Annotated in this window: 102 protein-coding genes and 4 pseudogenes (2 of these 106 running past the window's edge); 74 read left to right on the top strand and 32 right to left on the bottom strand. The window is 68.2% G+C overall.

Going from position 1 to position 113,838, the window contains the following annotated elements:
- The 3 genes from IAI59_RS20430 to spt all read left to right on the top strand — a co-directional run.
- A protein-coding gene (locus tag IAI59_RS20430; RefSeq protein ID WP_207443937.1) for a lipopolysaccharide biosynthesis protein crosses the window boundary here: on the top strand, window positions 1-694 show its final stretch. The gene continues 722 nt to the left of window position 1, outside the view; 694 of the gene's 1,416 nt are visible here — the last part of the coding sequence; the start codon falls outside the window, past its left edge; its stop codon occupies window positions 692-694.
- A 103-nt stretch (window positions 695-797) separates the two neighbouring features.
- Window positions 798-1,043 (top strand): acyl carrier protein, encoded by a 246-nt coding sequence (locus IAI59_RS20425; RefSeq protein WP_207415427.1) that lies wholly within the window; start codon window positions 798-800, stop codon window positions 1,041-1,043.
- A 1-nt stretch (window position 1,044) separates the two neighbouring features.
- A complete protein-coding gene (gene spt, locus IAI59_RS20420; protein ID WP_207415428.1) occupies window positions 1,045-2,250 on the top strand; it encodes a serine palmitoyltransferase in 1,206 nt (401 codons plus the stop codon).
- A gap of 6 nt (window positions 2,251-2,256) precedes the next feature.
- Here the strand turns inward: spt and IAI59_RS20415 are convergent, their stop codons facing one another.
- The 3 genes from IAI59_RS20415 to IAI59_RS20405 are packed head-to-tail and all read right to left on the bottom strand — an operon-like array spanning window position 2,257 to window position 5,205.
- Window positions 2,257-3,189 carry a hypothetical protein gene (locus IAI59_RS20415; protein WP_207415429.1) on the bottom strand — a complete coding sequence of 311 codons (933 nt, stop codon included), beginning with the start codon at window positions 3,187-3,189 and terminating at the stop codon, window positions 2,257-2,259.
- Window positions 3,186-4,124 carry a diacylglycerol kinase family protein gene (locus IAI59_RS20410; protein WP_207415430.1) on the bottom strand — a complete coding sequence of 313 codons (939 nt, stop codon included), beginning with the start codon at window positions 4,122-4,124 and terminating at the stop codon, window positions 3,186-3,188. Before IAI59_RS20410 ends, IAI59_RS20415 begins: the two co-directional genes overlap by 4 nt.
- 7 nt (window positions 4,125-4,131) lie before the next feature.
- Window positions 4,132-5,205, bottom strand: a complete 1,074-nt coding sequence (locus IAI59_RS20405) for a CDP-alcohol phosphatidyltransferase family protein (RefSeq protein WP_237180383.1) — start codon at window positions 5,203-5,205, stop codon at window positions 4,132-4,134.
- 114 nt (window positions 5,206-5,319) lie between these two features.
- Between IAI59_RS20405 and IAI59_RS20400 the strand changes: the two genes are divergently transcribed.
- Window positions 5,320-6,249 carry a metallophosphoesterase family protein gene (locus IAI59_RS20400; RefSeq protein ID WP_207415431.1) on the top strand — a complete coding sequence of 310 codons (930 nt, stop codon included), beginning with the start codon at window positions 5,320-5,322 and terminating at the stop codon, window positions 6,247-6,249.
- Here the strand turns inward: IAI59_RS20400 and IAI59_RS20395 are convergent.
- Entirely contained in the window at window positions 6,200-6,760 is a 561-nt protein-coding gene (locus IAI59_RS20395) for a DUF2141 domain-containing protein (RefSeq protein ID WP_207443933.1), read from the bottom strand. The two genes, IAI59_RS20400 and IAI59_RS20395, sit on opposite strands and share 50 nt — an antisense overlap.
- On the opposite strand from IAI59_RS20395, the gene IAI59_RS20390 reads away from it, so the two are divergent.
- The 5 genes from IAI59_RS20390 (at window position 6,759) to IAI59_RS23180 (ending at window position 11,442) form a co-directional block, all read left to right on the top strand.
- Window positions 6,759-7,202: an HIT family protein gene (locus IAI59_RS20390; protein WP_207415433.1), complete on the top strand. Its 444-nt coding sequence runs from the start codon at window positions 6,759-6,761 to the stop codon at window positions 7,200-7,202. The genes IAI59_RS20395 and IAI59_RS20390 overlap by 2 nt on opposite strands.
- A 65-nt stretch (window positions 7,203-7,267) precedes the next feature.
- A complete protein-coding gene (locus IAI59_RS20385; RefSeq protein WP_207415434.1) occupies window positions 7,268-8,464 on the top strand; it encodes an LptF/LptG family permease in 1,197 nt (398 codons plus the stop codon).
- Window positions 8,461-9,528, top strand: coding sequence for an LptF/LptG family permease (locus tag IAI59_RS20380; protein ID WP_207415435.1), 1,068 nt, complete (start codon window positions 8,461-8,463; stop codon window positions 9,526-9,528). The genes IAI59_RS20385 and IAI59_RS20380 overlap by 4 nt, the downstream gene beginning before the upstream one ends.
- Window positions 9,518-10,678, top strand: a complete 1,161-nt coding sequence (locus IAI59_RS23185; RefSeq protein ID WP_207415436.1) for a GNAT family N-acetyltransferase — start codon at window positions 9,518-9,520, stop codon at window positions 10,676-10,678. Before IAI59_RS20380 ends, IAI59_RS23185 begins: the two co-directional genes overlap by 11 nt.
- On the top strand, window positions 10,675-11,442 hold the full coding sequence (locus tag IAI59_RS23180) for a nucleotidyltransferase family protein (protein WP_272877399.1): 768 nt from the start codon (window positions 10,675-10,677) through the stop codon (window positions 11,440-11,442). The genes IAI59_RS23185 and IAI59_RS23180 overlap by 4 nt, the downstream gene beginning before the upstream one ends.
- On the opposite strand, the gene IAI59_RS20370 is transcribed toward IAI59_RS23180, so the two are convergent.
- Complete coding sequence (locus IAI59_RS20370) at window positions 11,439-12,191, bottom strand: phosphocholine cytidylyltransferase family protein (protein WP_419556677.1); 753 nt, start codon at window positions 12,189-12,191, stop codon at window positions 11,439-11,441. The two genes, IAI59_RS23180 and IAI59_RS20370, sit on opposite strands and share 4 nt — an antisense overlap.
- 305 nt (window positions 12,192-12,496) lie before the next feature.
- On the opposite strand from IAI59_RS20370, the gene IAI59_RS20365 reads away from it, so the two are divergent.
- Both IAI59_RS20365 and IAI59_RS20360 read left to right on the top strand, forming a co-directional pair.
- Window positions 12,497-14,239 (top strand): fatty acyl-AMP ligase, encoded by a 1,743-nt coding sequence (locus tag IAI59_RS20365; RefSeq protein ID WP_207415438.1) that lies wholly within the window; start codon window positions 12,497-12,499, stop codon window positions 14,237-14,239.
- Complete coding sequence (locus IAI59_RS20360; protein ID WP_207415439.1) at window positions 14,236-15,192, top strand: NAD-dependent epimerase/dehydratase family protein; 957 nt, start codon at window positions 14,236-14,238, stop codon at window positions 15,190-15,192. Before IAI59_RS20365 ends, IAI59_RS20360 begins: the two co-directional genes overlap by 4 nt.
- 395 nt (window positions 15,193-15,587) lie before the next feature.
- Here IAI59_RS20360 and IAI59_RS20355 read toward each other — a convergent pair whose 3' ends face one another.
- Entirely contained in the window at window positions 15,588-16,871 is a 1,284-nt protein-coding gene (locus IAI59_RS20355) for an ABC transporter substrate-binding protein (protein WP_207415440.1), read from the bottom strand.
- A 32-nt stretch (window positions 16,872-16,903) separates the two neighbouring features.
- The gene (locus tag IAI59_RS20350; RefSeq protein ID WP_207415441.1) at window positions 16,904-17,656 is read right to left on the bottom strand and encodes a FadR/GntR family transcriptional regulator; all 753 of its coding nucleotides are present in this window, start codon (window positions 17,654-17,656) and stop codon (window positions 16,904-16,906) included.
- A gap of 82 nt (window positions 17,657-17,738) precedes the next feature.
- On the opposite strand from IAI59_RS20350, the gene IAI59_RS20345 reads away from it, so the two are divergent.
- The 14 genes from IAI59_RS20345 to IAI59_RS20280 all read left to right on the top strand — a co-directional run bounded on the left by IAI59_RS20345 (window position 17,739) and on the right by IAI59_RS20280 (window position 33,400).
- Window positions 17,739-18,869 (top strand): mandelate racemase/muconate lactonizing enzyme family protein, encoded by a 1,131-nt coding sequence (locus IAI59_RS20345; protein ID WP_207415442.1) that lies wholly within the window; start codon window positions 17,739-17,741, stop codon window positions 18,867-18,869.
- 20 nt (window positions 18,870-18,889) lie between these two features.
- The gene (locus IAI59_RS20340; RefSeq protein WP_336512632.1) at window positions 18,890-19,756 is read left to right on the top strand and encodes a DUF6772 family protein; all 867 of its coding nucleotides are present in this window, start codon (window positions 18,890-18,892) and stop codon (window positions 19,754-19,756) included.
- A gap of 1 nt (window position 19,757) precedes the next feature.
- The gene (locus IAI59_RS20335; RefSeq protein ID WP_207415444.1) at window positions 19,758-20,096 is read left to right on the top strand and encodes a hypothetical protein; all 339 of its coding nucleotides are present in this window, start codon (window positions 19,758-19,760) and stop codon (window positions 20,094-20,096) included.
- 7 nt (window positions 20,097-20,103) lie between these two features.
- On the top strand, window positions 20,104-20,973 hold the full coding sequence (locus IAI59_RS20330) for a carbohydrate ABC transporter permease (protein WP_207415445.1): 870 nt from the start codon (window positions 20,104-20,106) through the stop codon (window positions 20,971-20,973).
- Window positions 20,966-21,808 carry a carbohydrate ABC transporter permease gene (locus IAI59_RS20325; protein ID WP_207415446.1) on the top strand — a complete coding sequence of 281 codons (843 nt, stop codon included), beginning with the start codon at window positions 20,966-20,968 and terminating at the stop codon, window positions 21,806-21,808. The genes IAI59_RS20330 and IAI59_RS20325 overlap by 8 nt, the downstream gene beginning before the upstream one ends.
- Window positions 21,809-21,828: 20 nt before the next feature.
- The gene (locus IAI59_RS20320) at window positions 21,829-23,103 is read left to right on the top strand and encodes an ABC transporter substrate-binding protein (RefSeq protein WP_207415447.1); all 1,275 of its coding nucleotides are present in this window, start codon (window positions 21,829-21,831) and stop codon (window positions 23,101-23,103) included.
- Window positions 23,100-23,849 (top strand): SDR family NAD(P)-dependent oxidoreductase, encoded by a 750-nt coding sequence (locus IAI59_RS20315; RefSeq protein ID WP_207415448.1) that lies wholly within the window; start codon window positions 23,100-23,102, stop codon window positions 23,847-23,849. The genes IAI59_RS20320 and IAI59_RS20315 overlap by 4 nt, the downstream gene beginning before the upstream one ends.
- Window positions 23,850-24,290: 441 nt before the next feature.
- Window positions 24,291-25,244, top strand: coding sequence for a LysR substrate-binding domain-containing protein (locus IAI59_RS20310; protein ID WP_336512628.1), 954 nt, complete (start codon window positions 24,291-24,293; stop codon window positions 25,242-25,244).
- Between the two features lie 245 nt (window positions 25,245-25,489).
- Window positions 25,490-26,812: an LLM class flavin-dependent oxidoreductase gene (locus tag IAI59_RS20305; RefSeq protein WP_237180385.1), complete on the top strand. Its 1,323-nt coding sequence runs from the start codon at window positions 25,490-25,492 to the stop codon at window positions 26,810-26,812.
- A gap of 11 nt (window positions 26,813-26,823) precedes the next feature.
- A complete protein-coding gene (locus tag IAI59_RS20300) occupies window positions 26,824-28,185 on the top strand; it encodes an LLM class flavin-dependent oxidoreductase (protein ID WP_237181243.1) in 1,362 nt (453 codons plus the stop codon).
- 105 nt (window positions 28,186-28,290) lie between these two features.
- The gene (locus tag IAI59_RS20295; protein WP_207415450.1) at window positions 28,291-29,859 is read left to right on the top strand and encodes an ABC transporter substrate-binding protein; all 1,569 of its coding nucleotides are present in this window, start codon (window positions 28,291-28,293) and stop codon (window positions 29,857-29,859) included.
- A gap of 4 nt (window positions 29,860-29,863) precedes the next feature.
- Window positions 29,864-30,814, top strand: a complete 951-nt coding sequence (locus tag IAI59_RS20290; protein WP_207415451.1) for an ABC transporter permease — start codon at window positions 29,864-29,866, stop codon at window positions 30,812-30,814.
- A gap of 13 nt (window positions 30,815-30,827) precedes the next feature.
- Window positions 30,828-31,700 (top strand): ABC transporter permease, encoded by an 873-nt coding sequence (locus IAI59_RS20285; protein WP_207415452.1) that lies wholly within the window; start codon window positions 30,828-30,830, stop codon window positions 31,698-31,700.
- A gap of 11 nt (window positions 31,701-31,711) precedes the next feature.
- Window positions 31,712-33,400, top strand: a complete 1,689-nt coding sequence (locus IAI59_RS20280; protein ID WP_207415453.1) for a dipeptide ABC transporter ATP-binding protein — start codon at window positions 31,712-31,714, stop codon at window positions 33,398-33,400.
- A gap of 108 nt (window positions 33,401-33,508) precedes the next feature.
- Here the strand turns inward: IAI59_RS20280 and IAI59_RS20275 are convergent, their stop codons facing one another.
- Window positions 33,509-34,456: an alpha/beta fold hydrolase gene (locus IAI59_RS20275; protein WP_207415454.1), complete on the bottom strand. Its 948-nt coding sequence runs from the start codon at window positions 34,454-34,456 to the stop codon at window positions 33,509-33,511.
- An 80-nt stretch (window positions 34,457-34,536) separates the two neighbouring features.
- Between IAI59_RS20275 and IAI59_RS20270 the strand changes: the two genes are divergently transcribed.
- From IAI59_RS20270 to IAI59_RS20250, 5 genes are all read left to right on the top strand, one after another.
- Window positions 34,537-35,172, top strand: coding sequence for a TetR/AcrR family transcriptional regulator (locus IAI59_RS20270; protein ID WP_207415455.1), 636 nt, complete (start codon window positions 34,537-34,539; stop codon window positions 35,170-35,172).
- Between the two features lie 736 nt (window positions 35,173-35,908).
- The gene (locus IAI59_RS20265) at window positions 35,909-37,387 is read left to right on the top strand and encodes an ABC transporter substrate-binding protein (RefSeq protein WP_207415456.1); all 1,479 of its coding nucleotides are present in this window, start codon (window positions 35,909-35,911) and stop codon (window positions 37,385-37,387) included.
- Between the two features lie 4 nt (window positions 37,388-37,391).
- Complete coding sequence (locus IAI59_RS20260) at window positions 37,392-38,483, top strand: adenosine deaminase family protein (protein WP_207415457.1); 1,092 nt, start codon at window positions 37,392-37,394, stop codon at window positions 38,481-38,483.
- 220 nt (window positions 38,484-38,703) lie between these two features.
- A complete protein-coding gene (locus tag IAI59_RS20255) occupies window positions 38,704-39,690 on the top strand; it encodes an SDR family oxidoreductase (protein ID WP_207415538.1) in 987 nt (328 codons plus the stop codon).
- A gap of 12 nt (window positions 39,691-39,702) precedes the next feature.
- Window positions 39,703-41,484, top strand: a complete 1,782-nt coding sequence (locus IAI59_RS20250; RefSeq protein WP_207415458.1) for a glycoside hydrolase family 15 protein — start codon at window positions 39,703-39,705, stop codon at window positions 41,482-41,484.
- A gap of 45 nt (window positions 41,485-41,529) precedes the next feature.
- On the opposite strand, the gene IAI59_RS23405 is transcribed toward IAI59_RS20250, so the two are convergent.
- A complete protein-coding gene (locus tag IAI59_RS23405) occupies window positions 41,530-41,652 on the bottom strand; it encodes a hypothetical protein (RefSeq protein WP_272874577.1) in 123 nt (40 codons plus the stop codon).
- A 759-nt stretch (window positions 41,653-42,411) separates the two neighbouring features.
- On the opposite strand from IAI59_RS23405, the gene IAI59_RS20245 reads away from it, so the two are divergent.
- The 3 genes and pseudogenes from IAI59_RS20245 to IAI59_RS20235 all read left to right on the top strand — a co-directional run.
- Window positions 42,412-42,594, top strand: coding sequence for a hypothetical protein (locus IAI59_RS20245; RefSeq protein ID WP_207415459.1), 183 nt, complete (start codon window positions 42,412-42,414; stop codon window positions 42,592-42,594).
- A gap of 9 nt (window positions 42,595-42,603) precedes the next feature.
- A complete protein-coding gene (locus IAI59_RS20240) occupies window positions 42,604-43,038 on the top strand; it encodes a class I SAM-dependent methyltransferase (RefSeq protein ID WP_207415460.1) in 435 nt (144 codons plus the stop codon).
- 248 nt (window positions 43,039-43,286) lie between these two features.
- Window positions 43,287-43,799, top strand: a pseudogene (locus IAI59_RS20235) (methyltransferase regulatory domain-containing protein); the annotation flags it as partial.
- 201 nt (window positions 43,800-44,000) lie between these two features.
- On the opposite strand, the gene IAI59_RS20230 reads toward IAI59_RS20235, so the two are convergent.
- Window positions 44,001-44,780 carry a GntR family transcriptional regulator gene (locus IAI59_RS20230; RefSeq protein WP_207415462.1) on the bottom strand — a complete coding sequence of 260 codons (780 nt, stop codon included), beginning with the start codon at window positions 44,778-44,780 and terminating at the stop codon, window positions 44,001-44,003.
- 49 nt (window positions 44,781-44,829) lie between these two features.
- On the opposite strand from IAI59_RS20230, the gene IAI59_RS20225 reads away from it, so the two are divergent.
- The 16 genes from IAI59_RS20225 to IAI59_RS20150 all read left to right on the top strand — a co-directional run bounded on the left by IAI59_RS20225 (window position 44,830) and on the right by IAI59_RS20150 (window position 63,939).
- The gene (locus IAI59_RS20225) at window positions 44,830-46,284 is read left to right on the top strand and encodes an MmgE/PrpD family protein (RefSeq protein ID WP_207443929.1); all 1,455 of its coding nucleotides are present in this window, start codon (window positions 44,830-44,832) and stop codon (window positions 46,282-46,284) included.
- Window positions 46,285-46,308: 24 nt separating this feature from the next.
- Window positions 46,309-47,991, top strand: coding sequence for an ABC transporter substrate-binding protein (locus IAI59_RS20220; RefSeq protein ID WP_207415464.1), 1,683 nt, complete (start codon window positions 46,309-46,311; stop codon window positions 47,989-47,991).
- Between the two features lie 10 nt (window positions 47,992-48,001).
- Window positions 48,002-49,024, top strand: coding sequence for an ABC transporter permease (locus IAI59_RS20215; protein ID WP_207415465.1), 1,023 nt, complete (start codon window positions 48,002-48,004; stop codon window positions 49,022-49,024).
- Window positions 49,021-49,941, top strand: coding sequence for an ABC transporter permease (locus IAI59_RS20210; protein WP_207415466.1), 921 nt, complete (start codon window positions 49,021-49,023; stop codon window positions 49,939-49,941). The genes IAI59_RS20215 and IAI59_RS20210 overlap by 4 nt, the downstream gene beginning before the upstream one ends.
- Complete coding sequence (locus IAI59_RS20205) at window positions 49,931-51,718, top strand: dipeptide ABC transporter ATP-binding protein (RefSeq protein ID WP_207415467.1); 1,788 nt, start codon at window positions 49,931-49,933, stop codon at window positions 51,716-51,718. Before IAI59_RS20210 ends, IAI59_RS20205 begins: the two co-directional genes overlap by 11 nt.
- The gene (locus IAI59_RS20200; RefSeq protein ID WP_207415468.1) at window positions 51,715-53,259 is read left to right on the top strand and encodes an ABC transporter substrate-binding protein; all 1,545 of its coding nucleotides are present in this window, start codon (window positions 51,715-51,717) and stop codon (window positions 53,257-53,259) included. The genes IAI59_RS20205 and IAI59_RS20200 overlap by 4 nt, the downstream gene beginning before the upstream one ends.
- The gene (locus tag IAI59_RS20195; protein WP_207415469.1) at window positions 53,259-54,194 is read left to right on the top strand and encodes an ABC transporter permease; all 936 of its coding nucleotides are present in this window, start codon (window positions 53,259-53,261) and stop codon (window positions 54,192-54,194) included. Before IAI59_RS20200 ends, IAI59_RS20195 begins: the two co-directional genes overlap by 1 nt.
- Window positions 54,191-55,075 carry an ABC transporter permease gene (locus IAI59_RS20190; protein ID WP_207415470.1) on the top strand — a complete coding sequence of 295 codons (885 nt, stop codon included), beginning with the start codon at window positions 54,191-54,193 and terminating at the stop codon, window positions 55,073-55,075. The genes IAI59_RS20195 and IAI59_RS20190 overlap by 4 nt, the downstream gene beginning before the upstream one ends.
- 1 nt (window position 55,076) lies before the next feature.
- Window positions 55,077-56,036, top strand: coding sequence for an ABC transporter ATP-binding protein (locus tag IAI59_RS20185; protein ID WP_207415471.1), 960 nt, complete (start codon window positions 55,077-55,079; stop codon window positions 56,034-56,036).
- On the top strand, window positions 56,033-56,860 hold the full coding sequence (locus tag IAI59_RS20180) for an ATP-binding cassette domain-containing protein (RefSeq protein WP_207415472.1): 828 nt from the start codon (window positions 56,033-56,035) through the stop codon (window positions 56,858-56,860). The genes IAI59_RS20185 and IAI59_RS20180 overlap by 4 nt, the downstream gene beginning before the upstream one ends.
- Window positions 56,857-57,600, top strand: a complete 744-nt coding sequence (locus IAI59_RS20175; RefSeq protein WP_207415473.1) for a maleate cis-trans isomerase family protein — start codon at window positions 56,857-56,859, stop codon at window positions 57,598-57,600. The genes IAI59_RS20180 and IAI59_RS20175 overlap by 4 nt, the downstream gene beginning before the upstream one ends.
- A gap of 38 nt (window positions 57,601-57,638) precedes the next feature.
- Window positions 57,639-58,718: a pyrimidine utilization protein A gene (gene rutA / locus IAI59_RS20170; protein WP_207415120.1), complete on the top strand. Its 1,080-nt coding sequence runs from the start codon at window positions 57,639-57,641 to the stop codon at window positions 58,716-58,718.
- 387 nt (window positions 58,719-59,105) lie between these two features.
- Window positions 59,106-59,870: a DeoR/GlpR family DNA-binding transcription regulator gene (locus tag IAI59_RS20165; protein ID WP_207415121.1), complete on the top strand. Its 765-nt coding sequence runs from the start codon at window positions 59,106-59,108 to the stop codon at window positions 59,868-59,870.
- A gap of 54 nt (window positions 59,871-59,924) precedes the next feature.
- The gene (locus IAI59_RS20160) at window positions 59,925-61,319 is read left to right on the top strand and encodes an NAD(P)/FAD-dependent oxidoreductase (protein ID WP_207415122.1); all 1,395 of its coding nucleotides are present in this window, start codon (window positions 59,925-59,927) and stop codon (window positions 61,317-61,319) included.
- Entirely contained in the window at window positions 61,316-62,515 is a 1,200-nt protein-coding gene (locus tag IAI59_RS20155; RefSeq protein WP_207415123.1) for an NAD(P)/FAD-dependent oxidoreductase, read from the top strand. The genes IAI59_RS20160 and IAI59_RS20155 overlap by 4 nt, the downstream gene beginning before the upstream one ends.
- Entirely contained in the window at window positions 62,512-63,939 is a 1,428-nt protein-coding gene (locus IAI59_RS20150; RefSeq protein WP_207415124.1) for an FGGY family carbohydrate kinase, read from the top strand. Before IAI59_RS20155 ends, IAI59_RS20150 begins: the two co-directional genes overlap by 4 nt.
- A 6-nt stretch (window positions 63,940-63,945) precedes the next feature.
- On the opposite strand, the gene IAI59_RS20145 is transcribed toward IAI59_RS20150, so the two are convergent.
- Window positions 63,946-65,529 carry an ABC transporter substrate-binding protein gene (locus tag IAI59_RS20145; RefSeq protein ID WP_207415125.1) on the bottom strand — a complete coding sequence of 528 codons (1,584 nt, stop codon included), beginning with the start codon at window positions 65,527-65,529 and terminating at the stop codon, window positions 63,946-63,948.
- A gap of 734 nt (window positions 65,530-66,263) precedes the next feature.
- On the opposite strand from IAI59_RS20145, the gene IAI59_RS20140 reads away from it, so the two are divergent.
- Both IAI59_RS20140 and IAI59_RS20135 read left to right on the top strand, forming a co-directional pair.
- The gene (locus IAI59_RS20140; RefSeq protein WP_207415126.1) at window positions 66,264-67,616 is read left to right on the top strand and encodes an LLM class flavin-dependent oxidoreductase; all 1,353 of its coding nucleotides are present in this window, start codon (window positions 66,264-66,266) and stop codon (window positions 67,614-67,616) included.
- A gap of 18 nt (window positions 67,617-67,634) precedes the next feature.
- Window positions 67,635-68,612: a Bug family tripartite tricarboxylate transporter substrate binding protein gene (locus IAI59_RS20135; protein WP_207415127.1), complete on the top strand. Its 978-nt coding sequence runs from the start codon at window positions 67,635-67,637 to the stop codon at window positions 68,610-68,612.
- 175 nt (window positions 68,613-68,787) lie between these two features.
- Here the strand turns inward: IAI59_RS20135 and IAI59_RS20130 are convergent, their stop codons facing one another.
- Window positions 68,788-70,041 (bottom strand): amidase, encoded by a 1,254-nt coding sequence (locus IAI59_RS20130; protein ID WP_207443927.1) that lies wholly within the window; start codon window positions 70,039-70,041, stop codon window positions 68,788-68,790.
- 233 nt (window positions 70,042-70,274) lie between these two features.
- Here IAI59_RS20130 and IAI59_RS20125 point away from each other — a divergent pair, with 233 nt between their 5' ends.
- The 6 genes from IAI59_RS20125 (at window position 70,275) to IAI59_RS20100 (ending at window position 76,275) form a co-directional block, all read left to right on the top strand.
- A complete protein-coding gene (locus tag IAI59_RS20125) occupies window positions 70,275-71,072 on the top strand; it encodes an ABC transporter ATP-binding protein (protein ID WP_207415129.1) in 798 nt (265 codons plus the stop codon).
- Window positions 71,073-71,111: 39 nt separating this feature from the next.
- On the top strand, window positions 71,112-71,984 hold the full coding sequence (locus tag IAI59_RS20120; protein ID WP_207415130.1) for an ABC transporter permease: 873 nt from the start codon (window positions 71,112-71,114) through the stop codon (window positions 71,982-71,984).
- A 16-nt stretch (window positions 71,985-72,000) separates the two neighbouring features.
- Entirely contained in the window at window positions 72,001-72,996 is a 996-nt protein-coding gene (locus IAI59_RS20115; RefSeq protein ID WP_207415131.1) for an ABC transporter substrate-binding protein, read from the top strand.
- A gap of 11 nt (window positions 72,997-73,007) precedes the next feature.
- A complete protein-coding gene (locus IAI59_RS20110; RefSeq protein WP_207415132.1) occupies window positions 73,008-73,781 on the top strand; it encodes a cysteine hydrolase family protein in 774 nt (257 codons plus the stop codon).
- A gap of 183 nt (window positions 73,782-73,964) precedes the next feature.
- Window positions 73,965-74,897, top strand: coding sequence for a LysR family transcriptional regulator (locus tag IAI59_RS20105; protein WP_207415133.1), 933 nt, complete (start codon window positions 73,965-73,967; stop codon window positions 74,895-74,897).
- A gap of 97 nt (window positions 74,898-74,994) precedes the next feature.
- Window positions 74,995-76,275, top strand: coding sequence for an MFS transporter (locus IAI59_RS20100; protein WP_207415134.1), 1,281 nt, complete (start codon window positions 74,995-74,997; stop codon window positions 76,273-76,275).
- Between the two features lie 10 nt (window positions 76,276-76,285).
- Here the strand turns inward: IAI59_RS20100 and IAI59_RS20095 are convergent, their stop codons facing one another.
- Entirely contained in the window at window positions 76,286-77,266 is a 981-nt protein-coding gene (locus IAI59_RS20095) for a LysR substrate-binding domain-containing protein (protein WP_207415135.1), read from the bottom strand.
- 55 nt (window positions 77,267-77,321) lie between these two features.
- On the opposite strand from IAI59_RS20095, the gene IAI59_RS20090 reads away from it, so the two are divergent.
- The 9 genes from IAI59_RS20090 to IAI59_RS20050 all read left to right on the top strand — a co-directional run bounded on the left by IAI59_RS20090 (window position 77,322) and on the right by IAI59_RS20050 (window position 86,424).
- Complete coding sequence (locus tag IAI59_RS20090) at window positions 77,322-78,287, top strand: Bug family tripartite tricarboxylate transporter substrate binding protein (protein ID WP_207415136.1); 966 nt, start codon at window positions 77,322-77,324, stop codon at window positions 78,285-78,287.
- Between the two features lie 70 nt (window positions 78,288-78,357).
- Window positions 78,358-79,035: an RraA family protein gene (locus IAI59_RS20085; RefSeq protein ID WP_207415137.1), complete on the top strand. Its 678-nt coding sequence runs from the start codon at window positions 78,358-78,360 to the stop codon at window positions 79,033-79,035.
- Complete coding sequence (locus IAI59_RS20080; RefSeq protein WP_207415138.1) at window positions 79,035-80,078, top strand: C-terminal binding protein; 1,044 nt, start codon at window positions 79,035-79,037, stop codon at window positions 80,076-80,078. Before IAI59_RS20085 ends, IAI59_RS20080 begins: the two co-directional genes overlap by 1 nt.
- A gap of 70 nt (window positions 80,079-80,148) precedes the next feature.
- Window positions 80,149-80,814 carry a GntR family transcriptional regulator gene (locus IAI59_RS20075; RefSeq protein ID WP_207415139.1) on the top strand — a complete coding sequence of 222 codons (666 nt, stop codon included), beginning with the start codon at window positions 80,149-80,151 and terminating at the stop codon, window positions 80,812-80,814.
- Window positions 80,811-81,509 (top strand): type 1 glutamine amidotransferase, encoded by a 699-nt coding sequence (locus IAI59_RS20070; RefSeq protein WP_207415140.1) that lies wholly within the window; start codon window positions 80,811-80,813, stop codon window positions 81,507-81,509. Before IAI59_RS20075 ends, IAI59_RS20070 begins: the two co-directional genes overlap by 4 nt.
- A 17-nt stretch (window positions 81,510-81,526) precedes the next feature.
- Window positions 81,527-82,594 carry an ABC transporter substrate-binding protein gene (locus IAI59_RS20065; RefSeq protein WP_207415141.1) on the top strand — a complete coding sequence of 356 codons (1,068 nt, stop codon included), beginning with the start codon at window positions 81,527-81,529 and terminating at the stop codon, window positions 82,592-82,594.
- Entirely contained in the window at window positions 82,594-83,724 is a 1,131-nt protein-coding gene (locus IAI59_RS20060) for a M24 family metallopeptidase (protein ID WP_207415142.1), read from the top strand. The genes IAI59_RS20065 and IAI59_RS20060 overlap by 1 nt, the downstream gene beginning before the upstream one ends.
- Before the next feature lie 4 nt (window positions 83,725-83,728).
- Window positions 83,729-85,399 carry an ABC transporter permease gene (locus tag IAI59_RS20055; protein WP_207415143.1) on the top strand — a complete coding sequence of 557 codons (1,671 nt, stop codon included), beginning with the start codon at window positions 83,729-83,731 and terminating at the stop codon, window positions 85,397-85,399.
- Complete coding sequence (locus IAI59_RS20050; protein WP_207415144.1) at window positions 85,396-86,424, top strand: ABC transporter ATP-binding protein; 1,029 nt, start codon at window positions 85,396-85,398, stop codon at window positions 86,422-86,424. Before IAI59_RS20055 ends, IAI59_RS20050 begins: the two co-directional genes overlap by 4 nt.
- 171 nt (window positions 86,425-86,595) lie before the next feature.
- On the opposite strand, the gene IAI59_RS20045 is transcribed toward IAI59_RS20050, so the two are convergent.
- From IAI59_RS20045 to IAI59_RS20010, 8 genes are read right to left on the bottom strand one after another with little or no spacing between them, the layout of a single operon-like run.
- A complete protein-coding gene (locus IAI59_RS20045; RefSeq protein ID WP_207415145.1) occupies window positions 86,596-87,624 on the bottom strand; it encodes a hydroxyacid dehydrogenase in 1,029 nt (342 codons plus the stop codon).
- Window positions 87,624-88,484: an ABC transporter permease gene (locus IAI59_RS20040; RefSeq protein WP_207415146.1), complete on the bottom strand. Its 861-nt coding sequence runs from the start codon at window positions 88,482-88,484 to the stop codon at window positions 87,624-87,626. Before IAI59_RS20040 ends, IAI59_RS20045 begins: the two co-directional genes overlap by 1 nt.
- A complete protein-coding gene (locus IAI59_RS20035; protein WP_207415147.1) occupies window positions 88,481-89,437 on the bottom strand; it encodes an ABC transporter permease in 957 nt (318 codons plus the stop codon). Before IAI59_RS20035 ends, IAI59_RS20040 begins: the two co-directional genes overlap by 4 nt.
- Entirely contained in the window at window positions 89,434-90,444 is a 1,011-nt protein-coding gene (locus IAI59_RS20030; RefSeq protein ID WP_207415148.1) for an ABC transporter ATP-binding protein, read from the bottom strand. Before IAI59_RS20030 ends, IAI59_RS20035 begins: the two co-directional genes overlap by 4 nt.
- Complete coding sequence (locus IAI59_RS20025; protein ID WP_207415149.1) at window positions 90,441-91,454, bottom strand: ABC transporter ATP-binding protein; 1,014 nt, start codon at window positions 91,452-91,454, stop codon at window positions 90,441-90,443. The genes IAI59_RS20030 and IAI59_RS20025 overlap by 4 nt, the downstream gene beginning before the upstream one ends.
- A 14-nt stretch (window positions 91,455-91,468) precedes the next feature.
- Complete coding sequence (locus IAI59_RS20020) at window positions 91,469-92,644, bottom strand: mandelate racemase/muconate lactonizing enzyme family protein (protein ID WP_207415150.1); 1,176 nt, start codon at window positions 92,642-92,644, stop codon at window positions 91,469-91,471.
- Window positions 92,645-92,651: 7 nt separating this feature from the next.
- A complete protein-coding gene (locus tag IAI59_RS20015; RefSeq protein ID WP_207415151.1) occupies window positions 92,652-94,190 on the bottom strand; it encodes an ABC transporter substrate-binding protein in 1,539 nt (512 codons plus the stop codon).
- A 29-nt stretch (window positions 94,191-94,219) separates the two neighbouring features.
- The gene (locus IAI59_RS20010) at window positions 94,220-95,806 is read right to left on the bottom strand and encodes an ABC transporter substrate-binding protein (RefSeq protein WP_207415152.1); all 1,587 of its coding nucleotides are present in this window, start codon (window positions 95,804-95,806) and stop codon (window positions 94,220-94,222) included.
- Between the two features lie 185 nt (window positions 95,807-95,991).
- On the opposite strand from IAI59_RS20010, the gene IAI59_RS20005 reads away from it, so the two are divergent.
- Window positions 95,992-96,666: a GntR family transcriptional regulator gene (locus tag IAI59_RS20005; protein WP_207415153.1), complete on the top strand. Its 675-nt coding sequence runs from the start codon at window positions 95,992-95,994 to the stop codon at window positions 96,664-96,666.
- Window positions 96,667-96,968: 302 nt separating this feature from the next.
- Here the strand turns inward: IAI59_RS20005 and IAI59_RS20000 are convergent, their stop codons facing one another.
- Together IAI59_RS20000 and IAI59_RS19995 are read right to left on the bottom strand one after the other, a co-directional pair.
- Window positions 96,969-97,271, bottom strand: a complete 303-nt coding sequence (locus IAI59_RS20000; protein WP_207415154.1) for a hypothetical protein — start codon at window positions 97,269-97,271, stop codon at window positions 96,969-96,971.
- 134 nt (window positions 97,272-97,405) lie between these two features.
- A complete protein-coding gene (locus tag IAI59_RS19995; RefSeq protein ID WP_207415155.1) occupies window positions 97,406-98,143 on the bottom strand; it encodes a pyridoxamine 5'-phosphate oxidase family protein in 738 nt (245 codons plus the stop codon).
- A 76-nt stretch (window positions 98,144-98,219) separates the two neighbouring features.
- On the opposite strand from IAI59_RS19995, the gene pdxR reads away from it, so the two are divergent.
- Together pdxR and IAI59_RS19985 are read left to right on the top strand one after the other, a co-directional pair.
- On the top strand, window positions 98,220-99,656 hold the full coding sequence (gene pdxR, locus IAI59_RS19990) for a MocR-like pyridoxine biosynthesis transcription factor PdxR (RefSeq protein WP_207415156.1): 1,437 nt from the start codon (window positions 98,220-98,222) through the stop codon (window positions 99,654-99,656).
- 349 nt (window positions 99,657-100,005) lie between these two features.
- Complete coding sequence (locus tag IAI59_RS19985; RefSeq protein WP_207415157.1) at window positions 100,006-100,968, top strand: Bug family tripartite tricarboxylate transporter substrate binding protein; 963 nt, start codon at window positions 100,006-100,008, stop codon at window positions 100,966-100,968.
- An 88-nt stretch (window positions 100,969-101,056) separates the two neighbouring features.
- Here the strand turns inward: IAI59_RS19985 and IAI59_RS19980 are convergent, their stop codons facing one another.
- Window positions 101,057-102,172, bottom strand: coding sequence for an NADH:flavin oxidoreductase (locus tag IAI59_RS19980; protein WP_207415158.1), 1,116 nt, complete (start codon window positions 102,170-102,172; stop codon window positions 101,057-101,059).
- Between the two features lie 97 nt (window positions 102,173-102,269).
- Here IAI59_RS19980 and IAI59_RS19975 point away from each other — a divergent pair, with 97 nt between their 5' ends.
- Window positions 102,270-102,635 (top strand): winged helix-turn-helix transcriptional regulator, encoded by a 366-nt coding sequence (locus IAI59_RS19975; protein WP_207415159.1) that lies wholly within the window; start codon window positions 102,270-102,272, stop codon window positions 102,633-102,635.
- Between the two features lie 652 nt (window positions 102,636-103,287).
- Here IAI59_RS19975 and IAI59_RS19970 read toward each other — a convergent pair.
- A pseudogene (locus IAI59_RS19970) lies at window positions 103,288-103,539 on the bottom strand (amidohydrolase family protein); the annotation flags it as partial.
- Here IAI59_RS19970 and IAI59_RS19965 point away from each other — a divergent pair.
- Window positions 103,461-103,925 carry a serine hydrolase gene (locus tag IAI59_RS19965; protein WP_336512627.1) on the top strand — a complete coding sequence of 155 codons (465 nt, stop codon included), beginning with the start codon at window positions 103,461-103,463 and terminating at the stop codon, window positions 103,923-103,925. The pseudogene IAI59_RS19970 and the gene IAI59_RS19965 sit on opposite strands and share 79 nt — an antisense overlap.
- A 284-nt stretch (window positions 103,926-104,209) precedes the next feature.
- Here the strand turns inward: IAI59_RS19965 and IAI59_RS19960 are convergent, their stop codons facing one another.
- From IAI59_RS19960 to IAI59_RS23400, 5 genes and pseudogenes are all read right to left on the bottom strand, one after another.
- Window positions 104,210-105,268 (bottom strand): acyltransferase family protein, encoded by a 1,059-nt coding sequence (locus tag IAI59_RS19960; protein WP_207415162.1) that lies wholly within the window; start codon window positions 105,266-105,268, stop codon window positions 104,210-104,212.
- 452 nt (window positions 105,269-105,720) lie between these two features.
- A pseudogene (locus IAI59_RS23435) lies at window positions 105,721-107,205 on the bottom strand (DUF6880 family protein).
- A gap of 129 nt (window positions 107,206-107,334) precedes the next feature.
- Window positions 107,335-107,745 (bottom strand): annotated as a pseudogene (locus IAI59_RS19945) (type II toxin-antitoxin system VapC family toxin).
- Window positions 107,742-108,053 (bottom strand): type II toxin-antitoxin system prevent-host-death family antitoxin, encoded by a 312-nt coding sequence (locus IAI59_RS19940; protein ID WP_207415511.1) that lies wholly within the window; start codon window positions 108,051-108,053, stop codon window positions 107,742-107,744. Before IAI59_RS19940 ends, IAI59_RS19945 begins: the two are co-directional and overlap by 4 nt.
- A gap of 74 nt (window positions 108,054-108,127) precedes the next feature.
- Window positions 108,128-108,844 carry a type IV secretory system conjugative DNA transfer family protein gene (locus IAI59_RS23400; RefSeq protein ID WP_272877398.1) on the bottom strand — a complete coding sequence of 239 codons (717 nt, stop codon included), beginning with the start codon at window positions 108,842-108,844 and terminating at the stop codon, window positions 108,128-108,130.
- A 112-nt stretch (window positions 108,845-108,956) separates the two neighbouring features.
- On the opposite strand from IAI59_RS23400, the gene IAI59_RS23395 reads away from it, so the two are divergent.
- From IAI59_RS23395 to IAI59_RS19925, 3 genes are all read left to right on the top strand, one after another.
- Window positions 108,957-109,085, top strand: coding sequence for a hypothetical protein (locus tag IAI59_RS23395; RefSeq protein ID WP_272874571.1), 129 nt, complete (start codon window positions 108,957-108,959; stop codon window positions 109,083-109,085).
- A 752-nt stretch (window positions 109,086-109,837) separates the two neighbouring features.
- Complete coding sequence (locus IAI59_RS23430; RefSeq protein ID WP_336512626.1) at window positions 109,838-109,975, top strand: Fic family protein; 138 nt, start codon at window positions 109,838-109,840, stop codon at window positions 109,973-109,975.
- Between the two features lie 271 nt (window positions 109,976-110,246).
- Complete coding sequence (locus IAI59_RS19925; RefSeq protein WP_237180367.1) at window positions 110,247-111,242, top strand: amidohydrolase family protein; 996 nt, start codon at window positions 110,247-110,249, stop codon at window positions 111,240-111,242.
- A 539-nt stretch (window positions 111,243-111,781) separates the two neighbouring features.
- On the opposite strand, the gene IAI59_RS19920 is transcribed toward IAI59_RS19925, so the two are convergent.
- Complete coding sequence (locus IAI59_RS19920) at window positions 111,782-113,272, bottom strand: DegQ family serine endoprotease (protein WP_207415168.1); 1,491 nt, start codon at window positions 113,270-113,272, stop codon at window positions 111,782-111,784.
- 120 nt (window positions 113,273-113,392) lie between these two features.
- Window positions 113,393-113,838 carry the final stretch of a sensor histidine kinase gene (locus IAI59_RS19915; RefSeq protein ID WP_207415169.1) on the bottom strand. It continues 883 nt past the right edge of the window, so 446 of the gene's 1,329 nt are visible here — the last part of the coding sequence; the start codon falls outside the window, past its right edge; its stop codon occupies window positions 113,393-113,395.

Raw genomic sequence — 113,838 nt, 5'->3', positions numbered from 1 at the left:
TGCGGCGTATCGCGAACTGGGCCGCCGGGGTCTTCTAGGTGATGCCGGCGACAAGGCGCCGCTGCCGTCGGTCACGGCCGCCCATCCCGGGCTGTGGTCGTTTGTCTGGTCCACCAACCTGACCACGACCTTGTCCCTGGTATCGGGGCATCTGGGCACGCTCAGCGTCGGGCTGATGCTGGGCCCGGCGGAGGCCGCGCTGTTCGCCATTGCTCTGCAGGTCGGGGATGCCGCCCTGAAGCCCAGCCGCTTCCTCAGCCCCGCCATCTATCCGGAGCTCGCGCGCCTTGCCGCAGTCCGTGACAAGACGGCGATCGCGGCGCTGCTGCGCCGGGTGCTGCTGGTGTCGACGGCAGGCTCGGTGCTCATCCTCGGGGCGTTGGCGCTGCTGGGCTCGCCATTGCTGCAGCTGATCGGCGGCGCGCAGGCATTGCCGGCCTTTCCGGTCATGCTGATGCTGGCCGGCGCCTCGGCCATCGGCTTCGCGTCCTTCGCGCTTGAACCACTGTTGATCTCAACCGGGCGGCAGAAGGCGGCGCTCGGGGCGCGGCTGCTGGCGGCCCTGTTGTACATCCCCGTGGCGCTGGCCACGATCTCCGCCTACGGCCTTCCAGGCGCGGGCCTGGCCGCCATCTTCACGGCGATCGTGATCTCCGCCGCACAGGCCCGGTCAGCCTCCGACATCTTCGCCTGACGCATGGCGGAACCCCGATGGTAAACCGCAACGACGCTACCATTTGATTAAAACTTCTTTATGACCTAACGCCAGATCTCAGCAGCTTTCCCGGAGACCCCGTTTGCAACAGGACGAAATCCATCAGCAGGTGGTGGCGGCCATCCAGTCTGTCATAGGCCCCGAGCACCGCATCACCGCGGAAACCAACATCCTCCGTGATCTCAGCCTCGATTCCGTCGCCGTGATGGACGTCATCCTACATATCGAGACGCAGTTCGATACCATGATCCCGATGAACCAATTCGCTGAAATTCAGACGGTTGGCGACCTGACCCAGGTCATCATCGCTTCCAAGAAGATCGCCTAACATGCTGGCCAAGTACCGTGAGCTGCGCAATGCTCGCGCCGGCGTGATGCAGTTGGGGCAGGACCCCTTCGGCGTGGTGTTCGACCGCATCCTGTCCGCGACCGAGGCGACGCTGGACGGCAACCGGGTGGTGCTGTTGGGCACCAACAACTACCTGGGGCTGACCTTCGACCAGAGCTGCATGGACGCGGCCGCCCGCGCGGTGCGCGAGGAAGGCACCGGCACCACCGGCTCGCGCATCGCCAACGGCTCCTATGGCGGCCACGCGGCGCTGGAAGCGCGGCTGGCGGGCTTCCTGAAGCGCCGGCACGCCATGGTCTTTTCCACCGGCTACCAGGCGAACCTGGGCGCGCTGGCGGGGCTCGCCGGGCCGCAGGATCACCTGCTGCTGGACGCCGACTCGCACGCCAGCATCTACGACGGCGCACGGATGGCGGGCGCCCAGGTGACCCGCTTCCGCCACAACGACCCCGAGGACCTGCGCCGCCGCCTGCGCCACCTGGCGGACCAGCCGGGCGAGAAGCTCGTGGTGGTCGAGGGTGTCTACAGCATGCTGGGCGACGTCGCGCCGCTGCGCGACATCGCCGCCGTCAAGCGCGAAGCCGGCGCCTGGCTGATGGTGGACGAGGCGCATTCGCTGGGCGTGCTGGGCGAGGCGGGGCGTGGCCTGGCGGAGGCCCACGGCGTCGAGCCGGACGTGGACTATGTGGTCGGCACTTTCAGCAAGAGCCTCGGCGCCGTGGGTGGCTTTCTGGCCTCGGACGCCGAGGACTTCGATCTGCTGCGGCTCGCCTCCCGCCCCTACATGTTCACCGCCTCGCTGCCGCCTTCCGTGATCGCTTCGGTCACGCAGGCGATCACGGTGCTGGAAACCCAGCCGCTGCTGCGGGGCCGGCTGCACCGCAACGTCGCGCGGTTCCATGCCGGGCTGGCCGCGGCCGGGCTGAGCACCGGGCCGTCCGCCAGCCCCGTGGCCTCGATCCGCTGCCCGGACCAGGGCACGGCGATCGTGTTCTGGAACCGGCTGCTTGCCGCGGGCATCTACGTCAACCTGGCCATTGGCTCGGCGACGCCGGGCGGTAAGCCGCTGCTGCGGACCAGCATCTGCGCCGAGCACACGCCGGAGCAGATCGACCACGCGGTCGTGACCATCCGCGAGATCGCCGCCTCGCTGGGGTTCTTCCAGACGGTGGACGCGGCCGAGTAGCGGCGACTACCGCACCAGCCCCTGCCGCCGCAGCCGCCACAGCAGCAAGGGTGCTGCCAGCACCGGGTGGCGCCGCTGCCACGGCGTGAGCGGCAGCGGCTGGCCGGTGTGGCGCTGGATCTTCCAGGCCAGGTAGTCGGCGCCCCCCTCAAAGGTGAAGGCCGCCTTCACCAGCCGGGCCACGTTCAGCGCCTTGCCGAAGCGCCGCCGCCAGCGCCAGCCCCGCTCCGCCCGGCCCGGCGGCGGCGGGGCGCCTGGCAGCCCCTGCGCCGCCAGGGCGAAGGGCAGACCGCCATCGAACCAGTCCGGCGCCGCGTCAAGGATCGTCACCGCCCGGCTGCCGCGCTCGGTCCGCAACTCGGCGCCGTAGGTGCGGGCGAACAGCCCCTGCCACCGTTCGGCGGGGGTGGCCCCGGGCGGGCCGAGCCAGACGGCCCAGAGCGCCGCAGTCGCGAAAGCCTGCGCGCAGCTTTGCGCCACCCAGGCCGCTTCCGCCTCGCCCCGGGCATGCAGCAGGGTGACCGGCTGGCAGAAACGGGCCCAGATGGTGGTGTCCCAACTTCCCGGCCGCAGCCGCCGGGCGAACTGCCGGCGGGACAGCACGGCGACCTTGGCCCGCACCGCGCCGAGGCCCTCCACCTCCGCCGTCCTCAGCAGCACCGTCGGCGGCAGGGCGGCGTTCAGCAGGGAAGGCAGCCAGCGCCGGTGGAAGCGACGGTGATCGTCATACAACACATAAAGGTCCAGCAGCCCGTCCGCCTCGCCGGTGCGGCGGGCCGACCCGTAGAACAGGATGGCGGCGATCGCATCGCCATGCTCCAGCCGCAGCCGGTCGCTCAGGGCCAGCGCCGCCCGCATGGCGGGGGACGCCGGGCGCGGCACCGCCATGCCGGCCGCCGCCCTGGCTTCCAGCGCCTGCCAGCCGTCCCGCGGCGTCATGCGGACACGAAGACGAGGGGAGTGGAGGGGCGCAGCCGCACGCCGGCGGGCCCGGGGTCGAACAGCTCGCCGTCCAGCACGAAAGGCTCGTCGAGCGACAGGTCCAGCGCGTCCGCGCGGCCGCTGTGCCAGCCAGGAAGGCCGGGTGGCCGGCGCCGCAGCAACGACCACAGCCCGCCCAGCAGACGCGGCGGCGGTGCCGCGACGTCGAGCCAGCGCAGTGCCCCGGCGCCGTCGCCCCAGAAGGGCCAAAGGCCGAACATCAGCCGGTCCAGCGTGGTGGCGAGCAGGATGAAGCGGGGCGCCTCCACGCCGGCAGCGCCGTCCACCGCCACTCGCATCGGCGTGCCCTGCCGCAGGGCCCGCGCCTGGGGGCCACGCCCGGACAGGGTCTGCACCGCCGTCAGCAGCGCCGTCGCGCCGACGGCGGCGTTGTCCTTCAGGCCGCGCTGGCGGGGGGCGCCATTGGCCATGCGCGTCGCGTGCACGAAGCCCGCCGCGCCGAACAACAGGCCACGCAGGGGGGCCTCGCCCAGGCCCGCGCGGTGGACCTCCAGCACCGGGCGCAACTCGCGCCGCAGCCGGCCGGCCGCGGCGGCGTCCCGCAACGCCTGCAGCGCCGCCGGGCCCTTGCCGCGCTGGCCCAGGGTGCGCGCCAGCAGGTTGGTGCGGCCGGCGGCCAGCGGCGCCAGGGCCGGCGGCGGTCCGGGCCAGGCCTCCGGCAAGGCGCCGAGCACTTCCCGCAAGGTGCCGTCGCCGCCATTGACCACCAGCAGCGTCACGCCTTGGGCTGCGAAGTCGGCCAGCGTGGCGCGCAACGCGGCGCGGTCGGGCGGCAGGGCGTGCGGCAGGCCGGCGTCGGCGCCGTCCAGCCCGGCCACGCCGTCCAGGTGCCCCCGGCTGCGCGGGTTGCTGATGATTCCAAGGCGCTGCAAGGCGGGCTTAGCCGTCCAGCCAGGAGCGCAGCGGCCCGTGCCGGCGGGCCAGCGCCGCCTGCAGCGTGACGAACAGCTGCTCCACGCAGCCGAAGGCGGTCCAGGCCGCGACGGCCAGGATGCCCAGGTCCGGGCGGCCGCAGAGGGTCGCGATGGTCAGCATCACCAAATTGGGGTTGCGCCGGGCGATGACCTGGCGGAACAGGCTGTCGAACCGCCGCCAGATGTGGATCTGCATCTTGAAGGCAATGATGAACAGGCCTTCCTGCAGCCGCTGCAGCACGTAGCCACCGAAGATCACCACCCCCGCGGCCACCGGGTAGTCCAGCGGCAGCCCGACCGCGCCGCAGCCGGCGATCCAGGCCAGCCACCAGAAGGGCGGGTGGATCATGTCGATCAGGTGGTCGAACCAGTTGCCGAACTTGGTGGAGGTCAGGGTGACGCGCGCCAGCTTGCCGTCCACCGTGTCCAGAAAGGTCATCACCCAGGCGGCGGCGAGGCCGGGCCAGAACTGCCCTTGCGAGAACCACCACAGCGCCAGGAACACCATCACCAGGCTGAGGGCGGTGACCATGTTGGGCGTGATGCCCAGCGCCGCGCAGGCGCGCGTCACCGCGAAGGCCGGGCGTGGCCAGACGTGCTTGGTCACGAAGTCGGTCACGCCCTTGTAGGCGCCGCCGAACATCCGCCATTCCACGGCGCGGCGGCTGGCGGCCGTCAACTCCAGCACATAGGGCGTGCCGCGCTTGCGCAGCGCCTGGTTGTAGGCGCCCACCAGCTCGGCCGGCGTCGCGGCGGTCAGGCCGGGCGGCAACGCGCCGCCCTGGGTCAGGGCGGCGGTGGCAGCGTCCCGTGCCGCCGCGTCCGCCCCGGCCGGCAGGTGCAGGGCCACGGGCAGGCGGTCCTCGGCGCGCAGCAGCGCCGTGCCCGGACTGCGCGCTAGCTGCGCGATCACGGCGGCGTCGAAGACGTGGTCGGCCCGCAGCAACAGCAGTCCCTGACCGCCGGGTGCTCCGGGGCCGGACCATTCCGCCACGCCGGCGCGCTGCAGCGCGCGCCGCAGCAGGGCGGAGGAGGGCATGCTCCAGATCGGAACCGGCCCTTCGCCCATCAGCACGGCGGCGGGCAGGGGGGCCGGGCCGGTGATAGAAGCGGTGCTTGCCGGGGTATCCGCAGCCGCTAGTGTCGCCCCCGCATGACGTTCGTCCTGGCCCATCTCTCCGATCTCCACCTGCCGCCCGATGACACGCCGACGATCCGGCAGCTCTTTGGCAAGCGCTTGCTGTCCTACATGGCGTGGCGGCGCAAGCGTGGCATTCGCCAGGGTGACATTCCGCCCGCGCTTCTGGCAGCGGATCTGGCCGCTTTCGCACCGGACATGCTGGCACTGACCGGCGACCTGACGAACTTCGCGCTGCCGGGCGAATTCGCCGCCGCCGCCGGCTTCCTGCGAAGCCTGGGCCGGACCGAGGACGTGATGGTCATCCCCGGCAATCATGACGCGCTGGTGGCGGTGCCGCCGGCGGACGGCCTCGGGCAATGGATGCCCTGGATGCGCGACGACGCCGGGGCGGCCGGTTTTCCCGTTGTCCGCCAGCGGGGCGGCGTCGCGCTGGTCGGGCTGGGTTCAGCGGTGGTGACGCCGCCGGGCTGGGCGGCCGGCCGGCTTGGTCCGGCACAGCTCGACCGGCTGGAAACGCTGTTGCGCCGGCTGGGCGAGGACGGGCTGTTCCGCGTCGTGCTGATCCATCACCCGCCGCATGGCGAGGGCCGGCGGCGCGGCTTGCAGGACCGCACGGCGCTGCTCCGGGTGCTGGCGGCGGCGGGCGCCGAGTTGTTGTTGCACGGCCACAGCCACCGGCCGGGCCTGACGGTGCTGCCCGGCCCCGGGGGGCGCGGCTTGGCGGCGGTGGGCGTGCCGCCGGCGCTGGCCGGGGGCGGGCGGCGGCACCCGGCGCGATGGCACCGCTACGCCATCGCGCCCGCGCCGGGGGGCTGGGTGGTGGAAACGCTGGTGCGCGGCTGGCAGCCAGAGGCCCGCTGCTTCGCGACGCTGGGCCGCTGGCGGCTGCCGGTCAGTAGCGCAGCAGCACCGGCACCACGCCGCCAGCCTGCTCCACCCTGAACCGCACCGCCTCGAAGGAGGGCGCACCGAACCGGCCCTGGGCGTCGTTGGAGAAGCCGTAGCCCTCCTGCGGCATGCCGATCACCGACAGGTTGAAGTCGTGGTCGTTGTTTTCGTCGTGGTAGATCGCGACCGCGTAGATGCCGGGGGCAGACACGGAAAAGCAGGCTTCCGCCTTGCCGCCGGGCTGCACCGGCACACGCTGCCGCGCCAGCTTGCCACCAGAGGCCAGAAAGCGCGCGGGGTCGCTGCCATACAGGGTCACGGTCATGTTACCCTGCGTGCTGCGGGCCCCGTGCACGCGGACCTGGATCTGCGGCGCGCCTGCCGGGCCCGCGGCACAGGCCGTCGCGGTCACCGGGGTCGCCGCCCCGGCCGGCGATGCCAGCGCCAGCAGCGGCAGCAGCGGCAGCAGCGGCAGCAGGACCATGGTGGCCCGCCGCCCCTCGTCACCCACCGCGGGAGAAGCTAAGAGCTTCCATCGTTCCGACAGATATTCGAGACCCTGCATGACAAGCGCGACGTTGAGCAAATTCGGATATCCTTCAAACCTGGTCGGCCAGACCGAGCATTGGACCGTGCTGCTGCGGCCCGAGCAACCGACCCTGGGCAGCTTGGTGCTGATCTGCCGCGAGCCGGTGACAGCCTTCGGCGCGGCCAGCCCCGCGGCCTTTGCCGGGCTCGCGACCGTCGTGGCGCGGATCGAAGCCACGCTCGGGCGCTTCGTGCAATACGAGAAAATCAACTATCTGATGCTGATGATGCTCGATCCGGACGTGCATTTCCATGTGATCCCCCGCTATGCGGGCAGCCGCAGCCAGGCCGGCGTGATGGTCGAGGACCACGGCTGGCCGGCGGCGCCCGCGCTGGGCCAGGCGGTCACCCCCGATGCCGCGCAGCAGGCCCAGTTGGTCGCGGCATTGCGGGCGCTCTGGGACGGACAGTCCAGCTGAGCCCGGACAGCACCGCCGCCGCCACGGTCCCCTTCGGGCAGGTCCCCACCGGGCACAGCCCCCTGGTGCGCGGCTACCTGCTGCGGCTGCTGGTGCGGCCGCTGCTGACCACGCTGGTCGTGGTGCTGCCGGCGCTGCTACTCGAACGGCTGCTGCGGTTGTTCGACCTGCTGGCACCCAGCGGGGCGATGAGCCCGATCATCCAGCTGCTGCTGTATCTTTCGCCGCATTACATCGGGCTTGCCTTGCCGGCGGCGCTGTTCATCAGCGTCTTTTCCGTGATCGCGGCCAGCAGCGAGCACCATGAGCTGGACGCCCTGCAAAGCATCGGCGTATCGCTGGCGCGGCTGTGCCGGCCGTTCCTGTGGGTCAGCGTGCTGCTGGCGGTGGGTGGTCTTGGCCTCTACGGCTACCTGCAGCCGCTGGGGCGCTACCACTACCGCGCGGCGCTGGATGCGGCGACGCATGCGGGCTGGAACGCCGCCGTGGTGCCGGGCGAATTCATCCGCATCGGCCGCCGGCTGAGCGTCACCGCCGACCGGGTCGACGAGGCGACCGGCCAGCTGAGCGGCGTGTTCATCGAGCAGCGGCACCCGGACGGCGCCGTCTCCACCACCACGGCGCAGGCCGGCTGGCTGACCAGCCAGACGGATGCCGGCCAGCTGGTGCTGGAGCTGCAGGACGGCGCGCAGGTCACCGTAGCGCCCGATGGCCAGGTGACGACGCTGCAGTTCGGCACCTCCAGCCTGACCCGCCACTTCACCATCGCTGTCGCCGTGTTCCGCCCGCGCGGCGACGACGAACGGGAGATGACGCTGGACGAGCTCTGGACCCGCCGCACGACGCTGACGCCGCCGCCGGAGGGCACCGCGCCGGTGCCGGCCCGCCGGTTGGTGGCGGAGCTGCACGGCCGCCTGGTGCGCGCCGCCTCGCTGGCCGTGCTGCCCCTGCTGGCGGTGCCCATGGCGCTCGGCGCGCAGCGCTCGCGGCGCTGGTACGGGGCGGTGCTGTCGGCGCTGATCCTGATGTTCTACCACCACGCGGTGCAGCTCGCGGAATCGCTGGGCGACCTCGGGGTGATGGACCCGCGGATCATGCTGTGGGGTGTCTTCGCGGCCTTCACACTGTTCTGCGTGATGACCTTCCGCCGGGCGCAGCGGCACCCGCAGGAAGGCCCGTTCGATGCCTTCTTCGCCAGGATCGAGGACATTATGGGCGCCGGGCTGGCGCGCCTGCCGCGCCGGCGCGGGGCGGCGCGGTGATCCGCCGCCGCTATCTGTCGCGACTGTTCCTCGGGCGGGTGGTCGCGGCGCTGCTCGGCCTCGCCGGGCTGCTGCAGCTGCTCGACCTGCTGGACAATGCCAGCGACGTGCTGTCGCGCGGCGGTTCCGGCGAGCTGTGGCTGTATGCCGCGCGGCGGCTGCCCAGCGTGCTGGCGCAGATGATGCCGCTGGCGGTGCTGATCGCGGCCATGCTGTCGTTGCGCCGTTTGGCGATGACGTCGGAGATGGCGGCGCTGCGCTCGGCCGGCGTGCCGGTGCGCTCCGTGCTGTCCGCCATGCTGCCGGTCTGCCTGCTGGCGGTGCTGGCCCAGGGCGTGCTGTCCAGCGTCGTGGCGCCGCGCACCGAGCGGGCGCTGGCAGAATGGATGGCGCGCACCGACAGCCGCGCCATCAAGCCGCCTTCCGCCAACCCGCCGCGCATCTGGATGCGCGTGGGGCGGGACATCGTCGGCATCGACCGCATCTCGCCGGACGGGCGGGAATTGCAGGGCGTGCTGCTGGTCACCCGCTCGCCCGAGCGGCTGATCCTGGCGCGCACGGACGCGCGGCGGGCCAGCCGGACAACGGAAGGCTGGGTGCTGCACGATGTCAGCGTCGCGGCCCCCGGCGGCGAAACGCTGCGCCACCTTGCCGAGCAGCCTTGGCCGCAAGGCCCCGCGCCGGCCGAGATCGTCGAGGCCGCGCGGCCGACCAATGCGCAGACGCCGGGCCTGTTGACCCGCTCGCTGCGCGGCGAGCAGCCGGCCGCACGTGGCCCCGCCTTTTTCACCACCCGGCTGCACGAAAGCGCCGCCCGCCTGCTGTCCCCCCTGGTCATGCTGCTGCTGGCGGCGCCCATGGCCTTCGCCACGCCGCGGCGTGGCGCGCAGATGCTGGCGCCACTGCTGTGCCTGGCGCTGGGGCTGGGCTTCCTGTTGTCCGGTGGCCTGCTTGGTGCCCTGGGAGAGGCCGCCATCCTGCCGGCGCCGCTGGCGGTCTGGTCGGTGCCGGTGGTCTTCGCGACGATCGGGGCCATGCTGCTGATGCATTACGATGAGCGCTGAATGGGGCAGCCCGCCGGTGGAGGTGGTGCCCGCGGCCGGCCGGGCGGCGATGGAAGCCTTTATCCGGCTGCCGGAGCGGCTGATGGCGGGCGACTCAAGCTGGATCGCGCCGTTGCGCCAGGAGCGGCGCATGGCGCTGTCCGCCCGGCACAACCCGTTCTTCCGCCATGCCGAGGCCGCCTTCTGGCTGGCCCGGCGCGGCGGCCGGGTGGTCGGGCGCATCAGCGCGCAACACGACCGACTGGCACCCACCGCCGCCGACGGCAGCGCAGCCGGGCATTTCGGCCTCTTGGCGGCCGAGGACGACCCGGCGGTCTTCGCGGCGCTGCTCGGCACGGCCGAGGCCTGGTGCCGGGCGCGCGGCCTGGGGCATGTCAGCGGCCCGTTCAGCCTGTCGATCAACGAGGAAACCGGGCTGCTGGTGCAGGGCTTCGACACGCCGCCGATGCTGATGATGCCGCACGACCCACCCTATGCCGGCGCGCATCTGGAACGCCTGGGCTACCAGGGCGAGCAGGACCTGCTGGCCTACCGCGTGGACACCGCGCCGCCGCTGCCGGCGGCGACCACCGCACTGGTCCGGCGCGGCCTGCCGGAAGGCATCGTGTTGCGGCCGCTGCGGCGCGACCGGCTGCGGCAGGAGGTCGGGCTGCTGGTCGAGATCTTCAACGAGGCCTGGTCCGGCAACTGGGGCTTCGTGCCGCTGACGCCGGAGGAAGTGGATGCCATGGCCGCCGCGCTGAAGCCCCTGCTGCGGGAGCGGCTGGTGTGGTTCGCGGAGACCGAGGGACGCGCCGTGGCCTTCGCGGTCTGCCTGCCCAACCTGAACGAGGCGATCCGCGACCTGTCGGGCCGGCTGCTGCCGCTGGGCTGGGCCAAGCTGCTGTGGCGGCTGAAGGCCGGCCGGACCACCACCGCCCGGGTACCGCTGATGGGCGTGCGGCGGGACTATGCGGATGGCATGCTGGGCCGGCTGCTGCCGCTGTTCATCGTCGACACGCTGCGGCGCGAGGCGCTAGCCCAGGGCATCCAAACCATCGAGATGTCCTGGGTGCTGGCCGGCAACCGGCCGATGCGCCGGCTGGCCGAGGCGGTGGGCGGGGAAGCCTACAAGACCTACCGGATCTATGGCCGGAGCCTTGCGGCGTGAGCGGCGTCACTGCCGTCATCCTGGCCGGCAGCCGGGCGGGGGCCGCCGACCCGATGGCCGTCGCCGGCGGGGTGTCGCACAAGGCGCTGCTGCCGGTGGGCGGGGTGCCGATGCTGTCGCGCGTCGTCCAGGCACTGCGGGCCAGCCCCGGCATCGGCCAGGTGGTGGTGATGATCGAGGCGCCGGCACGCAGCCTGTCGGGCTACGCGGCCCCGTCCGGGCTGCTGTTGCGCGAGGCCGCGGGCTCGCCCAGCCGCAGCGTCGCCGCCGCGCTGGAAGAATTTGGCACGCCGCTGCTGGTCACCACCGCCGACCACGCGCTGCTGACGCCGGCAATGGTGGCGCACTTCATGGACAACGTGCCGCCCGGCACCGATGTCGCGGCCGGGCTGGCGCGGGCCGAAACGGTGCTGGCCGCCTGGCCGGGCACGCGCCGCACCTGGCTGCGCTTCCGCGACGGGCGCTTCAGCGGCTGCAACCTGTTCTGGATGGGTGGCCCCGGTGCGGCGGCGGTGGTGCGGTTCTGGCGGCGGGTGGAAGAAAACCGCAAGGTGCCGCTGGCCATGATCTCGCTGCTCGGGCCGCTGGCACTGCTGCGCTTCGCGCTCGGCCGGCTGCGGCTGGACGCGGCGCTCGGGCTGCTGGGCCGCCGCGCCGGCGGCGCCCGGCTGGCCGCGGTGGAGCTGCCCTTCGCCGAGGCCGCGGTGGATGTCGACAAACCGGACGACCTGGCGCTGGCCGAGGCCGTCCTGGCCCGGCGCTAGCCCGCTTCCGCCTGCAGCCAGCGTTGCCCGAGCAGCTCGGCCTGCGCCACGTCGGCCGGGAAGTCGATCTCGCCCCAGGACAGTCCCTCGATCGAGACGACGCCGACCGGGATGCTGGCGGACAGCGCGTTGATCACCGACAGGTACCAGCGCTTCAGCCCCTCGGGCTGGCGCAGCGCCGCTTCCACGCCCTCGGCGAAATGCCGGCCGCCTTCCTCCCGGAACAGCAGCATGCCGATGGATTCCCCGTGCACCGTGTCCAGCGGCAAGGCCTTGCCGATGGCACGCAGCCGGTCGCCTTCAAGCGAGACCTTCATGTCGTCGGCATCGTAGGTGGGCTTGCGGTCGATGGTGACCGTGATGGCATTGGCGGCGTTTGCCAGAAGGGCGCGCAGGATACCGGGCTCGAACAGCGTGTCGCCGTTCAGCAGCACGCAGCCGCCCGAATAGCGGCTGCCGCCCTCGATCACGTCCCGCACCAGAAAACAACTTCCGGTGTTGTCGGACACCGCGAAGAAGGGATTGAACTGCGTGCGGACCCCGCGGCCCAGCTCGCCCACCTCCAGCAGCATGGCGTCCACCACCTCGGCGGCGAAGCCGGTCACCACGGTGACGTCGGTGATGCCATTCTCCGCCAGGGCGCGGAGTTGCCATTCCAGCACGGGGCGGCCGGCCACAGGCAGCATGCATTTTGGCCGATTTTGCGTGAGAGGTAAAAGCCGCCGGCCCTGACCAGCACACAATATCACAGCGCGCAATTTATCATCCTTGTCTACTGTCCGGCCAAAATCCACGCCCCGGGGCGGCGGCGCAGCACGCCGCGCAGCGGGGCCTGCCGGAAAGGGCGCGGACTTAAGCAGTTGGCGCCCTTCCGTGCCAGGGGCGTTGGTGCACCGCAACGCAGGGTTGTTCAGGGGGAATTTGACGTGCTTCCGGCGGCATCCTAGGCAGTCGCTTGGTCTGGCGTCGGAGGCGCTTCCGGCGAAGGGTCGGGTGGCTGACGCGTCCTGCCCGCCCGCCCGGTCGCCGGGCCGCCAGAACCGGAGCGTCCTGCATGTTGGCATCCATCCCGACCGCGAGCGGCCTGCCGCGGCGTCGCAACGACTTCACGACGCTGATCGACGCGCTGGACTATGCCGCGCAGGGCGCCACGGGGCTGGCCTTCCACACGGCGCGGGACGGCCACATGGCCAGCCTAACCTACCATGCCCTGCGCGAGGACGCCCGCGCCCTGGCGCAGCGGCTGCTCGGCGCCGGCCTGCGGCGCGGCGACCGCGTCGCGATGCTGGCCGATACCTCGCCCGACTTCGTGCGCGCCTTCTTCGCCAGCCAGTATGCCGGGCTGGTGCCGGTGCCGTTGCCGCTGCCGCCGCCCTTCGGCGGCCGCGACACCTATATCGCGCTGATCGAGCGGCTGATGCGCGGCGCGCGGGTTTCGGCCCTGTTCACGCCCGCCGACTTCCTGTCCTGGCTGGAGCCGCTGGCCGGGCAGCTCGGGCTCAAGGTCTTCGGGACCCTGGCGGAGCTTGATGCCGTGCAGCCCGCGGCGGCGCCGGCCGTGCCGAGTGGGCCGGACGACATCGCCTACCTGCAGTTTTCATCCGGCAGCACCCGGTACCCGACCGGCGTCGCGGTGCACCAGCACGCCGTCATCAGCAACGCTTCCGGGATCATGCTGCATGGCCTGAAGGTCCGGGATGGCGACCGGGCGATGTCCTGGCTGCCGTTTTATCATGACATGGGACTGGTGGGCTTTCTGCTGACGCCCATGACGGCGCAGCTCTCGATCGACCTGATGCCGACGTCGGACTTTGCCCGCCGCCCGCTGCGCTGGCTGTCCATCCTGTCGGACAACCGCGGCACGCTGTCCTTCAGCCCCAGCTTCGGCTACGAGCTCTGCGTCCGCCGTCGTGCCGCCACGCAACCTGAGTTCGATTTGTCGTCCTGGCGCGTCGCCGGGCTGGGCGGCGACATGATCCGCCCCGGCGTGTTGGCCGGCTTCGCCGAGGCCTTCGCGCCCAACGGCTTCCGCGCCGAGGCTTTCGTGCCGAGCTACGGCATGGCCGAAGCGACGCTGGCCATCAGCTTCGCCAAGCTGGGCGAGGGCGTGCGGACGGACGAGATCGACCTCGGGCACCTGGAGCGGGAAGGCTGGGCGGTGCCGGCGGAGCCCGGCGCCACGCAGCGCCGCGAATTCGTCCGCTGCGGCGCGCCGCTGCCAGGCCACCGCGTGGAGATCCGCGACGCCGAGGGGGCCCTGCTGCCGGAACGCCAGGCCGGCCGCATTCTGGTTCAGGGGCCGAGCATCATGCTCGGCTATGACGGGCAGCCCGAGAAGACCGCCGAGGTGCTGTCCGCCGATGGCTGGCTGGACACCGGCGACATCGGCTACCTCCTGGACGGCGAGATCGTCATCACCGGCCGCGCCAAGGACCTGATGCTGGTCAACGGCCGCAACATCTGGCCGCAGGACCTGGAATGGTCCATCGAGCAGGCCATGCCGGGCGTGCGCGCCGGCGATGTCGCCGCCTTTTCGCTGGAGCAGGGCGACGCCGGCGAGCATGTGGTCGTGCTGATCGAGGCCCGTGGCGCTGCCGGGCCGGATGCGCAGGAGCAGCTGGTGACGGAGGCCAGCGGCGTGTTGCGCGCCCGCCACGGGCTGGAAGCGCGGGTCGTGTTGGTGCGCCCTGGCAGCCTGCCGCAAACCTCGTCCGGCAAGCTGAGCCGTGCCTGGGCCCGCCGGCGCTATCTCGCCGGGGATTTCACGTCCCGGGATGAAAGACGGGAAATCGCGTGACCGATGCGGAACCGGCGCGTCCTGTCGCGGCGCTGACGGGGGGCACTGGTTTCATCGGGCAGCATGTCGCGGCGGCTTTGGCCGCCGCCGGCTGGAAGGTGCGGCTGCTGTGCCGGCGCGACATTGTTTCCCCCCGCCTGGCCGACGTCACGCCTGAACTGGTGCTGGGCGACCTGGCCGACCCCGCCGCACTGCGCCGCCTTGTGGCAGGCGCAACCGCCGTGGTGCACTTGGCCGGGCTGACCAAGGCCCGGAACCGCGATGGCTTCATGCAGGTCAACCGGGATGGCACGGCCCTGCTGTCCCGGACGGTGGCAGCGGAAAACCCGGCGGCACGCTGCGTTCTCGTTTCCTCGCTGGCCGCGCGGGAGCCGGCTCTTTCTGCCTACGCCGCCAGCAAACGGGCGGGCGAGGATGTGGTCGGCCCGGCTTGGACCATCCTGCGCCCAGGCGTCGTCTACGGGCCCGGTGACCAGGAAGGCCGCGCGCTGCAAAGGCTGGCCAGGGCCCCCTTTGCAGCGCGGGTCCGCGCCCCTGCCGTGAAACTGGCCATGGTGCATGCCACGGACCTGGCGGAGGCCATCGCCGCGCTGTGCGCGGACGATGAGGCCGGGGGCCGCTACGAGATCGCCGATCATCGCCCCGAAGGATACGGCATGGAGGAGATTCTGCATCTGGTGGCCGAACTGCTCGGGCGCCGCCCTCCGCGCATGGTGACGCTGCCGGATCAGGTCTTCAACTTGGCGGGCATGGCGGCGGATGGCTTCGCATTGGCGACCGGCCGGCAGGGTATCTTCGGCTACGGCAAGACACGCGAGCTGCTGCACCGCGACTGGAGTGTCCGGCCCGGCGCTACCATCCCACGGGGTCTTTGGTCACCGAGAATATCCCTGGCTGCGGGAATGCAAGACACGCTGCGATGGTGGCAAACGCATTCCTCGAGAACGCACTGAGAAGCCCGGCATAAGATATCAACCAAACGGCCTTCGACTTGGCCACTGCCGCCTTGGAAGTATCGATGCCGTTATCTCTCGTTTTCGGTAACCCTGGCCATCGGGTTATCTCCAGGTGCTGTGCGAGGACAGGATACACCGCACGATAGACTGGCAGAGCATTCGGGTCAGTGCACATGGCGTGCCTCAGGCAATCTCCAGTCCAGGAAACGGGAAGTGCTGGAGTTTGCCAAGCAAGGATGCTTCGGTCTTGAGGCTGACGCGGACGATCAATGCGTCAGGATTTTCCCTCAGCAGGCTGAGAGCCTTCAAAAGAGATCTTGCTGCCGCCCTGGGCGCAGCGGCCGCAGGGCTTGCGCTGCCACTGGTAAAGGCGCTCGCGAACGGCGCTGCCGCTAAGGGCGCGGCAACAAGGGCGCCACCCGCTCTGTCAGACTGCGCATGGCGGCTTCAGGCGTCTTCATGCCGAGCACTGCGGCTTCCGCCTCCTCCTTGAACAGGTCTCCAGCGCGGGCTGCTTCGTCGAAGGCCGGCAGCGGCACGCGGGCGACGCGCAACACGCGGCGCTCCTCCTCCGCATAGGGGATCGTGGCCTTCAATTGTGGATCCTCATAGGTGCTGTTGCGGACCGGGCCGTTGCCACCGAGTGCCATGGCCAGCGTGGCTTGCCGCGTCAGCATCGCCTTGATGAAGGCCCAGGACAGGTCCTTGCGCCGGGCGTTGCGCGGGATCGCCATGCCCCAGAATTCCACCTTCGCCGGCGCCACCTCAAACTGCCCGCGCAACGTTTCGCTGACCGGCACGGCGGCGGTCATGATCCGCCCGGCGAAGCGGCCCTTGGAGGGGTCGTTGTACAACCGGTTGCGGCTCATCCCCGTCAGCGCCATGGCGGCGCGGCCGGTCTGCATCCAGGTGTTCACGTCCTCGGTGCCGATGGCCGAGAAGGTGCGCGGAAAGGCATTGGCCTCGAACAGCCGACGCAGCAGGCGGATGGCGTTGAGCATTGGCGGCTCGGCGGCGACGCAGCGGAAGTCGGGGGTGATGAAGTCGCCGTTCCAGGCGCGGGCGATATCGATGACATTGGCGTAGGCGACGCCGGGGATCACCAGCCCGACCACCGGCGGCCCACCCTCGCGGTAGGAGCAGCGCAGCGCCACCTCCTCCAGCGCCTCGATCGTGCGCGGCGGCTCCGTGATACCGCGCTTCTCCAGGATCTCGGCGTTGTAGTGCAGGCCGGAGGAGGAATGGCGTACTGGCAGCGCCACCTGCGCCCCGCCGACGCGGAAGCCCTGCACCAGCCCGGGGAACAGGTCCTCCGGCGCCTCGATCGGGTCGCGCGCCATCCACGCGTCCAGCGGCTCGAACAGCGCGGCGGCGCGCGGCGTGACCTGGGTGTTCAGCACGAAGCCGACATCGACGTTGCCCTCGGACAGCGAGGCCTCGCGCTGCAGCCGGTCCCACAGCGGACCGATGTCGAAGGTGGTCCACTGCACCGCCGCGCCGCTGGCGCGGCTGAAGGGCGCCGTGACATCGCCGCCCGGCGCCGCCGTGGCGACGGTCTGGTGCACGCGGTGGGACAGCACGGCGAGCGGCGCGGCCTGCGCCCGCGCCAGGCGGGGCGCGGCAAGCGTGCCGAGGGCGGAGAGGGCCAGCAGGGCCCGGCGGTCGATGGCGGTCATGGGTCAACTCCCTTGGCCCGCCGCGGCCTCGTTCAGTCCGGGCCGCGTGGCGGGAAGATCTCGGCGATGGCCTCGTCGGCGGCGGCGAAGTGGGCGAGCATCGCCTGCGCCGCACCCTCGGCATCGCCGGCGCGGATGGTGTCGGCCACGCGGCGGTGCCGCTGCCAAGTGGCGCGCCAGTCGGCCGGGCCGCGTTCGCCACGGTCGTTGAACAAATGCATCACCGCCTCGATCACCGGTCGCAGCCCGTGCACCTGCAGCCGCACCAGCCGGTTGCCGGAAAGCTGGCCGAGGTGGTCGTGGAAGTCGAGGTCAGCGGTGATCCAGCGCGGCACGTCCCCCATCGCCGCCTCCATCCGCGCCAGGATCGCCTCCAGCTCCGCGATGCCCCCAGGCGTGGCGCGGGCGGCGGCGAGGCGGGCCACCTGCGGCTCCAGGATGCGGCGCAGCTCCACCGCCTCGGCAAGGCCGGCGCGGGTGCCACCGGCGGCGAAGCGCCAGAAGCGGCTGAGCGGCTGGGCGTCCAGCGCCTCCACCACCCGGGTCGGGCGGCCCTGGCCGATCTGCACAGCACCGAGCGCCTCAAGCTGCCGCACCGCCTCCCGCACCACCTGCTTGGAGACACCGAAGCGCGCGGCCATGCGCGCCTCGGATGGCAGCGCCTGACCGGGGCCTATGCGGCCGGCCAGGATGGCCTCGGACAGCGCGCCGATCACGCCGTCAGCCAGGCGGGTCTGCTGCAGGGGCAAGCCGTCGAAGGGGTCGTCCAGGGCGGGGGCGCTCATCCGGGCATCCTACCCGAGTCGCCGAGGTGCTTGCAACTAAGCAACCTATCCGATAAGCGGTGAGGCAAGGGAGATAACGTTCGTGTCCGATCCTCTGCTCATCCGGCAGGTGGTGGCGCATCCGTTGCGCGCCGTCCTGCCCACCGTGCAGCGCACCAGCCAGGGTGACTGGCCGGCGCTGGAAATCGTCGTCGTCGAGCTGCGCACCGAGAGCGGGCTGGTCGGCATCGGCGAATGCCTGGCCCGGCGCGGCGCCGCCGGCTACGCCCGCTTCATCACCGATGCCTTGGCGCCGAAACTCATCGGCCGCAGCGCGCATGACCGCCGCGCCCTGTGGGCCGCGATGCGCGGGGTGCTGACCGGGCGCGGCGGCGGCATGCTGGTGGAGGCGATCGCCGGCCTCAACATCGCTTTGTGGGACCTGGCGGGGAAGGCGGCCGGGCAGCCGGTGTGGCGGCTGTTGGGCGGCATCGGGCGCGGGCGGGTGGATGCCTATGCCTCCTCCGTCAACTGGGCGGACCAGGGGCGGATGGAGGCGGAGTTGGAGGCGGCGCTGGCGCGCGGCTTCCGGCAGGTGAAGCTGAAGGTCGGCCGCCCGGTGCGCGAGGCTACCGCCTGGGCCCGCCGCGCCCGGCAGATTGCGGGGCCCGAGGTCGCGCTCTACGTCGATGCCAACTGGATCTATGACGCCGACGACGCGCTGCGCGTCGGCCGCGTCCTGGCCGACGAGGACTACGGCTGGTTCGAGGAACCGCTGCCCCCCGACGACCACGCCGGCTACCGCCGCCTGGCGCAGCATCTGCCGATCCGCCTGGCCGCCGGGGAGAGCGACTTCTTGGCGCACCAGTCTGCCGCCCTGGTGGCCGACCACGTGCTGGGGCTGGTGCAGCCCGACGTCGCGCGCTCCGGCGGCATCACCGAGACCTGGCGCATCGCCGAGCATGCGGCGCTGCACAACGTCGCCTATGCGCCGCATATCGGCTGGTCCGGCGCCATCTGCGCCGCCGCCAGCCTGCACCTCGCCGCCGCAGCCGAGAGCTTCATGACCTTCGAATGCATGGTGTTCGACAACCCGCTGCGGCAGGCGCTCTGCGCCCCGCTGGAAGGCGACGTGGCACGGCTGGAGGAGGGGCAACTGGTGGTACCGGACCGCCCCGGCCTCGGCATCGACCTGCTGCCGGATGCCCTGGAGCGGATGAGGATCAAGGAATGACCGGGATGGATGCCGCAACCCTGCGCCGCGCGCTGCGCGACGCCGACCCCGCGCTGTCGCGTTTCGACCCGCTGCCGCGCATCGTCTTCTGCGACGATTTCGACCGCGGCTTCTGCGGCTGGACGCAGCTGGTGGGCAACTACGAGGACACGCTGGATTCCATGCTGCCGAGCTACGCGCAGCACACCCAGCCGATGCTCAGCACCCTGCCCAACTGGGATTCCGGAAGCCACCACGGGCTGGACGGCGGCTACGTGCTGAAGGTGCAGAGCCGTGCCCGCAAAGGCTCGCGCAACACCGCCATCAAGCGGCTGACCTTCCGCAAGGCAGGGCCGATCCGCCTGGAATTCTACTTTACCTTCAAGCCGGAAGCGACGGAGCTGCGGCTGTCCGAGACCGACGTGCGCTCCTTCGGCTTCCTCTACGACCTGCAGTCAGGCGACCAGTCGGCGGGCGGCGAGCGGGTGATGCCGCACTTCCGCTTCCTCAACGCGCTGGACGGCCAGCACCTGCAGAAGTGGCAGTTCAAGCAGGCGCTGCAGCCGGCCAAGGACCTGGGCACCGAGGGCAAGACCGCGACGCACGACCACCTTTCGCCTGAGGGCTGGGAGGACCTGCCCGGCGGCGCGCAGAAGCTCTGCTACAACGAGATCGCCACCAAGGTGAACTGGCATTACGCCTGCTTCGACTTCGACCTCGCCACCTGGCGCGCCACGGGCCTGCGGATCAACGACCGGGAGCTGGATGTCTCGGCCTTCCAGCCGATGCGGATGCCCGCCTGGCGCAACCTGTGGTGCATGCTGAACATCGTCTTCTTCGTCGAGACGGACGCGGACAAGCGCGCCTTCCTGGCGCTGGACGGCGTTTGCCTGTCGGGGGACTTCTGAGATGCTGGCGCAGAACATCGCCGCCGTCGTCTGCCGCAACGAGCATTGGACGGGTGCCTGCGCGACCGAGCCCTATGAATGCGGTTGGGCGCGGGAGGCCATCGTCTTCGTGCGCGCACTGAAGGCGCCTTTGCTGCCACCGGGCACCGTGGCGCGGGTGCAGATCAGCCCGGATGGCATGCACTGGACGGACGAGGGCACCACCCTGGCGCTGCCGCAGGCGGCGCAGGAGTTGCGCTTCGCCCGCGTGACCCATTTCGGCGGCTGGCTGCGGCTGGTGGCGGAACTGCCCGAGGGCGCCGGCATCACCCTGCTCGTCACCCTGCACCTGAAGGAATGAGGCGGCGATGCGGGAGAGTGTCCTCACGCGCCTGCTGATGGTGCTGCCGGTGCAGGCGATGATCTGGGCGGTGCTGGTGGTGCCGTCCTTCTACCTGATCTGGCTGTCCTTCCACGCCTCCTCCTTCGGCGCCGATGCGCGCTTCGTCGGCTTCGCCAACTACGCCCGCATCCTGTCGGACGGCTATTTCTGGCGGGCGCTGTGGAACACCGCCATCGTCGTGCTGGTGGTGGTGCATCTGGAGCTGCTGCTCGGCCTCGGAATTGCATTGCTGTTCGCCCAGGGGGTGCCGTTCCGCCGGCTGCTGATCGCCATCGTGCTGGCCCCCTACGCGGTCAGCGAGGTGGCGGCGGTGGTGATGTGGCGCTTCCTGTTCGACCCCGATGTCGGCCACGTCTCCTACCTGCTGCATGCCCTCGGCCTGCCGGGGCTGGAATGGGCGGTGACGCCGGCGCACGGGCTGGTGCTGGTCTCGCTGCTGTCCATCTGGCTGCACCTGCCCTTCACCTTCATGATCCTCTACGCCGCGCGCCTCGCTTTGCCCGGCGATGTCTACGAGGCCGCCAAGATCGACGGTGCCAGCCTGTGGCAGACCTTCCGCCGCGTGACGTTGCCGCTGCTGCTGCCGGCGATGCTGATGGCCATGCTGTTCCGCCTGATCTTCGCCTTCCGCCTGTTCAGCGAGGTCTGGCTGCTCACCGGCGGCGGCCCCGCCCGCTCCACCGAGGTGGTGGCCGTGTACCTGTACCTGGAGGCCTTCCGCTACAACGCCTTCGGCGGTGCCGCGGCGACCGGCTGGGTGATGGTGGTGGCGTCCCTGCTGCTGGCGGCCCCCTATCTCTGGCGGCTGGCGAAGGAGCAGCGCGGCGATGCGTAGGCACCCGTTGCAGCGCCTGTTGCTGGGCGCCCTGAAGGCCCTGGCGGTGCTGGCCGTGCTGGTCTGGTCGCTGGCGCCGATCTTGCTGATCGTCTCCTCCTCCCTGAAGCCGGAGGGCGAGATCTTCGCGGTGCCGCCGAGCCTGTTCTTCACGCCCACCTTCGCGCACTACGCCGCGCTATGGGGGAAGTGGCCGGACTTCTTCCGCGCCCTGCTGAACAGCGCCATCATCACGGCGCTGGCCACCGTCATCGCGGTCTTCGCCAGCCTGCTCTCGGGCTATGCCTATTCGCGCTTCCGCAGCCGCTGGCTGGCCGGCTCGGCCTTTCTGCTGATCGTGGTGCGGCTGATCCCGCCCATCGTCACCACGCTGCCGCTGTTCCCGGTCGCCAACGCGTTGGGCGTGCAGGATACGCATGTGCTGCTGGCCGTGCTCTACGCCACCTTCTTCGTGTCGCTCGGCTCCTTCGTGATGCGCGCCTTCATCGACCAGATCCCGCGCGAGCTGGACGAGGCGGCGGCGGTGGACGGCGCCGGGCGCTTCACCACGCTGTGGCGCGTCATCACCCCGCTGGCGGCGCAGGGCATGATGGCGGTGGCCGTCTTCGTCGTCGTCTATGCCTGGAACGAGTTCCTTTTCGCCTTCATCTTCACCTCCACCCGCGCCAAGACCGCGCCGCTGGTGCTGGCGGAGGTGGTGGGCAGCTTCGACGGCGTGGAATGGGGCACGCTCTTCGCCGCGGCCACCGTGCAGTTGCTGCCGGTGCTGGCCTTCGTCTGGATCACGCAGAAATACCTGGTGGCGGGGCTGACCGCCGGCGCCACCAAGGGATAAGCAACATGGGAGGATCACGCATGCGTTTGACCCGCCGTGCCGCCCTCGGCACCGCCATCGCCACGCTGGCCCTGCCCGGGCTGGCCCGTGCCCAGGCGAAGCGCCTCGACATCCTGTCGCACCGCGTGCACCAGCAGGTGCTGACGCAGGGTGCCGCGGGTGACCTGACCGCCCCCTGGCGGCAGGCCAATGGCGCCGAGCTGTCCTGGACCACCGCCGATATCGGCCCGCTGCAGGACCGCCTGCTGCGCGAGGCCAGCCTGCCGTCGAGCGACTTCGGCATTGGCTATCTTCTCAACAGCCGCGCGACGCCGGAGGTCGCGCGACTGCTGACACCGCTCGACGACCTGCTGCGCGACCAGCCCGTCGCACAATACGATGACATCGCCCCCGGGCTGCGGGAGGCGATGCGCGTCAACGGCCGCACCATCGCCATTCCCGTGCGCCACGCCACCAACGGGCTGTTCTACAACCAGGCGCTGCTGGAACAGCAGGGCATCGCCGCGCCGCCCGGCTCGTTCGAGGAGTTCCTCGACCTGTGCCGCCGGCTGACCTTCCGCCCCGCTGGCGCCGCGCCGGTGACCGGGCTGGTGATGACGGCGGCGCTGGCGGCCTATCCCGTGATGTTCGCCCGCGCCTTCGGCGGCGACTTCATCACCCTCGACTACAAGGTGATCCCGGACCCGGAGGCGATGACGAAGGCCATCGCCGCCATCCGCGGGCTGTTCGAGGCTGGTGCCCTGCCGCGCAGCTACGCCACCATCACCAACGAGGACCAGGTGACCTGGCTGCAGCAAGGCCGCGCCGCCTTCGCCATCCTGCCCTTCAGCCGCCACGCGCAGCTCAACCGGGCCGAGCAGTCGCGCTTCCCCGGCCGCATCCAGGCGATGGAGATGCCGATGTCCACCACCGCGCCCGCCGGCAGCCGCATGGCGGCGGCGGTGGAGTTCTGGTCCATGGCCATCCCCGCCAATGCACGGGACAAGCTGCTGGCCTGGAGCTTCCTGCGCGCCATGTCGGCGCCCGATGTCACGCTTGGCGCCGCGCGCAACGGCAATGGCAGCGTGCGGCTCTCCACCTATGCCGACGCCGGCTTCGCGCGGGACAACCCCGTGGCGGCGGTGGAGGCCGAGGCGCTGTCCCGCGCCCGCGTACCCTTCCCGGCTTTCGCGGAAGCCAGCCGGGCGGAGGCGATCTTCGTGGAGGAGGTGCAGTCCGCCGTGCTGGGGCGCAAGGAGCCGGCACGGGCGGTGGAGGACAGCGCCGCCCGCATCAAGCCGCTGCTGCCGGCATGATGCTGGCCGGGCGCCGAGCGCTGGTGACGGGCGGCCGGCGCGGGCTGGGGCGCGCCATTGCGGCGGCACTCGCGCAGGCGGGGGCGGCGGTCGCCATCTCGCACGAGGGCGCGCATGATGCTGCGGAGGCTGCCGCCACGGCCGCCGCCATCGGCGCCGCGGCCGCGCTGCCGGCGGATTTGGCGGACCCGGCGGCCCCCACCACGCTGCTGCGGGCCGCGGAGACGGTGCTGGGCGGGCCACTCGGCATCCTGGTATGCAACGCTGCGTTCGAGCAGCGGGTGCCGCTGGACGAGACCGACCCGCTGGACACCGATCGCCACTGGGCCGTCAACGTGCGGGGCAGCCTGGAGCTCGTGCGGGCGGCGCGGCCCGGGTTGGTCGCGGCAGGGCAGGGGCGGGTACTGCTGCTGGGCAGCGTGCAACAATGGCGGCCCAACCCGCACCAGCTGGCCTATGCCGCCAGCAAGGCGGCGATCGGCAACCTCGGCCGCAACCTGGCGCGCCAACTGGCACCGGGAGGCATCGCGCTGAATATCCTCTGCCCCGGCGCTATTGAGACGGAGGGCAACGCCGCCGCACTGGCCGACCCGGCCTATCGCCGCCGGGTGGAGGAGCGCATCCCGGCCGGACGTCTCGGTCAGGTGGAGGAGGTAGCGCAAGTGGCACTGTTCCTGTGCTCCCCGGCGGCGTCCTATGTCTGTGGCATCGAGATGCTGGTGGATGGCGGGCTAGCCGCCGGCTGACGCCTGGCCGGGGAATCAGGACCAACAAGGCGGCGCCACCAACGGGGTGGTCCACATCGCCCACTCAGACGTTCACGTCGCTGAGCTTTAGCCGGATGAGGCCCTACGATACTTTCAATAGTCCTGGCCAGATCGCTTGACCGCCCGCTCTGAAGCGGCCTCGTACTGTCAGCCTGTCAATACTTCGCCGACAATACTTTCAGACACAGGCCTCCCCACCAAACGCACACGACTCACCCAACCTCCGAATAGATCGATCCTCGCTCTCACCCTCGGATCGTCCTCGGCGGCGGCGGTGCGTCGAAACGACGTCGTACCGCGTGATGATGTTTCCTGATGCGCCGGGCACGATTGCCTCGGTTTCCGGCCGTCGGTGAAGCCTAGGTAGAAGCGCGACAGAGGGTCAATTTGTAAAACGGTCAGTGTCTATGCCTCAATGTTATGGGCAGCGGAGAGACATACATGGCCGGGCGGCTGACATGGCGACAGATCGAGGCCTTTCGGGCCGTCATGCTGCGGGGCTCCGTGTCCGGAGCCGCACAACTGATGAACCTCACCCAGCCGGCGGTCAGCCGCCTGGTGCGTGACATGGAGCAGACGTTGCGGCTGCAGCTTTTCGATCGCCAGGGCGGCCAGGTGATCCCGAACGCCGAGGCGATCCTGCTGCAGCAGGAAGTGGCGATGAGCTTCATCAGCCTGGGGCGGATCGAGCGCACGGCGCAGGATCTCCGCCGCGCACGGCGCGGCAGCCTGCGGGTCTCGGCCATGGCGGGGCCGGCGCTTTCCTTCCTGCCACCGCTGATCGCACGCTTCGCGGCGGAACATCCGGACACCTTTGTCTCAATCCACAACAATGTCGGCATGACCACGTTGGAACGCGTCTCGCTGCGGCAATTCGATATCGGCATGGCCTATACGCCGGGCGCTTATCCGGGCGTCGAGATCGAGCCGGTGCCGGGGCTGGAGGCACTCTGCGCCGTGCCGGCCGGTCATGCACTGGCGGCACGCGAGGTCGTGACGCTGCAGGACCTGCGGGACCAGCCGCTGCTCTCGCTCGGCCATGCCAGCCGCATCGGCGTGCGGCTCGACGCATTGCTGGAGGTGGCTGGCATCCAGGCGCCGGTGGTCGCGGAAGCCACGGCGTCAGAGGTGTTGTGCAGCTTGGTGGCGGAGGGCATGGGCATCGCGGTGATCGACCCTTTCACCGGCGCTGCGGTCCGGCAGGACCGGCTGCGCGTGCTGCGCTTCGAACCGTCGATCCCGTATGAGGTCGCCATGGCCTTTCCCGCCGCCGTGCCGCGCTCCAGGCCAGTCGACCGGCTGGCAGGGATGATCCGCGACAGTGCCACCATGCCGGTGCTGCTCCAGCAGATGGACCGTAACCGCCTTTCCTGACCGCACTGCAACAAAGTTCTTGCCGGGCGGTCCGTCCGTCTGCATGCTGTGGTTTCTCACCCTCGGGCCACGGATCATCGTGGCCCTCGCATCCCAGTGGTCCGCATGCGCGGGTCGCCCTGTTGCCGCGGCGCATGCCGCGGCGGTGGCCTGGATTGGAGGTGAGTGATGCGTTTCACGATCTTGCTTGGCCCGACTGCGAGGGATCGCAGCTTGTGAGCCGGCGTGGCCAGATGAAGCTTGGCATGTCCATGCGCGGTATCGGCTACCACCCTGCCGCCTGGATGCACCCGGACGTGCCCGCCGATGGCACGCTGCGCTTCGAACACTACGTCCGCAACGCCCAGGCGGCGGAGCGTGGCAAGTTCGACATGATCTTCTTCGCAGACGGCATCGGCATCCGCGAGAAGGATGAACCACGCGGCTCGCTCGCCCGCTCCGGCTACGAGCTGGTCGAGATGGAGCCGCTGACGCTGCTGCCGGCCCTGGCGCCGCTGACCAGGAACATCGGCCTCGTCACCACGGCATCCACCACCTATAATGAGCCCTATCACATCGCCCGCAAGTTCGCGACGCTGGACCTGATCAGCGGCGGCCGCGCCGGCTGGAACATCGTCACCTCCTGGTCGGATGCCGAGGCGCAGAATTTCAGCCGCGCCAAGCACCTGGACTACGACACGCGCTACGAGCGCGCCGCCGAGTTCGTCGAGGTCGTCAAGGGATTGTGGGATTCCTGGGAAGACGACGCGCTGCTCTACGACCGCGCGTCCGGCGTGTTCTACGACGAAAGCCGGATGCACCTGCTCAACCACCAGGGCAAGCATTTCCAGGTCAAGGGCCCGCTGAACGTCGCCGGCATGCCGCAGGGGCGGCCGGTGCTGTTCCAGGCCGGCGCCGCCGGCCAGGGGCGCGACATCGCCGCCGCCACGGCCGACGTGGTCTATTCCGCCGCCGCCGACATCGCCATCGCCAAGACCTATTACGACGACGTCAAGGCCCGCATGGCGGCGCATGGGCGGGAGCCGCACCAGCTCAAGATCATGCCGGGCGTGCGCACCGTCGTCGGCCGCACGCGGGCCGAGGCGCAGGCGAAGCTGGACCAGTTGCAGGACCTGCTGGACCCGATGGTGGGCCTCGCCCGCGTCTATGCCGCGCTCGGCGACCTCAGCGGCCACGACCTCGACGGCCCGGTGCCGGAGCCGACGCGCGATGCGCAGATCCGCAGCAGCACCGAGAGCGTGATGCGCCTGGCACGGGCCGAAAATCTGACCATCCGCCAGCTTTACAAGCGCATCACCGCCGGGGGCTTTTGCCTAGTCGGTACCGCTGCCGACATCGCCGACGGCTTGCAGGAATGGTTCGAGGCCGGGGCCTGCGACGGCTTCAACATCTTGCCGACGCATCTGCCCGCCGGCTGCGAGGAATTCGTCGAGTACGTCACGCCCGAGTTGCAGCGGCGCGGGCTGTTTCGCCGGGAATACGAAGGCCCGACGCTGCGCGAGAACCTGGGGCTGGAGCGCCCCGTCAACCGCTACACCAGCCTGCGCCTGCGGGCGGCGGCCGAGTGATGGAGAACCCCGTGAGCGATACCCCGCGACAGATGGCCCTCGGCCTCAACCTGGTCGCCGCCGGCGCGCATGGCGGCGGCTGGCGCATGCCGGAGGCCAAGACCGACGCCGCCATGGACATCCGCTTCTGGAAGCAGATGGCACGCGAGGCCGAGGCGGCCAAGTTTCACTTCATGTTCTGGGCCGATGGCATCGCCGTGCGCTCCTCGGCCAAGGACGAGGAGCAGCTCAGCTACGACAGCCGCATCGACGTGTTCGAGCCGCTGACGCTGCTGGCCGCGCTCTCGGCGGTGACCGAGAAGATGGGCTTCATCGCCACGGCGTCGACCACCTATAACGAGCCCTACAACATGGCGCGCAAGCTGGCCTCGCTCGACCATATCAGCGAGGGGCGCGTCGGCTGGAACGTCGTCACCTCCTGGAGCGAGGACGAGGCGCTGAACTTCGGCCGCGACAAGCACATGGAGCACAGCTCCCGCTACCGCCGCGCCGAGGAATACATCGACGTCGTCTTCGGTCTCTGGGACAGCTGGGAGGACGATGCCTTCATCCGCGACAAGGCAAGCGGCCAGTATTTCGACCCCGCCAAGCTGCACACGCTGCATCACCACGGCGAGCACTTCAAGGTGCGCGGCCCGCTGAACGCGGCGCGGCCGATCCAGGGCTATCCCGTCATCGCCCAGGCCGGCTCCTCCGGCCCCGGGCAGGACCTCGCCGCCCGCACGGCGGAGGTGATCTACACCATGCAGAAGGACCGCGACGAGGCGGCCGCCTTCTACGCCAGCGTCAAGGGCCGCTTCGCGCGCTATGGCCGCTCGCCGGATTCCGCCCTGGTGATGCCGGGGATGATGCCGATCATCGGCCGCACGATGCAGGAGGCGCGCGATCTGTTCGAGCGGCTGCAGGAGCTGATCCACCCGCAGCTCGGCCTCGCCGCGCTGGCCGGCTCCTTTGGCGATCTCTCGGCCTACGACGTCGACGGGCCGCTGCCGCCGATGCTGGCGGACAGCAACGCGGTGAAGAGCGCGCACGTGCGGCTGGCCAAGTTCCTCGACGGCCGCGCGCTGACCATCCGCCAGCTCTACCAGTTCCGCGCCGCTTCCGGCCACCACCTCATCGTCGGCACGCCGGAGAGCATCGCGGACGAAATGCAGGACTGGTTCGAGCACCGCGGCTGCGACGGCTTCAACATCCTGCCGCCCTTCTACCCGCAGCCGGTGCGCGACGTCTTCCACCTGCTGGTGCCGGAGCTGCAGCGGCGCGGCCTGTTCCACACCGAATACGCCGGCAGCACGCTGCGCGAGAATCTTGGCCTCGCGCGGCCCGGGCATTTCCATCACCGCCAGCCGGCGCATCTCGCCGCAGGCAACTAGACGGCGCCGCGGCGCGGACAAGCCGGCGACCAAGCCGGCGCCGCGCCCGTGGCGGGAACGCGTGAGTCACCATCAGTCACTGGCCGTACTCCTGGAGACGACACGATGAAGCTCGCTTCTCTTTCCCTGGCCGCGACCCTGGCCCTGGCCGCCACGGCGCAGGCGCAGCCCGCGCCGCGCCAGGGCGGCGACCTGATCTACGCGCAGAGCTCTTTCCCCCCCTGCCTCGACCTGGCGCAAAGCGCGCGGGCGCAGAACGCCACCCGCCAGGCGCTGGACAACCTGGTGGAGCAGGACAAGGCCACCGGCCAGCCGGTGCCCTGGCTGGCGACCGCGTGGCGCTTCGAGGAGGAGGGCCGCAAGCTGGTCCTGACGCTGCGCGACGGCGTCACCTTCAGCAACGGCGAGAAGCTGGACGCCGCGGCGGTGAAGGCCAATTTCGACAACCTGGTGAACCTGGGCAAGGAGGGCCGCGCCGCGCAGGCGGCGGGCTATCTTTCCGGCTACCTCGGCGCCACGGTGATCGACCCGCTGACAGTGGCCATCGCCTTCGAGCAGCCCAAGGCCGGGCTGCTGCAATCGCTGTCCGAGAAGCCGCTGTCCATGCTGGCGCCGGCGACGCTGGCGAAAACGCCGGAAGAGCGCTGCAACGGGCAGCTGATCGGCACCGGGCCCTTCGTCATCACCCAGGTCGCCATCAACGACCGGATCGTGCTGACACGGCGGCCGGACTACAACTGGGCCTCGCCCAACGCGCTGCACCAGGGGCCGGCCTGGCTCAACTCCGTGACCTTCCAGACGGTGCCGGAAGGCAGCGTGCGGACCGGCATCCTGACCAGCCGCCAGGTCGGCGCGATCGACGAGATCCCGACCGAATCCCTGGCCCTGGTGCGCAACTCCGGCGCCCGCATCGTCGCCCGCACCGCCGGCGGCGTCGGCCTGACCTTGATCACCAACCGCGCCCGCCCGGTGATGGCGGACCGCGCCGTGCAGCAGGCGATGGCGCATGCGATCGACCGCCACGAGGTGCTGAAGGCATTGTATTCCGACTACGACAATGCCTCCACCAGCGTGCTGTCCAGCACCGTGCCGGGCCATGCCGACGTGTCCGCGCTGATGGCCTTCGACCCGGCGAAGGCCGCGAAGATCCTGGACGAGGCTGGCTGGGTCGCGGGTCCCGACGGGATGCGGAGCAAAGACGGCCGCAAGCTGCAGTTGGAACTGCTTTGGAGCTATCCCGGCTTCCGCCCCGACATGGAGCTGATCAAGGCGCAGCTCGCCAATGTCGGCATCGACCTGCTGCTGCGGCTGCGCACGGATGCCGAGATCACCCAGGTGATCCGCGCCGGCCGCTGGGACCTGCGGCTGTCGGACTTCACGCGGCCGGACCCGGACGTGATGCTTGGCATCTTCTCCAGCCGCTTCAACAACCTGATTAAGGCGCCGCAGCCGGAGCTGGACGCGCTGCTGGAGCAGCAGAGCACCGCCATGGACCCCGCCGCCCGCAACGCGCTGGTGCGGCAGGTGCAGGAGATGATCATCGGCCAGGGCTACGGCTATCCGATCAAGGAGAGCAGCACGATCCTCGGCGTGCGGCCGGACGTGCACGGGCTGTGGCTTTCCACCCCGCGCTGGCCGGTGTTCCACGACACCTACATCGCGCAGGGGGGCTGAGCGGGTGGGGCACTACCTGCTGAACCGGCTCGGCCAGGCGCTGTTCGTGCTCTGGGCGGCCTTCACCGTCAGCTTCCTCATCCTCTACGTGCTGCCCGGCGACCCGATCCTGATCATGCTGGACTCGCGCGGCGAGGGGCTGATGGTGGATGAGGCGGAGGTCGCCGGGCTGCGCGCGCAATACGGCTTCGACCAACCGGTGCCGGTGCAATACGTCACCCGCCTGTGGCACGCGCTGCAGGGCGATTTCGGCCAGTCCATCCAGCTTGGCGGGCCGGTGGCCGGGGCTATCCTGAAGGCCCTGCCGCAGACGCTGCAGCTTGCGGGGCTGGCGCTGGCCATCGCGTTGGTCACGGGTTTCCTGCTGGCGGCGGTCGCCACCTATCTGCGGCAGCCCTGGCTGCGCAACCTGCTGCTCTCGCTGCCGGCGCTGGGCGTCTCGGTGCCAGTGTTCTGGGTCGGGCTGCTGCTGCTGCAGCTGTTCTCCTTCAGGCTCGGCTGGCTGCCGGCCATGGGCAATGGCGGCCCGGCCTCGCTGGTGCTGCCGGCCGTCACGCTCGCCATCCCCACCGCCGCCGCCTTCGCGCAACTGCTGGCCAAGAGCCTGCTGGCCAGCTGGAGCCAGCCCTTCGTCACCACCGCGCTGGCCAAGGGCGCGCGGCCGCTGCGCGTGCACCTGCGCCACGCCCTGCCGAACGCACTGATCCCGGCGCTGACCATGATCGGCATCAGCTTCGGCCAGCTGCTGGCAGGCTCGGTCGTCACCGAGACGGTGTTCTCCCGCATCGGCATCGGCCGGCTGACCGAGCAGGCGGTCAAGGCGCAGGACGTGCCGATGGTGCAGGGCCTCGTGGTGCTCTCCACCCTGGTCTTCGTGCTCGCCAACTTCGCCGTGGACCTGCTCTACCCCCTGGCCGACCCGCGCATCGTCCGCGGCGCGCCGCGCAACCGCTGAGGAGGCGCCCCCGATGAGCGAAGCAACCCTCGCCGCCCCCGTGCTCGGCACCGGGCGGCGGCTGCGGCTCCTCTCCGGCACGGCCTGGCGCCAGGGCAGCCTACTGCTGGCCGCCGCCGTCATCCTGCTGGCGCTGGGCTGGGCCTTCTTCCCCGAGCTGTTCACCAGCCTCAGCCCCTACCGCACCAACACCGCCTTGCGGCTGCGGCCGCCCTCGGCCGAGGCTTGGTTCGGCACCGACTACCTGGGGCGGGATCTCTATACCCGCGCGGTCCATGGCGCCGCGCTGTCGCTGAAAGCCACGGTCATCGCCGTCGGCATCGGCCTGCTGGCCGGCTGCCTGATCGGGCTGGTGGCGGGCTTCGCCGGCGGGCGGGTGGAGGATGCGCTGATGCGCGTCATCGACGTGCTGCTGGCCATCCCGGGCCTGCTGCTGTCGCTGACCATCATGACCGTGCTGGGCTTCGGCACCGTTAACGTCGCCATCGCCGTCGGCGTCTCCACCATCGCCGTCTTCGCGCGCGTCATGCGGGCCGAGGTGCTGCGGGTGAAGTCGAACCTGTATGTCGAGGCGGCGATGGCCAATGGCGTGCGCTGGCTACCCAACCTGTTCCGCCACGTGCTGCCCAACGCGGCGGGGCCGGTGCTGGCGCTGGCGGGGCTGGAATTCGGCGCCGCCATCCTGTCCGTTTCCTCGCTCAGCTTCCTCGGCTTCGGCGCGCCGCCGCCGGCGCCGGAATGGGGCTCGCTGGTGGCCGAGGGGCGCGACTACCTGGCCACCGCCTGGTGGCTGACGGCGATGCCGGGCCTCGTGGTCGTCGCAGTCGTGCTGGCGGTCAACCGGCTGGGCCACGCGCTGCAACACGCCGAACCGACGCTGCATTGAAGGGGCCCGCCATGACCGTCGAGACCTTGAGCGCGCCCGCCCCCACCCTGGCGAGCCTGCCGCCGCTGCTGGAGATCGAGAACCTGCACGTCGAATACGGGCGGGAGGACAAGCCGGTGCATGCGGTGCGCGGTGTCACCCTCGCAGTCCAGCCGGGCGAGGTGGTGGCCATCGTTGGTGAATCCGGCTCGGGCAAGTCCACCACCGCGCATGCCGTCATCCACCTGCTGTCCGGCGGGCGCGTCAGCGGCGGTGCGATCCGCTTCGGCGGTGAAGACATCACCCGCGCCAGCCGCGGCCGCATCGCGCAGATGCGCGGCTCGGCCATCGGCCTGATCCCGCAGGACCCCGGGGTGGCGCTGAACCCGGTCCTGCGGGTGGGCGAGCAGGTGGCCGAGGTGCTGCGCCTGCACGGCCGCGCCCGCCGCGCCGAGGCCGCCGCGCGCGCCGTCGAGATCCTGCGCGACGTCGGCCTGCACGATCCCGAGCTGCGCGCCCGGCAATACCCGCACGAGCTGTCGGGCGGCATGCGCCAGCGCGTGCTGATCGGCATCGCGCTGGCCTGCCAGCCACAGCTCGTCATCGCCGACGAGGCGACCAGCGCGCTGGACGTGACCGTGCAGCGCCGCGTGCTGGACCTGCTGGCCGAGATGACAGCGCGCGCCGGCACCGCCGTGCTGCTGATCACCCACGATCTCGGCGTCGCCGCCGACCGCGCGGACCGCGTGGTGGTGATGCAGAACGGCCAGGTGGTGGAACAGGGCCCTGCGCGTGAGATCCTGGAGCGCCCGCAGCACCCCTATACCCGCGCGCTGCTGGCCGCCGCACCCGGCCTCGCCACGCGCCGCGCCACGTTGCCCCCCACGCCGCGCCAGGGCATGGCGGCGGAAGCGCCGCCGCTGCTCACCGTCTCGGGCCTTTGCAAATCGTTCCGCCTGGGGCCGGGGCGGGAGCTGCAGGCGGTGCGGGACGTTTCCTTCAGCATCCCGCGCGGCCAGACCTTCTCGATCGTCGGCGAGAGTGGCTCAGGGAAATCGACCACCGCGCGAATGATCTCGCGGCTGGAAACCGCCACGCGCGGCTCCGTGCTGTTCGACGGGGTGGAGCTGACGGCGTTGCAGGGCGAGCCGCTGCGTAAGCTCCGCGCCCGCTTCCAGCTGGTCTACCAGAACCCCTACAGCTCGCTCGACCCGCGCATGAGCATCGAGGACATCCTGACGGAGCCCCTGCGCGCCTTCCGGCAAGGGGATCGTGCCGCGCGCGCTGCCCGGGCCGCGGCACTGCTGGACCAGGTCGCGCTGCCGCGCGCGTTCCTGGCCCGCCACCCGGGTGCCTTGTCGGGCGGCCAGCGGCAGCGGGTTGCCATCGCCCGCGCGCTGGCCCTCCGGCCAGACCTGCTGGTGCTGGACGAACCCGTTTCGGCACTGGATGTCTCGGTCCAGGACCAGATCCTGCGGCTGCTGGCCGAGCTACAGGCGGAGTTCGGGCTGACCTATCTCATGATCTCGCATGACCTCGCCGTGGTGCGGCAGCTCAGCCATGCGGTGGGGGTGATGTACCGGGGCCACATGGTGGAGAAGGGAGCCTGCGCCCGGATCTTCGAAGCCCCGCAAGACCCGTATACACAGGACTTGCTGGCCGCAATTCCCGGCGGCAGGGCGGTGGAGGATGGAGCACCCCGCCCGCTGGCGGTGGGCTGACGCCGCGTTCCATGCTGGTGATCCCTGTGAGGAGGCGCGACGGGGGCGCCTCCCGCAAAGGGGTGCAATAAGGGGCTCGGCTGGAATGCGATGCTCCTGCCAGCCTCATCACCCCTTGGCGATGGCCGTGACGAAGGCGGCCAGTTCCTGTCCGTAGCGCTCCGGCTCCTCCCAAAATGGCGTGTGGCCACTTTGCGGAAAGACCGACAGGCGCCGGCCGGGCCGCTGCGCCGCAACGCGTTCCGACATTGCGAGACGGACCAGCGCATCATGCGCGCCATGCGTTACCAGGACTGGGCCGGAATAAGCCTGGAAGGTCGGCTCGAAATCGGTCACCGCCGCGGAGGTGAAGCCCTCGTTCACTGCGCGGGCGGTCATGCCATTGACCACCAACATGCGGTGCAGGTCCGCACCAGTCGGCGGACGATGGAAGCAGGCTGCGAGAAAGTCCGCCGTCTCCGCCACACGCTCGGTGAGGTCATGAGAACTGGTGCTTCGCGCGAACCGGCCTGCCAAGGGTGTCAGGAGGTCCGGCGACAACTTGCTGACGGCATCAACCAGATTGACCCCGGACACCCGCCCGGCGCCTTGCTGACGCAGGTATGCGCCGGCGACGTACCCACCCAGGGACCAGCCCACCAGCACTGGCCGGCGAAGGCCGGCAGCGGCAATGACCGCCGCCACATCCTCCGCCCAGCGATCGGCATCGGCATAGGCCGAGGGGGTGGCCGGCTTGTCGGAATCCCCGTGTCCCCGCAGGTCGAACCGCACCAGTCGGAAACCTGAAAGGGCGGGGTCGGCGAACTGCCTCTCCCAGCTCAGCCGGCTTTGGCGCAGGCCATGAATGAACAGGATCTCCGGGGCGGCGGGATCGCCCAGCGCGTCGCCGGTCAGAACCGTGCCATCGGCGGACCGGGCCTGGAAGCTGCCACCGGGCCCAGAGGGGCGCTGGGGCGGACCCGGCTGGGCGGCAAACGGCCGCGCCAGGCCTCCCGCCAGGGCCGCCGTTGCGCCCAGCACCAGGGAACGGCGGGCGAACTGGGTGTCCGGGGTCATTGGTGGTCTTCCGTACTTCTGTTTATCGATTGCTAAACAAATGTCTTGGCGATCGGCTGTCAAGGCGTTATCCAAGGGGAATGAGCACGAAGCCCGCCGCGGGCCGCCCCACGCCGACGAAGCCGCGTGGCCGACAATCCACCTTCGACCGGGATGAAGCGCTGCTGACGGCGCTCGAGCTCTTCTGGCGGCACGGCTATGAGGGCGTGAGCCTTGCCGACCTGACCTCGGCCATGGGCATCGCGGCGCCCAGCCTCTACCATGCCTTCGGCAACAAGGCGGAACTCTACCGTGCCGTCCTGCGTCGTTACGGCGCCGACGGCATGAGCGCGGCGGACATCGCCGCGACCCCTTCGGCCCTGGAAGCGGCGCGGCGGATGCTGGAGCGCGGCGTCGCCGCCGTCACCCGGCCGGGCCGACCGCTGGGCTGCATGATCTCAAGCGGAATGCTGATGGCAGGGCCGGAGAATGCCGCTCTCGCTGGCGAGCTTCGCGCCCTTCGTGCGACCCTGCGCGTGGCGCTGCAAGAGCGCATTGAGCGGGATGTGTCGGAAGGGATGCTTCCTGCCGGGACGGATGCGGCCACGCTGTCGCGCCTCGTCGCCTCCGTTCTGCAGGGGCTCTCGGTGCAAGCCCTGGATGGTGCGCCGGGTGGGGAGCTCCTGGCTGTCGCGCGGGCGGCGCTGATGGCTTGGCCAAAGGGTCACGACAAGTAGGGACGGATCATCTTTCCTGCCTCGATCTTTGCTTCGCGGCCAGGGTTGGCGCATCCTCAGCACGAAGAGTTGCCTGCCTTCGACCGCTTTGATCGACTGCCTCGGGCCGTCACAGAGATGCATCGCGGCATCTATCCCGATCTATAGCGAGACCAGAAGGGGAGGGCATTGTTATGCCTCTCGCGCCTGGACATAACCTGCGGGTTCCTATGAACGCGGCAGGCAGACCGGTCGAACTTCACCGAGACCTTGCACAATTGATGCGGGAGTCCGATGACATCGGCAGTGCCAAGCGACAGCAGGTCTTGCGAGGTGAGACGCGAGTGGGCCATCTCTGAATATCTGGAGACCGGCGATAACTGCGCTGCAAACCGTTTAGCAGACCGGACCCCTGTCTATTGAAGGCCTGTATCATTGATAGTGGGACAATGGATCAAACATCCGCTGTTCCCGAGGGCTGCTGCCGCGCAGCCGCTAGCAAACAGTGAGTGGCCTCATAGGCGAACGAAGCCTGCGTCACCTAATTCAGTTCCCCCCTCACGTAGCGGCAGCCGGCGCAATCTTGGCAGATTTGTACTGACACTGGAGCGTTCGGCGCGGTATTCGCGCGCGTCATCGTTTTCCATTAAGGCCCAGCATGCATCGCCGCACTCTCCTGACGACCATTCTAGCCGCCCCGGCACTGGTGTCTCGCCATGCGTGGGGCCAGAGCCCCAACCGGGCGCGGACGTTGCGTGTGGTTCCCGAAACCCTGACCACCATTCTGGATCCGCACTTCACCACCAGCTTCACGGCCCGCGACTTCTCGTACCTGGTATTCGATACGCTCTTCGCGGTGGACAACCAGTGGCGCCCGCAGCCGCAGATGGTGGAACGCTGGACGCGCAGCGATGATGGCATGGTGTGGACCTTCACGTTGCGGGAAGGCCTGGTGTTCCACGATGGCAGCCCGGTCACGGCGGAAGACTGCGTTACCAGTTTGCGCCGATGGGGGGCACGGGACGCGCTGGGTGGCCTGCTCCTGCGCGCGACCGCATCGCTGGAGCCCATGGATGCCGCCACGTTCCGCCTGTCGCTGGGACAGCCCTTCGGGCTGGTGCTGGAGGCCCTGGCCAAGCCTGGCGCCATGGTGCCGATGATCATGCCGCGCCGGCTGGCCGAAACACCGGCTACCCGCCCGATCACCGAGCCCGTCGGCTGCGGTCCTTACCGCTTTGTGGCGGAGGAATACCGCGCGGGCGACCGCATCGTCCTGGCGCGCCATAACGCTTACAAGCCGCGCCCCGAACCGGCGATCTGGGCCAGTGGCGGCAAGCATGCCACCTTCGACCGGGTGGAGCTGATCGCCATGCCCGATGTGTCGAGCCAGGTCAGTGCGCTGTCCACCGGCGAGGTGGATTACCTGGAGCGCCTGCCCGCCGACGTCTTGCCCATCCTGGAGCGGAACCGGCAGGTGAAGGTGCAGGTGGTCAGCCCCTTCGGCTACCAGGGCATCCTGCGCTTCAACCACCTCCTGCCGCCTTTCGACAATGCCAAGGTGCGGCGGGCCGTGATGCTGGCGGTCGACCAGGCGGACTACCTGCCCGGCGTCGCCGGGCGCGCCGAATACGGGCGCGAATGCCGGTCCTTCTACGGATGCGGCACGCCCTATGAGACCGATGCCGGCATGCCGACCGCACCGGACCTGGAAGGCGCGCGTCGGCTGCTGGCGGAAAGCGGCGCCGATCTTTCCCGCCCCGTGGTCATTCTGCACCCTGCCGATGCGCCCGGCATCGCCTCGCTCGGTCTGGTGACGCAGGACCTGCTGACCCGGCTCGGCTTCACCGTAGAGCTGCAGGTCATGGACCTGAACACCTTCTTCGGCCGCCGCGCCCAGCCGGGGGGGTGGAACATCTTCCACACCACGAACACCGTGCCGGACATGCAGACACCTTTGCAGAACGCTTATCTGAACGGTGCTGGCGCCGGGCCGGCAGGATTTGCCGGCTGGCCGGCGGACAGGGAAGTGGAGCAGCTGCGCGCCGCCTTCGCCGCCGCCGGCAGCGAGCCGGAGCGCAAGCAGCTGGCTGGGGCCTTGCACGCCCGTGCCGCCGCAGAAGGGTTCTACATGCCGCTCGGACAATTTGTCGCCGCTTCGGCCTGGCGCGCCGAGCTATCCAATGTCCCGACGGGTCCGGCCATGTTCCTGTGGAACATCGCGCGCGCGGGCAGGTGACGCCATGCTGAATTATTCCGATTATCTCGACCTCGTTCCCAAGGTGGAGCTGCACCTGCACATCGCCGGGGCGGTGCGGGCGACGACGCTGGTGGAGCTGGCGGCCGCCAACGGCGTGCGGCTGCCACGCCCGGCAGACACACTGTACCAGTGGCCCGACTTCTACGGCTTCCTGGAAATGCTGCGGCTCGGCGCCCTGGCGGTGCGGCGGCGGGAAGAGTTCGCGCGCATCGCCTTCGAATGCATCGAGGACCTGCACCGCCACGGCAATGTCCGCCACGCCGAGATCTTCTTCAATCCGCATTACTACACGCCGAGTGGCACCACCTATCCCGTCATCGTGGACGGGTTGATCGACGGGCTGACCCGCGCTGAAAAAGCCTTCGGCACCACGGCGCTGCTGATCGCCTGCATCGATCGCAGCGTCTGTCTGCCGTCCGAAGCGCTGGAGATGCTGGACTGGATGGAGCAACATCCCCGCCCCCAGGTGATCGGCATCGGGCTGGACGGCGCGGAGCGTGCCGGGCCGCCGCTGGTCTGGGTGGAGGCCTGGCGGCGCGCCGGCCGTGCCGGCCTGCGCCGCACCGCCCATGTTTGCGAAGACAACCAGACGATGTTCGAGGGACCACCGGTCCACTTCACGCATTGCCGCGACGCCCTGGGGTGTGATCGGCTCGACCATGGGTACAACATGCTGGCCAATCCTGCGATCGTCGCCCGCGCGGCGGCGGAGCAGGTACCGTTCACGATGGCCTGCTGGTCATCCATTCGCGGCAACCGCGAGCCGCGCCAGCAACGCATCCGCCGCATGCGCGAGGCTGGTTTGAATATCGTACTGGGAACGGACGATCCCACTTTCTTTGGGACCAACATGGGCCATTGCTGGCGAACCATGTTCGCGGCTGCAGCCTGGTTGCCTGGGGATGCGCGTCAACTCAGCTTGGCCGGCCTGGAAGCCAGCTGGCTGCCCGAGGACCGCAAGGCCATCATGCGCGCTGAATTTGTCACCCGCATGGATATGCTGGACCGTGCCCTGGACACTGCTGACCATGTCCTCGACCTCGCCGTTGAGCGCCCGATCTCCGCTATGAAATGAGAGAACGGCAGACATGGGTGGCGTGTTTCAACGGAGCCGCCCACGTCTTCGCGTGAACGTTTATGCGGGCTGGCAGTCGACCGCTGCTGATCACTTCGATGCCCTCCTCCGACGCTCGTAATACTATCCAAGGCGTTAAATTTTGTTTGGTTCCATTGCCTAGCTTGGCCGGGACGCAATGTGATTGGTCGCCTCGGTCGACAGGATGGATCCATCAGTCATGATTGTTGTCATAACAGGTGCCGGCGCTGGCGTTGGACGCGCGACGGCCGACGAGTTCGCCCGCGCCGGATACGATGTCGCTTTGCTGTCGCGTGACCCGGACCGGCTGGAACAGGCCGCCGACTACGCACGCGAACAAGGTGTCCGCGCCCTGACGATCCCCACTGACGTCGCGGATGCCGCGGCGGTTGAGGCCGCGGCGGAGAAGGTCGAGCATGAGCTTGGGCCTATCGACATTTGGGTGAACGTGGCGATGGCGACCGTGTTCTCGCCGGTAGCGAAATTGACGGCCGAGGAAGTCGAGCGCGGAACGCGTGTCACCTATCTTGGCCAGGTTCATGGCATGATGTCGGCACTGAAACGCATGCGCACCCGCGACAGGGGCGTCATCGTGAATGTCGGGTCGGCATTGGCGTACCGATCTGTTCCCCTTCAGTCCGTCTACTGTGGAGCCAAGGCGGCCATTCGCGGATTCACGGACTCGCTTCGGTCTGAGATCATTCACGACAAGCTGAATGTTCGTCTCACCATGGTGGATCTGCCGGCCGTGAACACGCCACAGTTCGACTGGGCCCTCAACAAGATGGGGCGGCGTGCCCAGCCCGTGGCGCCGATCTTCGAGCCCGAGGTTCCGGCGCGTGCCATCCGTTTTGCTGCGGAGCACGATCGGCGCAACGTGTGGGTAGGCTATCCCACTGTCCAGGCCATTCTCGCAAACCGCATCGCGCCCGCATTCCTGGACCGGTATCTCGCCAAGAGCGGCTATTCCGCACAATTGACGGACGAAAAGCATCCCGATGATGCTCCCAACAATCTGTTCGTGCCCGTGAAGGGTGATTACGGGTCACACGGGCGGTTCGATGCGCGTTCCAAACCGCGCAGCATTCAGATGTTCACGGAGCGGCACCGCACCGCTTTCTGGAGCCTTGCCGGCATTCTGGCCGTCTTCGGATTGCATCGTCTCGCACGCCGCTTCGATGTGTGACGAGCGGCAGTGGTGACCGTCCCCCTGGAAGACTACGCGATGATCGGCGATGGCGAGACCGTCGCGCTCGTATCGAAGCATGGGTCCATCGATTGGCTCTGCCTGCCGCGGTTCGACTCCCCCGCCTGCTGCGCTGCCCTTCTTGGTGATGAGCGGCATGGCTTCTGGAGCCTTGCCCCTGCGGGCCCCGTGCTTGCGCGGCGGCAAAGCTACCGCCGCGATACGATGGTCCTGGACACCGAGTTTCAGTGCGAGACCGGAACCCTGGTTGTCACGGACTTTATGCCGGAGCGGCAGGGGCGCCCGTTGCTGGTTCGCATCGCGCAGGTCGTGGACGGATGCGCCGAGCTTGTTTCGCGCGCCGCATTCCGGTTTGACTACGGCAACATGCCGCCCTGGATCGTCCATGAAGGTTCAGGTCTCGCCATGCATGTCGGTCCGGACAAGCTGGCCTTGCATTCGGATGCGTCCCTGAGCATCGAGGACGAGTCAGCCGTTGCTCGACTTGCCTTGAAAGCCGGTGAAAGCCGTACGTTCGTTCTGGCCTACGGGCGGTCCAACGAGCATATCAGCGATGGGGTGGATGCTCGATCAGCCCTTGATGATACGGAACGCAGCGGGCGCGAATGGCTCCGCACCTTGGACACCACACAGTTGAGCTACGCCGACGCGGTGCGGCGTTCGCTGTTGACGCTTCGGAACTTGATTCACCGTCCAACCGGCGGGCTTGTCGCCGCGCCGACGACATCCCTGCCCGAGCAGCCCGGTGGGGCCATGAATTGGGACTACCGCTATTGCTGGTTGCGTGACGCCGCCTTCACGCTGGACGCCTTCGTCGAATGCGGCTTTGTCAACGAGGCCCGTGCCTGGCGTGACTGGATCCTTCGCGCGGTCGCGGGGGCCCCGGAGAAGATGCAGATCATGTACCGGGTCGATGGATCCCGCCGCCTCGATGAGGCCGAGATCGATTGGCTTCCGGGCCACCGCTTCGCCAAACCAGTTCGTGTCGGCAATGCGGCTGCGGGGCAACTGCAACTTGATGTCTGGGGTGAATTGATGTCCGCCCTGCATATCGCCGAGCGGGCCGGCATGGAGCGGAACGACCAGGGCCGCCATCTGGAGCATGCCGTGGTTGCCCATGTGTCAAGGGTATGGACTGAACCCGATCAAGGGCTTTGGGAAAGCCGTGGCGAACCGCGGCACTACGTCTACTCCAAAGCCATGGCTTGGGTGGTGCTGGAACGGTTCCTCAAGGGCCAGGGAGGAAATGAGCTCAGCTCCGAATGCCGGGCCGACCTTGTGGCGTTGCGCGATCATATGCATGCGACGATCTGCGCCGAAGGCTTCGACCATGGCCGCAACAGCTTCACGTCGTTCTTCGGCGGGGCCGAAGTCGATGCCTCGCTCCTGCTGCTACCAAAGATCGGCTTCTTGCCGATGAGTGATCCGCGCATGATGGGAACACTTGCAGCCATCGAAGCACATCTCGTTGATGATGGGTTTGTGCGGAGACACCGTATGGCTGCCCTTGTCCCGGAAGGTGCATTCCTGGCGTGCTCGTTCTGGTTAGCCGAATGTATGCTGGGTGCCGGGAGACGGGAGGATGCGGCAAAAACTATCGAGGCGGTGATAGGCATCTCCGGCCGTACTGGACTTTTGTCGGAGGAATATGACACCGGATCCCGCCGTCTTGCAGGCAACCTCCCACAGGCTCTCAGTCATCTGGCCTTGGTTCAAGCGGTCCTCGCCCTCAAGCGATTTGATTTGGGGAAGGGCGGTAAAGCAGATCTGTAGGGGCAACCGGGGATTCGCAAGTATCGCGACGCTTGGCAACAGACGTCATATGAAGTCTTGCCACTTCGTTGCGTCCATGCCCGCGTCATCATTGGCGTCGCTGCGCAGTTGCTCCAGCATCACGCTGGCGTCCTCGTAGCTATCGAACAGCACCGCGCTCTCCCGCATCTGCAGGCTCCCAGAACTCCAATCGACCGCAACAATGGAGTATACGACCTGACCGTCTCCCCACTCGGTCCGAAGGATCGAAAATTCTACCATGCTTTCAACAACCGGATGTTGGTAATCGCTCGGTAACTGTGTGTGGCAGAGAGAATAGCCAGAGGCGATACCGGAACATCACAGATTTTTGTTACTGGGCAGACACAGCATCTACTTATGGTTCATTATGGCCACAGTGAGGAGTGATCGTGCAGTTCATGTGTCTTGGACTATGCACAGGCCATGAGGGTTGGAGAGCACTGCTGGTGAACGTAACCAGCGCTCCTTGGCTGCCGATGTCGGGTGCTGTTGGGTAGGGAACCGCACCTTTTCGTCAGAGAGGCTGATTGAAAACGTTGCGCAGCAACGCTGCTATACGTCAGTTCGACAATATTTTGACGTAATCATCCCAGATGTCCCAGATCTTTGCTGCCTGCCTTTATGCTGACCACCGCAGTTAGCTCCTGGCTTGGCTCAGGGGCTGGGTGCGCTGCCACGAACGGGTAGCGGATTTGGTCCAGGACTTGTTCTGCAAGTTCCTTCGCATGATCCGCGTAGCGGCCGCATCTATGTGGCGGCCCAGGGTAGCGACACCCGGACGGTGCTGGACGGCGGAAGCGGTGCCGTGGTCGCCGATACGCCGGTGGGCGCTGACGCATTGAATGTGGCGTTCGATCCCATGCAGCGCCGGGCCAATGTCAGCAGTCGAGCCGCAGTACAGTGACGGTGACCGATGCGGACGGCAGGATCATGGCCAACCTCGGCCCCGCGCGACTGGCCAACCATGCCTCCCTCGGCCGCGACGGGATTGTCAATGCCGTCTACAAGTCGGGTACCGGCCGGAACCAAGATGGTGATACGATGCTGCGCATCGCCCCCCGCCGCTGGTCGCACAGGAGCAGGCGGTGACAGACGGCTATGTCCAGCGACATTCCCTACCCGCCGCGGTTCCACCGGGAGATGATGCCGGCCTGGCTGGACGCCGTTACCCGCGCGTTGGGGGAAGCGGGGCCAGACCTGTCACGGCCGTTTCGCTGGTGCGAACTGGGCTGCGGTGCCGGGTTGAACGCGCTGGTCACCGCTGCGGTTCACCCCCTGGCACAGGTTGTCGCTATGGACACGGATTCCGCGCAGATCGCCCGACTGCGGCGGGATGCAGCCGGGCCGGACAACCTGCAGGCGGTCCACTCCGCTGTTCGAACGCTTTCGGATGAGCAAGCGGGCAAGCCCTTCGACGTCGTTGCCACGCATGGTGTGCTGTCCTGGACCTCCCCCGGCGCGCGGCAGGCGGCGCTGGATGTCATCGCAAGGCGGCTCCAGCCGGGTGGGTTGGTTTATGCGCGCACTACATGACGCATCCTGACATGTCCGCGACCGCGGCGGCACAGCGCCTCGTGCGCCAAATGGCGGCTCAGACACCAGGCGGTTCCGCCCGAGGCGCGTACGCAGGACTAGCCTTGCTCCTGCAGATGGATAAGGCCGGCGCGGGTCTGTTCGTGGCAGCACCGCAAGAGCGGCAGCGCCTAGACGCCGCGCGTGGGCAGGCTGCGGCAGCGCTGGCACATGAACTGTTACCAGCGCCCTAGGAGCCCCTTCATGTCGGAGACATGGTGGAAGCTTTCCATGGCATAGGTTGCTGCTACATCGGCAGTGCTGCGCCCTTCGATAATATTGATGCCGTTTGCTTGCCAGCTGCAACACGTAGATTGCTAGCTCGAGCCAGGACTATTACAACGGCAGAAACGATGCGCGACATCGCCCGCAACCAGTCCTTTCGTCGTGACCTGTACCGCATGGGTGATGAACCATTGTCACCGCCCGCACACGCCTCAGCCCTTGCGACCTTGGTCCTGGCAGCGTTGCCAGACGCGCCCGTCAGCGGCGGCTTGACGTTTCAAACACCGATCGGACCGGTCGAGGGTGAGGCAACGCTGTTTGATCCACTGCTGAAGTCTCTGGCCCATGGACCAAAGAGCTTGGCCGCGCTGGCTCAGGCTACCGCTGCGCCTCTCCACCCAATGTTGCTGAACCAAGCGACCCAGATGCTGATCTGGCGAACCTGGCGCATCCAACGCTGCTCAATCCGCCGCCTGCTGAACGGATTTGCGCCCTGAATCGCCAGTTAGCGAGCAGTGATCTGAGGTACCGCATCCTTCCTTCACTCGGAACAGCCTTTCCAATGGCCACGACAGCATAAATCCCAAAGCCAGAGTGATCCGGCAAAGTCTTCCTCGTAATTATTGTATTTCACTATGAACTCTTATAAAATCTGCTCACTTACATCGATTCTGCATTTTCTACAACCGTCATTACTTTTACGAATTTGATTCGGAGCGCTGCAGTTGCGATCGCAGCACGAAGCGTTCAGCTGCGTGCCAATTAAACGATGCAATCAGAGTACCGGATCCGGACACATAGCGGCGGTGCACGCAGAGGCCGATAGTATTCGGCGGCAGGTCGAGCGCCGCTGCAACATGCGCCGGCATTGGCGCGGCCGTGACCTCCTGTACCACATGCGTAATCGGCTCCGGCACTTGGCCTTCCAGCAAAGTGTAGAAGGGGCCGAAGGAAGCCGGACGCTCCTTGGCAAGATTGGCCAGGCGGACGGGGATGTAGGACGTGTTGTAGCAGATTTGACGGCCGCCTCGGTGCTCGCTGCGGATGCCATCGATGCGCTGCCAAGGCCCGCCATCTGACGGTACCGGCGGCGGCGGGCTTTCGACGCGCTCGACAGATAGCACAGCCAAGTGCGTGTCGACAGAAAACTGGAACAGTTCCGCGACCGATCCGATCGATTGTACGTAGGCAGGGTGATCCTCGCGCGCGATCACGACCGTGCCGGTCTTGCGGCGCCGGCTCAGCAGCCCGCGCTGCACCAGCCGCCGCAGTGCTTCCCGCACCGTGTAGCGGGAGGCTGAGAACTCAGCGCACAGTTCCGCCTCCGTGGGGAGCTGGCTGCCGATTGGATAGACCTCCCGGGCAACCCGGTCCTGCAAGGTCTCCAGGATCTGACGGTAAAGCGGAAGGTCCGCCATCAGTCCGTCCAGCCCATGAATTCGCCAGGGTCTGCGCGCTTCTTCATCATCCAGCTGCATCCGGCTCATTCGGCATCGGCAAAAAGGTTCTAGGCCAGATTTATGCGCGTTGACAGCCGCGGAAAGCTCTGCGCTGAATTTGTCCAGACATAAAGGAGAGGCATTTCGTGCATCCCTTGCTCCGCTGTTCTCCCTCCGCATGACCGCACCGTTCCTGGCCGAGCGCTTCGCAGCGCACGCTCTGCAGACCCGCTTTGAAGACCTTTCGGAAGATGCAGTCGGGCAGGCCAAGGTCTTCATCTTGGATACGCTCGGCGTCGGCATCGCCGGATCCAGCGCCTTTGGCGCGGACGGCGTTCTGGTGGCGGCTGGCGGCTGGGGAAGCGATGCGGAGGCAACCGTCTGGGGGCGGCGCGAGCGTGTGCCGGCCACCACGGCCGCCATGGCCAATGCGTTCCAGGTGCATTGCCAGGAATACGACTGCGTGCACGAGGGCGCGGTGCTGCACCCGCTTGCCACCGCACTGCCGGCCATCCTTGCGCTGGCCGAGCGTGGCGGCCGCATCTCGGGGCGGGAGCTGATCACTGCTTGCGCGGTGGGTGTATCCGTTTCGGCCGGGCTCGGCATCGCGTCCCGCTCCGCCATGCGGTTCTTCCGCCCGGCGACCGCCGGCGGCTTCGGCGCGACGGCGGCGGTTGGCCGGCTGATGGGCCTCGGCCAGGATGCGCTGACAGGCGCCTTCGGCCTGCAATACGCCCAAACCAGCGGCACGCTGCAAGCGCATGTGGAAGGCAGTGCCGCCCTGCCGCTGCAGGTCGGATTCAACAGCCGCGCCGCCCTGCAGTCCTGCGACTTGGCGCGCGCCGGTGTACCCGGCATGCGTGACGTCTTTGAAGGCCCGTACGGATACCTCCGCTTGTTCGAAGGCGAATGGGATCTGGCAGACACGCTGGAGGCCCTGTCCGGCCGCCGCTGGCTGATCGCGGAATTGAGTCACAAGCCCTATCCCGCTGGCCGCGCTACTCATGGCGGCGTGGAAGGGTTGCTGGAATTGATGCGGGGGGTGACGCCGGACGAGGTCGCCGGCGTCGTCGTCACCGGCCCGCCCGTCACCGCGCGGCTGTGCGGACGGCCCGACCTACCGGACCCCTCGCCCAACTACGCGCGCCTGTGCATGGCCTATGTCGCCGCCAAGGTGATGCTGCACGGCGAGATTGACCTGGCGCATTACCGCGGTGCAGAGCTGACGGACACGGCGACGCACGCGCTGGCACAGCGTGTCCGCATGCAGTCCGACGGCGGCACGGACCCCAATGCGCTGGTGCCGGTATCGGTGGAGATGACGCTGCGCAACGGCGAAGTCCGTAACTGGGGCTGCGAGCAGATGCTAGCCAGCCCCGGCCGCCGGCTGAGCCGCGAGCAGCACCTGACGAAGTTTCGCCGCTGCTGGGAATTCGCGGAGGCACCGCTGCCCACAACCGCGCGGGAGAAGCTGATCGAAATGGTGGATGCGCTGGAAAGCCTCGCGGACGTGCGGGACCTCACCGCCTTGCTGGCGCCCTAGGAACGCAGAAAAGGAACTCTGAACATGGCGCGCTTGTGCAAACGATTGTCTGCCGCCGCCTTGGCCCTGCTGCCGCTGTGCTGGCCGCTGGCCGCCGCCGCCCAGGGCAATCAGCTGCTGTATCTGGCGGAGGACGTGCCGGCGGGCCTCGACTACGACGGACCGTCGGTGTCCGTGAACACCTCGCAGACCGGCTTCATCAACATGATGGACACGCTGGTCGACTTCCCCGTCGCGGGCGAGAACGAGGAAGGCATCCGCCGCCTGGATTTCAGCCGCTTCGAAGGGCGGCTCGCGGAATCATGGAGCTACGATGCCGCCAGCCGCACCTGGACTTTCAAGCTGCGCCAGGGCGTGAAAAGCTGCGCCGGCAACGTCTTCACCGCCGACGACGTGATCTACACGCTGGCACGTGGCAAATCGGTCAGCGGTGCGGCGCCGATCAACTGGTTCCTCGGCAGCCTCGCATCCATCCAGGGCTTTGATCGCAGCGTCTTCACCGGCGGCAGCAAGGAACTCGGCGACGCCGTGGAGAAGGTGGACGACCACACCATCCGCATCCGCCAGTCAACCGAGAACAACCTCTTTCTGACCGTGATGACGGTCTATTCCATGGCGCCCTTCGACAGCGTGGAGATGCGCAGGCACGCCACGCCGCAGGACCCGTGGAGTCACACCTACGCCAACACCGTCAACGCCGCCGGCTTCGGGCCTTATTGCCTGGAGCGCTGGGTCAAGGACGACGAGTTCGTCTTGCGCGCCAATCCCGACTACTACCGTGGCCGCCCCAACATCGACCGTGTGGTGATCAAGCGCGTGCCGCAAAGCGCCAACCGCGCGCTGACGCTGCGCTCCGGCCAGGCACAACTGACGCAGCGGCTGACGGCGCGGGAGTTCCAGGGGCTGGCGCGGGCGCGCGGTGTCAAGGTCGCCGGCATCTTCGGCAATGAGACATTGGTGATGGGCCTCAACTGGCGCACACCCCCCTTCGACAACCCGAAGCTGCGGCAGGCGCTGGCCTTCGCCATGCCGTACGATCAGATCTCGCGCATCGGCTATGCCGGCGCGGCCCGCCAGTGGGAAGGCCACTTCACCGAGGTGCTGTCCGGCTACGTCAGGCCCGACACCCAGTACCCGCGTGACCTCGCCCGCGCCCGTGCCCTGCTGGCGGAGGCAGGCTACCCCGAGGGCCGCGGCCTGGAGGCCTTCCCCGACGCCTTCCGCCTGTCCTTCACGGCCGAGCGGGAATCCTATCTCGGCCCGATCGCCACGGCGATCCAGTCGGCACTCGGCGACATTGGCGTGCGCGTGCAACTCGACCCCATGCCGCAAACTCAGTTCGCCGACCGCCGCATGGTCAAGAAGGACCTGCCCATGGCATTGAGTGACACGGAGAAGCCGGTGGGCCCGGACGTGGTCTATGCCACGCGCCTGTACTTCGTCTCGCCGGCGGCCGGCGGCGTCAACAACATCACCAACTACGACAACCCGGAGCTGGACCGCCTGTTCACCGCCGCGCAGACCGAGCCGGACCCGGCCAGGCGCGCGCCGCTGCTCAGCCAGATCCAGAACCTGGTGCAGCGCGACCTCGCTTGGCTGCCGCTGGTCGAGACCAAGACGCAGTGGGCCTTCTCCGACCGGCTGTCGGGCCTGACCTGGCACCCGGACAACTCGCTGCGCCTGTTCGAGTTGACGCTGGCGCCGTGACGGAGCGGGCATGATCTCCTTTATTTCCCGCCGCCTGGCGACCGCCATGGTGCAGCTTGTGGGGCTGGCGCTGGTGGTATTCTTCGCCATCCGCCTGCTGCCGGCAGACCCCGTGGCGCGGCTGGTGGGCCTGAACGCGTCACGCGACGCCTACCTCGCCTCGCAGCGCTCGCTCGGGCTGGACCGGCCGGTGCTGGAGCAGTTCGGCAGCTATCTGGGTGTGATGCCCGGATCGTCCGGCCTGCTGCAAGGCGACTTCGGCCGCTCCTGGGTCAGCGGCGAGCCGGTGTCGCGCGAGATCGCCCGCGTATTGCCGATCACGCTGGAGCTGATCACCATCTCCTTCGTGCTGGCATTCATCGTGTCCGTGCCGCTCGGCATGGTCTGCGCCATCCGCCCGGGCGGGGCCGCGGACAAGGCGACCTTCGGCTACAGCCTCTTCGCCGGCTCGCAGCCGGAATTCTGGTGGGGCCTGCTGTTCATCTTCTTCTTCTTCGCGCAGCTCGGCTGGGCGCCCGCGCCGCTCGGCCGGCTCAACCCCATGGCCTCGCCGCCGCCGGCGGTGACCGGCTTCATCACGGTGGACTCACTGCTGGCGGGCGACATGGCCGCCTTCCGCGACGGGTTGCACCACCTGATGCTGCCGGTCCTGACCAAGGTCTTCGTCTTGTCCGGCCCCATCGTGAAGATGGTGCGCCAAAACATGGTGCGCGTGCTGGCCTCGGACTACGTGCTGTTCGGCCGCGCGGCGGGGCTGACGCCGGGGCGCATCGCGCGCATCGCGCTGAAGAACGCGTTGGCCCCGGCGCTGACGTTGCTGGGCGTGCTCTACGGCTACATCCTGGGGGGCGCGGTGCTGATCGAATCCGTCTTCTCGCTGGGCGGCATCGGCTCCTACGCCGTGCGCTCGGTGCTGGCCTTCGACTACCCGGCCATCCAGGCCGTGGTGCTGGTCATCGCCGCTGTCTCGCTGTTCGTGTACCTCACCCTCGACCTGGTGCACGCGCTGCTCGACCCGAGGCTGGCGTCGTGAGCGACGCCGCCCCCGTCGAGGCCGGGCTGGTCGCCGCCGAGCTGCGCGCCGGCATCGCCCGCCCGGTGCCGGACCTGTTGTTCCGCATCGGCGCCGCCATCGTCGCGCTGTCGCTGGTGCTGATGGTGGTGGGCCCGTGGATCACCCCCTATGACGTCGGTCGCCCGACGGACGATATCGCCGTGCCGCCGCCCGCGCTGGCCGAGGTGCCGGGCCTTTTGTGGCAGGCGCTGACTGGCGCGCCACATGAGCCGATCTACTGGTTCGGCACGGACAACGCAGGGCTCGACGTGTTTTCCCGCGTCATCGCGGCGCCGCGCGCCGATGTCGCCATTGCGGTGGGCGCCAATCTCGCTTCGCTGCTGCTGGGCAGCCTGCTGGGACTGCTGGCTGGCACCGCGCGGCCCTGGGTGGCGGCGCTGGTGATGCGCCTGTCCGACTTGGTACAGGCCTTCCCCGTGTTCATCACCGGCATGATCCTGGTGACGCTGGCCGGCCGCAGCGCCACCACCATCGTGCTGACGCTGGCGCTGCTCTACACCCCCATCTACATCCGCCTGACGCGCGCCGAGGTGCTGGTGCAGCGCAACCGCGGCTTCGTGGATGCCGCCCGGGCGCTGGGCAAGCGCGAAGCCTTCATCGCGCTGCGTCATGTGCTGCCCAACGCGCTCGCGCCAGCGATGATCCAGGCCTCTGTCACCGTCGGTTTCGCCATCCTGATGACGGCGGGCCTGTCCTTCGTGGGCGCGGGCGTCAGGCCGCCGACGCCGGAATGGGGACTGATGATCGCGGCGGGCGCCGACCAGATCATCCAGGGCGAATGGTGGCCCTCGCTGTTCCCGGGACTGGCCATCTCCATCACGGTGTTCGGCTACGCCGCCTTCGGCAATGGGCTGGAGCGCCGCCATGCCCGCTGAGCCCGTGCTGTCCGTGCGCGGCCTTTCGGTCGGCTTCGAGGGCCCGCCCGCCGTGGATGGCATCGACCTCGACATCATGCCGGGCGAGATCCTGGGCCTGACCGGGGATTCGGGTGCCGGCAAATCGACCCTTGGCCTCGCGCTGTTGGGGTTGGCGCGGCCGCCCGGCCGCATCCTCGGCGGCCAGGTGCTGCTGGAAGGCACCGACCTGCTGGCGCTGCCCGAGGCGCGGCGGCGCGAGCTGCGCGGCCGGCGCATCGGGTTGATCGTCCAGAATCCGCGTGGCTCGCTCAGCCCGCTGCACACGGTGGGCAGCCAGATCGGCGGCGTGCTGCGCGCCCACCTGCCGATCTCGCGCCCCGAGGCGAAGTCGCGCGCCATCGGCCTGCTGCGGCGACTGGGCTTGAACGACCCCGAGCGCCGTGCCGAGGCCTATCCGCACGAGATCAGCGGCGGCATGGCCCAGCGCGTGCTGATTGCCATGGCGGTGGGTGCCGGCCCGCGCCTGCTGGTGGCGGACGAGCCGACCAGCGGGCTCGACGTCACCATCCAGGCGCAGTTCCTGGACGAGCTGTCGCGCACCGCCCGGGCAGCGGGGTCCGCCGTGCTGCTGATGACCCAGGACCTCGGCATCATCGCCAACTACTGTGACCGTGTGGCGGTGATGCAGCAGGGCCGCATCGTGGGGCAGGGCGACACCCGGGATTTCTTTGCGCATCCGGCCGACGACTACAGCCGCACGCTGCTGTCGCTGCGCCACTCGGCCCCGCCCGCCCCCCCGGCGGAGCCTGAGCCGCTGCTGGCGGTACAGGGGCTGTGCAAGGGCTTCACCCTGCGCGGCAGTGGCAAGCGGCTGCAGGCAGTGGACCGGGTAGACCTTGCCATTGGCCGTGGCGAAACGCTGGGGCTGGTAGGTGAAAGCGGTTCCGGCAAGACCACCGTGGGGCGCTGCCTGCTGCGGCTGGTCGAACCCGACAGCGGCAGCGTGCTGTTCGAGGGGCGCGACCTGCTGCAACTGCCGCCGGCCGAGCTGCGCCGCATGCGGCGGCGTGTGCAGATCGTGTTTCAGGACCCGCTGGACGCGCTGGACCCGCGCTGGACGGCGGCCGAAATCCTCGGCGAGGCGCTGGAGCGGCCGGACGCAGCCCGGGTGGCGGAGCTGCTGGCGCTGGTCGGCCTGCCGGCGGAAGCGGCGCGGCTACGGCCGCGCGGCCTGTCGGCCGGCGCGCAACAGCGCCTGTCCATCGCCCGCGCCATCGCCGCCGACCCGGCGCTGATCGTGCTGGACGAGCCAACGTCGGCGCTGACGCCTCTGGCGCGCGTTGGCATTGTGACGCTGCTGCGCGACATCCAGGCACGGCTGGGCACTTCCTTCCTCTTCATCTCGCACGATCTGAACACGGTTGAGCAGCTGAGCCACCGCGTGGCCGTGATGTACCTGGGGCAGGTGGTCGAGCACGGCACGCGCGAGCAGGTCTTCCAGGCGCCGCGCCACCCCTACGCCCGCGCCCTGTTGTCCGCCCACCTGGCGCCCGACCCCACCCGCCGGCGCATCGACCACGTGCCCGCGGCCGCGCTGGAAGGCGAGATCCCGAGCCCTGTGGACCTGCCACGTGGCTGCTACCTGGCCACCCGCTGCCCGCAGGCGCGCCCCGATTGCCATCACACCCCGCAGCCCCTGCTGCCCTTGCCCGACGGCCGCGCCATCCGCTGCCTGCCGGAAAGCCAGGCCGCCGGCGCCGCCCCCACCCTGTCGCCCGAGGAGGCCCTGTCATGAGCCTGAACCGACGCACCCTGTTCCAGGCCGGCGCCGCCGCCGGGCTCGGCCTGTTGTCCGCCCCGCGCTGGGCCGTGGCGGCGGACAAGACGCTGACGGTCGCGCTGCCCAACAACCCCAGCACGCTGGACCCGATCCAGATCTCCAACCACGACGCCATGGCGATCACCAACACGGTGTTCGAGAACCTGCTGGAAACCAGCTTGGACGGCGAGCTGGTGCCCTGCCTGGCGCGCGCCATGCCCACCATTTCGGACGACGCCCTGCGCTTCACCTTCGACCTGCGGGACGACGTGCAGTTCCACAACGGCGCGAAGTTCAGCGCCGAGGACGTGAAGTACTCCTACGAGTACATGCTGGACCCCAAGAACCGCTCGCTGCGCCGCTCTCTGTTCTCGCCGATCGAGCGGATCGAGGTGGAAAGCCCGACCCGCGTCACCTTCCTGTTGAAGCACCCCTACCGCCCCTGGCTGCAGTACATGCAGAAGTTCATGGCGGTCTTCCCCAAGGGCTCGCGCGAGGCGATCGGCGACGATGGCTTTAAGTCCGCGCCGGTGGGCGTCGGCACCGGGCCGGGCGCTTTCGTGGAATGGCAGCCGGACACGCAGATCGTGCTGCAGCGCAACGCCAATTACTGGCGCCGCGGCACGCCGGCCTGGGACCGCGTGGTGGCCAAGATCGTACCCGAGGATTCCACGCGCCTCGCCTACCTGATGACCGGGCAGTCGCAGATCATCTCCGCGCCTCCGCCGCGTGACTTCGAGCGCTTGAAGACGGCGCCGGGTATCAAGACCGGCAGCACCGTGGCGCTGGGCGGCATGTGGTTCATGCAAATCAATAGCAAGCGCGCACCGTTCGACGACGTGAACTTCCGCAAGGCCGTGTCCTGCGCCATCGACCGCAAGGCCATCGCGCGGGACGTGCTGTACGGCCTGCTGGATGCCACAGCGACGCCGGCACCGACCGCGACCTCCTACTACAACAGCAAGGCCAACGCCCAGATTGATTATAATCCGGAGCGTGCGCGCAGCTTCCTGGCGCAGTCGAAATACGCCGGCAGGCCGGAATTCGAGCTGCTGGTCCCGTCCATCCCCTATCTGTTCGACGCCAAGGATAGCGCGGTGGTGATGCAGTCACAGCTCGCCGCCGTCGGCATCACCATGAAGATCACGCTGATGGAACAACCACAGATCCTGACGCGCGCGCAGGCGGGCACGCAGGTGGCTTCGCTGATGCCACTGATGGCGCCGGCCGACCCCACCTTCATCATCCAGATCTGCTACACCGCTAACCAAGGCATGTCGCGCTCGTCGGGCTACACCAACCCGGCGTTGGATGCCCTGATCCAGGAAAGCTACCGCTACACCGACAGCGCGCGCCTCGACCCCGTGCTGATGCGCATCCAGGACCTGCTGGTGGAGGATTGCCCGGGCATCTGGCTCGGCTTTGTTGGCGTCGCCAATGCGTGGCGGGACGAGGTGCGCGGCTTCAAGCCCAACAGCGGCCTGTCCATGGCGCTGCGCGACGTGACGCTGGCCTGATGTGGGCCCTGCTCAACCGGCTGCTGGGCTCGCTCGGCGTGCTGCTTGGCGTCAGCATCGTGCTCTTCGCGCTGATCCACGCCAACCCCGTGTCGCCCGCCCGGGTGGTGCTGGGGATGGACGCGACGGAAGAGGACATCGCGCAGTTCGACGCCGACAACGGCCTGGACCGGCCGGTGGTGCAGCAATACCTGGATTGGGCGGGGCGCTCGCTGCGCGGCGACTTCGGCCGCTCGCTGGTGGACGACACCTCCATCACCCGCACCGTCGCCCAGACCCTGCCGGTGACGCTGGAGCTGGTGCTCTGGGCCTTCCTGCTGTCGCTGGTGCTGGCCGTGCCGCTCGGCATCCTGTCCGCGCTGCACGAGGACACATGGGTTGACCATGGCGCCCGGGCGCTGGCCACCATCGGCGTGTCGATCCCCGGCTTCTGGCTCGGGCTGATGTTGATCGCCTGGGGGGCCGTGGGCCTCGGCTGGTTTCCCGCCGGCGGCTACGTGCCGTGGTCGGAAGGGGTGGGGCCGCACCTGCGCTCGGTCACGCTGCCGGCCATCTCGCTCGGGCTATACTACGTCGCTATCATCAGCCGCATGACCCGTTCGGCCATGGGGGACGTCATGCTGGCGGACCATGTGCGGGTTTCGCGCGCCATGGGGCTGGGGCGTGGGCGGATCATGACCTACGTGCTGCGGAACGCACTGAGCCCGGTGGTGACGGTGGCCGCCATGTCCTTCGGTTACATGTTCGGCTGGGCGCTGATCGTGGAGCAGGTCTTCACCATCCCCGGCATGTCGCGCGCACTGCTCAACGCCATCTTTCGCCGCGACTACATCGTGATCCTGGACGTGGTGCTGATCATCACCGCCATCTTCCTTTTGGCGAACCTGGTCGCGGACCTCCTCTACCGGCTGATCGACCCGCGGGTGGCGGAATGAGCGCGCTGCGCTCCCTGCTGCGCCGCCCCGCCGGCGCGGTGGGTGCCGCCATCGTGCTGGTGGTGGCCGCCGTGGCGCTGCTGGCACCCTGGCTCGCGCCCTACGACCCGCTGGCGGTGGACCTCGCCCGCAAGCTGGCGCCGCCCTCCGCCGCGCACTGGCTGGGCACCGACCAGACGGGGCGGGACGTCTTGAGCCGTCTGCTCTGGGGCGCACGCCCCTCGCTGGCCGTGGGCCTGCTGGCGGTGGTGATCGGTCTTCTCGGCGGCGTCACCCTCGGCGTCACCGCCGCCATGCTGCGCGGCTGGTGGGAACAGGTGGCGATGCGCAGCATGGATGGGCTCGCCTCCATCCCCATGCTGATCTGGGCCATCGCCATCGTCGGCATCATCGGCGTCGGCCCCTTACCCCTGGGCCCATTCATGCTGCCCAACGAAAGCAAGATCGTGCTGCTGGTCGGCGTCCTCTACATGCCGCCGCTGGCGCGCGTAGCGCATGGCGGGGCGCTGCTGGAGGCGCGGGCCGACTACGTTCAGGCCCGCCGCCTGCAAGGCGCGCGCACCCTGTCCATCATGCTGGGCGATGTGCTGCCAAACTGCCTGTCGCCGGTGGTGGTGCAGGCGACGCTGCTGATCGCGGTCGGCATCGTGGTGGAGGCGTCGTTGTCCTTCGTGGGGCTCGGCGTGGAGCCGCCGCTGCCAAGCTGGGGCGGCATGCTGGCCGATGCCCGGCGCTTCATCTTCTCGGGCGAGTGGTGGACCTACGTGTTCCCCGGCCTTGCCATTTCCGTCACCGTGATCGGCTTCAACCTGTTGGGCGACGCGCTGCGCGACACGCTGGACCCGCGCAAGACGGCTGGCGCCGGCCGGGTGGTGATCTGAGATGGCGCTGCTGGAGGTCGAGGACCTGCATGTCGGCTTTCCCGTCACCGGGCGGATGGTGGAGGTGGTGCGCGGCATCTCCTTCTCCATCGCCGCCGGCGAGGCGATGGGGCTGGTGGGCGAAAGCGGCTCGGGCAAGAGTCAGACGGCGCTGGCCATCATGGGCCTGCTGCGCAGCCCTGGCCGCGTCACCCGCGGTAGCATCCGCCTGGATGGGCAGGAGCTGACGGCGGCCGACGAGCGCAGCATGCGCCGGCTGCGCGGCGGCACCGTGTCCATCGTGTTCCAGGACGCGCTGTCGGGACTGAACCCGGTGTTTCCGATCGGCACGCAGCTGATGGACGTGATCGCGGCGCATCGCGGCTTGCGCGGACGCGCGGCGCGCGACCTCGCGGTGGAGGTGCTGGAGCTGGTGGGCATCCGCGATCCGGCGTCGCGCCTGCGGCAATACCCGCACCAGTTCTCAGGCGGCATGCGACAGCGCGTGCTGATTGCCATGGCGGTGGCCTGCCGCCCGAGGCTGCTGATCGCCGACGAGCCGACCACGGCGCTGGACGTGACGGTGCAGGCGCAGATCGTGGCGCTGCTGCACGACCTGCGCCGGAAGCTCGGCCTCGCGCTGCTGTTCATCACCCACAACCTCGACCTGATGGCCGAGATCTGCGACCGCGCCGTGGTGCTCTACGGCGGCATGGTGATGGAGGAGGCGCCGGTGGCCGAGCTGTTCGGCGCGCCACTGCAACCCTACAGCCGTGCGCTGCTGGAATGCGTGCCCCGGCTGCAGGACCGGCCAGGCGCGCTGCGGCCGATCGAGGGTGCATCCCCCGTGCCCGGGCTCCTCGGCGCCGGCTGCCCGTTCCAGCCGCGCTGCGCGCTGGCCGTACCGCGCTGCGCGGCGGAGCGCCCGCCGGAGCGGATGCGCGGGCCGCACCGCGTGGCCTGCTGGCAGGTGGCGTCGTGAGCGCGCCGCCGCTGCTGCTGCTGGAGAATATCACCAAGCGCTTCGAGCTAGAAAAACGCATGTTGCCCCGCCTGCTCGGCCGCCGCCGCCCGCTGCTGGCGGTGGACGACGTGACGCTGGCGGTGCCGCGCGGCGAGGTCACCGGTCTGGTCGGCGAGTCCGGCTGCGGCAAGTCCACCCTGGCGCGGATCATGCTGCGGCTGGAAGAGCCGACGGACGGGCGCGTGGTGCTGGGCGGCACCGACCTGACGGCGCTGCGCGGTGCCGCGCTGCGGCCCGAGCGGCGGCGCATGCAGATGGTGTTTCAGGACGCCGGCGCCTCACTGAACCCGCGCAAGACCGGGGCGCGCCTGCTGGACGAGGCGCTGGTGCTGGCGGGCGAAACGCCTGAGGGCCGAGCCTTCCGCGCCGCCGAGCTGATGCGGCAGGTCGGGCTCGACCCTGGGTTGCTGCAGCGCTTCCCGCACGAGCTGTCGGGTGGGCAGAAGCAGCGCCTGGCCATTGCCCGCGCCTTGGCCATGGGGCCGGAGGTGCTGGTGGCTGACGAGCCGGTTTCCGCGCTCGACGTGTCGCTGCAGTCGCAGATCATGCGGCTGCTGATGGAGCTGCGCGACCGGCTGGGGCTGACCATGGTCTTCATCAGCCACGACCTAGCGCTGGTGCACCACCTCTGCGCCTCCGTCGCGGTGATGAGCGCGGGGCGCATCGTGGAGCAGGGCCACCCGCGCGACGTCTTGCGCGATCCGCAGCACCCCTACACCCGCCGCCTGCTGGCCGCCGTGCCCGGCAGCCGGCGCCTGGCGGAACAGGAGCAACCCGCATGACCGACAGCCTGGGCTGGCGCCGCACCTTCGGCGTGCTGGTACCCTCCACCAACACCTCCGTGCAGCCGGAGTTCGACAGCATGCGACCGCCGGGCGTGACCAACCATATCAGCCGCATCCGCATCCCCAACCTGCCGCTCAACAGCGACGACGATTTCAACGAGCTGATCCGCCTGATCATGGCGGCGCAGGACGAGGCGATCGACAGCGTGATGTCGGCCGAGCCCGACCAGCTCGTGCTCGGCATCTCGGCCGAAACCTTTTGGGACGGGCTGGGCGCCAGCCAGATGCTGAAGCGCCAGCTGGAAGCTCGCACCGGCCTGCCGGTGTCCATGGGCTCGGATGCCTGCCACGCGGCGCTGGAGCGGATCGGCGCCCGGCGCATCGCGGTGATCACGCCCTATTTTCCGGTGGGCGACCGCAACGTGGTGCGGTTTTTCGAGGAAAGCGGTTACGCCGTCGCCCGCATTCGCGGCCTGTCCTGTTCCAGCCCCGTGGCCATCGCGCGGGTGACGCGCGCCGAACTGGTCGCCGCGCTGCGGGCCGTGGACGGCAACGACGTGGACGCCATCGTCCAGGTCGGCACCAACCTCGCCATGGCGGCGCTGGCGCCGGAGGCCGAGCTTTGGCTGGGCAAGCCGGTGATCGCCATCAACACGGCCATCTACTGGCACGCGCTTCGCACCGCTGGCATCGCCGATGCGGTGGAGGGCTGGGGCCCGCTGCTGGCGCGGCACTGAGCGCCGAGCATAATCTTTCTGAACCAGGAGCAGAAACCATGGATCTGGGCGTTTTCATTCCCATCGGCAGCAACGGCTGGCTGATCTCGACGACCTCGCCGCGCTACAAGCCGAGCTTCGCGCTGAACCGCGAGGTGGTGCAGCGGGCGGAGAAATACGGCTTCGAGTTCGCGCTTTCCATGATCAAGCTGCGCGGCTTCGGCGGCGAAAGCGAGTTCTGGGACCACGCGCTGGAAAGCTTCACCCTGATGTCGGCGCTGGCGGCGGTGACCGAGAAGATCCGCCTCTACGCCTCCACCGCCGTGCTGACCCTGCCGCCGGCGCTGGCGGCGCGCATGGTCTCGACCATCGACAGCGTGGCGCCCGGGCGGATCGGCGTGAACATCGTCTCGGGCTGGCAGGAAGCCGAATACAGCCAGATGGGCCTGTGGCCGGGGCAGGAGCATTACGCGCGGCGCTACCAGTATTGCTCGGAATACGTGCAGGTGATGAAGGACCTGTGGGAAACCGGGCGGTCGGACCTGCAGGGCGACTACTTCCGGATGACCGACTGCGTGCTGAGCCCGCGGCCGGAGCGGCCGGTGCCGATCGTGGCGGCCGGCCAGTCCGGCGCGGGCGTGGCCTTTGCCGCGCAGCACGCCGACTACAACTTCTGCCTCGGCTCGGGCGTCAACACGCCGACGGCCTTCGCGCCATCCATCGCGCGGCTGGTGGAGGAGTCGGCCAGGACCGGGCGCGACGTCGGCTCCTATGTGCTGTTCATGGTGATCGCCGACGAGACGGACGCGGCGGCGATGGCGAAGTGGGAGCACTATAAGGCGGGCAAGGACAGCAAGGCGCTGGGCTGGCTGGACCAGCAGGCGAACAACGACGCCGCGGCCGATGCCAGCTCGACGGCCAGGGCGATGACCAACCCGGTGTCGATGGTGAACTTCAACATGGGGACGCTGGTGGGTTCCTATCAATCCGTGGCGCGGATGATGGACGAGATGGAGGGCATTCCCGGCCTGAAGGGCGTGATGCTCACCTTCGACGACTTCGTGGAAGGGATCGACGCCTTCGGCACACGCGTCCAGCCGCTCATGCACAGCCGCCGGCACGTCATGGCCCCTGCCTGACGGATGTTGCCCGTCAAAGGCTGACACCCCGCGCTCCATCTGGCCACGGGTCGGATGGTGTCGCGACGGAGCGGGCGGGGCTGAGCCTCAAGCTCTGGCCGTGAACCAAGCAGCCGCCGCGGCCTGCGTTGAGACGGGGTAACTGCGAGAGCGTGGGCAAATTTTGCAGCATGATCTGCGGGATGCAGGAATGGCATGCTAACAGGTTGGAAAACACACAACGCCACACTGTCGAGCGTCGATCATAGCGGTTTTCGTCTTTCCGCCTGCCTCATACGCCGGACTGTGGCCCCGCTTCATGGGCCGATCCCATACTGACGCGAAGACCGCCAGATTTTTACGCAGTGCGCAGACCGGGTATAACCAGGCAGCCCTGGAGAAAGCCTTATGCGCGTTTCTGAACGTCGCGATCGTATTGTTGAACTGCTGGTCGAGCATCGGCGAATGACCGTCGAGACACTGGCTCGACAGCTTGGGGCATCACAAGAAACGATTCGCCGGGACCTGACAGACCTCGCCGCCCGCGACAGGCTGCACAAGTTCCACGGCGGCGCCATGCTGCCCGACCGGATGGCGGAGGACGCCTTTGCCCTGCGCATGGCCGAGAACCAGTCGGCCAAGCAAGCGATCGGCACGGCGGCTGCCCGGCTGTTCGCGCCGGGTGACACGCTGTTCGTGGACACGGGTTCCACCACACTCGCCTTCGCGACGGCGCTGGCGCGGCGGGACGGGCTGACGGTGATCACCAATTCCGTCGGCATCGCGCAACAGATGTCACGCAACGGCAACCGGGCCTTCCTACTGGGCGGCGAGCACCGGCATGAGGCAGGCGAGAACATCGGCCCGCTCGTGTTGCAGCAACTCGCCGGCTTTCAGCCGGACCACGCGGTGCTGACGGTGGGTGGCATCACCGCGAGCGGCGTGCACGACTTCGACCTGGAGGAAGCCGAGATCGCACGGTCCATGATCGAGCGCAGCCGGCAGGTCACGGTGCTGGCGGATTCCAGCAAGTTCGACCGGGCCGCCCTGTTCCACCTGTGCCCCCTGTCGCGCCTGGGCCGGCTGGTGACCGACCGCGCACCCGCGCCGCCGCTGCTGGCCGCCCTGCGGGGGGCGGGGGTGGAGGTGATCCTGGCATCAACCGAAATATGACCGAATCAACATTCAGTCTGGCCGCTTTTGACCGATCGGTCATATATGATGGGCATGACCGACGCGCAGGCTGAACAGCACCCTTCCTTCGACATCGCCATCATCGGCGCCGGGGTGGTGGGCTGCGCGGCCTTCCGGGAATACAGCATGGCGGGCCTTCGGGTGGCGCTGCTGGAACGTGGGGCGGACATCCTGAGCGGCGCTAGCAAGGCCAATAGTGCCCTGCTGCATACCGGCTTCGACGCCGTGCCGGGCAGCCTGGAATCTGCCCTGATGCGGGAAGGCTATGCCCGCTACCGCGCCATCCACGCCAAGCTGGGCCTGCCGCTGCTGCAAACCACGGCCATCGTGGTGGCCTGGACGGAAGCCGACCTCGCCGCGCTGCCCGGCATCGTCGCCCGCGCCCATGCCAACGGGGTGGACGACGTGCGGCAGATCACCGCTGATGAGGTGCGGGCACGCGAACCGCATCTGGCGCCGGACCTGCTGGGCGGCGTGCTGGTGCCGGGGGAGGCGGTGATCGACGCCTGGTCCGCCCCGCTGGCCTATGCCCACCAGGCGCTGGCGCATGGCGGCACCCTGCTGCGCGGCACCGCCGTGACGGGTGGCACGCGGCATGGCACGGGCTGGTTGCTGCAAACCTCCGCCGGGCCGCTGCGCGCCGGGGTGGTGGTGAACTGCGCCGGCAACCAGGGCGACATCGTGGAAGCCATCGCCCGCCCCAGCCCCTTCGAGATCCGCCCGCGCAAGGGGCAGTTCGTGGTGCTGGACAAGACCGCCCACGCCCTGGCCCACGCCATCATCCTGCCGGTGCCCAACGAGCGCACCAAGGGCGTGGTGATCAGCCGCACCGCCTTCGGCAACCTCCTGGTCGGCCCCACGGCCGAGGAGCAGACCGACCGCGACACCGCCACGGTGGAGGAGGAGGCACTGGCCACGCTGGTGCGGCAGGGCGCACGCATGATCCCGTCCCTGGCGGCCGAGCCGGTCACCGCCACCTATGCCGGCCTGCGCCCCGCCACGCAGTTCAAGGACTACCAGATCGAGGCGCTGGCGGAGCAGCGCTGGGTCACGGTGGGCGGCATCCGCTCCACGGGGTTGACGGGCTCGCTGGGCATCGCGGCATTTCTGCTCCGGCTCTACGAGCAGCATTTCGGCCCCCTGCCGCCGCCGCCCGAACCCATCTGGACCCCCGTTCCCAACCTGGCCGAGGCACTGCCCCGCCCCTGGCAGCAGCCCGGCCGGGACGAGATCGTCTGCCATTGCGAGATGGTGACGCGCGCCGAGATCGTGGCGGCGCTGGAAGGCCCGCTGCCCGCGGGCGACCTGGGCGGGCTGAAGCGGCGCACCCGCTGCATGATGGGGCGCTGCCAGGGCTTCTACTGCACCCGCCGGGTCCTGGAGATCGCGTCACCGCACCTGCCCGGGCTGGCGGAGGCGGCGCGATGACGCGCCCGGTCATCATCATCGGCGGCGGCCCGGCCGGCCTCACCGCCGCGCGGACCCTGATCAGCGCCGGGCTGCAAGACGTGCTGGTGCTGGAACGCAACCCGGAGGCCGGCGGCCTGCCGCGCTTCGCGGCGCATCCAGGCTGGGGCATGCTGGACTTTCACCGCCTGTGGAACGGCCCCCGCTACGCGCGGGAACTGGTGCACGCGGCGTCCGGTGCCGAGATCCGCACCAACGCCAGCGTCGTGGGGCTGCAGCCCGGCGGCGGGGTGGAGGTCAGCACGGGCGCGGGCATGGAGACGCTGCGGGCCCGCGCCGTGCTGCTGGCCGCCGGCATCCGCGAGATGCCGCGCAGCGCCCGGCTGCTGTCCGGCACCCGCCCCTGGGGCGTGGTCAGCACCGGCGCGTTCCAGGAAATGGTGTATGCCGGCGGCCTGCGGCCTTTTCACCGTCCGGTGATCCTGGGCACGGAGCTGGTGTCGTTTTCCGCCCTGCTCACCGCCCGCCACGCCGGCATCCGCCCGGTGGCCATGATCGAGCCCGAGGACCGCATCACCGCCCGCCGCCCGGGCGACTGGGTGGCGCGGCTGCTGCTGCGCGTGCCCGTCCTGACCCGGACGCGCCTGGTGGCCGTGGAAGGCCAGCCCCGCGTGGAAGCCGTGGTGGTGGAGCGCGACGGCCAGCGGGAGCGCATCGCCTGCGACGGCGTCATCCTGTCCGGCCGCTTCGTGCCGGAAGCCTCGCTGGCGCGCGCGGCGCATCTGGCGATGGACAGTGGCACGGGCGGCCCGGCCATCGACACGCATTGGCGCTGTTCCGACCCCGCCTTCTTTGCCGCCGGCAACGTGCTGCGCCCGGTGGAACATTCCGGCGCCGCCGCGCAGGAAGGCGCTGCCGCCGCGCGCAGCATGCTGCGGGCCCTGGGCGGCACCCTGCCGCCGCCCGATGCCGCTGTGGCGGTGCAGGCGGCCGGCGCGCTGCGCTACGTGTATCCACAGCGCGTGCTGCCGGGGGAAGGGCGGGTGCGCCTGCTGGCGCGGGTTGGCACGGCCCAGCAGGGGCGGCTGCGGGTTTCGGCCGGCGGGCGGGTGCTGTGGCAGCGCCACATCAGCGCCCTGCCGGAACGCCGCGTGACGATCCCGCTGGATACCGACCTGCTGGACGGCGCCTCCGGCGTCACGGTGGAGCTGGCATGAGCGGGGTGCTGGCGCTCGACCAGGGCACCACCTCCAGCAAGGCCTATCTGTGGCGGGATGGTGGGCTCACCCTGGTGGGGCAACGCAAGCACCGGCAGATCCGGCCCCGCCCCGGCTGGGTGGAACACGACGCCGGAGAAATCCTGTCGCACTTGGGGGAGTTGCTCCGCCTCGCCGGCCCCTGCGCCGCCGTCGGGCTGGCCAACCAGGGCGAAACGGTGGTGGCCTGGGACGCCGAAACCGGCCAGCCGCTGCACCACGCCATCGTCTGGCAGGACGAGCGCACCGCCGATGCCCTGGCCCGCCTCAAGGCCCAGGGCGTGGAAGCCCTGACGCTGGAACGCGCCGGCCTGCCGCTGGACGCCTATTTCTCCGCCGGCAAGCTGCGCTGGCTGCTGGACCATGCCGAGGGCGCCCGCGCGCTGCTGCGCCAGGGTCGGCTGCGGCTCGGCACCAGCGACGCCTTCTTTCTGCACCGGCTGGCCGGTTGGTGCGCCACGGACCCGTCCACCGCTTCCCGCACCAGCCTGATGGACCTGCGGCGCCTGTGCTGGGATGCGGAGCTCTGCGCCGCCTTCGGCGTGCCGGTGGAATGCCTGCCGGAGATCCGCCCCACCACCGGCGACTTCGGCGTGACAGCCGGCGGTGCCCGGGTGGTGGCCAGCGTCGTGGACCAGCAGGCCTCGCTGTTCGGCCATGGCTGCCGCGCGGCGGGGGATCTCAAGATCACCTTCGGCACCGGTGCCTTCGCACTGGGCCTGACCGGTGCCGCGCCCGTTTCCGACAACACCGGCGGGCTGCTGCCCACCTGTGCCTGGCAGATGGAAGGCCAGCCGCCGCTCTTTGCGCTGGACGGCGGCATGCTGACCGCCGGCGCCGCCGTGGAATGGCTGCGCGACTGCGGCCTGTTGCCCGGCGGCCATGCGGAGCTGGACGGCTTCACCGGCCCCAGCGCCATCCAGCGCGGGCTGGCCTTCGTGCCGGCGCTGGCCGGGCTGGGCAGCCCGCACTGGGACCGGGCGACGCGCGGCACCTGGCTGGGGCTCGACCTGTCCACCGGCCCGGCGGATCTGCGGCGTGCCGTGCTGGAAGGCATCGCGTTGCGGGCGGCGGAGCTGGTGCGGAGCCTGCACGGCGCGCTGGGCGGCGGCACCGGGCGCATCGCGGTGGATGGCGGGCTGAGCCGCAGCGGCTACTTCACCCAATTCCTGGCGGATGCGCTCGATGCGCCCGTGGAGGTCGCGGGCTCCGCCGATGTCACGGCGCTGGGCGTGCTGCACCTGTGCCTGGAAGCGCTGGGCCGCCCGGAGCGCCCGGCGCCCGACGGCACCCGCCGCGTGCTGCCGGAAGCGCCGGTTCCCGCCGCGCTGCACGCCCGCTTCGCCCGCGCCGTGGAACTGGCGCGGGGCTGGCCGGGCGGCTGAGCGGCCTCAGCCGCGCCGGACGTTCCAGAAGGTCGCGAAGCCCGGCAGGATGCCCTGCAGGTCGGACCGATAGGCCGTCGGCTGGATGTACTGCCCGAAGGGCAGGTAGGGCGCATCCACTTCCAGCGCTTGGCGCTGGATGTCCTCCGCCACCTTCTTCTGCGCGGCGAGGTCGGGTGCGGCGAACCACTGGTCGCGCAGGGTCTCCAGCCGCTCGCTCTGCGGCCAGCCGAAGAAGCTGCCATTGCCGCGCAGCATCAGGTGCCCCGCCGGGTCCAGCTGGTCCATTCCTGCCCAGGAGGAGCAGTAGCAGCTCCAACCGCCTTTGTCCGTCGGCTCCTTGCTGGAGCGGCGCTGGATCACGGTGCCCCAGTCCACCGCCTGGTATTCGACGTTCAGCCCCACCTTCTGCATCATGTCGGCGGCGACATCGCAGGCATTCTTGACGTTGGGCACGTCCTGCCCCGCCAGCATCACCACCTTCTCGCCCTTGTAGCCGGCGTCCTGGATGGCCTTGCGCACCTTGTCCAGGTCGCGCGGGCCGGTGAGAGTCGCCATGCCGGTGTCGCTGGCCATGGGCGTGCCGGGGCAGAACACACCGACGCCGGTGCGGTACAGGTCCGGATTGTCGCCCACCTGCGCCTGCATGAAGTCGTCCTGCACGATGGCGCCGAGCAGGGCGCGACGGATGGCCGGATTGTCGAAGGGCTTGGACAAGGTGTTCATGCGCATGGTCGGGATCAGCCCGGTGGGGTCGGTGATCTCCACCTTCACGTTGCGGCCGCGCCTGAGCATCGGCAGCAGGTCGTGCAGCGGGAACTCCCACCAGTCAGCTTCGCCGCTTTGCAGCGCGCCGGCCGCCGTGGCCGGGTCCGGCACCACGTTCCATTCAACGCGGTCGAAATGCACGACCTTGGGGCCACCGGTCCAGCCGGGGGTGCCGCCCTCGCGCGGCTTGTAGTCGGCGAACTTCTCGTACACGACGCGGGCGCCGGCCACGCGCTCATCCGCCTTGAAACGGAAGGGGCCGGAGCCGACCATCTCCGTCACCTGCGTGAAGGCATCGGTCTGCGCCAGCCGCTCCGGCATGATGGCGCACATCAGCGACGGCGCCTTGCCCAGCGCGTTGGGCAGCAGCGGGAAGGGCGCCTTCATGCGGAACACCACCGTGCGGTCGTCGGCCGCGGACAGCTCGTCGGTGGCCGCCATCAACGCCTGGCCAAAGGCGTCACGCTTGGCCCAGCGCCGGATGCTGGCCACGCAATCCCGTGCCAGCACGGGCTGACCGTCATGGAAGCGCAGGCCCGGGCGCAGCGTGATGCGCCACAGCTTGCCGCCATCCTCCGCCGCCGCGCCTTCCGCCATCTGCGGCACCGGGCGCAGGTTGGCGTCCATGCCGAACAGGGTGTCGAACACCATGTAGGCGTGGTTGCGGGTGACGTAGGCGGTGGTCCAGACTGGGTCCAGCACCGCGAGGTCGGCCTGGGGAATGAACTTCAGCACCCGCTGACCCTGCGCCGCCACGAGCGAGGGCATGGACAACATGGCGCCCGAGGCGGCGGCGGTCATCAGCAGGCTGCGGCGCAACATCTGAGCTATTCTCCGGCTTCAGGCAAAGGGGACACGGCGCCGGCACAGTGCCAAGCTCCTGTTCGACCGGAAGCCTAGATTGCATCCGCCCATTCAGTCAATATTTCCACAAAAATTGACTATATGGACATCAGGAGCACAGCTTGGATCACCCCGTCGGCCCAGCTTCGCTTTCCCACAGGCAATGGTGCCGGCGGACCCTCTACTCGAGGTGAGCACTGATCCGGCGCCGATCACTTCATATTCTTCAGTGACCACCGCATTCAGCGCGGCAGCCGTCGTGTATCCGGCCGTCGCGGAAGGCTGTCACGGCAGGTGAGTATCATTCGGCATTCTGGGAACACCGGCCATCTGCCTGATAGAGAGGCTGAATGGGCACTAGCATTTCGTCGTCGAACGAAGGAACGAAGCGCTTCACTGGAAAATCTCCGAATGACCGCGAAACGACTTTCGGTCCGGCTTCTCAGAAAGCCACCATCCAGCCCCCTGCCGAAGACCTACGGCGTCACGGAAACACCATCTGGCCAGTTGTTCATGCGCTCACACGGATGTGGACAAAACATCTCGGCCCGGACGCGTTGTGGGTCTGATACGGATCGCCGGGAAACGCGACGATATCATTGCTGCATGTCTACCAAATCCCACTGCGCCGCGGAAACTGGACTACACAATATATCGGTGCATAGAACGATTTAGCGTTTGCACCGGCAACGCATCATCTGGTCGGAGATATCATGCTGCCGCCCCATCGCCAGCTCCACCTGGGCCTCTTCCTTCTTTCAACAGGCCACCATATCGCCGGCTGGCGCGCTGCCGATGCCTGGGCTGGAATGCCCATGGACTTCGGCATCTATGCCCAGGTTGCGAAGCTGGCGGAGGCCTCCTGCTTCGACATGGTATTTCTGGCCGACAACAATTGCGTGCCACAAACTGATTGGCCGGCGGTCCGCCGAACGACACGCGAGCATATCCTGGAGCCGATAGCCCTGCTTTCGGCGCTCGCCGTCGTGACCCAACGGATTGGCCTCGTTGCCACGGGCTCCACCACCTATTCCGAGCCATATCACGTGGCTCGCAGCTTCGGCACGCTGGATCATCTTTCCCGCGGCCGCGCCGGGTGGAACATCGTCACGACGTCCAACGCCAATGAAGCCTGGAACTTCGGGCGGGACGCTCATCTGGCCCATGCGGATCGGTACCGCCGCGCTGCCAGTTTTGTGGATGTCGCGAAGGGGCTTTGGGATAGCTTCGATGACGATGCGTTTTTGAAGGACAAGGCGAGCGGCATTTATTTCGACGCCGGCAAGCTCAACATTCTGGATCATCAGGATGAGCACTTTTCGGTTCGCGGGCCGCTGAACCTGTCCCGCCCGCCACAAGGCTATCCCGTGCTGGTGCAGGCCGGTGGCTCCGATGCCGGGCGGGATCTCGCGGCACGACAGGCGGAGGTGATCTTCTCAGTCAGTCAGACCTTGCCGGAGGCGCAGGCCTTCTACGCTGACATCAAGGCGCGTGTGGCGGGCCAGGGCCGCGACGCCGCTGCCGTCAAGGTCATGCCGGGCTTTTTTCCCGTGGTCGCACCCTCCCGAGCAGAAGCGGAGGACCAGATGGCCGTCCTGCAAAAGCTCCTGCATCCGGATGTCGGCCTGTCCCTCCTGTCCTTCCTGACCGGCGGCTTCGACTTCACGCCATATGATGTCGATGGTCCCCTGCCCGAACTGCCCGATACAGATGTCGGCAAGGCACGGCTTCGGGTCATCGCTGACCTGGCACGCCGAGAGAACCTCAGCATCCGGCAGCTCTACGAACGGATCGCCGTATCCCGCGGCCACAGCATGGTCGTGGGCAGCGCGGAGGAGGTGGCGGACCACATGCAGGAATGGTTTGAAGGCGGCGGTGCCGACGGCTTCAACGTCATGCCGCCCACCTTCCCAGCAGGATTTGAGGCCTTCACCAACCTCGTGGTTCCCCTTCTCCAGCGACGTGGTTTATTTCGCACTGCCTATAGTGGTTCGACCTTGCGCGACCATCTTGGCCTTCCCCGTCCGCCACGCGAAGCGCGTGGGCATGTCGCATTGTCCGACTGACCTTTGCAGGAATTCGCCGTGACCACAGCCCTGACCCGCCGTTCCACTCTTGGCTTGCTGTCTGCTCCGCTTCTGGCTCGCTCCGCCCTGGCACAGGGCACCGACTGGAAGCCGGACCGACCTGTTCGCATCATCGTTCCTTTCCCGGCAGGCGGCGGCCTGGACCTGGTGGGCCGGGTGCTGGCCGAAGCGATTTCCCCTGTCCTGGGCCAACCTGTTGTCGTGGAGAACCGCTCCGGGGCCGCGGGCGCGCTCGGCATCGAGCAGGTCTTTCATGCGGCCCCGGATGGCCACACCCTGGGCATCACCAGCGCCGGCAACATCACCATCGGTCCACTATTGCGCCGCACGCCCTACGCACCGATGGCGATGACCCATGTCAGCCGCCTGACCACAAGCCCGCTGCTGCTGATGACGCGGAAGGATCTCCCCGCAACGGACCTCGATGCCTTTATTGCCTGGGCCCGCGCGAAGCCGGAGGAAGTGCGGTTCGGCTCCGGTGGCATCGGTTCTTCCACTCACTTGGCGCTTGAGTTGATGAATGTTCGGATGAACACGCAGATGCTGCATGTGCCGTATCGGGGCACGACGCCGCTGCTGACGGACCTTGCCGCCGGCAATGTCGATATCGGCTTCAGCGATGCGGCCGGTTGGCCCATGGTAGAGCAAGGAACGCTGCGCTTGCTGGCCGTTTCCACGGCCGAGGCCTGGCCCCGCAGTCCAACCACGCCCACCTTGGACAGCCGCCTCGGAGACTTCCGCGTCAGCAACTGGTATGGGCTGGTGGCTCCGCCTGCGCTGCCAGCACCGATCCTGGCCAAGCTGGAGACCGTCACGGCGGAAGCACTGGCACTTCCGACCGTGCAATCGGTTTATGCGTCATCTGGCTTTACGGCCTCGGCGATGCCGCAGGCGCTGTTTCAACCCTATCTGGCGCGTGAAATAGCTCTCTGGAACGACGTGATCAACGCGGCCAAGATCGAGCGTGAGAATTGACGTAATCCATGCGCTTCATTCGATTGATCAACAATAATGCAACATGGTCACGTTCATGGCCTCGGACATCCAGTTCATTCGATACACTGCGCGGAAGGTCAGGCATTCGGAACGCTAGGACGATGGCAATCTTCTCTTTCGCCAAAACCGATGAATGGATGACTTGGAAGCAGCTTCAGGCACCTGACACCTTACCCTCGATCCAGGCGGCATGGGCAAACAAAGTCTCGTCTGCCTGGGGTGCGCCCAGCAGTTGCATGCCCAAGGGGAGGTTGGCCGATGTCAGCACTGGCAGCGTCACCACAGGGCCGCCCAGAAACGACCCCGGCACAACAAAGATCGGGTCGCCGGTGGTTTCCAGGCCAACCGGTGCCGCGCCTGGCGCGGTGACGCTGACCAGCCCATCGCAGCGTTCCATCAGCGCCGCGAAGCGCTCGCGCGCCATCTGGCGGCGTTCCAGCAGCCCCTGATAGTCAGCGCGGGTCATATGGCGCCCTGTTTCAGCGCGGTCCCGGGAAGACTGGCTGACGGCGGCGGCATCCCGTGCCAGATAGGCATTGAGCGGCCACCGCCATTCCCAGGCATTCAGGCCAAGCGTGACGGCCCGCGCCTCCGCCGTGGCCTGTTCCACCGCCGCCAGTTCCGGACAGGTCTCCGGGACCAGGATTTCGACACCGGCGGCACGCAGGCGCTCCAGCGCGACCTCCAGACCCGCCCGGGCATCGGCCGCCAGCAGCGGCCAACCCGCGGTGCGCAGCAGCGCCAGACGGCGCGGCGCGTGGGGCTCCGGCGGCAGCAGTGGCCCGCCGATGCCGGGGCTGCCAGGATCGCCGCCCACCACGTCAGCCACCGCGCGGGCCAGCACCCAGGCATCGGCCAGGCTGGCGGCCAGTGTGCCGGTGCAGCTCTGGCTCAGGAAGTCGAGGCTGCCACCGCGGTTGATCCCGCCGACGCTGGGCTTGTAGCCGTGCACGCCGCAGAACCCCGCGGGCCGAATGATCGACCCCACCACCTGCGTGCCAAGTGCGCCTGCCACCATGCCCGCCGCGACCGCCGCCGCTGAGCCGCTGCTGCTGCCGCCCGGGGTCCGGGCGGTGTCCCAGGGGTTGCGGGTGCCGCGCGGCTCGCTGGAAGCGAACTCGGTGGTGACCGTCTTGCCCAGGATCACGGCGCCGCATTCACGCAGCGCCTGGGCGCTGGCGGCACTGAAGCGTGGCTGGTAGCCGTCATAAAGTGACGAGCCCATGCCCGTCGGCATGTCGTCCGTGTCGATGGTATCCTTGACCCCTACCGGCATGCCGTCGATGGCCGAAAGCGGGCGCCCGTCTTTCCAACGGGCCGTGGCGGCGTCGGCCGCGCGGCGGGCGCCTTCGAGATCGATCCAGGTGAAGGCGGCCACCGCTGGTTCCCAGCGCTTCAGGTCTTCCACGCAGGCCTCCAGAAACGCGCGTGGTGTGTCCCGCCCGTCCGGAAAGGTGGCGCTGGCGGAGTGGAAGGCGCGGCTGCGGGGTTGGGCGGTGGACATGCTGCTGCCTCGAAAACTGTGACGGCCATGGCCCACGCAAACGGCGTGCCGAGCCAGGGGCCGGGTGGCATGTGAATTGCTTTACCTTCATCCATGTGCAGTGCACTCAGGTGCTGCCATGGCAATGCGAGGACCCCATGAGCCCGCGAACCATGCCCAAGGTGGAACTCCGTTCGGTGCAACAGCGCTTCAGGCGTCCGGACGGGAGCGAGTTTGTGGCGCTGGAAGGGGTGGACCTGTCCATCGACCCCGGTACCTTTGTCAGTCTCATCGGTCCCTCCGGCTGCGGCAAAAGCACCATCTTCAACGCCATGGCCGGATTGCTGACACCCAGTGACGGGGTGATCGTCATCGACGGCCAGGATGCGACCGGCACCATCGGCCGCGTCGGCTACATGCTGCAGAAGGACCTTCTGCTGCCCTGGCGCACGGTGCTGGACAACGTGATCCTGGGCCTGGAGATCCGCGGCGCCTCGGTGCGGGAAGCGAGGGCCTATGCCTTGCCCTATCTGCACCGCTACGGCCTGGGCGGGTTCGAGAACGCCTACCCATCGGCCCTGTCCGGCGGCATGCGGCAGCGCGCGGCGCTGTTACGCACCCTGTTGTTCGACACCGAGATCGTGCTGCTTGACGAGCCGTTCGGCGCTCTGGACGCGCAGACCCGGTCGCGCATGCAGGAATGGCTGCTGCAGATTTGGCAGGACTTCCGCAAGACCGTGGTGTTCGTCACGCATGACGTCGAGGAAGCCGTCTACCTGTCCGACACGATTTATGTGATGGCGGCGCGCCCCGGTCGCGTGGTGGCCAAGCTGGACGTGCCGCTGCGCCGCCCGCGCCCGCGCTCGATCGTGCTGGGGGCGGACTTCGTGGCGCTGAAGGAGCAGTGCCTCGATCTGCTTGGACACACTCTCATGGACGACGCCCACGCCGCCTGACACCACCGCGAACCGAGCGCCCCGAGGAGAGCCATCCGCATGCTGCAAAGCCCCGCGCCCCCGTCACCTCCCGATGCGTCCATGGCCAGCGGCGTGTCACCGCCAAGGCCGCGGCTGGCACCTTTCAAGGCGCGCCGGTTGCCGCAGGAACGCGTCTGGCCCGGCTGGATGATCCTGGCGGCGCAGCTCGGCATCCTCGCGGTCGCGATCGGTGCCTGGGAGTATGGCGCCGCAACGGGTGCGGTGGACGCCTTCTTCTGGTCGCGCCCCTCCGCCATCGCCCAGACCTTCATGCTCTTTCTGGAAGGCGGCGATGCGGCCATCGACGCGTGGTACACCTTCCGCGCCACCATCCTGGGCTTCGTGCTCGGCACGGTGTGCGGCACGGCCTGGGGGCTGTCCTTCTGGTGGTCACGCAACTACGCGGCGATCGTGCAGCCCTACATCATCTGCTTCGAGTCCATCCCGAAGCTGGCGCTGGCGCCGCTGGTGATCCTGGTCTTTGGCATCGGGCTCGGCTCCAAGGTCGCGCTGGGCATGGCGCTGACGGTGATCGTGTCGGCGCTGACCACTTATTCCGGCGTCAAGGCGGTGGACCGCGACCATGAGCGGCTGCTCTATTCGCTCGGCGCCTCGCGGTGGCAAGTCTTTCGCAAACTGGTGGTGCCCGCCTGCCTGCCCTGGGGCATTTCCGTGCTGCGCGTCAACATCGGCCTGGCGTTGACGGGCGCCGTGGTGGGCGAGTTCATCTCGTCCCAGCACGGCCTCGGCCGCACCATCCTGTATGCCGGCCAGACCTATGAGATCGGCCTCGTCTGGGTAGCGGTGCTCGTGCTCTCCGCCATGTCGGTGCTGATGTACGTCGCGGTGTCGCAGCTCGAACGCGTGCTCATGAAGCACATTCGTCACTGACAAGGAGGGAAAACCCATGTTGCTCCTGTCCCGTCGCCCTCTGCTGCTGGCCGCAGCGGCGTCCCTGGCCGCACCCCGGATCGCCCGCGCGCAGAAGCGCGAGATCATCGTGGCCGAGCCCGGCCACCTGGTCGGCTACCTTCCGCTCTACCTGGCGCAGCACAAGGGTTTCTTCGCCGAGGAGGGGCTCGACCTGAAGGTCCTGACGGTGGAAGGCGGCGCCAGCCATACCAATGCTGTGCTGACGCGGCAGGCCTTCGCCTTTATCGGCGGGCCGGAGCACAATGCCTTTGCCAAGGCGAAGGGCGCGGAACTGCGGGCCGTGTGCAACGTCGTGGACCGCGGCAACGTCTACTTCGTGGCGCGCAAGGGCACGGCACCGCAAGGCCGCGACTTCGCGGCCTTCGTGCACGGCAAGACCATCGCGACCGGCCTGTTCGGCGGCACGCCCAACTCCATCACGCGCTTTCTGCTGCGCGAGTGGAACCTGGATGCCAGACGGGACGTGACGCTGAGCGAATTGGCCAATGCACCGATCTTCGCTGCCATGCGCGCCCGTGCCGCCGACGTGGCGGTGGTGGCCGAGCCGATCCTGACCCAGGGCATGACCCAGGGTGTCTGGGACGCGCCGTGGTTCAATGTGCCGCGCGAATTCGGCCCCTATGCCTATTCGACGCTGAACGTCCGGCTGGAAACGGTGCAGAACGACCCGAAGCTGGTGGAGGGCTTTGTGCGTTCCGTGGCGCGCGGTCTGAAGGCCGCCTACGCCGACCCCGCAGCGGCGGCCGACTTCGCCCGCCGCGAATGGCCCACCGCCCCCGCGCAGGACCTGAAGGCGACGCTGGACCGGAGCTTCGCTGATGAGCTGTGGAGCCATGACGGCATGATCAGTGCCGCCTCGTGGGACACGGCGCACCGTATTGTCCGTTCCGCCGACATCCTGAAGACCGACGTGCCTTACGATGCGATCATCGACATGCAGTTCCAGCAACGCGTCGCCGCCAGCATTTAAGGAGAACGACCATGAGCAGCACCGACGAACCCGTGTGGAACAAGTTCCTGACGGAGCGCGACAAGGCCGTCTTCGCCGCCGCCGGATACGGCGCGCGCCAGGGCTTCGGCAAGCGCCCGGCCCTGGTGATCATCGACGTCAACTATGCCTTCTGTGGTGACAAGCCCGAGCCGATCCTGGAATCGATCAAGCGCTGGCGGAATTCCTGCGGCGAGGAAGCCTGGGACGGCGTCGCCGCCATCGCGAAGCTGGTCATGGCCGCGCGCGCCAAGGGTTTGCCGATCATCTACACCACCGGCACCCGCCGCGCCGACAACTGGGATGCCGGCTCCTGGTCCTGGAAGAACCGCCGCAACGGCGAGGCGCCCAAGGTGCCGGTGACCAACCGTGATGGCAATGACATCGTCGATGAGATCGCACCCGGCCCGAAGGATCTGGTGATCAGCAAGCTGAAGCCGTCCGGCTTCGCCGGCACGCCGATGGCGTCATTCCTGACGCTGCTGGGTGCGGACAGCGTGCTGGTGACGGGAACCACCACTTCCGGCTGCGTGCGCGCCACGGTGCTGGATGCCTTTTCACTCAATTATCGTATCTCGGTGATCGAAGAAGGGTGCTTCGACCGCAGCGAGGCCAGCCACGCGATCAACCTGTGCGACATGCACGCGAAATATGCCGACGTGGTGAAGCTGGAGGAAACCCTGAGCTTCATCGAAAGCTTGCCGGACGGGCTGTTCGAGCTGCCTTCCGGCGAGGGCGTGCGGCCTTTCTCCGTGGCCGCCGAGTAAGCCGGCGCGGGCCAAAGATCGGCCCCCGTCGCCTGCAAGCCCACGTTCTGCCCTGGAAGGCCCGGCCTTCCAGGGCTTTCCATGTCCCGGTCAACGGCAAGACTTAAGCGCACGCTTAACCCTGCCCTGCACGATGCGGAGGCATCCGCTTCATCCGCAGCAGTTGCCCGCAGCAGGATGCCGATGCCAGACCACCTCGATCTCCGCCTGCTCAACCAGTTCCTGACGGTCAGCCGCGGCCTCACCATGGCGGCTGCCGCGCGGGAACTGGGCTGCTCCGTGCCGGCCGTCTCCCAGATCGTGCAGCGTTTGGAACGTGATGCGGGGGTGACGCTGTTCGAGCGCACCGCGCGGGGCCTGCGGCTGACACCAGCCGGCGGGCTGCTACGGGACCGCGCCCAGGCGCTATTGCAGGCCGAGGTGGATCTGCTGCACGACCTCGCCGCCTATCGGGGCCGGCTGCTGCCCCGGTTACGGGTCTACATGGCCGACAGCGTGGCCCGCCACATCACCCCCGCCGTGGTGTCCGCGCTGCGGCCGCTGGTGGGGGATCTGGATCTCCGCTCCGGCCATAGCTCCACCTATGTGCAGGATTTTGTGGCCGGGCGGGTCGACATGCTGATCTGCAGCGAGCCCATCGAGGAGGTTCCGCACCTCGACCGCTTCCGGTTGTGCACCGAGGAGCTGGTGGCGGCCGTTCCGGTTGCAGGTGGCAAGCTGGGCCTCGCGGCGCAGGCGCGGGAGCTGCCCTTCATCCGCCCCGCGACAGGCAGCCGCATGGAGCGGTCGGTGCAAGACTACCTGGCCCGCGAAGGGCTTTCCCCCAGGCAAAGCATTGAGTGCGATTCCATCGCTCCAACCCTGGAGCTGGTCGAGGCCGGGCTGGGCTGGACCATTTCGACACCCTTGTACCTCGCCTCAGCGAAGCCGGACCCTGGCCGCATTGCTTATCAGGGCCTCGCCCCGCCCCGCCCCGTGCGGGCCCTCTTTCTGCTGGCCTCCGCTGGCCGGTGGCTCGACGTGCCGGCCACCCTGGCCGGAAGCAGCAGGGCCGCCATGCAGGACGCTGCCCGGACCTGGCCCAGGTTGCTGCAGGAGGCCGTCGACTTCACATAGCAGGCCCCCTGCAACATCGGGCGAAACCAGCGCCTGTCACTGGCATAACCGTTGCTGCATTGCCATGCGACCGCCGCCATCGGCCAGGAGCTCACCGGTGTCCGAAGCCTCCCCCGCAAGCCTGCGCGTCCTTTGGCTCATGGTCGGCGTGCAGTTCATCATGAGCGTGGCGCTGTCGGTGCTCAGCCCGGTTCTACCCCTTTTCCTGCCCGAGGTCGGCGTCACCGCGCCAGGGTCCATCGAGTTCTGGTCAGGCGTCCTCAACGCGCTGAATTTCCTGGTTGCGGCATTGGTCTCGCCGCTCTGGGGCGCGTTGGCGGATCGCTTCGGGCGCAAGACCATGGTGCTGCGGTCCAGCATGGCCATCTGCGCCTTCACCCTGTTGATGGGCTTCTCGCAATCCTTGTGGCAGCTGGTCACACTGCGGGGCCTCATGGGCGCTTTCAGCGGCTTTTCCGCAGCCGCGATCGCCCTGGTCGCCACCCAGGTGCCGGAACAGCGGTTGGGCTACGCGCTGGGCTGGCTCAGCACCGGGCAACTGGTTGGCTCGCTTGCGGGGCCGCTGATCGGGGGGCTTATCGCCGACACGACGGGCAGCAGCCGCATGGTGTTCTTTTTCACAGCGGCCACGGCGGCCTTGGCCGTGCTGGTGACGGTCGCCGCTGTGCGGGAACGCCAGCATGATTCCCTGTCTGGAAAGAAGGGCGGGCCCGGTGGAATGGCGGCGCTTCGGAGTTTGTGGCGCATCCAGGGCCTTTCCTCGCTGTTCCTGGTGCTGCTCATGGCGCAATTCGGCGTCCGGTCGGTGCAGCCGGTGATCACGTTGTTTGTGCAGGAGCTGCTGGGCAACAAGGCGGCGCTGGCGACGCTGGCCGGCTTCGCTTTCTCCGTCACCGGACTCGCGGATCTGCTTGCCTCACCCTTTCTCGGCAAGCGCAGCGACACGCTCGGCTACCGGAAGGTGTTGCTGATCAGCTTGGCCGGCGCGGCGGTGACAACCCTGCCGCAGGCCTGGATTGGCAGCTATGACGGCTTCGTGGCCTTGCGCTTCGGGGCAGGGTTGTTTCTTGGCGGCATCCTGCCGACGGCCAATGCTTTGGTTGGCCGCTTGGTGCCCGCCCAGCGCCGTGGCCTGGCCTATGGCCTGACAGCCTCCGCGACCTTTCTTGGCAGCTTCCTGGGGCCTTTCGTGGGTGGCAGCGTCGCGGCGCTCGCAGGCATCCGCTGGGTGTTCGTGCTGACCGGCGTCCTGTTCCTGGCGAATCTACTATGGGTTTATCGGGTGGTCCCGGAAACAGCGGGAGCCCGGACCTCAGACCCGGATAAGACGGACGCCCCTGCCGGGCAGCCCCGGCCTGGGCCGGCCAACCCGACGTAGCGCGCGCGCGTCACGCCGCTGGCACGCTTGGCCGGGATGATACCTCATCCGATCGGTCGATGGCCTGGGTCACCATCTGCACCAGACGGGTCGTCCAGGGCATCTCCCCCGGTTGATGCCAGGAATATGCGCTGAAACTCATATCGAGACGTGGCCGGAAAGGCCGTACCCAGCCGCCCGTGGCCCGGTACGCCGATGCGGTCATCGGATCCACGATGGCGAAGCCGATGCCCGCCCCGACCAGTTGCGCGGCGGAATGAGCCTGCATTGTTTCCACCGCGATGGTGGGGCGGATGCCGAGCGCCGAGAACGCCCGGTCCGTGTCCGCCCGGGCCAGCGAGCCGGTGCTCAGCGCCACCATCGGAAACGCCGCAAGCTCCGCCGCTTCAACCGGCCCGGCTGTTGCCGCGAGCGGGTGCCCGGGGGGCAGGATCGCCTGCGCTTCCAGCGCGTAGTGGCCAACCGGCCGCCCGATCGCGGCGGCCGGCGGAATGGTCGAGAAAGCCAGGTCCACCTGCCGCGACGCCAGCATCCCCAGCGCGACCTGGGATGGCACCACGTGCAGCCGGACCGGCGGCGCGCCGGCCTTGCGCAACTCGGCCAGCAACCCGGGAAGCAGCGAATAGCCCAGGGCCGACATGGCAGCGACGGCCAGTGCACCGGCCGCGCGGTCGCGGATGACGGCGGCAGCCTGTTCCACGCGCCCGAGGGCGAGAAACGACCGCTCCACTTCGTCGAACAGTTCCAGCCCCGCCGGCGTCGCGCGCAGGCGGGCGCCCCGGCGCTCAAAGAGACGCAGGCCGATGCGTGTCTCGAGATCGGAGATCAGTCGGCTCACCGAAGGCTGCGACACGTTCAACAGTTCCGCCGCCCGCGTCACGCCGCCGCCCTGCACCACGGCGTGGAAAGCCTCGATCATGCGATGGGTTACCATGGCGGCCATCGATAGCATTTCTGCAAGACTTGCCGAAACAATACGATTGGACACCATGCGCCGGCTCCGGAAATGATCGCCGCTCACTCATGGGCGGGGAGGCAGGTGCTTGGTGCTGACACGAAGATCGCTGCTGGCCACTGCCGGCATCACCCTGCCCGCAGGCGCCCTCCGCGCGCAGGGCGGGGGTGGCCCGGTTCGTCTCGTGGTGCCGTTCGCACCCGGCGGGTCGGTGGACGTGCTGGCGCGGCTGCTGGCGCCGGGCATGGCGCAGGCGCTGCGGCAGGACGTGATCGTGGAGAACCGCACCGGTGCCGCCGGGCTGATCGCGGCAGAAGCCGTGGCGCAGTCCGCGCCCAACGGGCTGAGCCTGCTGGTGGCCTCCGGCGGGCAGATCACCATCGCGGCGGCGTTGCAGCACAACCTGTCCTTCAGCCCGATGCGCGACCTGGCGCCGGTCACGCACCTGGTCAACGTGCCTTATGTCTTTGCCGCCGGGCCCTCCCTGCGGCAGCCGACGCTGCGGGACGTGGTGGCCTTCGCGCGGGCCAACCCGCGCCGGGTCACCTACGCGTCCCCCGGCAATGGCTCGGTCACTCACCTGATGATGGAGCTGCTGGCGCAGCAGACGGGGGCGACCTTTGTGCATGTGCCCTATCGCGGCACAGGCCAGGCGGCCACCGACCTGACGGCGGGGCGGGTGGATATGACGCTCAGCTCCATCGCGTCGGTCAAGCCGCAGCTCGACCACGGTGACCTGCGCCCGGTGGCCGTGGCGGGGGACGCCCGGCTGCCGCAGCTGCCCGGCGTATCCACCACGGCGGAGCAGGGCATCCCCGGCATGGACGCGCCGGTCTGGATTGGACTGGTCGCGCGTGCCGGCACGCCGGAGGCGGTGCTGGCGCGGCTGGACGCCGCCGCCCGCGCCGCGCTGCAGGCGCCCGAGATCGTCGCGCGGCTTGCGCCGCTCGGCATGGTTTCCGTGGCGGACGGCCCCGCCCCCTTCGCGCGCACCCTGGCCGAGGACGCGGAGCGCTGGGCACAGGCGGTGCGCCGCGGAAACATCACCCTGGACTGACCGCCGGCCAGCCCGCCCACCCTGCTTAGCAGGCGCCGCCCGCCCGCCGCGCGGCGCCCCTGGATCTCGCATGACGCCGGATGCCATCCTCGACCACCTCCAGCAGTTCGACACGCCCACCGTCTGGAACGCGCTGACCAAGCTGCGCGGACACAGCACGGAGGGACTGACGCTGGCGCCCCCCGTCGTGTCGCACCCCGGCCTGCGCATGGTGGGCCGTGCCGTCACCGCGACCATGACCTCCGACCGCCCCGCCGCGATGAGCCAGGCGGAAAAGGACGCGATCCGCTTCGCCTACTACCGCATGGCCGGGCAGGGGGCCGGGCCGCGCATCGTGGCGATGCAGGATGTGGGGGAGCGTGCAGGCCTCGGCGCCATCTGGGGGGAGGTACATGCCGCCATCCATCTTGGCCTCGGCTGCGCGGGCGTCATCACCAATGGCGCGGTGCGCGACCTCGACGCGCTGGGCGGCTTCGGCGTGCTGGCCGGCAGCGTTTGCCTGGGCAACGGCTTCACGCAGATCCGCAGCATCGGCGAGCCGGTGGAGGTGCTCGGCCTGCGGGTACGCCCCGGCGACATCCTGCACGCCGACCGGCACGGCGCCATGACCATCCCGCCGGAATACCTCGCGGCCCTGCCGGACGCGATCGAACGACTGCTGGCCCAGGAGAAAGCCATGATCGACACCGCCCGCGCGCCCGGCTTCGACGCCGAAGCGCTGATCGCCTTCTGGGGGAGCCAGCGGTGATGAAGATCCTGGTCATCGACCCGCTGTTCGACACCGTGCCGGACCTGGAGGAGGCGGCGGCGGGCCCCGGCGTGGAGCTGATGTTCCGACGCTCCGTGCGCGGGACGCTGCCCGACCCGGCCGACTACGCGGAGGCCGACGCGGTGCTGAACTGCCGCAGCGCGCACCGGCTGCCCGCCGAGATCATCGCGAAACTGGAGCGTTGCCGCTGCATCGCCCAGGGCGGTGTCGGCTACGGGCATGTGGACCTGCGCGCGGCGGGCGCGCGCGGCATCCCGGTGATCAACACGCCCGACTACGGCACCACCGAGGTGGCTGACCACGCCGTGGCGCTGGCGCTGGCGCTGCTGCGCGGCGTGCAGGCCTATGACCGTCGGCTGCGCCGCTCCAACGACAGCTGGGACGCGCGGCTGCTCCGGACTGTCAAGCGGCTGGGCGGCCTGCGCGTCGGCATCATCGGCATGGGGCGCATCGGCACCGCCGCCGCGCTGCGCTTCCAGGCCTTCGGCATGGAGGTGGGTTATTACGACCCGCATCTGCCGTCCGGCCACCACCTGTCCTTCGGCTGGAAGCGGTTCGACCGGCTGGAGGACCTGCTGGCGCGCTCCGACCTGCTCAGCATCCACTGCCTGCTGAACGCCGAGACCGCCGGCATGATCGACGCCCGCGCCATCGCGGCGCTGCCGCAGGGCGCGGTGCTGGTGAACACCGCGCGTGGCGGCATCGTGGACTTCGACGCGGTGCACGCGGCGCTGCGCGACGGCCACCTCAACGCCGCCGGGCTGGACGTCTTCGAGGAAGAGCCGCTTGACCGCGATGACGCATTGATCCGCGCCTGGGCGGCAGGCGAGGAATGGCTCGACGAGCGGCTGATCCTGACGCCGCACGCCGCCTTCTACAGCACGGCCAGCATCCTCGACATCCGCCGCCTCTCGATGACCTACCTGATGGCCTACCTTCGCGACGGCCTGCTGCGGACCTGCGTCAACGCAGAGTTCCTGACCGCTCCCGCGCGCACGCCTCAGCGGGAGGCCCTGGCCTAACGCGCCTGACCGGCGGCACGGCGCCGCCGGGGTGGAATTCCACTGGCATACCACTTGCAACGCCAAGGGCATGACCCTGGCCACCGCAACCGCGCCGCCCGACGCAAACCTTGCCCTCGTCGCCTATGGACGGCTCCGCGCCATGCTGCTGCAGGGCGAGCTGGCCGCCGGGCAGGCGGTGCAGGAGCGGCGGCTGGCCGACCTGCTGGGCCTGTCGCGCACCCCTGTGCGCGACGCCCTGGGGCGGCTGGAAGGCGAGCGCCTGCTGGCCCGCAACGGCGGCCAGCTCGTGGTGGCCACCATCACGCTGCACGAGATCGCGGACATCCTGGCCATCCGCCGACTGCTGGAAGGCGACGCCGCCCGCCAGGCGGCACTGCGAATGGACACGACCGAGATTGGCGCCATTCGTGGCGCGATATTGGGCATGTCGGACCGCGGCATGACCACGGACGAGGCACACTGGGCCGTGGACGACGTGATCCACCTCGGCATCGCCGGGGCCAGCGGCAACATCGAACTGCGCCGGCTGGTGGGCGAGCTGCGTCAGCGGACCCGCATGTTCGGGCTGCACCGCATTCCCGCCCGCTTTGGCAGCGGGCGGCGGGAGCACCTCGCCATCCTCGACGCCATCGAGGCCCGCGCACCGGACGAGGCGCGGGACCGCATGCAGCATCACATCGACCAGGCGCGCGACGCCATCATCGCCACCTTGCAAAGGAGCCCCGCACCATGAGCCGCAAGCTGCTGTTTCTTTCCAACGGGCCGAAGCGCGTGTCCGTCGCCCGGCTGGACGAGCGCTTCGCGGCGGAGGGGCTGGAGGTGGATGTCCGCTGGGCCTTTCAGGGCGAGTTCCCGGACAGCCTGGACGGCTATGCCGGCATCTTCCTGTCCGGCAGCCCGCATGGCGCCTACGAGGACGTGCCCTTCATCAACCGCGAGCACGAGCTGATCCGCGAGGCCGACGGGCTGGGTATCCCGATGCTCGGCATCTGCTTCGGGCACCAGATCCTCGCCTCCGCGTTATGCGGCCGCGATCAGGTGTTCCGCCGCGCGAATTGCGAGGTCGGCTACAAGTGGCTGGACGTGGCGCCCGCCGCGGCGCGCGACCCGGTCGCCGCCGAGATGGGCGATCGGGTCCACATGTTCGTGTGGCACAACGACGAGGTGCGCGCCGGCCACCCGGACATGCAGGTGCTGGCCACCAGCGACCTCTGCCCCAACCAGATCTTCCGCTTCCGCGACCACAAGGTGTGGGGCATCCAGGGCCACCCGGAAGTGACGCGCGAGCAGGCGCAGCTCTGGTTCGAGGACAGCCGCCCGCGGCTTGAGAAGGACGGCGCGGTGGTGGACGAGCTCAAGCAATCTGCCAGCGAAGCCCTGCCGGCCAAGACCATGATCCACAACTTCGCCCGGCTCTGCCTGCAGTGAACCCAAGGAACATCATCATGACACGTCGCTTTTCCGCGCGTTCGGTGCGCGTCCTCGGCCTCGCGGCCACCGTGCTCATCGCCCTCGCCGGCGCCGCGCCGGCGGCCAGGGCCGAGGAAATGGTCTTCGCCTCCTGGGGCGGCGCCTACCAGGACGCCATCCGCCAGGCTTGGCTGGACCCCTTCGCCAAGGCCAGTGGCGTGTCCGTGACCGAGGACACCGGGCCGGAGCCCGCCAAGATCCGCGCCATGGTGCAAACCAACTCGGTGGCCTGGGACGTGGTGACCGCCGGCGGCGCCGGGTTGATGCTGGGCGTGCAGCAGGGGCTGTTCGAGCGCATCACGGACGAGATGGTGGACCAGTCCCAGGTGATCCCCGGCGCGCGCAATCCCTACGGCGTGCCGTCCGAGATCTTCTCGACGCTGATCGGCTATTCCACCAAGGCCTATCCCAACGCGCGCCCGTCCACCTTCGCCGACTTCTGGGACGTGCAGCGCTTCCCCGGCAAGCGCACCCTGCCCAACAAGCCCGCCACGGTGCTGGAAGCGGCGCTGATCGCCGATGGCGTGGCACCAGCCGAGGTCTACGCCACCCTTTCCACCCCCGCCGGCATGGAGCGCGCGCTCAACAAGATCCGCGCGCTGCGGCCGCATGTGGCGGTGTGGTGGGGCTCGGGCGCGCAGCCGGTGCAGGCGCTGGGCAGCGGCGACGCCACCATGGCGCTGGGCTGGAACGGCCGCTTCCAGGCCGGCATGGACGAGGGCCTACCCATCGCCATGGCCTGGGAGCAGAGCATCCCGCAGGTCGGCTACTTCATGATCGTCAAGGGTGCGCCCAACCGCGACGCGGCGGTGAAGTTCCTGCGCTACATCAGCACGGCCGAGGCGCAATCCCGCTTCAGCCGCTATGTCGCCTACGGCCCGACGCGCACGGACGCCCTGCCGCTGATCGAGGCCTCCCGCCAGGACCGCCTGCCGTCCACCCCGCAGCGGCTGGCCAACGCCCTGTTCATGGATATCGACTGGTGGGCCAAGCACGGCCAGGAAGCGCAGGAAAAGTACACCGCCGTGATGCAGGGCAACTGATGAGCATCGCGACCCCCTGGTTCCCGCGCGGGGACTACCTCGCGCGGGTGGCGCGCGTGCAGGCCGCGCTGCGGGAAGCCGGGCAGGATGCCCTGCTGGCCTTCCTGCCGGAATCCGTCACCTGGCTGACCGGCTACTTCACCCGCGCCTACGGCACCTTCCAGTTCGCCATCATCCCCGCATCGGGCGAGCCGGTGCTGGTGGCGCGCGACGTGGAGGCCTACTACCTTGATGCCACCTGCGTCTTTTCTGGCCGCGCCCTGTGGACGGACAGCGACGTGCCGGTGGAGGTCGGCATCCAGGCCATCCGCGCCGCGCTGGGCGACCGGCCCCGCGTGGCGGTGGAGATGTCCGCCTGGGTGCTGAACGCCGCGCGCTTTCTGGCCATCCAGGCAGCCCTGCCGGGCGCGGTGCTGGAGGATGCGGGGACACTCGTGTCCCGCATGCGGCTGATCAAGTCGCCGCGCGAGATCGACTACCAGCGCCTCGCCGCCCGCGCCGCCGAGGCCGGCATGCGCGCCGGCATCGAGAGTGCTGTGGAGGGCGCGACGGAGCGCGAGATGGCGGCCGAGATCTGCGCCGCCATGATCCGCGCCGGCAGCGACCTGCCGGGACCGGGCGTGCTGTCCTCGGGCGAGCGGGCCTTCCACCTGCACGGCGGTTATTCCGACCGCGTGCTGGCGCGGGGCGACGTGGTGCAGTTGGAATGCACCCCCAATGTCCGCCACTACCACGCCCGCTTCATGCGGCCCATGAAGGTGGGCGCAGCGACGGACGAGGACCACCGTGTGGTGGAACAGCTGGTGCAGATCCAGGACTCCGCCATCGCAGCCGTGGCGCCGGGCGTGCCGGCGGCGGTGCCGGACGGCATCTACCGCGACGGCGTGCTGTCCGCCGGGCTGCGCGACACCTACACCAACAAGACCTTCTACTCCGTCGGCCTGTTGCTGCAGCCCAATGGTGGCGAGCCGCTGGAGGCCGCGCCCGGCAGCGACTGGACCTTCCAGCCCGGCATGGTGTTTCACACCTACGTGCTGGCGCGGGGCTTCGGCATGTCTGAGACCATCGCCATCACTGAGACGGGGGTGGAGCGGCTGACCAGCTTCCCCCGCCAGTTGTTTGTGACCTGACGCGATGCGCGCGGCTGTATCACGGCTGCCGGGGGCGCGGCTGGGCTGGCTGGCCCTGCCGCTGCTGCTGTTCCTGGCGGGCTTCTTCTTTCTGCCCGTGGCGCGGCTGCTGGCGCTGAGCTTCGACAGCCCGGCGGGCACCTTCGGCCACTACCTGCGCATCCTATCGGTGCCGGCCTACCTGACCTCGCTCGGCACCACCTTCCAGATCGCGCTGATGGTGACCGTCATCTCCGTGGTCATCGCCTATCCGGTCGCCTACCTGATGGCCACGGTGCCGCCGCGCGTGGCGCGGCTGCTGGCGGTCTGCGTGCTGCTGCCCTTCTGGACCAGCGCGCTGGTGCGGACCACCGCCTGGATCATCCTGCTGCAACGCAACGGTGCGCTCAACGCCCTGCTGACCGGCAGCGGCCTGACCGACCAGCCTGTCGCCTTCGTCTACAACATGTCCGGCGTTCTGATTGGCATGAGCCACGTGCTGATGCCCTTCGTGGTGCTGCCGCTGCACGCCGCCTTCCGCGGCATCGACCAGAACCTGGTGCACGCGGCCGAGACGCTGGGCGCCGGCCCCTGGGCGCTGTGCCGCCGCCTGTTCATGCCGATGACCGCACCGGGCGTGATGGCGGGCGCGACCATCGTCTTCATGAGCGCCCTGGGCTATTACGTCACGCCCGCGCTGATGGGCGGCCCGGCGCAGACCATGATCGCGCAGTTGATCGCCTTCAACATCAACCAGCAGCTCGACTGGGGGCTGGCTGGTGCGCTGTCCGTCACCGTGCTGGTCGCCACGCTGCTGGTATTCTTTTTGTTCCAGGCAGCCTTCGGGCTGGACCGGCTGCTGGGTGAGAGCACGGCTTCGGGCCGCATCGGCACGCCCTTCACGGTAGGCTCGCGCGGCCGCTCGGCGGGTGGCTGGCTGATGGTGGCGGCCGGGCTGCTGGTGGTCCTGTTCCTGCTGGCGCCGGTGCTGGTGGTTTTCCCGATGAGCCTCGGCTCCTCGCCGTTTCTGGCCTTCCCGCCGACCAACCTCTCGCTGCGCTGGTACAACGAGTTCTTCGCCCGCCCGCAATGGATGGCGGCGCTGTGGAACTCCCTGCAGGTGGCCGCCATCGCGGTGGTGGGGGCGACCGTGCTGGGCACGCTCGCGGCGCTTGGCCTGTCACGGCTGCGCGGACGGCTGGGGCGGGTGGTGGAAACGCTGTTCATCCTGCCGATGATCGTGCCGCATATCATTCTGGCGGTGGGGCTGTTCTACCTGCTGGCACCCTGGGGCATGACCAGCGGCCGCTGGGCGCTGGGGCTTGGCCACATCGTCATGGCGGTACCCTTCGTGGTCATCACGGTGCGCGCCTCGCTGCGCGGCTTCGACCGCAACCTGGAGCTGGCGGCGTTGGGCCTCGGTGCAGGTTGGCTCACCATGTTCCGCCGCGTGCAGCTCCCGGCCATCCTGCCCGGCATCGCCGCCGGCGGCGTCTTCGCCTTCATCACCAGCTTCGACGACGTGGTGTTGGCCCTGTTCCTGACCAACGTGCGCAGCCGCACCCTGCCGAAGCTGATGTACGAAGGCGTGACGCACGAGATCAACCCCACCATCACGGCGGTGGCCGCGCTGATCGTGCTGTTCACCTTCGCCGTGCTGCTGCTGAACCTGTTGCTGCAAAGGCGCGCCCGATGAGCCAGCCCACCCCGCCGCGCGGCCAGTCCGTGCAGCTCGACCGCGTGTGCAAGTCCTACGGCCGGGCGGAGGTGCTGCGCGACTTCACGCTGGAGATCCCGGGCGGCGCCTTCTGCACGCTGCTGGGCGCCTCCGGCTCCGGCAAGACCACGCTCTTGAAGCTGATCGCGGGGTTCGAAACGTTGGATGGCGGTGCCATCTGCATCGGCGGGCGGGATGTCAGCCGCACGCCGGTCAACCGCCGCAACATCGGCATGGTATTCCAGAACTACGCGTTGTTCCCGCACATGTCGGTGCGCGACAACGTCGCCTTCGGCCTGGACATGCGCCGCGTGCCGAAGCCCGAGGCCGCCACCCGGGTGACGGAGGCCATGGCCATGGTGGGGCTGGACGGCTTTGGTGCACGCTTCCCGCGCGAATTGTCAGGCGGTCAGCAGCAGCGCGTCGCGCTGGCCCGCGCGCTGGTGATTCGCCCCGACATCCTGCTGATGGACGAGCCGTTGGGGGCGCTGGACAAGAACCTGCGTGCCAGCCTGCAAAGCGAGATCAAGCGGCTGCAGGCGCGGCTCGGCGTCACCATCGTCTTTGTGACCCACGACCAGGAGGAGGCGCTGCACATGTCCGATCTGATCGTGGTGCTGGAGCGCGGCGCGATCGAACAGGTCGGCACCCCGCGCGAGTTGTATCAGCAACCGGCCAACCGTTTCGTTGCTTCATTCCTAGGAGAGTGCAACTACTTGACGTTGGATGGCATGACGCATGGCATCCGTCCGGAAAAGCTTCGCATCGCGGGTGGCGGCGATGCAGGCGCGCACCAACGGCACGGCGTTGTTGAGGAGCTTGTCTTCCTCGGCACCGGGCTGCGCATCCTGGCCCGCACGCCGGAGGGGCCCCTGGTCGTACTCGCGCCGGTGGATGCGGCCAGCAGCGCTCTGGCGGTCGGTGAGCCAATCACGCTGGGATTCGACGCCGCGGACGCCATGCCGCTGCCCGGCAAGCACTCATCACCACCTCATGACGCCTGAAACGGGATCGATACAGAAATTGCTTTGATCGGTCGCAGCTTCGCGGCGCCAAAGCCCAGCACCGCGCGGACGGGTCAGGGCGGCCGCCGCTCGGCTCAGGGACAGGACGACCACGGCACTAACGGCGCCCGCCACGCGCCGGGTGATCCAGATCACCTCCGCTGCTCCTATCTACGCGTCGGTGGCCTGTGGACCGGCTGCCAGGAAGCCGCCGTCATGCCGCTTCAGGTAACCGTCCCAGCACGTCGCGTTGACCAGCGCCAAGGGCGCCTGGCCACGCAGAATACGCAGCGTTTCCTCCACCGCCTCCATGCTCATCCGCCGCCCGCTTTCCTCGCTACCACCGGCGATGTGCGGTGTCAGGAACAGGTCCGGCCGGCCCAGGAAGGGATGGCCGGATGGCAGGGGCTCGGGCTCGAACACATCCAGCGCGGCGGCACGGAGCCGGCCCCCATCCAGTGCTTGCAGCAACGCAGCTTCGTGGATCAGATCCCCCCGCGCGGCATTGATCAGCACGGCGCCTGGCTTCACCCCGGCCAGCAACGCGGCATCCACGACGCCACGCGTCTCGGGTGTCGAGGGCATGTGCAGCGTGATCACGTCCGCCTCCGCGAACAACTGCGCCAGCGGCACGGGCGTGATGATGGCAGGCAGGTCCGAGGCATGCGGGTCGTGGCCCAGCACGCGCATGCCGAAGGCACAGTGCATCGCTTGCGCGACCGCGCGCCCGATGCCGCCGCAGCCCACCACGCCCAGGGTACGGCCCGCAAGCTCGAACCCTGGGTGCCGGACGCGGGACGCCCAGCCCTGCGCCTGGAAATCGATCGCCAGGCGGTGCAGGTCGCGGGCCAGCAATCCCGCCACGGCCACCACGTATTCGGCCACGGACTGCCGATTGGCGGCCGGCAGGTTGGCCACGGGCACGCCCGCCCGCGTGGCGGCCTCCACCGGAATGAAGTCCAGACCAACGCCGTGCCGCACGCAGGCGCGCAGGGCCGGCGCGTGGTCGAAGATGTCGTCCGGCAATTTGGCGCGGACGATCAGCGCGTCGGCGCCAGCGGCGGCCTGGCGCAGGGCGTCGTCGCCGGGCGCGGCGGGCAGCACCAGCTGGCAGCACTCACCCAGCAGGGCCTCGGCATCCGGGTGCAGGGCGCTGGTGGCCAGCACCTGGGGGCGCCAGGGGGTCGGGGTTTCGGGCATCAGTCGCTCCGGCGGCGGGTGGGGTCGAGCACGGCGCGCAGGGATTCGCCTAGCGCATTGAAGGCCAGCGCCGTGAACAGGATGGCGAGGCCGGGCGCGTACATCTGCTCCGGCGAGATTTCCATGTAGCCGTAGGAGCGCGCCAGCATCTGCCCCCAGCTCGGCTGCGGCGGCTGCACGCCGAGCCCCAGGAAGCTGAGGCTCGCCTCCGCCAGCAGCGCCGCGGCCAGCAGCAGCGTCACCTGCACGATAAAGGGCTGGATGGCATTGGGCAGAATATGCCGCCAAACGATGCGCAGCGGCGACATGCCGAAGGTGCGGGCGGCATCCACGTAAAGGTCGTTCTTCACCACGATGGTCTGCACCCGGATCAGCCGCGCGAGGCCGGGCGAGAAGACGATGCCCACCGCGATCATGCTGTTGGTCAGCCCGATGCCCAGCGCGCCGGTGACGGCGATGGCCAGCACGATGGAGGGGAAGGACAGGAGCGCATCGATGACGCGTCCGGTCAGCCCGTCCACCCAGCCGCCCAGGTAGCCGGCCATGATGCCGACCGGCAGGCCGATCAGCGAGCCGACGCCGACCGCCAGGAAGCTGGCATAGAGCGTCATCGGTGCGCCATGGATCAGCCGGCTGAGCACGTCGCGGCCAAGGTCGTCGGTGCCGAGCCAGTGGGCGGCGTCGGGCGGCGCCAGCATGTCCATGCTTTGCGCGATGGGCGAATGCGGCGCCACCACGTTGGCGAGGAGCGACAGCGAGAACAGCAGCAACAGATAGGCGAGGCTGACCGCCGCGCGCAGATCCGACCGCAGCCAGGACAGGAAGCGCCGCGCGGCCGAGGGGCGGTGCGGCGCGCTCACCGCCGGTTCACCCGCGGGTCAAGCAGCGCATACAGCAGGTCGATCATCAGGTTCAGTCCGATCACGATCAGCACGAGCACGAAGACCACGCCCTGAACCACGGGAAAGTCCTTGTTGGTGGCGGAGGCGACGACCAGCGAGCCGGTGCCGGGAATGGCGAAGACCGCCTCGATCGCCACTGTCGCGCCCAGCGCCCGGTTGAACACCAGCCCGATCACCGTCAGCAGGGTGAGGGAAACGTTCTTCAGCCCGTGCTGCCAAAGGATGCGCGCCTGGGAGAGCCCCTTGGCGTGCAGCGTGCGCACGTATTGCGAGGACAGCACCTCGATCAGCGCGCTGCGCAACTGGCGGGTGATCTCGGCGATGCCGCCGGTGGCCAGCGCCAGTGCCGGCAGCGCGGCATGCGACAGGGCACGCAGCGGGTCCTGCGTCAGCGAGGCCGCGCCGGTGGTCGGGAACCAGCCAAGCCCCAACGCGAAGAACCCCACCAGGATCATGCCCAGCCAGAAATTCGGCACCGCGACGCCGAGCGAGGCGATGGTGGTGACCACGCGGTCCACCGGGCCGTCCACCCGCGTCGCGGCCAGGATGCCCAGCGGCACGCCCACCAGCACCGCCAGCACCAGCGCCAGCACCGTGATCAGCAGCGTGTTGGGCAGGCGGCGCAGCACCTCGTCCAGCACCGGCTGGCCGGTGATCAGCGAGGTGGACAGATCGCCCTGCACCGCGTGGCCGAGCCAGACGGCGTATTGCTCCCATAAGGGGCGGTCGAGGCCCAGCATGTGGCGGATGCCGGCGATCCGCTCCGCCGTGGCGTATTCACCGGCGATCACCGCAGCCGGGTCGCCGGGCACCAGCTGCAGCAGGCCGAAGATGACGACCGTGGCAAGGATGACCACCGGCACCACCTGAACCAGGCGGGAGCCGATCACGAGGGCCTGGCGGCGGGTCATGACGGCGCCCCCGCCATGCCGTGCGGGACCGAGACCGTGGGCAGGGTGCCGGCGAAGTGGCAGGCGGCCCAGTGCCCGGGTTCCACCTCCCGCCAGTCCGGCACCTGGGCCGCGCACAGATCCTGGGCGAAGCGGCAGCGCGTGCGGAAACGGCAACCGGAAGGTGGCGAAACCGGGCTGGGCAGCTCGCCGCTCAGCACCACCCGCTGCGTGCCGCGCATGTGCGAGGGCAGCGCCACGGGCTCGGCGGAAAGCAGCGCGTCGGTATAGGGGTGCAGCGGGCGCGCCAGCAGCGCCTCGGTTTCCCCCATCTCCACCAGCCGGCCGAGATACATCACCGCCACGCGGTCGCTGATATGCGCGACGACGCCGAGGTTGTGCGTGATGAAGACATAGGTCAGCCCGAATTCGCGTTGTAGGTCAGCCAGCAGGTTGAGGATGTCGGCCTGGATGGAAACGTCCAGGGCCGCCACGGCCTCGTCGCAGATGATCACGGAGGGCCGCAGCGTCAGCACGCGGGCGATGCACACACGCTGCTTCTGACCGCCCGACAGCTCGTGCGGGTAGCGCGACGCGAATTCTGGGCTGAGCCCGACCCGCTCCATCGCCCGCATGGCGGCCTCGTCCCGCTCCGCGCGCGGCAGCGTGCCGGCCACGTCCAGCGGTTCCCGCACCGAACGCAGGATGGTCATGCGCGGGTCCAATGCCGCGTTCGGGTCCTGGAACACCACCTGGTAGTCGCGCCGGTGCCGCCGCAGCGCGCCGCCGGACAGGGCATAGGGGTCGCTGCCCCGATGCAGCACCTGCCCCGCGGAGGGCTCTTCCAGGCAGACCAGCGCCCGCCCCAGCGTCGTTTTGCCAGAGCCGGATTCACCGATGATGCCAAAGGTTTCGCCCGGCTGCACCTCCAGGCTGACGCCATCCACCGCCTTCAGCACCGTGTCGCGGGACAAGCGAAAGTGGATGCCCAGGTCACGTGTGGCGATCAGCGGCTCATGCGCCGTCATGCCGCGTGCTCCGCCAGCACGCCGGGCAGGGACAGCTCCTCCACCCGGCAGCAGCGGGCCTGGCCGGGGGGCCGCACCGGGCGCAGCGGCTGCGGTGCGGCGCATTCGGGCCGGGCATGGGCGCAGCGCGGGCGGAACCGGCAGCCGTCCGTCATCTGCCCGCGCACCGGCACGCGGCCGGGGATGGCCGGCAGGCGCGCCTTGCGATGCGTCAGCGCCGGCAGGGAGCGCAGCAGGCCGGAACTGTAAGGATGGCGCGGGCGCAGCAAGATGTCATCAACCCGGCCTTCCTCCACCACTTCGCCGGCATACATCGTCACCAGCCGCGAGCAGGTCTGCGACACCAGCCCCAGGTCGTGGGTGATGAAGAGCATGGCCATGCCGAGCTTGGCGCAGAGCTCGCCCAATACGTCGACGATCTGCGCCTGCACCGTGACGTCGAGCGCCGTGGTCGGCTCGTCAGCGATCAGCAGCTCCGGCTCGCAGACCAGCGCGATGGCGATCATCGCGCGCTGCCGCATGCCGCCCGAGAGCTGGTGCGGATAGGCGTCGTGCCGCAGGGCCGGCTCGGGGATGCCGACGCGCGCCAGCGCCTCGATGGCGCGGTTGCGCGCTTCCGCCCGGCTGACGTCCTGGTGGGCGCGCAGCGTCTCGCTGATCTGGTGGCCGATGGTGAAGACCGGGTCCAGCGCGCTCATCGGCTCCTGGAAGATCATGCTGATGCGGCGGCCACGCAGGCGGCGCTTGGCGGCCGGCGCCATGGTGACCAGATCCTGGCCCCGCAACAGGATCTGACCATCCAGCCGGCTGCTGGCAGGCGGCAGCAGGCCCATCAGCGCCAGCCCCGTCACGGTCTTGCCGCAGCCGCTCTCGCCCACCAGCCCGACCATCTCCCCCGGCGCCATGGCGAAGGAGACGTCGCGCGTCACCTGCACCTCGCCGCGCCCGGTGCGGAAGAAGGCGCTGAGATTGCGCACCTCCAGCAGCGGTGGCCTTGCAACATCCTGCATCGAACCCTCCTGCATTAGCGGTTGGGGGGGCGGCGGCGCACCGCGACCTCGTCCACGTCGGTGCCCCAGCCCGGACGGTCCGGCACGACGAATTCACCGTTCTGGATGACCGGCTGGTGCGTCACAAACTCGCCCTTCCAGGGCACGTCGTCGATATCCATCTCCATGATGCGCAGGTTCGGCACAACGGCGGCGAAGTGGGCGCTGATGTGGTCCGCCAGGTGGCCATAGAAGTTGTGGGGCGCGACGTTGACCTCATAGGCCTCCGCCATGGAAGCGATCTTCATGGATTCCAGGAAGCCGTTCCAGATGACGTCCACCACCGCGACATCCATGGCATAGGCATCGAGGAACGGCCGGTAGCCGCGCCGCGTGTAGAGGGATTCGCCGCTGGCGATCGGAAAGCCCGCTTCCCGACGCAGCAGCGCGAGGGAGGCGGGGTCGTAGAGATCCAGCTCCAGCCACGCCAGTTTGTGCGGCTCAACCGTCCGCACAAGCTGCAAGTAGCCCTCGGTCCGGAAATGGAAGTTGGCATCGAGCATGATCTCGACATCCGGGCCAGTGCCAGCGCGCAGCGCTTCCAACTGCCGGTCGAGGTCGCGCATGACGCCCGGCTGCGGGTTCAGCGCCGGAAAGCCCGGCATGGTACCGAAGCCGGGGCGGAAATTAGCGAGCCTGCCGTCCTCCATGAACATGATGTTGGTTTTCAGCGCGCGGAAGCCACGGCTGCGAACCTCCTCGCCCAGCCGATGCATGTCGTCGAAGTCGCGCAGCGGCGGCGTGCCGACCATGTCCGGGAATCGCACGCGGTAGCTGCCGCAGTGCGACCAGTAGACCGGCAGCCGGTCGCGCACCGCGCCGCCGAACAGCGCGTGCACCGGCACGCCCAGCGCCTTGCCCTTGATGTCCAGCAGCGCGTTGCAGATGGCTCCGAGCGCATGCTGGTTGATGCCCGACCATGCCGGCACCGAATGGGTATACAGCACGGCCATGATCCATTCGATCCGCCGCGGATCCATGCCGATCAGCCGCTCGGACAACGCCCGGATCGTCGCGGTCAGGCCACGGTTGCCAACATCCTCGCTGTATTCGGACCAGCCGACGATGCCGTCGCTGGTGGTGATCTTGAGAAAGGAGGTGGTGCGCCAGCCGGCGGCGGCGTGCAGGTCTTCGATCTTCGCGATTTTCATGGGTGTTTCAGTCTGCCAGGAAGATATCGTTGAACTTCGGTTTGCCCAGCAGGTTGGGGACGTAGCCCTGCACGTTCGGCGTGAAGACCTCGATGCCCGGCACGAAGGCCAGCTCGGCGGAAAGCGCATGTTCCAGCGCCGCGCGTTCCAGCCGGGCGAAGGCGCGCTTGCGGCCGTCCTGTGTGCTTTCCGACTGGGAATCCGCCTGGGCCCGCACCATCTCGGGCGGCGGCGGCACCTTGCCGGAATTGTTGAAGCCATTCTCGCCATAAACCAGCAGGAAGGGCTGGCTCGGATCCGGGCGCCCGGTCCACAGTGCCAGCAGCATGTCGCCTTCTCCCTGCACCATGAAGCGCTGGTACATGTCGGCGGAGGACCCCACCGTCATCTGCGCGCGGATGCCGGATTTCCGCAGCTGCTCCATGATGATCTCGTGCCGCTGCTGCGAGGCTTGGTCGGAATAGCCGAAGAAGCGGATGTCGACGCCGTCCGGGTGCCCGGCGTCGCGCAGCAGCTTGCGGGCGCGGTCCGGGTCGTGGGTGTAGAAGCCGTTCAGCGATTCGTCGTGCGCCCAGTAGCCCGGCGGCAGCATGGTCTGCGCCGGCACACCGAGGCCGAGCAGCGCCGCCTTGTTGAAGCCATCGCGGTCCAGAGCGTAGTTGATGGCCTGCCGCACCCGCACGTCCTGCAACGGCGCGCGGCCGTAGTTGAACAGCAGGTGGTAGTCCGCGATGGTCGGGGTGCTGCTGACCCGGACGCGGCTGGCCATGCGATCCGCCACGATCTTTTGCTGCGGATTCAGGCGGTAGGCGAAGTTCGTCTCGCCTGCCAGCACGGCGCGCAATCCTGTGTTCAGGTCGGTGATGATGCGGAAGGTAATGCCGTCAAGATACGGCAGGTCCTTGTTCCAGTAGTTCTCATTGCGCACCAGCACGACCACGTCGTTGTCATTCCAGCGCTCAAAACGGAAGGGACCGGTGCCGACGGGGTTGCGATCATGCTGCCGCCCACGCTCGGCCAGCGCCTTGGGCGAGCACATCATGCCTGCGCGGTCGGCCAGGATTAGCGGCAGAGCGGTATCCGGCCGGCTGAGGCGCAGGGCCACCTGCAACGGTCCCACGACCTCCACCGATTGCAGCGATTGCAGGTCACCCTTGACGGCGGAACGTTCGTCCGTGCGGGCACGGTCCAGGTTGGCCTTGACCGCCGCCGCGTCCATTGGCGTGCCGTCGTGGAACAGCACACCCGGGCGCAGCGTCATCAGCAGCGTGGTTGGGTCGGTGAACTGCCAGGCGGTCGCCAGCCCAGGGCGCGGTGCCAATGTGCCGGGCTCGAAATCCACCAACGTGTCGAAGATCGGGTAGAGAACCATGTGGTCCGAACCGAGGCCGCCGGTGATCGGGTCGAGCGTCGAGGGATTGAAGGGGGCGGAGACCTTCAGAATGCCGCCCCGTCGGGGCGCGGCGGCAGCGGCAGAACACGGCGCCGTCAGGAATGGCGCGGCGGCGAGGGCACCCAGGGTCGCGAGGGCATGGCGTCGATGCACGGAAATCCTCCGGTCTGTGGCGGCTTGCGTCAGGCGGCGAGGAAAACGTCGTTGAACTTCGGCTTGCCCAGCAGATTGGGCGTGTAATTGCGGACATCGGGCGTGAAGACCTCGATGCCCGGCACGAAGGCCAGTTCGCAGGACAAAGCGTGTTCCAGCGCCAACCGTTCCAGCTTGGCGAAGGCACGCTTGCGGCCGGGCTGGTCGGACGCCGTCTGCGCCTCGTCCTGAGCCGCGACCATCTCGGGCGGGGGCGGCACCTTGCCGGCGTTGTTGAAGCCGTTCTCGCCATACACCAGCAGGAAAGGCAGCGCCGGGTCCGGCCGGCCGGTCCACAGCGTCATGATCATGTCGCCCTCCTGCTGGATCATGAAGCGCTGGTACATGTCCGCGTTGGAGCCAGCTGTGAGCCGGGCACGGATGCCGACCTGCCGCAACTGCTCGATGACGATCTCGTGCCGCTGCTGCGACGCTTGGTCGGCATTGCCGAAGAACTGGATATCAATTCCCTCCGCGTGCCCGGCTTCGCGCAGCAGGGCCCGAGCCCGGTCCGGGTCATGGGTGTAGAAGTCATTCAGAGATTCATCATGCGCCCAGTAGCCGGGCGGCAACATGGTCTGGGCGGGCGTGCCGAGGCCGAGCAGCGCGGCACGGTTGAAGGCCGCGCGATCCACCGCATAATTGATGGCCCGCCGCACTCGCACATCGTTCAGCGGGGCACGGCGGGAGTTGAATACCAGGTGGTAGTCAGCGATGGTCGGCGTGCTGCTGACCACCACGCGCGCACCCATGCGATCCGCCACGATCTTTTGCTGCGGATTGAGCCGGTAGGCGCCGTGGTTCTCGCCGGCCAGGACCGAGCGCAGGCCGGTGTTCAGGTCCGTGATGATGCGGAATGTGATGCCGTCGAGGTGCGGTAGGTCGCGGTCCCAGTAATCCTCGTTGCGCACCAGCTCCACGACATCGTTGTCCGCCCAGCGTCCGAACTTGAACGGCCCGGCACCCACCGGCTCGCGGTCATACTGCCGGCCACGCGCCGTGATGGCGCGGGGCGAGGACATCATGCCGGCGCGGTCCGCAAGGATCAGCGGCAGCGCGGTATCGGGGCGGCTGAGATGCAATGCCACGCTGTCCGGCGCCAGCACCTGGACCGAAGCGAGAGACTGCAGGTCGCCCTTGACCGAGGAACGATCATCCATGCGGGCGCGGTCCAGATTGGCCTTCACCGCAGCGGCGTCCATCGGCGTGCCGTCATGGAAACGGACACCCGCACGCAGCGTCAGGATCAGGGTCCTGGGGTCAGGATAGTTCCAGGCCACGGCCAGGCCCGGCTGGGGCGCCAACGTACCGGGATCGAAACTCACCAGTGTGTCGAACACAGGATACAGAACCATGTGGTCAGAGCCGGCGCCGCCGGTGACCGGGTCCAGGCTGGAAGGATTGAACGGGGCGGCCAGCTTCAGAATGCCGCCCTTGCGCGGCACCGGCTGCGCGGCAGCCCGCCCACGCGACAGGCCCATCAGCAGCGCGGCGCCGCCTGCCACGAGCATCTCGCGCCGGCGCAAATGGATGACGGGATCGGCCGAGGGGCCGTGTGGCACCTGTGGGATAGACATCCGGTACTCCCTCCGCCGGCCCTGCAGCCGGCCGCGCCCTTGCCGGGTTGATCCCGATCCAGCGCCTTCCTTGGAATTCGATATTATATATGATAGCTAATCTGGAGGCGCAACACGCAACCTCTGGCCTCCGCAGGGTTGGTCCATTTAGGTAGGGGGAGCAGCGACACGGAGAGATGAGATTGATGGAGCTCGCGCCGTCTGGCGATGTTGCGCGGACCATGTCCACGATGGTCGAGCGCGCCATCCGCAAGGACATTCTCAGTGGCGCGATCGCGCCGGGCGATCGCTTGCGTGTGGCGGAGCTCAGCGCGCGCTACGGTGTCAGCCACATCCCGGTCCGCGACGCGCTGCGACAGCTGGAGGGCGATCGCCTGGTCATCATCAAATCCCACAAGGGGGCGGTGCTGCGCGGCGTGAGCCAGAAGTTCGTGGCCGACATGCACGACACGCGTGAAGCGATCGAGACGTTGCTCGTTCGCAACGCCACGCTGAAGGGCACGCCCGAGGAATTCGTTCGGCTGACTGCACTGGCTTTGAACTACGAGACGGCCGCGAGCAGCCTGGATGCTCTGGCCATGGTGGAGGCCAACCTGGTGTTCCACCGCTTTATCGCGCGAATGGGCGATAACCCGGAGGCTGCGAACATCCTGGACCGTGGGTGGGAGCTGGTCATCGCGATCCGAAACCGCTTCGGCTTCGGCGAAAACCGTGTTGCTGAGATTGTACGACAGCACCGGGACTTGGTGGGCGCGATTACCCGGCGGGAGGTGCCTGCGGCATTGGAAGCCGCACGCCTGCATTGCCAGTCAGCGAAGAACGACCTGCTTTTGCGCATGGCAGAGAATGGTGTGGCGTGACTGGCACGCCTATAAAGCGCCGAGGACCGAGAGATCCCGCCCCCGTGGCGGCGGCCAACACGCGGCATCTGGCAGACAATCGTCATCCTCTCAGGCACGAAAAATCAGAAACTTAACGCGCCTTACGCTCCGCTGCTGGGGCCCGAGACGGGTAGGAAGCGATAATAAAGGCTGTCGGCTGGCGACAGACACGAGGTGCCCGACCTCAATTGCGATCGAACCCCGGCATGAGGAGGCCGAAGCGCAGTCAAAGACGGCGTGGGTATGTGGGGAGGACTGTCGCCGGCCACCCACCAAGCGCGTCAGTCGAAGGGCGGCACCGTGACGGTCAGACCAGGTTTCAATCCCGGGAGGTGGTCGCGGACCGCAGGGTAATGCGGCTCGCCGGGACGGTAGGTGAGCCGCACATCGCCGATCATTCCTCCTGGCCCCTCAGCGCGCAGCTCCAGCACGATCGTGCCGTCCAGCAGCATGGTGGCGGCCCCGATGCTATCCGGCTGCCCCTTCCGACCAGCGGCTCGTTCGTCCCGCGCCATGGCGGCACCGGATGTCAGCGCGGTGAGGACCAGGAGGGCGACGGAAAGGCGCCGACAGCGGGAGAGCACGGTGCTGATCCTCGTTCTGGTTCGCCTATCGCGGCACTCTTCACAAAGCAGTCCAGCGCCGGGGAAGGGGGCAGATCGGATAGGGACATAGGAGCGCCACAAGCTTTGATGAGCAGGCAGCTTGATCTCATCACCTAACCTATCACCCCTTCGTCAACCTTATAGGTTGTTGAGTAAGCTTCGGAGACAGCATCATCGAGGCGGCGGCCCTCCCGGTAGGGCGTAAGGCTTGCAGGCCGTTCGATGTCCGGCACCAACCGCGGGCAGGGCTCTGGTGCGCCAATCACCATGTGGACGGGCAGTCGCTCCGCGTAGATCGGCAGGGCATAGTCCTCGTCGTCGTCAGCCACCCCCTTTGCCCTGATCTTGGCCGAGGCGCGCTCGATCTCCATGACGACCACCGCTGTGGCTTTGGTTTCCTGCTCCGTGGTCTGGCGTAGTCCGGCTGTCCGGTCGGGGAAGAAGCGGTCCACCATCATGACGAGGGCGCGCCGCTTTTCCTCGGGGTCGGCGACAAGCCAGGCGTGACCGAACGCCATGACGGAGCGGTAGTCCGCCGAATGGTTGAAGCCACAGCGGGCCAGGACCAAGCTGTCCAGGTGGGTGACGGCCAGGCATGCGGGCTGGCCGTCCGACTGGTTCCGCAGCATCCGGCTGGCGCTGCTGCCATGCCAGTACAGGCGCGTGCCTTCGCGCCAGAACAGCGTCGGCGTGCAGTAGGGTTGCCCGTCGATCACATAGGACACGTGGCACAGCACAGCGGCATCCAGCAGGCCATGCACCGTCTCATGATCGTAGGCGCCCCGGTCGTGGCGCCGCTTGACGCGGTTCATGCCGTCCACGGGGTAGCTGGGGGCGGAAGGGGCGTTCATCGGGCGGTCCTCGGCATTGCGGGGCCGAGCATCCGGCATCAGATTGGTCGCCGCGAGGGCCAATTGAGGATGTGATGTGCCGACCAATTCGGTGAAGCCCGGCCTGATCCTCGATCTGCCCCTCCTGCTGGACGGCGTGGACGGGACTCAGTCCACGCGGGTGCACGCCGGCCTTCGGGCCGCCATCCTCGGTGGCCGGGTGGCTGCAGGGGTCCGACTGCCGTCGAGCCGTTCGCTCGCGGACCAACTCGGCGTCCGCCGCAATGCGGTCGTGGTCGCCTATGAGCAATTGCTGGGTGAGGGCCTGGCAGAGGCCCGCGTCGGGGCAGGGACCTATGTCGCCGCCCGCGTGCCTCATGGACCGGCATTGGCCGGTCCGGTGCCGCTGTTACCACCGGTCGCGGGGCGGGGCGCCTTCGCGCTCGGGCGGACCCTTCCTAACCCCGTGCTGCTGCGACGGCTTGGACAGCTGGTTCGCCGGTCGCTGGCGGAGGGTGACCCGGCGCTGTTCGGCTATGGCGACCCACGCGGGAGCGAGCAGCTTCGTTGCGCAATCGCGGGGCACCTGGGTGCCACGCGCGGCATCACCTGCGACCCGGGCTGCATCCTGATCACCACCGGCACCCAGGCCGGGCTGCGGCTGTGCATCGAGATGCTCATGGCGCCCAGCGACCGGGCCTGGATGGAGGATCCGGGCTACCCCCCGGCGCGGCGCCTCCTGGAGGCACGTGGGGCCCGGCTCGTCCCCGTGGCGGTCGATGGACAGGGGCTGGACGTCGCGGCCGGGCGGCGAGAAGCCGAGGACGCGCGCCTGGCCTATGTGACACCGTCCCATCAGTTTCCGACCGGCGTATCCATGACCATGGCGCGCCGCCTAGCCCTGCTCGACTGGGCGCACGAAGCCGGCGCCTGGGTGCTGGAAGACGACTACGACAGTGAGTTCCGCTTTTCCGGGGCGCCACTCACGGCGCTGGCCGGCATCGATGGCCGGGGGCGGGTGATCTACCTTGGCACCTTTTCCAAAACGGTGTTTCCTGGCCTGCGCTGCGGGTACGTGGTCTTCCCCCCTGCGCTCATCGAACGCGCGGTCGCCGCGCGGGCCATGACGGATCGCTTTCCGCCTAGCGTGCTCGAGGCACCGCTGGCGCGGTTGATCACCGACGGAAGCTTCGCCGAGCATGTCCGGCACATGCGCAAGCGCTACCGGGCCGCCCGCGACATTCTGGCGGAGCGCCTCGTGCAGGTTTCCGGTGGGATGCTGGGCGTGAGAGTGCCCGACCAGGGGCTGCATCTCGTCGCCACCCTGCCGGAGGGCCTGCCACCGGATGCTGCGAACTGGATCCGCAGCGCGGCCGGTGTGGAGGCACGGCTTCTGTCGGACAACCGGATCGTGCCAGGCGGGGACGAGGGCTTTGTGCTCGGCTATTCCGGTTATTCAGTCCCGGAGTTGAAAGAGGCTGCGAAGCGGCTCGGCCACGCAGCGCAGTCCTATCATCCGGAGGTGCACCGATAAGCAGGGGTTACCGCGCCCCGTAGATTACCAACGAACCTCAGGTGGGGGCCTCCATGCCTAGGCTCAGGCTTATCCGATTGAGACGAGGATGGTCACGGCGAGTGATCCCTGCCGAAAAGCGATGGAGTCGATCGATGCATCGCCGGCCGATGCAAAGCAGCTTGGCAGTCGAAGAACATTGCGCCCAAGTCTTCGTCTGACCGTTGAATGGTCTTAGCAATCAAGCATCGTTGAATGCGGCGGGCGCTGGTGCCAACAAGCGATCTCCGCCCGCAAATGAGCTCGACGTTGCGGTCCGGCATGGAATTTGCAGTGATGGTGTTGATCTGTGTCGCCGGAGGCCACCGTGATGCACCGCCGTTCCCTGCTTGCCTTGGCAAGCCTTCTCCCCACGCCCGCGATTGCTCAGTCAGGCCGATGGCAACCGAATGCTCCTATACGCTACGTCGTTCCATTCCCGCCTGGATCAGCCGTCGACCTAGTCGGCCGCCTGACCGCCGAAGCCACCGGGCCTTTGCTTGGACAGAACATCATTGTCGAGAACCGGCCCGGAGCAGGAACGCTGGTCGCCGTTCAGGCGGTCAAGACCATGCCCCCGGACGGCCAGACCCTTCTGATGGTAGCCAATAGTTTTACGATCAACCAGACACTGCACCGGCCGCAGCCCTATGACGCTTCCGCGGATTTTGATCCACTCGCATTGCTGGTTGGAACTCCGCATGTTCTGGTCTGCCATCCTTCCGTGGCATCCGACTTCGCGGCCTTCCTTGCGAAAGCCAAAATGCCAGGCGCGGGCCTTTCCTTCGGCAGCAATGGCCAGGGCACCAGCCAGCATATGGGCCTTGAGCACCTCAAGGTGCTTGCCGGCTTAAATGCGGAGCACGTCCCCTACCGTGGCGTGCCCCCGATGCTGACTGACCTGATAACTGGCCGCGTTCACTACACGTTCGCCAACCTGCCTGACATTTTACAAGCGGTTCGTGACCAACGGCTGGTGGCGCTCGGCATCGTTGCCGCCACGCCACATCGCCTGCTGCCGGATGTACCCACCCTGGCCTCGCTCGGGTTGCCACAATTGGTCAACGATACATTCTACGGCGTGGTGATGCCGGCCGGGGCATCCGGGGAAGTCAGAACAATTCTGGCCTCCGCGTTGCTGGAAGGGATCGGGCAGTCCAGTGTCCGTGAACGTATGGACACTGCGGGCCTCGACATCATGGCCCAAGGTGGCGACGCACTTGCAGTGCGGATCAGGCGGGACACGGAGATCTATGCGTCGGTCATCCGTGACGCGAATCTGAAGCCCGAATAATGAATGTGAAAGCAGCGGCGCTTCGTTTCAAAGCTCCTGAACGGGACGAGTAGATCGCCGCCATCAAGTCCGCAGAGACATCCGCCAGTCACACCTGTTCAGCCAGTACCGCGGCATCGAAGCCTTTCAGCCCGGCCAAATCGCCCATTCGAACTTTCTGGGCCCAGTCCGGATCGCTGATCAGGGCACGACCGACGGCAATCAGGTCGAACTCGTCGCGTTCCATTCGCTCCAACAGGCCGTCCAGTCCTTCTGCGGTCAAACTTTCGCCGCCGAACGCACCCATAAAGTCACCTGTCAAGCCGACCGAGCCGACGCTGATCGTGGCGGCGCCGGTCAGCTTCTTGGCCCAGCCGGCAAAGTTCAGGCCCCGTTCGCCATCGATATCCGGGAACTCGGGTTCCCAGAAGCGCCGCTGCGAGCAATGCAGCACGTCCACCCCGGCCTCCACCAGCGGCAAAAGCCAGTCACTCATCTGCTTCGGCGTTTCCGCGAGCCGCGCGGTAAAGTCCTGCACTTTCCACTGACTCAGACGCAGGATAATTGGGAAGTCTGGACCAACGCTTGTTCGAACCGCCGCGACGACCTCTGCAGCAAATCGCGAGCGTTCGCCGACCGTGGCACCGCCGTATCGGTCGGTCCGGCGGTTGGTGGCTGCCCAGAAGAACTGATCAAACAGATAGCCGTGCGCCCCGTGTAGTTCGATCGTGTCAAAGCCAAGGCGCTTCGCATCACTTGCGGCGCGGGCAACGGCGCTGATCGTGTCCGCAATGTCGCCGTCGCTCATGGTGACGCCACGCTTGACGCCCGGTGCCTCCAATCCGGAGGGGCTTTCGACGGGCGAAGCCGGAACCCACTCCGTCAAGAAGCTCCTGAGCGCCCCCGTGTGCCAAAGCTGCGGGCCCATGCTGCCACCGCCCGCATGGACCGCATCGATCACGCCTTTCCAACCTGCCAACGCCAACTCGCCGTGGAAGAAGGGAACGTTGGGATCGTTGCGGGAGGCGGGGCGGTCGATGACCGTGCCTTCCGAAAGGATCAGGCCGACGCCGCCTTCAGCCCGGAGTTGATAATAAGCGGCATGTGACGGACCGGGTATGCCAGCGGGTGCGAAGCTGCGCGTCATTGGGGCCATGACGATGCGGTTCGACAACTCCATTGAGCCAATGCGGAAGGGTCGGAACAGAACGTCGGTTGAAGGCATTGCTCAGACTCTCGGGTTGACTGGTGAGAGAGGTATACTTCTGCTACCTGGGCGCAAGAACGCACTTACAGTCGCCTAGGTATCGCTGAGGAAACCCATGTCAGCTTGCCAGCATTTCGATGCAAACTGTCCCACCCGCCAGCTCTTCGACCAGATTGCTGATAAGTGGTCGATGATGGTGTTGACCGTTCTCAACAGTGGGCCGATGCGATTCAACGGCATCAAGCGGCACTTGGAAGGCGTGACGCAGAAGGCCCTGACACAATGCCTGCGGCGGCTGGAACGGAACGGCCTCATATCCCGCCGGGTCATCATGACCTCGCCGATCGGGGTCGAATACGCCATCATGCCGCTCGGTCGCTCGCTGCTAGTTCCTTTCCAAGCTCTCCATGGATGGACCATGGATCATTTGGATGAGGTAGAGCGAGCGCGCCAAGCGTTCGAAGCCCGCACCGCAGCTTGACCTGATGCGCCAGCGACCTTACCGATAGACCCAATCGTTCGAGGGCTTGGCGACAAGTCACAGCTCGCTATAGGCGCGGCCTGACCGCTTTCTCCGCTGTGAAGCTGGTGCGGCTGGATTAAGGCTATCGCTGGCTGATGGCCATGCAACGCGCGATGCGGAGATTATCGCGCCTTCATATGTGCTCGCCGGTGGGAAGAGCGGTTGAGAGGATGTGCAAGTTAACTGCCATTGGTAGCGGGCATGTGCCCAGTACGATCATCGCCGTTCCAGGCCGGGAGCATTCGATCAAAGACTGATCAGCGCTTTGATTTCCTGTTAATGAGCGTGCAGTGCATCGGTGGTGCACTGCTAGATAACCTCACCATTCTCGGTTAGGTACTGCTGCGAATGTACCGCGTGGGTCGTTGTCGCCAAGCTATCGACGATGCGTGGCGCCAGCCCCTCGGTCAGGTTATCTAGCATTAGCCGTGGGGCGAGGTCAGCAGCCCCCGGCCGATCGCTGGCATCTGTTGCTCGCCGCCTGAGAGCGCGTCACCCGGCGCGCGGCGGCGCTCCCCCATCGGGGGGCGCAGCTTTTGGGTAATCAGGACGGTGCCGACAAGGGTGTTAACCTCGGCTTTCACTTTCCAGTCGCCTGAAAGAACCTTGGCTAGAGCTTGTAAAGCCGGGCGGCGTTGTCGCGTAGAAACTTCCGAAGCGGTGCTGACCGCAGACCGAGCCCCTCCACCTCCGCGCGCATCTGCTCGAAGGTCAGCACGGGAAAGTCGGTCCTGAACATCACCTTATCCTGGCCATAGCTATAGATGTAGCGGACGAATTCCTGTGGCCAGTGCTTCGGTGCATGAGCATCGGCCACGATGTGGACGTTGGGATGCCTATACGTCATGGCAATCATTTCTGCGTGCCAGGGGCACGGCGCGGACCATGGCCGCCTTCTGTCAGGCGTTGCTGCACTATGGTAAGCTCAACGGCTGCCGCTTCCTATCGCTGCGGACCCTGGAGCTCGCCCTGCAGGACGTCACCGGCTCCCGTCTTGTCGAGAAAAAGGGCAAGCCCATGCATTTTGCGATGGGTCCCCGCACCCGCGGCACGACGCCTACGTCCGATGAATTCGGCGATACCGCGTCACCGCGCGCCTTCGGGCATACCGGTGCTGGCAGTTCGCTCTGCTGGGCTGATCCCGCAACAGGAATCCACTTGGCCTACATCGCCAACGCTAGGAGTCCTGAACGATTTCATAGCGAGCGGCTGCGCGCAGTTAATAAGGCTGTCCAAGCGACGATTTGAGTTACCGGGAGTAGCCGCTCGTTAGCGCGTCGCCGCTAGGACTGTGTGCCGTATGTCCAGGTGTGCCTGAGGGCACCGCACCAGCCGGCTCCTCTGGGAGTGAGCAATACTGCACCTCATGAGCAGCCGTTGGCTATTTTGAGATCTAGTGGCACGGATGAGATGTAGCCGCAGCGGTGCCAAGCTGGTCAGCACCCAGTTGGATCCAATTCAAAGCTGCTGGCAAAATGATCTGCCAGCAGCCATATCCATCACGCCTTCAGTCCTGATCGACTCTGGGTCACCTATGACAGACTTGGGCATACATCCTGTTTGCGAGGGCGAGCCGCACGTCCCCCGACAATCATACTTGAAAGCATCGGTGGGAGATGGGTGATCATGCGTGCCAATGCCAAGCCCAGCACGATCGATCCCAACCCGGCCGCGATGATGTAGGACATCTCGCTCCATTCGTATCGGCCCCACAGTTGCTGGAAGCCAAGAATGACCCAAGCATGGCAGAGGAAGATGACGAAGGCGTAGCGCCGCCCCCAGATTGCGACCCGCGGCGTCAACGGCAGATAAGCCGCCAGTCCAACCACCACGGCGGAGAATGCGGAGAGTGTCGCCAAACCGAGGAATGACGTGCTGCTCCATTCCACATCGTCCATCACCCACGACCCCAGCAGCAGGGCTGCCATCAGTGACAGCGGCAACAAGGATTGGCGGCAGATAGCCACGCTTCGGGGAAATGCGCCAAAGCCCATCCCGATCACGAAGAACAGGGGGATGGCATTGCGAATGAAGAGACGGCCATCCAGGTCCGTGACGTAAATTAGCGCTACCAGGGCGAGAACCGAGGCGTAGCCCGCAGCATGACGCAAGATGCGCCTTATCAGACCAAAGAAGGCACAGCAAAGGAATAGATCACGGAGGAAATACAAAGGCTCGTTAGCCGGACCCCCGTGAATCGCTGTCAGGCCATTGATTAGCCAATAGCGACTTTGGTGACTGAGAAGATGTTCTGGATCGATTTGCGTCCATTCGTTAATGCCCAGAAGAACCAAGAAGATCAACGTATTCCAAAACAGGAAGGGCAAGATCAGGCTTTGGAACTTCAGGGTAACCATCACCGCATAACCGCGCGGTTTCTGAATAGCGAAGAGATAGCCAGAAAATAGCGACAAGGTTGGCACGCTGGCTCGTGTGATGATGACCGCCGCCTGTCCGATGGCGTTCATGTCTTCGAACGACATAGCGAAGACTAGGGCATGATTCAAAACCACTAGCAGGATCAGCACGAATCTCCAAGAGTCGAGATTGGCGATGAACTGATCAGTAGGCGATGATGGTTCGGCGGACATGTGGCAACCCTGTGAAAGCGCCTGCACAGAAAAGTTGCATGCCAATCGTCAGTCAATTGGTTTGATGTTGATAACGATCTTACAATCATCACATAAATGACATAAGTTACTTGAGGAGAATAAACTTAATTTTATCGGCTAAAACTAACACTAGGGGTCATTATAAATTCTACCATGTCGTTAAATCCGTCAGCGACGTGCATCGCTGGTGGTGGTTATGACTAGGTCCCACTGGGTACTCTGAGCAAAATGTCGGTGCATGGCTGGCCTAGCGAGAGCTTGTGGATCAGCAAAGTCTTGACCCCCTATTGGCGTCCAAAACTGACCTCAATGCAGTATAGATTTAGCCATCTAAAACAAAATACTGAGCAAAATTGGGCAGGTATAGCTTTGGGCGTCGGTATAGGTTGTAATTTGGATTTGATCCACACCAGACATACGTGGCTGTTTGGTTAAGTCAATTTGGTGACTGCCTGCCAGAAGACGATCTTCCGGCCGTGGGCCGCTCGAAGCGCCCGCACGTAATCTGAATGATCGGATATGGCGCCGAAATTTTCCACTCGCATGGCAGCGTCACGACAGGCCTGGAAATGCCTTGCGGCGTGCTGGTATCGCGATGACCGACCCGCCCCGAGCGTGAAGCCGATCATGGAACGGCGCAGGATCGTCGCGGCCAACGGGTAGCGGCTTTCCGGCGCCCCGGCCGCTGGCGACAACAGTTCGTAGCGGTCGCCGTCCAGCGCCTGCGCCCGGCCGAGGACCAGCGCGCTGGCCCGTCGCAGATCCGGCCAGGCGATGAGGAAGGCCAGAGCCTGATGAACATCCGCGAAAGCCAGTGCATGCGCCATCGCCCGCTGCTCCGCCTCGACGTCGTCGAAGTCTGTCAGTCGCCGGAGAAAAGTTCGCAGATGGGCGGCTTGCAGCGTCGCCGCGAAGCACGCCCAGCGGAAGCGCCGCGCCTCCTCCTGCTGCCCCAGCGCCTCCAGCACCTCGGCGCGCACTTCCTGCCAGTCGACCGGCGCTTCGTCGCGCTGGCGGGCCTCGACGTGCTCCACCACGGCCCAGGCTTCTGGCAGGCGCCCGGCGGCGAGCAGGCGTCGCGCGATGGCCGTGGCGGCGGCCGGCATGCGGCGCACGGGAGCGTCGAACTGTGCGATGAAGCCGTCCACGTCGCCCAGAGCATCGGCGACCGGTAGCAGGATGAACGACGCCGTCTGGGCGCGATGCCGGGACTGCTGTTCGTCAGCCTGGATCGGGCCGGTGCTGGAACGGCGGATCGCCGGTCGCTTGCCGCGCGGCGGCGCCGGGACCGGCTCTGCCCGCCACGCCAGCGTGGCATCCCGGATGAGCAGCAGCCCGGCGTTACCTAGTTGGGGGGCCAGGATAGGGATCAGCCGATCCTAGATCCCATGCGCATCGTCGATCAGAGCCAGGACGGCACGATTGGCAAGCACCTCGGATGGTAGGGCCGCCCGTTGCGCCAAAGGTCCAAGATCCTCGGCAGCGGCATGGAAGGCCTCGGCCAGGCGGCCGCTGCCATCGTCGGAGCGCGCCAGAACGCCGTCGGCGCAACCGACCAGGCACCACATCAACTCGAAGGCCTCGCCCGGATCAGCCGGCGCGACCACATCGAGGATAGCTCGCCGCTGGACCTCCGGCTCAGCCAAGAGCGGTTTGATCTTCTGCCATCCGAGCCAGGTCTTCGCCTGCCCGATGCGGATCAACTGCTGGGTGACAGCGCGCGCCGTGCCGTCAGCGCCGCCACTGCCAGCCAGGGCCAGGCGAAGCTGGCGTTGCGCGGCGGCATTACCCTTGCTGACCGCCATGAGCAGTTCCGCGAGCCGGGCCGCACCGAGCGTTTCCAGGTTCGCGGCGTTGAGCGCCCTACCCGTCGTGGTGGCACGCTTCGGGCGCGGCGGAGGAGGATCGTCCTCGATAGCCTCCCTGCTTTGGGAGGTGGATTGAGCTTTCCTGGACGCCCTTGCGGTGCTCTCACCTGTGATGTCCCCTGAGGGCCAGGGTACCGATCCGGCACCGGAGGTCGACAGCGCGTTCGACGCTGGCGCTCAAGGCGGCGCCAAGCCTGAGGGTGTGCCGGAACAGGACAGACAGGACGCTGGGTAGCGCGGGGTGTAGCCGTCCTCCGACAGGAAGATCGCCTTTTCCGCGATGGCCTAGGCAATCACTAGGTGATCGAAGAGGTCACGGTGGTGCATCGGCAGGGCGGCCAATGCGATGAGATGCGTAGGGGCGATGTGCAGCAGCGCGAAGCCCTGCGCCTGCATCTCCTTCAGGATCTCCTCGATTCCGGCGTCCAGCTTCCCCGCGCGCACCTTGACCAGAGTCTCCCATAGCGAAACCACCGAGATCAGGATGTCATTCGCCGGGTCCATGATACGGTCCCTTGACGCAGCGCCGAGCCTGGGGTCATCCGACAGCCACCAGAGCAGAGCATGCGTGTCGAGCAGAAGCTTCACGCTTCGCCGTTCTCCATGATCGACAGCAGGTTGTCAGGCAGCGTGTCGAAGTCCGGTGCCATGCGGATCTTGCCGCGCAATGCGCCCGGCTGACGGCGCGATGGAGTTGGAGGCTGTGGCGGCTGCACCAGCGCCACCACCTCGCCGCGCGAGGTCACCAGGAAAGAGGATCCCTGGCGGACCTGGCGCAGAAAGCCCGGCAGATTGCCGCGGAACTCCCGGATACCGATCTTCTGGGGAGCAGGCTGCGGTGTTTTATCCTGGTCAGCCATGGTGACGCTCCATGTGATCACTTGATGTGTACGCATGACTCGCCGGGCGGTCGACAAGAGTTCCAATGTCGCGGAACTGCTTGATCTACCGATCCGGCGAGTTCTTTTTCCTAGTAATGCCTGAGCTTGGCGGTGAAGGTCGGCCGCTGCCCTAGCCGTAGGAGAACCTGCCGGTCGGGGTGGAGGCGCATGGCCTCGTCGGGCGTGTGTCGGGGCCGGCCGGTGAGCTCAGTAGAGCTGCTGTGGCTGCTCGAGCCATGGCCCTCGGGGTTGTCCGGGGTGGAGCGGGAGGAGCTGGTGGTCTCGAAGGCCACAGTGCTGCGGCCTAACGCCCGGGACAGCCACTGGGTGGTGTCTAGGTCAACCGGGGCCGAGACCTGGATCGGCCCGGCGGTGGCCAGGAAAGTGGCGGCGGTCTGCCCGTAGGCGGCGCGCAGCCGGGCGAGGTCCTGTAGGATTGGCCAGAGCTGCAGCCCGAGGCCGGCCATCGGCCCGGCAGCCTGCAGAACCGGCTCCAGCCAGCCGAGCGCGGCGAACTCGTCGAGCAGCAGCACGGGTGAGGTGTTCGGCCGCTGCGGGGTGTGGGCGAGTTGCAACTGGAGACACCATCCCCGCCGCTGCTGCCGGCGTTTCGGAATCCGACGGGTCGCGACAGCCTGGGGCGGGGGGGGGCACGGCTGAGGAGATCGTCCAGGCTGTGGAGCAGGATCCGAAAGTGCGACAGGAAGCCGCCGACCGGGCGCAGTGGCTCCGGGCGGTGTACCGCGATCCGCAGCAGGCGGAGGCCAAACTGGCGGCGCTGCTCCAGACAGCCAGGGCGACCGCACTGAGGCGGCCCGGAGGCTGCGGGAGCGGCCGGAACAACTGGGGGCACTGCGAGGGCAGGAAGGACTGTTCGCTAGTCATGAGGCATAGCTGGACCGCGCTGGGGCCAGGAGTGTGGCGAGCTCGATCGTCGGCGGGCTGCAGCGCGAGGACGTGGCGCGCAAGAAGGCGGGTACGGATTACGTGGCACAGGTGGAGGCGCAGCGGGCCTGGGACAGCGTCGAGGTGTCTGGGCTGTCGTAGCGCGCCTGGCGGGCTGTAGAGGCCGTGGAGCAGGCTAGGGCGGCCAGCATGGCCTAAGAGTACGCAGACAGGGCCGCAGGCCTACTGGCGCAGCGTGGCGGCCAGGCAAAGCCCGGAGGCCGCCCAGGCGTGGCAGCGGGAGGTAGGGACGCAGCCGGAGGTGGCAGCGGAACTGCGCGCGGTGGCTGAGGCGGCGGAGCGGCGACTAGGCGCGCAGGCCGTGGGCCAGGACAACACAGCGGGCGCCGGCTCCGCCACACTGTCACCCGAAGGGCTGGCGGGGATCGGCCGGGCCGTCAGCGCGGTGCGAGACGCGCAGCAAGCGATGTAAAAGCTCGGTCTCCGACCAGGGCGTGGGCTAAGCCGGTAGCAGGCATACAAGTGCTCGATGTCAGCGGCATGGCGATCTAGGCTATGTCACGCATTGTGTATGACAGGACATGCCATGAGCGTGGTGACGGTGCGCAAGCAGGGTAACTTGGTCGGCATCGCCTTCCCGAGCCGAAACACGGGTCCGCATGGGCTTCGAAGTCGGTCAGGATCTAACGCTGGTCGAACTCGCTGATGGCGTGAAGCGGAAGCTGTAGCTGGCGCGTGAGGTGTTACGCGAGCAGGCAGATGCGCTGCAGGAACTGGCCAAGCGTTGATCGAGTCGAAGTTTCTGGAAGCCAACGCCGTGGCCTATCTACACGACTGGGCCCTGCGCGAGTAAGGCGGAGCACAAGGGATCAAGGACCCAGGCCTGCTGGAGAGTGCGCCGGGGGCGACCGCTGAACAAGTTGGCCTATGCCGGTCCAGGGGACGTGGACCTCTACGACCTGGCAGCTGCTTATGCCCACGGCATGGCCCGCAACCACGCCTTCCACGACGCCAACAAACGCACTGCCTAGTCCTGCTGCGTGCTGTTCCTCAAATTGAACAGCATCCAAGTGTCAATTGAAGCGTCTGGAGTCGTGGAGCAGATGGTGTCACTAGTACAGGGGCACCTCAACGATGCGGCATTCGCGGCATGGCTCGGAACTGCATCATCGAGATGAACTTGTTCCGACCGCCAATATTCTGACAGCAAGCCACCCGCCGCCGAAGGCTGTCGACCTTGGCGCAGACACCCGTCATGCTCTTCAAAGCGCCGGCCAAAACAGGCGCGATGGGAGAGAACGCATGAACCCGACACAGTCTCGCCGTGCTCTGCTGACCAGTGCTGGATGGGCGGCCGTGGGGTCTGCGGCGCTGAGCATTGCTGCCAACGCCCAGCCCGCCACGGCGGCATCTACCATAGTGCGGGGCGCTGTGGGACCAGTGAAATTCTCCGCCGGCACGGAGCCCCCGCGCACGCCTGCGCCGCCGCTGGCCACCGATTGCCATCACCACATCTATGACGCCCGCTTCCCGGCCGATCCACGCACCCAGCTGCGTCCGCCGGACGCCTCGCCGGAGGACTACCGCGCGCTGGCGCGTCGGCTTGGCACCCAGCGCTCCGTGCTGGTCACGCCCTCCACCTACGGCACGGATAACCGCCTCCACCTGCAGGCTATGCGCGAGTTGGGTCCGGAGCGGGCGCGCATGGTCGCGGTCGTCGATACCAGCGTGACGGATGCGCAACTGCGCGAGATGCATGAGGCGGGGGTGCGCGGCATCCGCTTCAACCTTGTGCAAGCCGGAGTGACGACCGTCGACATGCTGGAGCCGTTGTCAGCCCGCGTACAGGCCCTGGGCTGGCACACCCAGGTCCACATGCTGGGCGACCAGATCGCCGACCACGAGGCGCTGTTCTTGCGCCTGCCGGCGCCGATCGTCTTTGATCATCTGGGCCGCATCCCGATGGACCAGGGGGTGGAGCACGTCGGCTACAAGACGGTTCGCCGGCTACTGGACCGCGGCAAGGCTTGGGTGAAGCTGTCCGGCGCCTACATGGACACCAGGGTGGGGCCGGCCGGCCGCTGGTCCGATACAGTTCCTGTCGCGCAGGGTTATGCAACGGGTGCTCCGGAACGCTGCGTGTGGGGAAGTGACTGGCCGCATGTCACGGAGCCGGCCGAGAAGCCCGACGATGCTGCGCTGTTCGACCTGCTGACCGAATGGGTGCCGGACGAGGCAGCGCGTAAGCGAGTGCTCGTCGACAACCCAACAGCGCTGTACGGCTTTCTAAAAAGCTGAGCAGCTTTGGCCTGCGCCTTCGGCAGCACGGGCCAAGCTGCTCGCTGCATTCAACGGGAGCACTTGGGCGACCGGAGTAGTCTGGCAGGGCATCACCAACTTGCGCGAAGGAGCAAAGACCCTGGTTTTTGAGGACAGGGGTCCGTCGCCAAGCGAACTTCCGATTGCTGTGCTGACTGGCCACAGTGGAAACAAGCTCCACCCCCGATGTCATTCTAGCTGAAGCTAAGCGTCCGGACCTGATGAGCATAACTTCAAGATGTTCCAAGAGCAGCACAAGAAGGTCGTATGGAACGAGCAGTATCCTGAATCAGCAGCAACGACGACTTGGGCGCGTGGGTCATCACACCCTCACGTAAGTGCCGCCAGCACGGTCCCAAGTGGGACTGCTCGATATTGGGTGCTGCTTGATTCTTCAGGTTTCAGTATGAGCCCGTACAGCACCTAGTGCGTCGCCGGCGGTGATCTGTTTCATAACGCCGCCGGACGGCCGTGGTCCTGCCACGGCCGTCCGGACGTTGCGTCGGGTGCCTTGGGGGTCAGGCGGTCGGCACGGCGACGAACAGGCTGTGGCCGTCGCGCAGGATGCGCAGGGCCACTGCGCGGTGCGTATCCCCCGTGCCGCCCTGCGACTGGATCGCCTGCACCGCCTCCTGCGGCGAGGTGACGGCACGGTTGCCGACGCTCTGCACCACGTCGCCCGCCTTCAACCCCGCCTCACTAGCCGGGCTGCCCGGCCGCACGGCGGCGATCACGGCACCCTGCACGTCTCCGGCCAGGCCGAGGCTTTCCCGCGCGGCGGGATTGATCGGCGCCAGCGCCAGACCGAGGCGGCCTTGCTCCTTGGCGGTGGACTGCGGCGCGGCCTCGGCGGCCTTGTCCGGCAGGGTGGCGGTGGTCAGCCGCAGGGATTGCTCCCCGCCGTCACGCCGCACGGCGAGCGTCGCCTCCGTGCCGGGGCGGAGCGCCGCTACCTGGCGGGCCAGACCACGTGGGTCGCTGACCGCATCACCGTTCACCGCCGTAATGACATCCCCCGGCTTCAGACCGGCCTTGGCCGCCGGCGCGCCCGGCTCCAGCTCTGCCACCAGCGCACCCTTCTGCTGCGACAGGTTCAGCGCGGCGGCCATCTCCGGTGTCACCGGCTGCGACACCAAGCCGATGTAGCCACGCTCCATGTGGCCGTGGGCTTCCAACTCGGCCACCACCTGCTTGACGACATTGGAGGGGATGGCGAAGCCGATGCCGACCGAGCCGCCGCTCGGGCTGAAGATGGCGGTGTTGACGCCGAGCACGGTGCCGTCCAGCCCGAACAGCGGGCCGCCAGAGTTGCCGCGGTTGATCGGCGCGTCCACCTGCAGGAAGTCGTCATAGGGACCGGCGCCGATGTCGCGGCCGCGCGCCGACAGAATACCGGCGGTGACGGTGCCGCCCAGGCCGAAGGGGTTGCCCACGGCCACCACCCAGTCGCCGGGCCGTGCCTTGTCGGAATCGCCCAGCGCCAGGAAGGGCAGCGGCTTGCCGGCGTCCACCTTCAGCACCGCCACGTCGGTGCGCGGGTCGCGGCCGACGACGCGGGCATCCAGTTCGCGGCCGTCCTCCAGCGTCACCACCACCTTGGTGGCGCCTTCCACGACGTGGTTGTTGGTCACGACATGCCCCTCGGCATCGACCAGGAAGCCGGAGCCGAGCGCCTTGGCGGCGCGCGGCGCCTCCTGCTGCTGCTGCCGGCCGCCGAAGAACTGGCGGAAAGTGCGGTCCTGCTCCGAACCCTCGGGGAAGGGAGAGCTGGCCTGCTCGGCCTGCACGCGCTCGGTGCTGGTGATGGTGACGACGGCGGGGCGTACACGGGCCACCATGTCCGCGAAGCCCGGCAAGGCGGGGCCGGCCTGCGGCATGATGGGGGCGGCGGCGGTGGTCTGGTTCTGCGCGGCGGCGGGCACCAGCGTGGCGCCGAGGCCACCCAGCGCGGTGCCGGCCAGCAGCAGGGCGGCAAAGGCGGCGTTGCGGCGGGACTTGGGGTTGAACATGGGACATCTCCTGGAAGGGGAGCAGGGCGGCTCGCGCCGATGGCCCTTTATCAGCCTCGCATCATGGAGGCGGGGGCCGCGCGAAGATGTCGATCCTGTCAGAAAACTCCGGACTGCCGGTCAGGCGCTGGCAGATGGCGGGAAGGCCAGTTCCACGCGGAGGCCCGGCGCCGCATCCGCCAGCCGCAGCGCCGCACCATGCAGCCGCGCCGTAGCGGCGACCAGCGCCAGACCCAGCCCGTTGCCCGGCGTGGTGCGGCTGCGGTCCAGGCGATAGAAACGTTGCAGCACCCGGCCGTGCTCGGCCTCCGGGATGCCGGGGCCGGTATCGCGCACAGCCAGCAGCGGACCGCGCGGGGTAGCCTGCACGGAAACCATCACCCGCACGCCGGGGCCGCCATGGGCCAGCGCGTTTTCCACCAGGTTGGCCACCGCCTGGCGCAGCAGCGCCGCATCGCCGGTCACATGTTGAGCCGGCTGGATGGTGGCCTCGATGGCCTGCCCGGCCTCCTCCGCCACGGCGTCGTAGAGTTCCGCCACCTGTGCCGCCAGGGTGGACAGATCGA

It is taken from the genome of Roseomonas haemaphysalidis (assembly GCF_017355405.1).
GTDB classification, from domain to species: Bacteria; Pseudomonadota; Alphaproteobacteria; order Acetobacterales; family Acetobacteraceae; genus Pseudoroseomonas; species Pseudoroseomonas haemaphysalidis.
Note: the sequence above shows the minus strand (reverse complement) of the source record. Positions and strands in the feature narration are given on the sequence as shown.

Excerpts from the sequence above, each read along its gene's own strand:
- spt (WP_207415428.1), top strand. The coding sequence starts at position 1,045 with ATGCTGGCCAAGTACCGTGAGCTGCGCAATGCTCGCGCCGGCGTGATG.
- IAI59_RS20415 (WP_207415429.1), bottom strand. The coding sequence starts at position 3,189 with ATGACGCCGCGGGACGGCTGGCAGGCGCTGGAAGCCAGGGCGGCGGCC.
- IAI59_RS20405 (WP_237180383.1), bottom strand. The coding sequence starts at position 5,205 with ATGCCCTCCTCCGCCCTGCTGCGGCGCGCGCTGCAGCGCGCCGGCGTG.
- IAI59_RS20400 (WP_207415431.1), top strand. The coding sequence starts at position 5,320 with ATGACGTTCGTCCTGGCCCATCTCTCCGATCTCCACCTGCCGCCCGAT.
- IAI59_RS20390 (WP_207415433.1), top strand. The coding sequence starts at position 6,759 with ATGACAAGCGCGACGTTGAGCAAATTCGGATATCCTTCAAACCTGGTC.
- IAI59_RS20395 (WP_207443933.1), bottom strand. The coding sequence starts at position 6,760 with ATGCAGGGTCTCGAATATCTGTCGGAACGATGGAAGCTCTTAGCTTCT.
- IAI59_RS23185 (WP_207415436.1), top strand. The coding sequence starts at position 9,518 with ATGAGCGCTGAATGGGGCAGCCCGCCGGTGGAGGTGGTGCCCGCGGCC.
- IAI59_RS20365 (WP_207415438.1), top strand. The coding sequence starts at position 12,497 with ATGTTGGCATCCATCCCGACCGCGAGCGGCCTGCCGCGGCGTCGCAAC.
- IAI59_RS20355 (WP_207415440.1), bottom strand. The coding sequence starts at position 16,871 with ATGACCGCCATCGACCGCCGGGCCCTGCTGGCCCTCTCCGCCCTCGGC.
- IAI59_RS20350 (WP_207415441.1), bottom strand. The coding sequence starts at position 17,656 with ATGAGCGCCCCCGCCCTGGACGACCCCTTCGACGGCTTGCCCCTGCAG.
- IAI59_RS20335 (WP_207415444.1), top strand. The coding sequence starts at position 19,758 with ATGCTGGCGCAGAACATCGCCGCCGTCGTCTGCCGCAACGAGCATTGG.
- IAI59_RS20330 (WP_207415445.1), top strand. The coding sequence starts at position 20,104 with ATGCGGGAGAGTGTCCTCACGCGCCTGCTGATGGTGCTGCCGGTGCAG.
- IAI59_RS20325 (WP_207415446.1), top strand. The coding sequence starts at position 20,966 with ATGCGTAGGCACCCGTTGCAGCGCCTGTTGCTGGGCGCCCTGAAGGCC.
- IAI59_RS20320 (WP_207415447.1), top strand. The coding sequence starts at position 21,829 with ATGCGTTTGACCCGCCGTGCCGCCCTCGGCACCGCCATCGCCACGCTG.
- IAI59_RS20315 (WP_207415448.1), top strand. The coding sequence starts at position 23,100 with ATGATGCTGGCCGGGCGCCGAGCGCTGGTGACGGGCGGCCGGCGCGGG.
- IAI59_RS20310 (WP_336512628.1), top strand. The coding sequence starts at position 24,291 with ATGGGCAGCGGAGAGACATACATGGCCGGGCGGCTGACATGGCGACAG.
- IAI59_RS20305 (WP_237180385.1), top strand. The coding sequence starts at position 25,490 with ATGTCCATGCGCGGTATCGGCTACCACCCTGCCGCCTGGATGCACCCG.
- IAI59_RS20295 (WP_207415450.1), top strand. The coding sequence starts at position 28,291 with ATGAAGCTCGCTTCTCTTTCCCTGGCCGCGACCCTGGCCCTGGCCGCC.
- IAI59_RS20285 (WP_207415452.1), top strand. The coding sequence starts at position 30,828 with ATGAGCGAAGCAACCCTCGCCGCCCCCGTGCTCGGCACCGGGCGGCGG.
- IAI59_RS20280 (WP_207415453.1), top strand. The coding sequence starts at position 31,712 with ATGACCGTCGAGACCTTGAGCGCGCCCGCCCCCACCCTGGCGAGCCTG.
- IAI59_RS20275 (WP_207415454.1), bottom strand. The coding sequence starts at position 34,456 with ATGACCCCGGACACCCAGTTCGCCCGCCGTTCCCTGGTGCTGGGCGCA.
- IAI59_RS20270 (WP_207415455.1), top strand. The coding sequence starts at position 34,537 with ATGAGCACGAAGCCCGCCGCGGGCCGCCCCACGCCGACGAAGCCGCGT.
- IAI59_RS20260 (WP_207415457.1), top strand. The coding sequence starts at position 37,392 with ATGCTGAATTATTCCGATTATCTCGACCTCGTTCCCAAGGTGGAGCTG.
- IAI59_RS20255 (WP_207415538.1), top strand. The coding sequence starts at position 38,704 with ATGATTGTTGTCATAACAGGTGCCGGCGCTGGCGTTGGACGCGCGACG.
- IAI59_RS23405 (WP_272874577.1), bottom strand. The coding sequence starts at position 41,652 with ATGCGGGAGAGCGCGGTGCTGTTCGATAGCTACGAGGACGCCAGCGTG.
- IAI59_RS20240 (WP_207415460.1), top strand. The coding sequence starts at position 42,604 with ATGTCCAGCGACATTCCCTACCCGCCGCGGTTCCACCGGGAGATGATG.
- IAI59_RS20230 (WP_207415462.1), bottom strand. The coding sequence starts at position 44,780 with ATGCAGCTGGATGATGAAGAAGCGCGCAGACCCTGGCGAATTCATGGG.
- IAI59_RS20220 (WP_207415464.1), top strand. The coding sequence starts at position 46,309 with ATGGCGCGCTTGTGCAAACGATTGTCTGCCGCCGCCTTGGCCCTGCTG.
- IAI59_RS20215 (WP_207415465.1), top strand. The coding sequence starts at position 48,002 with ATGATCTCCTTTATTTCCCGCCGCCTGGCGACCGCCATGGTGCAGCTT.
- IAI59_RS20205 (WP_207415467.1), top strand. The coding sequence starts at position 49,931 with ATGCCCGCTGAGCCCGTGCTGTCCGTGCGCGGCCTTTCGGTCGGCTTC.
- IAI59_RS20200 (WP_207415468.1), top strand. The coding sequence starts at position 51,715 with ATGAGCCTGAACCGACGCACCCTGTTCCAGGCCGGCGCCGCCGCCGGG.
- IAI59_RS20195 (WP_207415469.1), top strand. The coding sequence starts at position 53,259 with ATGTGGGCCCTGCTCAACCGGCTGCTGGGCTCGCTCGGCGTGCTGCTT.
- IAI59_RS20190 (WP_207415470.1), top strand. The coding sequence starts at position 54,191 with ATGAGCGCGCTGCGCTCCCTGCTGCGCCGCCCCGCCGGCGCGGTGGGT.
- IAI59_RS20185 (WP_207415471.1), top strand. The coding sequence starts at position 55,077 with ATGGCGCTGCTGGAGGTCGAGGACCTGCATGTCGGCTTTCCCGTCACC.
- IAI59_RS20175 (WP_207415473.1), top strand. The coding sequence starts at position 56,857 with ATGACCGACAGCCTGGGCTGGCGCCGCACCTTCGGCGTGCTGGTACCC.
- rutA (WP_207415120.1), top strand. The coding sequence starts at position 57,639 with ATGGATCTGGGCGTTTTCATTCCCATCGGCAGCAACGGCTGGCTGATC.
- IAI59_RS20165 (WP_207415121.1), top strand. The coding sequence starts at position 59,106 with ATGCGCGTTTCTGAACGTCGCGATCGTATTGTTGAACTGCTGGTCGAG.
- IAI59_RS20160 (WP_207415122.1), top strand. The coding sequence starts at position 59,925 with ATGACCGACGCGCAGGCTGAACAGCACCCTTCCTTCGACATCGCCATC.
- IAI59_RS20155 (WP_207415123.1), top strand. The coding sequence starts at position 61,316 with ATGACGCGCCCGGTCATCATCATCGGCGGCGGCCCGGCCGGCCTCACC.
- IAI59_RS20150 (WP_207415124.1), top strand. The coding sequence starts at position 62,512 with ATGAGCGGGGTGCTGGCGCTCGACCAGGGCACCACCTCCAGCAAGGCC.
- IAI59_RS20145 (WP_207415125.1), bottom strand. The coding sequence starts at position 65,529 with ATGTTGCGCCGCAGCCTGCTGATGACCGCCGCCGCCTCGGGCGCCATG.
- IAI59_RS20140 (WP_207415126.1), top strand. The coding sequence starts at position 66,264 with ATGCTGCCGCCCCATCGCCAGCTCCACCTGGGCCTCTTCCTTCTTTCA.
- IAI59_RS20125 (WP_207415129.1), top strand. The coding sequence starts at position 70,275 with ATGAGCCCGCGAACCATGCCCAAGGTGGAACTCCGTTCGGTGCAACAG.
- IAI59_RS20120 (WP_207415130.1), top strand. The coding sequence starts at position 71,112 with ATGCTGCAAAGCCCCGCGCCCCCGTCACCTCCCGATGCGTCCATGGCC.
- IAI59_RS20115 (WP_207415131.1), top strand. The coding sequence starts at position 72,001 with ATGTTGCTCCTGTCCCGTCGCCCTCTGCTGCTGGCCGCAGCGGCGTCC.
- IAI59_RS20110 (WP_207415132.1), top strand. The coding sequence starts at position 73,008 with ATGAGCAGCACCGACGAACCCGTGTGGAACAAGTTCCTGACGGAGCGC.
- IAI59_RS20105 (WP_207415133.1), top strand. The coding sequence starts at position 73,965 with ATGCCAGACCACCTCGATCTCCGCCTGCTCAACCAGTTCCTGACGGTC.
- IAI59_RS20095 (WP_207415135.1), bottom strand. The coding sequence starts at position 77,266 with ATGGTGTCCAATCGTATTGTTTCGGCAAGTCTTGCAGAAATGCTATCG.
- IAI59_RS20085 (WP_207415137.1), top strand. The coding sequence starts at position 78,358 with ATGACGCCGGATGCCATCCTCGACCACCTCCAGCAGTTCGACACGCCC.
- IAI59_RS20080 (WP_207415138.1), top strand. The coding sequence starts at position 79,035 with ATGAAGATCCTGGTCATCGACCCGCTGTTCGACACCGTGCCGGACCTG.
- IAI59_RS20075 (WP_207415139.1), top strand. The coding sequence starts at position 80,149 with ATGACCCTGGCCACCGCAACCGCGCCGCCCGACGCAAACCTTGCCCTC.
- IAI59_RS20070 (WP_207415140.1), top strand. The coding sequence starts at position 80,811 with ATGAGCCGCAAGCTGCTGTTTCTTTCCAACGGGCCGAAGCGCGTGTCC.
- IAI59_RS20065 (WP_207415141.1), top strand. The coding sequence starts at position 81,527 with ATGACACGTCGCTTTTCCGCGCGTTCGGTGCGCGTCCTCGGCCTCGCG.
- IAI59_RS20060 (WP_207415142.1), top strand. The coding sequence starts at position 82,594 with ATGAGCATCGCGACCCCCTGGTTCCCGCGCGGGGACTACCTCGCGCGG.
- IAI59_RS20055 (WP_207415143.1), top strand. The coding sequence starts at position 83,729 with ATGCGCGCGGCTGTATCACGGCTGCCGGGGGCGCGGCTGGGCTGGCTG.
- IAI59_RS20050 (WP_207415144.1), top strand. The coding sequence starts at position 85,396 with ATGAGCCAGCCCACCCCGCCGCGCGGCCAGTCCGTGCAGCTCGACCGC.
- IAI59_RS20045 (WP_207415145.1), bottom strand. The coding sequence starts at position 87,624 with ATGCCCGAAACCCCGACCCCCTGGCGCCCCCAGGTGCTGGCCACCAGC.
- IAI59_RS20035 (WP_207415147.1), bottom strand. The coding sequence starts at position 89,437 with ATGACCCGCCGCCAGGCCCTCGTGATCGGCTCCCGCCTGGTTCAGGTG.
- IAI59_RS20030 (WP_207415148.1), bottom strand. The coding sequence starts at position 90,444 with ATGACGGCGCATGAGCCGCTGATCGCCACACGTGACCTGGGCATCCAC.
- IAI59_RS20025 (WP_207415149.1), bottom strand. The coding sequence starts at position 91,454 with ATGCAGGATGTTGCAAGGCCACCGCTGCTGGAGGTGCGCAATCTCAGC.
- IAI59_RS20020 (WP_207415150.1), bottom strand. The coding sequence starts at position 92,644 with ATGAAAATCGCGAAGATCGAAGACCTGCACGCCGCCGCCGGCTGGCGC.
- IAI59_RS20010 (WP_207415152.1), bottom strand. The coding sequence starts at position 95,806 with ATGTCTATCCCACAGGTGCCACACGGCCCCTCGGCCGATCCCGTCATC.
- IAI59_RS20005 (WP_207415153.1), top strand. The coding sequence starts at position 95,992 with ATGGAGCTCGCGCCGTCTGGCGATGTTGCGCGGACCATGTCCACGATG.
- IAI59_RS19995 (WP_207415155.1), bottom strand. The coding sequence starts at position 98,143 with ATGAACGCCCCTTCCGCCCCCAGCTACCCCGTGGACGGCATGAACCGC.
- IAI59_RS19985 (WP_207415157.1), top strand. The coding sequence starts at position 100,006 with ATGCACCGCCGTTCCCTGCTTGCCTTGGCAAGCCTTCTCCCCACGCCC.
- IAI59_RS19980 (WP_207415158.1), bottom strand. The coding sequence starts at position 102,172 with ATGCCTTCAACCGACGTTCTGTTCCGACCCTTCCGCATTGGCTCAATG.
- IAI59_RS19975 (WP_207415159.1), top strand. The coding sequence starts at position 102,270 with ATGTCAGCTTGCCAGCATTTCGATGCAAACTGTCCCACCCGCCAGCTC.
- IAI59_RS19960 (WP_207415162.1), bottom strand. The coding sequence starts at position 105,268 with ATGTCCGCCGAACCATCATCGCCTACTGATCAGTTCATCGCCAATCTC.
- IAI59_RS19940 (WP_207415511.1), bottom strand. The coding sequence starts at position 108,053 with ATGCGTACACATCAAGTGATCACATGGAGCGTCACCATGGCTGACCAG.
- IAI59_RS19925 (WP_237180367.1), top strand. The coding sequence starts at position 110,247 with ATGAACCCGACACAGTCTCGCCGTGCTCTGCTGACCAGTGCTGGATGG.
- IAI59_RS19920 (WP_207415168.1), bottom strand. The coding sequence starts at position 113,272 with ATGTTCAACCCCAAGTCCCGCCGCAACGCCGCCTTTGCCGCCCTGCTG.